Origin of the sequence: Paenibacillus profundus (genome assembly GCF_021369635.1) — a bacterium.
Lineage (GTDB): Bacteria > Bacillota > Bacilli > Paenibacillales > Paenibacillaceae > Paenibacillus_B > Paenibacillus_B profundus.
Genome location: NZ_JAJNBZ010000011.1, coordinates 59,096 through 162,010 on the forward strand (window position 1 = coordinate 59,096; position 102,915 = coordinate 162,010).

Consider the following 102,915-nt stretch of genomic DNA (forward strand, 5'->3'; position numbering starts at 1 on the left):
ACATAATTCAGCATAACTCAACAGAGTCTTAACATAATTCTACACACAAGGTAATCGGTACAGACGAACTCATCATTATCAGGATGCCCGGTGCGGCATAATAGAGACTGTACCTATGCTTAGTAGGTGCAGTCCCTATTTTATTCATTTGTTGGGTCAGTCTGTCAATCCATTGCTCCGTTGCCCCTATCATTAATTACTCTGCAGTATTCATTACTCTCACATCCAGATGCGTTGTTCACGACTATACACTCCAACAAAAGCGCTTACAAAACTATAATTTTTAGGAGATTGTAATATGCCAATCAGTATCTACAATTATCAAAACAGCAAGATACCTTTGATGTTAGAACTAGCGGAATCCTATTTGGAGAGACATTATGCTGGAGAGTATTATTTGGATAACGACTGGGAGAACGGCCCTAATACAATCATTATATTCAAAGACCCGAATTTGGAGGCTTCGATCCTTGAGAGCATAAAAGCAATCGTGGCCGCTTATAAGGAAAAGCATCCAGTATCCAAAGAAGAAGTACATAAAAAAGCTGAAAAGTATGCAAGAAATCAGCACACTCTCAAACAGCTGGAATTGAGAGATATGGAAGGGCATGCACAAACTATGCGTGCCGACGGAACGGTAGAACTTAGAAGCAGAAAAAATAATGCGTTCAATTCCCAATACCATCAAGACATGTTTGATCATTACAGAACACGTCTGAATAGTCTATATTTGGATATGATGCGAATTTATATCGGACTGGATACATTTCATCAAACTCATATGTTCCTTTATATGTATCATTATTTAACCTCTCTTTATGAAGATGGGTCCAAGAGAGGATATTTATCTTTTTTGTCGCATGTCGAGGGTTTTTTCTCGCGGCTCCGCTTGGAAGGCCACAACATCGACATGAAGAGTGAATTCGAAAGACGAAGAACCGGTATTTTAAAGGACAACAAGATTATACTGCATGACGAACTGGCAGATGCCATGGACCAATGGCAACAAACGTGGGGACTCATAGCTGCCGAAATGAACAGTCAATTTCGAATCGAAAATTACCAAGATGAGAGCATGCTTGGTTTAAATGAGCAATATGAGTTATTGCTTGAAAATATTTCGCCTTTGGATAATTCCTTTCACAGTGAACTGGTGCGCAACAAGGAGCTGAAATCCTTCATTTTATCAAAAAAAATGCTTGTGTTCAGGGATATTATCAATTTGTTTTACTTGTCGCTCCCTATCTTCGAACAAAGTATGGTCAAAAAACAATTCTATGCATACTGCACCGTTAAGTTCATCGAAGAGAATCACAAAGAAGATTTGCTCTTTGTGCTCGATTAATTGCGAATAGATGCTTTTTATGGGGGGAGGGGCAATATTGAATATAAACCCGCTTATTCTCGTACGGGAGAATAGCTTAGAAAAGAAATCGATTGATTTATCGATGGATAATCCTATTTACATGCAAATAATAAGCAGCAGATTAGAGCTGGCCGAATTAAAAGATGGAGTCGTAAAAGAATTGGATCTTTTTTATAAAGCAGAAAAAGACATACGAATTTTAGACATCAAACGACATATATGCAAGGATAAAATACATAAGATTAACTTGGATACCGATCAGTTTCACGGCAACGAGACCGATCCGCTTTATTTATTGCTCAGCGAATATGCAAGCAAGTACAAGGAATTAGAACAGCTGGAACACGAAGCGGAAAATAGATATAACGCGCAATTGAAAACGTTCAGGCAGTCCATGATTGAACTGCTTGTGGACAAGGAAGACATACTAAGCGGATTATTAATGATTAATCCCGACATTTATTATAAACTGAACGCCTACATCAATACTCCTCTAGACCTGCACAAGAACAAAACCCGCAAAGTGGAGTCGACACTCTATAAATTTATAAGCAGAGCGATGCTGAAAACGAGCCCTTTTCTTTCGATAACCAATGTAGGAAGGGCAAAGATGCAAGCCAACCCCGCGGACAGAACAGCGCATCATGAGAACTATACCAAACATGTATCATTAAACTACACTTTATTATATCGATTGGCTTTTTATTTTTTCATACAATCCAATCGGTTTATAAAAACGATAGACTTTTATCTTCCCCCCTATTCAATACGGCAAGATGAGGGGGCGTGTTATATCAGTTTTTTGTCGAGAAAAGACTTGCCAGAAAATAACAAGTTGTATTTGCCTTCAGAAAACTTGGGCGAATTGAAAATACCCGCCAATTTGGCGAACTTATTTGAGAGCAAGGATATGGATAATAACTTGGGCTTCGAAGATTTTATGGCCGCATTTGACCATAGAATAAGCGAAGAGAATATGTATCAAATTATAAGGAAATATATCAGTATCGGATTGCTGATTCCGGCAGTTGGTTTTAATGAAGGAAGCAGCGAGTTACTGCTGCTTGATATCCAACAGACAGCGCAAAAATACTTGAATGGCGATGATTTCGAAAAATTAAACCGATTTTTGGCGGACTTAACCGAAATATCAAAAAAAATATCCTTACATAATAAATACGAAGCCAAACATATCATTCATCAAGAGTTGGCAGCTCTTCTCTTCGAACTGGAACAAGAAACAGGCATTAAGTTTCCGGCGAATTCCGTATTTTATGAAGACGGAATCATGGACAAGGTGCAATTCATCCATACAGAGAATGTAGAACAGTCATATATGGATTTTAAAAAGCTGCAGGCCTTTTCTCTCATTTTTGATGCCAGTATTCGATTGCAGTACGAAATGGGCACAAAGCTGTATGAACACGCGAACGGACAAGAAATGGAAATTGACAGCGATTTCTTTTCGATACTTTTTGCGGTATCGAAGGAAATGATACCTTACTGGGAAGATATTACTTACACCCGGCCAGACATAGAGACGGAAGAAATCCGAATATTGGATCATTTGAAAACGAGCTTTATCCAAGAGTTCCGATCGTTATGTCTAAGCTGTGAACAGGCAATCAATATCAAAGCTCTCATCGATAAATACATCCGGCAAATCCCGGAAAGAATTATTAAGCATGCCGACATTACAAGCAGTTATTTTGTTCAGTTCAACGAAGACAACATTATCGTCAACGCTGTTTATGATGGGCATGAAAAGTTCAAAGCGCGCTTCATGAACTACTTCACTCCGTATTTGTTGCATGATGATGCGTATACGGCATTCAGCGCAAATTATTATGACAGCCAAAATTATTATGAGTTCACGGAAAGCTTCGGGTTTAACGGGAACGTAAAAAATATCAAGCTAAAAAAAGAGTGCTGCACCGTCGGAATCGGCACAAAAAGGTTTTTGCAGGATGCAGAGAAGCCGCTTACGCATGTTGAAGATTTTAAAATCAAAATAAAAAAAGAAAATAAGAGGTTTCGGCTTATTGACAAGGATAAACAAACGGTAAAAGTATGCTTTAGAGGCTCTCTGGTCCCCACCTCTATGCCTGGATATATTTCCGTCCTGCTTCAATTATTTTCTTCAGGAAGCATGTTATTTAAGTTCTCCGATTTATTGGAACGGGATGTGATGCCTAGAATAACATACGGAAATATTGTGTTGAACCGGCATCGAATCAAGCTCAGCAGTATAAGCGAAGAGCTTAAGCGGAGAGAAGGGGAAAATAATTATCATTATTACCGCCGAGTCAACATGTACTTCCTTGAAAATAATCTTAAACAGAAGTTTTTTATTATCGCAAAGAGAGACTTTCTATTGAATGATCCCTACCTCCGGGATTTCAAGCCGCTTTATATCGACATCTCCAATCCTATTGCCCTAAGAATATTGGAGAAGGAGATGATAAGCAAAAGCGAAACGGAAATATTTCATAACTTCTATATCGAAGAATACTTAAGTAATGAAGGGGATTATGCCAAAGAGTATGATATTGAAATATATAAGAAAGAAGGAGAGGGAATTGGAGAACAGCTTGCAAATCTTTAATAGGCAAAATACGATGCTGTATCGGGAACAAGAGAAGACATTTATGAAAAGCCACTTTAAAGAGTTGGAAGTTAAAATGACGGATGCAACGCATCAAGTCTTGATTGAATTATTAAGCGCCTCTAAAGAAGGGATCCCTTTAAAAACGTTAGAACACATCATTCAACACAGCGATTTCATGAAAATGGTGAAATTATTGTATGAGGCAGGCTCTATCTTTTTATATCCCGGCTCAATCCCTATAGACAAAGTCGCTTCTTCGGGTTGGTTTCATATACTGACGCAATATTTGCCCCCTGACAAGAAGCTGTCCGATTATATAGATCGAGTCAACCGAATCACAGTATGGATAGATGACGCCGTGAACAAGCTATTTCCCAGATTGCGTTCATTATTGCAGGAAAGCGGTATCAGTGTCTCACTCTCTCATGAACTTCCTTATACCCCAATGGTTAATGACTGGGTCATTACGATGAACAGGGAGGAAGTTGCAGGCAGGAACAATACGATTGTTGTCTCGGTTCATGACCATGCAGTGTCCGGATTCAAATATAGCAAAGAAGTCTTGATTCCCGAAAGTACAGGCAAGCCAGACTTGATAAACAAAAACAGTCTTTTATATAAAACGGCTCCCCTATACTTATTCATATATATTGCGAAGACGGTATTCGGGTTGTCGAAACATACGTTTACCCTGAACAAAGAGGGGCGCTTTTTTGAACAAGATCTTGCGCCAAACCATCTCTATGATACAGTCCCTCATCTGAATGTCCAAACGATAAATGAAGCCAAGGACAAGCTGGATGATATCAATGGGTTTGAAACGTTCATTGCCAAAAATATATTGCCTTTAAAAATATCAGGACATCTGGATGCATATTCAGATTTGGTTCAGGTAGGGTTCACAACATATGGGATACAGCATAAGGAAAGCGAGTACGGTTATGTATATGCGGGAACGGATTATCCTCTGACGGCATTCACAGCTATTAAAAGAGGGCTTAGACATCACTTTCATACACAGGTATCAAAAGATTGGCTCGTGACGGATGCGGAAAATTATTATTATGACAAGGTTTTATATTTATTGAATCATTTTGATGAACCTTTCCATATTATCGAGTTAGATCGAAATAAATTGGATACTTCATCATTAACTGTTATTTATGGAAAGAGATTGAATATAGAATATAACGTATTTTTAAAAGTCCACCATCTATCTTCTGCAGCCATTGTTTATTTATATATGCCAAGCGAGAACCGTTATTACACGGATGGCAACAAAACAAGTGAAATCAAAGAAAAAATAGACGAAATTTTTATAAATTATGTCGTTAAGCAATGTAATCCGGAAGCTGATTTTTCCGGCATGCTGCATGTCCTTGAATCCATTGAACTCGAAGCAGAGCCGCCGCGATATGATCGGCCTGGCTTCATACATCATGATAGGCAGCGATTTATAGAAAAATCATTGGGCTTATTTAAAAAGTATAATATTAGATATGAGGAAAGAGCTTGGAGATACGAGGAGGAGTTAAAGGACGCTAACTTGCTTGTCAGAAAAATTATGGTTGGTGAATATTCATGATCAAGGAAAGGAAACGAATTACAATTGAACGGATCCAGCATTATATCGTTATCGCAAGCGAAAGTCATGCTCATGGATGTATCCATTGCATCAAAAGCCGCATGATTGATAATCAATTCTTAAGCCCGAAGCGGATAGAAACCTCCTTCATCGCTGTTAATAAGCTGGATTACAGTATGGTGGCGGAACTGAAAAATCAATTTTCCGAACTACATCCAGATGTTTATTTTACATATAATTTATTTACGAAGGAAATAAGGAAAAGCCTAATGTTGAAATATCCGCAGTGTGAGCAGTGCGGAGAGACGGAAACGGTTCAAAAGCTAGAAGAATGCAAAATTGAATCTGCAAGCATTCCTATCGGTTCTGATTACCGGGAAAAGCATTTCAACGAAATCGTAACAGGGCTGAAGCAAAATGCGGCCTCTCTCATCCACCCGGAAACGGGTTGGTTCAAAAATCATTATCGTTCCGTAACGGACAGCATGCCTTTAATTGCGCTGGACGGATATTTGAGCAAAGTCAATTATGATTCATATGGAAGAAATTACACATACAAACAAGCGTATTACACGGCAGTGCTGGAAGGATTGGAACGGCATCAAGGAGTTGCCCCCTCTACCTATGCCCCTTGCCGTGCGAGCGAGAACACCCTGCTGGAAGAAAACAAATCATTCATATCGCTTGACAGATACATCCATTTCGAAAGCAATCAGTATAACAATCCGGAATTTCGCTTTGACAAGTACGAACAGGACGATTCCATTCTGTGGAGATATGTTTATTCCTTTACACAGGACAGATATATGCTGGCTCCTGAACAAATCATCTATTTCTCAAACCATCATTTTTATAAAGAAAATATGGAGAAGCGTTATCTTCCGGACAGTTCTAACGGTATCGCATTAGGCTCCAATATTGATGAAGCCTCTATATATGGTCTGTTTGAACTTATTGAGCGAGATGCCTTTATGGTTTATTGGTTTTCACGTTCGACCCCGACGAAGCTGGAGAATATAGAACGTGTCAATCATACGGCCATTCAACTGATTTTAGCTTATCTGGACTTTATCGGATATGATGTGCATCTATATGATATTACGTTGGAAAGCAAGGTTCCTACATACTGGGTTCTGCTCGAACTAAGAGATAAAACAAATACGGACAAAATGGCATTTTACACTGCTGCAGGCGCAAATATTGATCCATTGAAAGCGATAGAATCTGCTTTAATAGAAGCTTCCACCTCAATAAAGGCTTTTTTGGTATTTAGGGAAAGAAGATATAAAAATAAAGATGTGGACGCGATGATTACGAATTTTAACAACGTCAAATTTTTAGAGGATCATTTATTTTTATATTCTTCTTCCAAGATGGAATACGCCCTGTCCTTTGCTTTGCATAGCTCTATAAAGATCGATGCCGCCGCATCGATATCCAAACATGATTTCTACAGCCAAGCAACGACCCAAAGGGAATTGTTACATCAGATTATCGCCTGTATGAAGCCTTATCATGATGAAATTTTACAAGCTAACTTGACAAGCGAACCGTTAAAGCGGCTAGGTTTTAATTGCGTCAAAATATCAGTTCCAACCATGCAAAATATTAGTTTTGGTTACGAACAACAAAATGTGAATAAAAGCAGAATAAAACAAGGCGTCAAAATCAATCAATTGGATGGCGATCCGGACCAAATTAATCCACATCCGCATCCTTTTCCATGAAAGTTGGGACCTAATGAGATGATTAAGATGGAAATCGAATATTATAAAAAGTACTCGAGCGACCGCTATAAAAACACGGAAACAAATTATTTGACCATTTTGACGCCTTTTCAAAAGGAATATGTAAAGAAGGCGAATCATCATGCAGCCGCTCTTTTGCGAAGCAACCCGCTTATCGATTCTATCATCAATAATACAGTAAGAATTCGCAGATATGATATATTGAGCAGATATCAAGATCACAATAATTCTCCCTCCGTAAGGAGTATGCATTCGTGCAATATTGTATTCATATATAACGGGAATGCGTATTTATATAGCATATATGAAGATGAGCTGCTATGGATTGGCGGGGATATTGCATGTCGGCAGCAGGCTCGGAATAAAGTTTTTATTGTTGGCTTGAACGATGTTTTGAACCTGTCCCGATTTTATAGTGAATTTTGTTTGTATATTTCCAACTTGGATGCCGGCCATGTGCTATATAATATCAAACATGTTCTGGGTCATTTGTCCGTCGATTATTATCAATATTCGCATATCAATGGCAAACCGATTATGGATAAACTCTCGCTTGATCGCAGCAGTTATTATATCTCTTTTATGCTGGAGTTAGATGCGCCTGTTGTTCTTGACGATGAGCAGATGCCGGCCGATGCGGGCATAAGTTTTGATGTGCGATTGCAAAAAAAATTTGATGAGCTGGCGCCGACCACATATGTAAAACCTTTGTTAAAAGAGTATGCGAATGAAAGCATCTCCGAGAAAAAATATATGGATCACAAGGAGATTGAATTTTTACCGCTCAGCGAGAAAGTCAGACGGAACTCAGCCCATACAATGGTTGGAAATTTCAACTTGGACGAAAGCTTCATCCATTTCCAAATCGAAGATGCCATGAAATTACTGAAGCAATCAGAAAAAATATTGAGTTCCCCTTTTGTTGAGTACTGTTTTTTGGCAAGAGAGAATGAGAATGTTTTGAGATTATACAGCATCACTGGAGAAACCTCCATTATTGAAGGTGACTTTTCAACCCTTATGTTTGATGATCATAGATTTTTTGATTTGAAAACATATAAGGTGGTGTTCATCTGCTATTCCAAGACAGCTTCCATTTATGAAACTGGGCTGCGCAATCTGCTTATAACATGTGGAGAAATCATGCAAATAACGGCCCTCTATGCTTCCAGTGCGGGCTATTCCTTCAGACCCATGAAAAATCATAATGACCACTATATAAAACGCATATTGTCACTACATGATGAATATGAAGTGAACTACATCGGGGTGTTATGTAACTCTCCTGTTACTCAGATTAGTTTTGATATCTAAATGTTAAAGGTTGTGAACGTATGTGGCACTCACTGCATGGATTTATCCACGACTTTAACTCGTTGGATAAGTACATGTCCAGTACCTTCAATGATTTTTTACAAAAAAACAATGCTTACATGAAACATTTTTTTTATATAAGATACTGGCTGGGCGGGCCTCATATTCGATTGCGCTTTACTTGTTATCGTGAGGAGGATTATGCGGCCGTCAAAGACCATTTTCAACAGTCCATCACCGAATTCATCGCCGGAAATGACATTTCGCTTATTGACTACGATTCTTTTTATAAGGATTCCATGCTGCAAAATGAAAATATTGAGCATACCTATTGGTGCGAACATGGGTCAGTGCAAGAAATAGCCTATATACCTGAATATGATAGATATGGCGGGGAAGCGCATATCGCTCGGTCTGAGCGCATCTTTATGGAGAGCAGCAAACTTGCTTGTTCCATTAATACATTGGATTATCGAAAAAGAATTGTTGTCGGGCTTGACTTGATATATTTGACTTTCAAGTTATTCGACTATTCAGCAGAGGCATACAAGCATTACTCCGAAATATGGGCGGGCTATACTGCGGAATCAAACATCATTCATCTCTATCATCCCGTTTTCACTAAAAGATTGGCCCATTTATCGACTTATGATTTTTCGCATAAGACGATATATGATGACTATTTCCTCACATTGAAAGAGAATATATACGACCAGGGGGATTTTGCATTAATCGCTTCACATATACATATGACCAATAACCGATTGGGCATCCATCCTGAATTCGAATACATGATGTCGGATTTCATCTATCACGATAGTGCTGGATCCATTCCGGTATAATGGAGGGGATTACCATTGCAAAGGAATATTTATGGGACTTAGAAAATGACAGAAGTTTATTGAGGAGATTTTATCACAAAAATTCGAATAGTACGAAAGAATTCAGTTCGGTCAATTTGAAAAACTTGAGAAGCACGAAATCATGGGAAATTAAACCTGGAATTACCCTCCCCTCTTTTACGGCAGAAAGCGAATTTGAACAATTATTGAGAAAAAGGAGGACACGAAGGTTTCAGAGTAAAAATACCATTGATATCGTATTTATAGCGAAGTTATTGCAATTTTGTGCCGGAATAACGGATCATAACCATAACCTGTTTAGTTACCCTTCACCAGGAGCTTTATATCCCTGCACATTATTTATCTCCATGAATACCTCACAGCACGATTACGTCTATCGATATAATCCTTACATGCACACCTTAGAAGAATATGCATTGGACCAAGCAAAAAGTATAAACAACGTTATTTTAGACGAAGAATTAAAAAAGTTTCCGTTAAAACTGTATTTCTCCAGCGATTATCAGCTGTTGGAAGAAAAGTACGGTGAATTGTCTTATCGCTTGTTATGTCAAGAAATCGGCCACATCGCGCAAAATATATCGCTCTATTGCGAACATAAAAACTTCAACTCGGTTTGTATTGGCGGCTTCGTAGAAAGTGTGTTCCAATCCGTCGTGGATGATAAATACGATTTGCATTATGTGATGGTAGTGGGGTAATCGCATGTATTTCATACTCAAAACGGTTTATGATATCGAGTTCACTGACAGGCTGACTTTTACACATCTGATCAGTGACAACCACATTTTTATTGATATCCATCAAAACTTGAATGTGGCTGAGCTCATGAAGCTGTTGAAAAATGGCATTCCTATTGCTCAGCGCATGGATACCATCGAAGAAAAGATTGCTGTGAATATTTTCAAAAATACGAAACATGCATTTGAAGTCGTGCACGACAGGAGCGGCCTGCACAAAGTCATCAATATACGCTCGGTACTGCATACAGCCCTGCACTCTGGAGTAACGAAAGAATCGCTAACATCATATATCGATCATTTTGATTCGCCGGACATCGTATGGATCGATAATTCAGACCATGCCATGCTGGATTTCTTCCATGCGGAGGGAATTACAAACATTCAGAGAATAACGGTGCAGGATTTGAATGCTGAACCAGTTTGTGATGCCGGGAAAATTATATTGCTGGATGATCAGTTCGCAAATGAAATCTCCTTTCAAAGGAACCATATCTATGTATTGTACTCCTTGGATAAACTGCAAGCAGGTCCTATCTTGATTCCCGAGGTATCGGCATGTGTGGATTGCTACCTGAAAATCCGCACTGAGCCCGATGCCGCTAGTGCTCATTATTGGCCTGCGTATTACCGGACATTTATTTACAATCTTTTGGTAAATACGATTTACTATTTGAAAAACGATTTGTTTAAAGGTCTCTATAATGATGTTGGCTTACCTATAAAGAAGTATTTCACATTGGCACACCCTCATTTACACATGGAAGTCACCAATGTCTATAAAGATATGACTTGTGGAACATGCATGAAGTAAACTGAGCACGGATAAGGAGGAGAACAACATTGATTACTGTTAAATCGGTAAGTAAAAAATACGGAGACAAATTGGCTTTGGATCATATCAATTTACATGTGAATGAGGGGGAAATATATGCGATACTAGGTCACAATGGCGCAGGTAAGACGACCCTAATTAAATGCATAATGGATTTAATCCAATATGAAGGTGACATTGCATATTCATTTGACCGGGCTAATTTGTATCACCATATCAGTTTGCAAATGCAAACGTCTGTGTTTGAAGAAGGCGTAAGAGTCATGGATATTTGCAAATTATACAAAGACATACTGAATAGCAAAGTAAACATTAAGGAATTGTTGCAGCACTTCGATCTTGAGGAGCATAGCAAGTCCGAAGTAAATAAGCTGTCCGGAGGTCAGAAACAGAAGCTGTCCATATTATTGACGTTGATCAATGAGCCCAAAGTTATTATCTTCGATGAGCTGACCACGGGTTTGGATGTGATGTCAAGAAGGAAAACATGGAATTTATTGAAAGACATAAACAAAGAAAAAGGAATAACACTCATTTTGACGAGTCACTTCTTGGATGAAGTCGAATATCTCGCCGATAAAGTCATTATTTTAGAAAGAGGAAAAGAGTCGGTATCCGGAAGTGTGGATGAGATTATTGAAAATTGCTTTGGAGACAGGAAGAAAATAAGTTTTAGTTATAAGAGTTCCGCCGAAGAAAAGGAAGACTTCACCTTCTCGTATCAGATAGATGAGAATGGGAAATACATCGTAGAGTACGATGCACAAGATGAATCAAAGATTTTTAATGAGATTTCGCAAAAAGGCGGGTACGATATCAATATGAACCGTTTCTCCTTTGAAGATGCTTTTCTGAAGATTCTTGGGTATAAGATGACAGAGAAAGGGGAAATAAAAGATGCGTAAATTATATATATTCTCCAAATTCCAAACCAACCTGCTTCTAAGAAATTTCAAAACAACGATTGTTGGCTTTTTATTGCCCGTTATCATGTTCTTCATATTTAGCAATATGCTGGCAGAATTGGAAGTCCCGAATACAGGAAGAACCATAGTGGATTACTTAATCCCCGCATTTATACCCATTATCATCATTAATGCAGTCATTGTCATCTATGGACAATATTATATTTTATATAAAGAACAAGGAAATTTGTTGAAGTACAAATTACTCGGCTTGAATACATTCAGCACTTCATTTGGTATCTTTTTAGCAACTCTCATTTTTCAAATCATCGCTACCTTGTTTTTAGTCATATTCGGTGTCGCGACAAAAGGAGTGACGGTTCCTTACGAAAACGTCCTTTCTGTTATTTTTATGGTGCTCTTAATTAACCTATATCAGTTTGCCATTGTTGTTTTTACTACTTCGGTTATTCAAAAAAGCACGACTTATCAATCGATATCCCTCATTATATTTTACATCCAAATATTTTTAGGGGGTTTAACGTTTCCTCCTGAAATGTTCCCCGGTTTCATAAGGGAGATCGTATATATTTTTAATCCAATCATATACGGCTTGGTCGCAATGAGGGGGATATGGACGGAAGGGTTAAGTATTTTGAATTACTCGCAGGAAGTTATGATTTTATCACTCGTAACAATAGGTTTGATTGCAATCGGAATATTTATTTCAAAGAAACGCGAAAAAACACAATATCAATGAAGTTGAGCAATGACAGATGGCAAGGGGAAAGATCCGGAATCCGGCTCTCCCCTTGTCTTTTTGATTAGATGTCTCCCAGCTCCCTCACGGCAACAACCGCTCAATTGCACGATCACTGCCGGACAGACCGGCTACTTGGCCGCTTTAATAGCGAACAGCTTGCTTCCGCCAATATAAATAGTGCCATCCTTGCCGATGACCGGAGGGGAAGACAACGATTGGTACAACGGAAGCTTCCAATTGACCTTTTTCGTCACGGAATTAGCCGATATGATGCCGCCACCCTTGCCCTTCAAGCTGTCATAACCGTAAAGCACATTGGATTTGTTATCAATCGCCACCGTATTCGTCGGATACTCGTTGCTGGACGGGATATCGAACGGAGTGAAGGACCACAGCATTTTTCCGGAGGGCTCCATCATTCGTTGCCCGTAATAGATGTTGCCGTTCTTGCCGATGGACGGCCCGATCCAATTATTAAGGGCGCCTTCTATTTCGATCTTTTGCTTGCGCTTGCCGTTCAGATCATATAGATACAGATGCTTGCCCGCCGGGACATACAACGTATTCTGGGTGTACACCGGCGAAGCGAGATGGTAACCATGATAAAATCTGGACCAGACGACGTTGCCCTGCTTATCCAGCCTGAGTAAGCGCCCATCATCATATTGGATTGTGGAAGCGCCCTTGCTAATCTGCTCCGATTTGCCTTTGGATACGGTTAGATAAATGCCGTCCTTAACGACGGTAGGCGATGAAGCCGTCGTGTGCGGAGACTTGAGCTGGTGCTTTTGGGTCCATAACGTCCCGCCTAATGTGTTCACAGCGATGATCGCGATGTCCTGATTCCCGTCCTCATTCGCTTCCAAGCCGGACATGACAAACATACCATCGTCGTCTACGCCGATGCTGCCCTGTCCGAAGTTATCCACTCCCGGAAATGTGCTGTGCCACATCAGCTGCCCTTCCGTCGAATATGCCGACAAGGTGGAGGAGACACCATCTTCATTACTGGAGCCGCTCACGATGAGCATGTTATCACGGAACAGAACTACGTCCCGGCCTTTTGACTCCAGTTCTGCTTTCCATTGAATCTTTCCTTGGGAAGATACCGCAGTCAATCGGCTTTTGGAGTGACTGGAAGATACCGTATATATCGTTCCTTTGGAGTCAATGACCATGTTCGTTATGTTATCATCAATGGGAACCGTCCATGAAATTTTCGGTTTGTTGACGGGTGATGAGTAATCCGAATGTCTAGACCATTGATTGTTATTCGGATGAACGGAGGACGGCTGCGCTGATGCAGGCATACAGAATGCTAGCAGCAGAATAGCTGCAAGAATAGTATGTACTTTCTTATTAAAGCGTAACAAAATAATCCCTCTTTCTACCAATAGTGTGGTGTAACATGATGTTATCCTACTATATCACAAGTGGGCTTATCTCTGCCGCTAGCCTACTTTTACCTTTTCAAGCTTGCATTGCTATTAGAGAGGAACACTTGCTACTATGGAATATACATAGAGGAGGTTGACTCATTGTACCAGTATTCGGATCAGCAATATGAGGAAATTGACTTCAACCAGGCCGACTTGAGAGACGGCGAATTGCGCAACTGCATCTTTACGCGCTGCCGTTTTCGCTCAGCCCGGCTGGAGGAAGCGTGGACGACGAGCTGTCAATTCGTTGATTGTGATTTCTCAGGGGCCGCCTTAAACGGATCGGTGCATACGCGCAGCGCCTTTACGAACTGCCGATTTACCTCTGTTAATTTGTTCTCCGCCAAGTTCGAAGAGTGCAAAATGGTCGGAACTGATTTCTCGAATGCGAATTGGGACGGAATGACGATTGTGGGCGGGGATTGGTCGTATACGAACATGCGCCATGCGAATCTGATGAAGCAAAATTTGCGCCATGTCCGGTTGGTCGAAGCAGATCTATCCAACTGCAATTTAGTGAAAGCCGATTTGAGAGATGCCGATTTGACCCATGCGATTCTATCCAAAGTATCGTGGAATGGAGCGGACTTGAGGGGAGCTAAGCTGGACGGTATTGATTGGAAAGCGTTGGAGCTCAAGGGCGTGCGCATCGATATGGGACAGGCCGTCGCTTTTGCGCGCGCTCATGGCGCCAAGGTGGATTAAAGAAATCTGTATGGTCAATGCCGGTCTTGGAATGAAGCGGCAACGGCAGTCGGGTCATCAATATCCGCCCGGCTGCCGTCAGGGTTCCGCCGCATTGCTTCCACTACTCTTTGTGACCGTTGCCGTTGTAGACATCATATGCTTTCTTCACCCAATCGAACAGGTAGGCGCTTCCTCCATGATCAGGATGCAGCAGCTTCAATAGCTTCTTAGACTGCTTCCGAACCTGCTTGGCATCCGCTTCATCAGGAACACCAATCAAAGCGTGAAAAGAAACGCCCCCTCGTTCTTCTTGATGTTCCCACGAATTAGAGGAGCTGTCGCCGTAGGATCCGTTGTAATTGTATGCCTTCTTCTCCCGCCGAGGCGCATGCTCTGCCAATGCGGTCAGCTTGTGATGCACGTCTTCCAAGACGCTCTCCAACCGGTCTTCCTCCCGTGGAAGATTGCCGTCCCAAAAATCGAATTCAAATTGTCGAATCACTTGCTCCAGCCGCTCCATTAGATCGTTAAACATAATAAGCGCGGCCTTCGTGCGCTCTGCCAGCCTGTAAATGCGCAGGATGTGCCGAATCGACCATTCCGGCATTTCCATCGCGTAGGCATGCAGCACTTTACCCATATCCTTCTCCGGCACTGGTGTCTCTTGAACGAACTCCATTAGCCGTTCCTGTCGGTCCGCATCCAGCTTAGAGCCAATCTGAACGGCAAACTGCAGCTTGATGCTGCCGCCCTTCACCTTGTCCTTCCAAGCCTCTGTCAGATTCATCAGGGATTGGACAATATCGATTAAATAGGGATCGGCAACGGTAATGTGGTTCGTATCGTCCAAATTAGCAAATAGGGCTCCTTCCACGCCGCCATGCTCCTTTCCGTTATACATGAATCGTCACCGCGGACCGGAAGCCGTAGTTAGCTGTCATCCGTCCTCTTCCCCGTCTGCCTGCTTCGCAAGAGACGTGCAAGCGTGCTTCTCTGTAATACGGTACATACACTTTCTGCTCCCCTGAGCCATGCACTCCGTACGCTCCACGTCGGCTTCGAGCAGATCCGCAAACAACGCTAACTCGCACTGGCAAGGAGGGGAATACTTGGCCGCGACATGTGATATCGGACAGTTGGCCTCTTCCAGCCAGAACGATCCGTTCACGTTTCTTCCCCATTTGACCATGTAGCCTTCCTTGTCTTGAATATCCGCTAGCGCCTGCACCCGTTGTTCGAGCTTCAAGCCCTTCAGCATGCGCTCATATTTCTCCTCTAGCTTCAGCTTGCGCCGTTCGAACAACTGCTCCACGAATGCATTGCCAGCCATTGCCTGCATTTCTTCAATCATGTCCATCGCGAGCGCGTCGTACTTGTTCACGAACAGCGAATTCGCTTTGTCCGACAAGCTGTATTCATAATTCGGCCTGCCCACGCTTTGACGGACCAATTGAATGTGGACATAGCCGCCCTTCTGCAGATCGTATAGATGCCTGCGGACAGCCATGCCCGTAATGTGCAGCTGCTCCGCCATCTGCTGAACACTGATCGGCCCTTGCTGCTTCAGTATCATCAGGATGTCTCTGCGCGTTGATTGTTTCAGAAGGCGGGCTTCATGAGCAATCATCATATAACACCCCTTCCTGCCGGATAATCCCGGCAATAGGATTAGACTTGAATCCATCGAAGATCCGCTCTAGTTAGGAGTCAAGCGCTTCCTGATAGCGGCGGTTGACTTCCTCCCAATTTACCACATTCCACCAAGCCGAGACAAAGTCAGGACGTTTGTTCTGATACTGCAAATAATAGGCATGCTCCCACACGTCGACAACCAGAATCGGAGTCTTGTTCTCCATAAATGGTGTATCCTGATTCGACGTGCTCATCACCTCCAGCTTGTCTCCGTTCACGACGAGCCAGCCCCAGCCCGAACCGAATCTGCTGACGGCAGCCTTGCTCAAATCGTCCTTGAATTGCTCGAAGCTTCCGAAATGCTTCTCGATTCCCTTGCTGATATCACCAAACGGGTTGCCGCCTCCATTGGGACTCATGACCGACCAGAACAGGCTGTGACCATAGTGTCCGCCCCCATGATTCCGCACCGTTGTGCGAATGTCATCCGACACATCGTTCAAGTTCGAGAGCAGTTCCTCGACGGAAGCATTCTTATATTGAGACTGTCCATCCAAAGCTTGATTCAAAGTGGCGATATAGGCGGCATGATGTTTTCCGTGATGTATTTCCAGCGTTCTCGCATCGAGGTAAGGTTCCAGTTCATCGTAAGCATATGGCAGTTCCGGGAGTGTGAATTGTCCCATTTCGTTCATCTCCTTTTCATTCAATCACTAAGCATCTTAATTTGTTATTCATGCCCATTGTATCTCAACGAAAAAGTTTTGTACATGGTAAACATTTTTTACTTAAGTAAAATTAATTAGTAAAAAAAGGTTTTATCATTGTTCAGTTTAACAGCATATTTACCAGTGTGCGCCGATATCCGCCGATATCTATGTCCCGCTAGATTAAAATAGTTGTACGTTCCAACGGCTTAGCATCACTCTTCAGCAACATTTACATCTTTATTTTCCCGCGGCTCCCCCTCAGGCAACAGAGTTATCCCAGAATCGTACCCGTGAAAACTTAGAATTGTATGCTGGAGAGAAAGTCACTGGTTACTTTTCCTGCCGAAATATGAGAAAAGGCCGGCCTGAGTAACCCAGACCGACCTCATGATATTCTCTTTTATTTTCCTCTATATACGAGCAGCGCGTTGCTGATCTCTCTGCCCGGCGACGTCAAGTATTTGCCGTTGTAGTACAGCCCGCTGGATGCGCCGCCATCCAAATTCATCGCTTGATAAGCCCCGGCTTGCTTCATGGCGTTGGCCAACTGGGGAATCGTAGCGCTGGACGTTGTCATTAGAATGAGCTTGTGGTCCTTCGTAATCCCGACCGCGCTGCGGGCTCCGCCGCTGGTCACAATCTTCGGATCCTTGAAGCCTTCCTTGACGGGATTGACCGTCACTTTTCCATTCGTCACCAAGCGCGGGCCTGCTTGCAGCCCCCCGTATACGCCGCCCTCTTCGAAGCGCTCCGGGAACTCCTCTCCAGAAATAATCTCCACTTGATTGTCCTTCGTGAAGATGATCGCGGCCCGCTTATCTCCGGAGCTCTGATGCACCATCTTGCCATTGTTCACGATATATCCGTATGGAACTTTCACACTTGACTTCGTATATGCATCGAAGAACGTGCCGTTTATCGCTACCTTCGCACCGTTGACAGTCGCCATATGCTTTAGGCTGTCGACCGCTCCGGTCTTGCCCTTGGCAATGCCGACGCCGAGCCGAATATTAGGGTGAAGCAGGTCTATTTCCACAATCGTGGCGGAAAGACGTTTGGAGCCAATATTAAAGGATTGATGCTTCTGCTTAATCGGAGTACTCGCGGAAATCTTCCGTGTTGTCGAAATGACCGGAAGCTTATGTGCATCCTGTCCGTTCTGGAACACAAGGGCTGATCCTGCCTTGTCCCATTCGAGCTGAAGCTTCATAGCTTCACTGACGAATCGGATTGGCACATAAGTCGTTCCGCCTTCCTTGAACGGCACTGCATCCATTTCCTTCACGGTGTCATTGACCTTGGCTTTCTTCTGCCCGAGCGTAAAAGATACCTTATCTTCGCCTTTGCTTATCTCAATCCCCTTCGTCTTCGGATCCCAATTCACATCATACTTCAATTGCTCGCTCAGGTAACGAATCGGCACGAATGTGCGATTCGACTTCATATCCATATACCCGTAGCTTCTTGCTCCCGCTTCAGCCTGCCCGCTCTGCAGCAATGCCCCCGCAATTAGTGTAATCCCCAACGCCGCAATGGTTATTCTCTTCATTTTCTCTCTTCTCCCAAGTATGTAGTGGTGTGGTTGTCGTTGCTCCATCTTCAGCGGCTCTATACGAGAGCACAGTCTCTCTATCAATGGTCGCTATATTTCAGTGCAAACATAGAACAGATTACCATAAGCTGGTCTTTTAGAACAATAGTTTTCTTAATATATATTTCACAAAACAACCAACCAGACGACCGTATGATAAGCCTTAACTAACGGAGAACGACACAGGCATCGAAGAAGCGGCTGCCCTCGGCGGACGTTCCGCAGATGAAATAGCTGGCTCCGTCCCCATCGGAACGCAGCACGGTCATTTCGTCACCCGGTGCGACCTCCTGGTGATAAGTAATATGAAAGCGCGCGATACCTCGCTCCAACTGCTTCTGCGTCAGGGCGTCCAAGCAAATATCGGCAAAGCGCGCATTGTTCAAGTGGCCGTTCATATCGATGCTGCTCAGCCGCACCTTCAAGTCATAAGCATGCTCCAGCACAGTGTCTGCTGGAATGTCCGCTTTGTGCGGCGCCTCGCCGACCGAATCCTCGGCATTGACCGGAATTTCGTAAGGGAAGGCCGATGCGCGGAGAATCCGGCGCTTATTCAAATCGACCAGCACCCATACCGTTCTTGCCTCTGCAAGCAGCTCACGATCGGGTCCGTAGATTTGGTAATCGCGCTGCCACTGTACGCCCTTGGCCCCTTTACTCCATGTTTCGATTTCAATCGTCTCTCCATAACGGGGCAACCGTTGCAGCTCGACATCCACCGTCACTAGCATCCATGCCATCCCTTGGCCAATCAGTTCATCGAGCGATACGCCGAACGACGCAATCTGGGCATCAGCTGCCCGCTGCATCCACTCGAGCAATGTCGACAGCCTGCAATCTCTTTTATAATCGGAGTTGTCCGACTGTATATCATGTGTTTCACGCCAACGTATTCCCATGTCCATCCCTCTCCTGTTCAGGATTTCTTTTTCCACACTTCATAATGTTCCTTTTTGGAGTTCCCCTCTTTGCCTAATGCCCATTCACTCCATGCAGTCTTTGCAGTCTTTGCAGTCTTTGCAGTCTTTGCAGTCGATGCAATCTCTACGTTGTGGTCGTTGCAGTTTTCCAATCGTTGTGGTCGTTGCAGTCTCTGCAAATGTTGTAGTCAGCAGTGGTCCACGATGCACTGCAGTTCTTGCAATCTACGCAGTTCGCGCTGTCATTACGGTCCACGCTAACATTGCATTGGAAAAGATCCAATAGAATCTCGTATACAAAGCGTTTTTTATCGTTCTGCTGGAAAACGTCCAATCAAATCAAGCCTTTCCATGCCTCGCAGCCGCTTTAAGAGTGATTCCGCTGTACAATTTCCAATGAAAGGTCTCATCTTCGTTCCCCAACCATGAATCCATTGTACGAATTCCAATGAAAAAGGAGCTAGCTAGTTGTATACCGGAGGGGCAAGATATGTCACTCAACTATACTCACCTATATCATAAACCATATTTAAAAAAAAGCAGAACACCTCGCGTTTTCCACCGTCCATTACGTCCATTACCTCCATTACCTCCATTACCTCCATTACCCGTTTAGCACATTCGAAACAATCGGCTAAAGGAACACTCCCTATCTGAAAACATTTCGTTTCTCGAGCGGAGCCGTAAATTACTCTCAGCGTTATTTCGGCACAACTAATCAGTTGGCTCCTGATTGCTCCCCCATACATGGACCCGGCCACGGTCAGTTATCTAGCAGAGCACAGAAATTCATTGTTTGACCTTCTTAATAATAGAAAGTCTACCATTTCATATGTTAGAATAAACATATATTTGCAATAAGCACATTGAGATTCCCACTTGATTGATTTAGCCTAACCACTCTGGGCTCTTTACACGGAGGCTAAGATCGGGATAATTTGGAGTAAGGAATAAAGAAAGTCAATAACGCTAACCTGCTAAAGGAGAATATAAGCATGAATCAAAATATACTGAAAGATTCGACTTCGACCATACGTGTGCTCATCATGACCTCGGTGCCTGCGGAGCGGGATGCCGTGCTGCGCGGACTGAACGGCGATGCCCGCTTCGACGTCGTGATCGGTGGCGTCGGCACGGCTGCGGCGGCGGCGAGTACGGCGCGAGCATTGGCGACGGCGGAGTACGGGCTCGCCGTATGCGCTGGCATCGCGGGCGGGTTCGCCGGTCAGGCCGATATTGGCTCGCTCGTCTTGGCGAGCGAAATCGTGGCCGCCGACCTGGGCGCTGAGACGCCGGAAGGCTTCTGCAGCGTGGACGAGCTCGGCTTCGGCTCCGCCCGCGTCCCCGTCGACGCCGGCTTGACGGCGCGCTTGGCGGAGGCGCTGCGAGCGGCCGGGCTGCCAGTTGCAGCCGGTCCCGTGCTCACGCTGGCGACCGTGACCGGAACCGCCGAGACGGCTGCGGAATTGGCCGCGCGGGTACCAGGTGCAGCCGCCGAAGCGATGGAGGGCTACGGCGTGGCCGTCGCTGCTCAAGCGTGCGGTGTACCCGTGCTTGAGCTCCGCTCCATCTCCAACGCGGTTGGACCGCGCAATCGGGACGCATGGCGTATCCCGGAAGCATTGAAAGCTTTGGAAGCGGCAAGCGCCGTATTAATGGAGGTGTTACGATGAATATTGCCTTTTCACCATGTCCAAATGATACATTCGTATTCCACGCCTGGGTGCATGGACTCATTCCGGATGCCCCGCAGCTTGACGTCACTTATGCGGATATTGATATTACGAACGGGCTGGCAGCCAGCGGCCAAGGCCCGGAAGTGCTCAAGGTCTCCTATGCGGCGCTGCCGTGGGTACTGTCGGAGTACGCGCTGCTGCCATGCGGCGGGGCACTGGGCAGAGGCTGCGGGCCGCTTGTGCTGACGAAGAGCGGGTCCAATGATCCGGCTGCGCTGTCTGGCAGACGGGTGGCGGTGCCTAGTGAACGCTCAACCGCCTACCTCCTGTTCCGCCTATGGGCGGCGCAGAACGTTCCGGGAGGCGTCGGCGACATCGTGGTCATGCCGTTTAACGAAATTATGCCGGCGGTGCGCAACGGCGACATCGATGCTGGACTCGTCATCCACGAGGCGCGCTTCACCTACCAGAACTATGGCTTGACCCTGTTGGCCGACATGGGCAACTGGTGGGAAGCCGACACCGGATTGCCAATTCCGCTTGGGGCAATTATTGCCCGCCGCAGCATGGACCTTGCGGCCATCACCAACTGGACCCGTGCCTCGGTCGAATACGCATGGGCTCATCCGGAAGCATCGCGGGATTACATTCTGCGCCATGCGCAAGAGATGAATCCGGTAGTTGCTCAGGCGCATATCAACCTGTACGTCAACGAATTCACGAGAAACCTGGGCGAGGACGGCTATGGCGCCATAGCGGCCCTGCTCGGTCGCGCAGCGGAAGAAGGACTCGTGCCACAGTTCGATCTCGACGCGTTACGCTTATAATCTTCCATCTCATAAATCCCAATGCCATAGGAAACCCCCGAGGTTGTTGCCTCGGGGGTTTGTGCGTTGACCAACGACTGTCGTCCTTGTTCCTTACTTGAGGATTAGAGGTTATGATGCTCACTGAGGAAAGTCTGGAGTATGAGCGCATGTTAGTTTATAGTCTTTATGTTCAATCTCCCTTTCAATCAGGAAAAATATAATCCAGAACGATCGCACTACTCTGTAGCCATAACATAACCATCGTCCCCTTTCCCTTCATATATAATCCATTAACGCTAGCTGTTTGCAGCAGGACAAATATTGATGACTTTGACTTATGCCGTATCGGAGAAGCTTGGATGTATTTGATAGTACTGAGCAATTGGGAGAGTGCAGATAAGGAGTATAAAAGAAATACATCCGTGTCTCGAGCCAGCGCCTACTTTTGAAGATGATACACAGTTCATTAGGTTGCAGACAACTGAAAACTCCATTCGGTATAGGAGCCGATCTCACATTTCTGAATCATTCTCTAGTTGCATTAAGGGATGCATCTCCTCCGCGCATGTCTGTGTCGACCCCATATGTATCATGTGTGTGTTCCCGGATATCTCACGTCCAGATTTCAGCGTATTCAGTGATAATGCTAGTATACGAATCTATACGTCGTTACAAGGCCGTTCCCCCTCCCTGATTTACAAAAATATAGCATGCTCGGTCTATGGAATGTCATTCTCTTTGACCTTATACCCCATTGTGGCTGGTTGCGGCGAATTGAAACGTGGCGCTGTAATTCAGAGTACCGATGCAGGAAAAAGGGCACCCCGAACGTCTTGTTCAGAAGTGCCCTTGCTGTCAGTCCTGGCTCCATACAAAGCAGCAGCACAAGGCGATAATAGGTGTCTTTCACTTACTGCTGACTGTTCACTACTTACTGTTCACAGTTCATACTAGCTGTTCAGAGTTCATACTAGCTGTTCAGAGTTCATACTAACTGTTCAGAGTTCATACTAATTGTTCAGAGTTCATACTAGCTGTTCAGAGTTCATTTTAGCTGTTCAGAGTTCTTTCTAGCTGTTTACAGCCCGCTGCTCCGCTTATATACGATGAAGCATCTCCAATACTCGGTGTAAAATGACAGCGACTTGCGCACGAGATGTCGGCGCATCGCCCGCGAATCGGTTGTTCCCGATACCCTTCACCAATCCGTTGCGGTAAGCATAGGCCACGGCAGCGCGGGCTTCCAGGGAAACAGTGTCTTGAACGTCCCATCCATCGTTCTCTTGTTCACGCGGCAGCTCTACATCCAGCGCCGTCACGAGCATGACGATCATCCCCTCGCGCCGCAGGATGTCGTGTGCTCCCGGCTCACTTGCCCGTTTCGCCCAATCCGCTTCCTTGCCTAGAATGCGGTCCAGCAAAGTCATGAACTCTGCCCGGGTGACCTGATCATTCGGAGCGAATTGGTATTCATTCCGGCCGACGGCAACATGCTGAGAAGCCAACACTTCAATTTCTTTTCTGCCCCAATGATTGGAAATATCCGCGAACGTCTTCCCGTACTCCAATGCAGAATAGGAGCCGAGCTGTTGAATCGTAATGAGAAGCTCTGAGTTGCTGCTCTGCTGCTCGCTTCGAGAAGCCAGCCCGGCAAACTCCCACTTATTGCGTTCCTTCGTATCATTGCGATAATATATACCGGCTTTGCGCTTATCACGGACGACTTTGTCATCCAACTGCATAGTAAAGCTAAGCGGCTTGTTCAATGTCTTGCGCTCAGTGCCAATCGTGACGATGTCCGACACAATAGACGCTTTTTCCCCTTTAACTATGCTGTCGCTCTGTCCGATCATGTCGGGATTCACAGCGATCGTCAGCTGCAGCCCGCTCTGACTCATAAAGTCTGGTAACGCATCTGCAGGAATGGTCAATCCAAACCGTGTACCGTTCATTTTAACAGCCTTGCCCGACGCGCTTAGCTGCTTGGCTAACGACAAAGCCAGTTCAATGCTGACGGCACCATAATCCTCAAATGCCACGGACGACAAGTCGAGTGTTAGCGTGTTGCTTGCTCCCGTCTTAGCCTTGGCAAGCTCATCGTCCAGCCATGCTTGAGCAATGATAGCGCGCGCGTTCTTAACTCCTTCTTTTCGCTCCACTTTCAAGCTTCCGATTGTTTTGCCATTGGCAACGATCGGGGTCCCATTATCTGGAACGGAAACAGTCCCGGCACCAGAAGATGATGCAGAAGGAGCAGACCCAGACGTATCAGGCCGAGGTGCAGGCGGTGTAGGCGTATCCGGCTTCTTCACCGTCACTTGCGCAGTCGCTTGCAGCGCCCCATACTCCACATGGATACGTGCTTCTCCCGCTTGATGAGCGCTGACCCGGCCCGTATCGTCGACCTTGGCCACCTCCGGATCCGATGAGGAGAACTTCAGTCCTTCCGTAACCGGAACTGTCTTCTTCTCCCCGTTGGCATATACCGATGCCGTAACGCTTAATGGTGCCGATTCCCCTATCGTCAACGCAAGCGCAGACGGACGAACCGTGATAGACCTTACTTCTTCCTGTGGCGGTTCTGCACTCTTTTCGACCGTAACATGCACGGCATCCTGCAGTTCCCCATACTGGGCGGTGATTGTTGTGTTCCCGGCTTGATGGCCAGTGACCCAACCCATATGATTCACCGCAGCAATATCGGAATCGGAAGACACGAATGTCAAGCCCTGCACAAGCGGAACCGTCTTCTTCTCCCCGTTAGCATACACCACCGCAGTAACGCTCAACTGTGCCGACTTCCCTTCGGTTAACGTCAAGCTCGACGGATGAACCGATATGGAGCGAACTTCTCCATCTGGAATGTCCGGTGCTTTTTCTACAGTCACGCGGACCGTGTCCTGCAGCCCGTTATAGGTAACAGTGACAACCGCTTCGCCTTCACCAAGCGCAGTTATCATCCCGTTGCTGTCTACAGCGGCTGCTTGATCGGCTTCAATGTGATAAGACGCCAGCTGTGTCACATCTCGTTCGTACCCTGCTGCATTGCGCGCCTTCACGGTCAATTGCGTCTGTTGTCCTTCGAACAGGGCAATATCCCGCGGCTCCACTCTGATCTCCGTAGCCGATGAATCGTCTCCGATCTTCGTAATTCGGGCCCGAATCATATAATTGCCTTGCGATTCAGCTGCCTGCTTCCATGATCCATTCTCCAGCTTCCAGGAACGCTTATGGTTGGCTCCTGTCTGATCGACAGCAAGGCCTGGAACATCGGGATAAGATCCCGGTTGAATGTAAGCAACATAGAAGTCACCATTAACGACTGGCGTATTTGGAAAATCCACCTTGGTCCACGTTCCGTCTAATTGGGCCGTTCCCGTATGCGGACCAGAGATCATTGCTCCCGGCAAGCCATCAGGTCCTTCCGCGTCGTACATCGCATATTGGAATTCCGTCCCGCCCGGTTCCGGCCAGCCTTCATCCCAGAAAAACATACGGGCTCCTGTCACTTGCGCCTGACCTTTCGTCGTCATTCGTACGGCATAACCATTTCCCGGGCTATAATATGCGATCGCATTATCTCCCTTGCCGCTGTCGTAGGCGAGCTCATCGGCTGTTCCCATGAAAGACTTCAAAGCGATATCCTTCGTGACGCTCTGCTCGCCTATAACGCTTACTTGCTGCTCGGAGGACAAGTAGCCCAATGAAGACACGAGAAGTCGATAATCTCCTTCATATGCTTCGATTGTATAATTCCCATTGACATCGGTCATGACAGAAGGCACATGAGCATCCTCCATCACCCGTACGCTGGCGCCGGCAACCGGTCTGCCTGTCGCCTCATCTGTAACGGTGCCCATAATCGTTCCCTTGAGCAGCGGCTGTAAATGAATGTCGACCTCCGTCGGCTGCTTGTCCGCAATGGTTACACCTTGATTGACGGTCCGATATCCGTAAGCCTCCACTCTCATCTGATAGTCCCCGGGCGGGTGCTGAAGCTTGTAACGCCCCGAACCCAAGTCTGTCTTCGCGGAGCGGTCGGTCTCTACAATTGTCACCGTCGCCGCTGCCGGCAGACGAGATTGGCCGGTTCCTTGCGTTTGCGCTTCCTGTCTCGCTGCTTTCCATGCAGAGATGAGCAGACTTGGCGTCGTTGCTCCTTCACGGTCAACCGGACCATGCTGCGCATCCGTCTTGGTTGGACGATTCGGCTCGGCTGGCGGTGCGCCCGTCATGTCCTTTGCCCTCAGCTCATTTGTCATATCCGGCTGAGGTTGATTGGATGGATCCGCCATATTCTTCTTCTCGGATGAAGCCTTCATATCCGTTTTTTCCGGCATATGCTGTTCATCCCCTGTCGATGCGTCCTCTGAAGCATTCATGGAAGAACTGACCGTCTTGACGGGCGGTGTATCCCTCACTTCAAAGTTATCAATAAACCAGCCTTTTCCGGTTGTACTATTGCCGCTCTTCAAGCGGAAGCGAATTTTCACCTTTTTTCCTGCGTAATCATCGATTCCAAGCTCATCCAAATACCAGAACATGCGAGGATGCTTGCTGTCATACGACGGCTTGGGATAAGAGGCCAGCCCTCTCCACGTGGCTCCGTCATCCGAGCTGATTTCAACAGTTCCCTTGTCAAGATCGCCGTCGATATCATACCACTGCTGAAAATAGATGGAAGCATGCTGCGCACCCGTCAAATCAATTTCCGGGGAAATAAGACTTTGATCCGTATTTTTCGCATAAGAACCAGACAAATTGGTTCCCCACACCTTGCTTCCAGATACCGCTTCTTTCGGTCCGTACTTCGGATTAGGCTCGCCGTGCTCCCACTGATTGTTCTCGCCTTCCAGTGTCCAGCCCTTATCTAGTCCCTCGAAATCATCGCTAAAAATCGGCGTGCCGCCCGTGAATGTCCATGACACTTCATTCGAGGCCTCGCTTAGCACCTGGCTATACGTTCTCGCCTTAACGATATAGTAGTATGTGCCTTGCTGCAGGGTCGGAAGGTCCCCGTAACTGCGGTTTTTGCTCGTTCCGATTTCTTCATATCCCCCGCCTGGTGTGGTGGAGCGGTAGACGACATAATCCATCACATCGCCCTGCGGCTCCTTGTCCCACTCAATAATGACACGGCCAGGCGTATTGCTCCGCACCTTCGCTATTGGTGTAGCAGGCTGTGCTTGATTCGGCCCGATGAGTTCAATGTCATCAACATACCAGCCCTCATCACTGCCGTTCTCACCGCGCAAATTGAAGAGGACATAGATTTGATCGCCTTTGTACGGTGATAAATCGATATACTCTGTTTGCCAACCTCTGCTATTCATTCTGAAATCTTTCACCAGTTCGTATTGAAAGCCATTCGATTTACGGCCGATGAACACCTCCGCTTTGTCGAACAAGGCGAAAAACCAATCGCCGAGCTTGTGCCAATGCTTAAACGACAAGATGGTATGCTCGCCATCTCTCAAGTCGATTAATGGCAGCACGAAGAACGTCTCCTTCACACCTTCCGGATAATTGCCATGCAGGCGCGTAGCCATCAGCTTGCTTCCGGAATAAGCCTTGCCGGGACCTGTCGTCGGCTCGCCCCATTCCCAAATTCCAAGCTCGCCACCGAAGTCGAACCCTTCGATATTTTGCTCGAAATCCTGCTTATATCCCAGCTTGACTCCTTCCGATACCTTCACTGGATAGATGTCTGTCTCTACCTCGTTGCCGCTGAAGTCAACAGCTCGGATCCGGTATTCAATTCCCTCCTTCACAAGCAAAGTCACCGGGATGTTCCCTTCATACTTCCCATCCTGATGATTGCCCGAGATGCGGGTCATCGGCAGTGTCGTCCACTCTTTCCCACCAACTGCGCGCACCATGAGCTCAACGGTCACGACGCTGTTATCATCCATGGCACGAGCATAGATATCCAGCTCCATCGCATTGAAGGTCAGTGTAATCGGTGTATGCTCGATGACAGGCTTGCCGTCATCCGATCCATCGATCGTGATCGTTCCTTCCACAGAGCCGAGTCCGCTCTTGAGCGAGGATACCGCATTCAAAGCGTTGACGATGCCCCATCCAAACCCGTTGTTCGGCGTCTGAGGGAATTCATCGTCGGTTAGCGGTACCGCCGTATTCTTCAAAATGCTCTCCAATTTTTCCACCGTCAGCGAATGATTAGCCTGCAGCAGCAGAGCGGCAACCCCTGCCGTATGCGGACTGGCCATCGACGTCCCGTTCATGAGCCCATACTTCCCATTTGGCATGGACGAACGGATATTAACGCCCGGGGCAGACACTTCCGGCTTCATCTGTCCATATGGAGTCGGTCCTTGCAGCGAGAAGCTGGCCAGGCGGTTATCGATATCGACGGCTCCGGTCGCAAATGATTCCGGGTAGTTCCCCGGAGGCGTTATCGAGCCTGGACCCCCGTTGTTCTCCGGAGGCTTCGTGTTTCCCGCAGAGAAGGCAGGGAAAATGCCGGCTGACCGCCATGCCTTAACGATGTCCTGAAAGAACTCATTCTTCCCGGCTTGCACGTTGCCCCACGAATTGTTCACGATATCCGGCGCCAGCTCAGGATAAGAGCGTCCATTTTTGTCGGTAGGCGCCATAAGCCATTCACCAGCTGCCAAAATGCCAGCGTCCGTCGCTGATCCTGCCGAGTCAAAAATTCGCACCGCAATCCACTTCGCCTGCGAGGCAACGCCGATTGGGTTCTTCCCATCCACCTCGGAGCCAACCATCGTGCCCATAACATGGGTACCATGTCCGTTACCGTCGTGCGGAAGTTTTTTCTGTTCTAGCGTAGCATCGTACCAGTGCAGCTCTGGCTTGTCCAATTCGCCTTGGGCATTATACCCTCTCCACTTGTGCTGCAGCGTTGGATGGGTCCAGTCAACGCCTGAGTCCATATTCGCAACGACGATGCCTGTGCCATCAATGCCCATCTCCCACACTTGAGGCGCGTTAATGTTTCGCAAGTTCCAAGGAACGTTCGGTTTGCCCTCGGTGCCATTCATAGCATTCATGTCGTTCATGGTATGCAAGGAGCGTGGCTGAACCTCCTCCTCCGGGCTCTCAAGCGTATCCAACGTATATGTATGGTTAGGGGTGACGGCCTCCACATCAGAGCGGGTGGACAGTCGCTCCATCACGTCCTGCGTGCTCGTAACGGCCACCGCATTAACGATGTAATAGGCCCGGAAGTCCTGTACCGTTCCGGAACGCTTCCCTGCTTCCAATTCATCTAATAACGGAGATTGCGCGCGGTCCGCCGTCTCCATTAAGGAGTTGAGGACGAAGCTGCGCACCGTCTGCTTCCGCTTCGCAGAGGTCTCTCCAGAGAAAGCAGAATACTTCGCTGCGAGGGTCGATGCCGCTTCAACATTGACCTGCTCTTTCAGCTTCACAATATACGTGAGGTATTTCTGACTAGCAAATTGCTCGAATAGCGCGGCATCCACCTTGCCGACTTGTGCATCCGCCTGCTGAGATTCCGACATCATCAGCATTGCGGAATCGTTCGTCTCTCCGCTCATGGCTAATGCCCCTGGAGCGGATGTCACGAACAAAATGATAGTTAACGCAAGCGCCAACCATCGATGAAGCACTGATTTGTAAAACACTATGAATTCCTCCTTATTCAGCGAATTTAGCATTTTTTAGTAGATGAATTTACGTTCACCCTCCTATTTTCCAGATCCCTCTCATCTTGGAAACTGATAGAATTGTACTAAATTAAATTTGTTGTGTAAATACAATACTTTTGACCTAATGCAAAAATAAAGTCATAATTTGGTTTTAGGTGTCAAAAAAAAACGACCTCCTCCCGATATAGATCCGGGAAAAAATCGCTAGATTCGAAGCTTTTCTACAATATTCTATTGTATTTTCTTACTGATATCATTCATCCGCTTCCGTAATGTTGCCGACAAATCTATATATTTCGTTCACACTGTAATTTCATTGAGATTAATGCCGAAATAAGACCGCAACGCTTCCTCATACTCCGCTTCAGTCTGTGGGATAAAGGTGCTCACCTGCTCAGAGGCAAATATGCGGAATTCCCGACCGGCAACTGTGTTGCGGCCCTCGCGGGTACGGAGCGCTACCATTGCATCCTGAATGAAAATCGAGTCCGGCGCGTTCTCGCACCAATACGTGGCCATAATGAAGTCTTTAGCAAGCTGCGACTCCTCGGTGAAGGAATAGAGCTGAAACCATTCGCCACGTTTGAGCTCGCACAGCATCCAGCCAAATTCAGGATCGCGCACCAAGCGGTAGCATTCATCGCCCTGCTGGTGCTCAAGTCCTTCGATCATCTGAATCGGCCGGCGCGGCACAATCCCACCCACGCCCACATCACATAGGTACAAAGCCCCTCCCACTTCCACCTTCAGTACATGATGCCGCCGTTTCGGTGGTGGATTCAGCTCGTCGCGCCAGAATCGAGACATAAGGTCGGTCACCGGATAGCCAAGCTCGCGCAGCAGCCAGCCGAATAGAGCGTTGAGCTCGAAGCAGTAGCCTCCGCGACGTCGGACGACAATTTTATTGAATAGCTCCGGAATGTCAAGCGACAATGGAATGCGGCGCACAATGTCGATGTTCTCGTATGGCACCGCGTGCAGATGGCACTCCTGCAATTCGGCCAGCGCTGCGGCGCTGATTTCCACCGGCCCCTCGTACCCGATGCGCTCCAGATAGGCGTACACTTCAGGTTTCATTTCATTGCAATCGTTCATAATATCGACTCCTTCCCTCTTCATTAGGGCGGTTGCCTCGAATGACGAATAGATTGGCTAACAATTTGGCTAACAATACCACCATCATAGCAACATCCTCACGTTCCTACAAGACAGCTCGCATATGCCTAAATACCCTTGTGTAATTTGATCGTTGATCCTCAAAAATCTTCCTCTTTCCCCTCCCATTCTTACTTTTATCCCACTACCATTGGCGCAATGCAGATGCTCTTTTGCTTGCAGCACTACTATTTTTGTCCCACTTCAAAATAATTAAAATTTCTTATAGCATAAGCGGTTAAACTTTAGTATAATGTGTTGAAATAACTGGATCCCCGCCCATCTATTATGAATCACTTTTCTTTTGCAGCAATAATCCACCCAGCTTATCTTGCCAATTAACCGCATGTTGACTTGCGTTTTCCAGAACTGGTTTATTCATTTCCACACTTCCTGCAAGCGTTTACCTAATCTTATTGTGAAGTTCCTCATCGTCATCGGCCCGCACCTTAGAAAGGCTTCACATCAGTCTCTTTTAGACCTTCTGCTCTCCTGATACCATACATCACAGCCAGTTTCGCATCATGTGTCTCATATGAATCTGCCAACGCATCCCGTTGATTTATTGGATCGTCTTTTTATACAAGTGTTGTCCGTTATTTCCAATAGTATGCTCCATATCTAGTCCAACTGCAGGTCGCCGTAACGTATTATACGCTCTCAGTCTTAGCCCTAGATCGGCTAGCTTTCTCAACCACCAATAACATAAACGCTTTAATTCTATGAAGGAGGTGATGCAACAGCTCATTAATAGAGTACAGTCACAATGTTGCTTGTATTCCATAATCCACCCAAACCAAGGAGGTAATGAAATGACAGATTCACGCATTTGGAACCACATGTTATCCAAAGTATCGCCATTGTTCGTCGCTTTTGCTGCCCTGCTGCTCGGTGTGACTTGTATGGTCGTGTTCGCAGAAACCGCTTCGGCACACGGATATATCGAGGCGCCTGCAAGCCGCGCACTTCAATGCAGCCAAGATTTGAACACGAACTGCGGTCAAGTAAAGTATGAGCCGCAAAGCGTAGAAGCGCCGGGATCGTTCCCATCTGGCGGCCCTGCTGACGGTCACATCGCCGGCGGCGGCGTGTTCCCGGAGCTTGACGCGCAAAGTGCGACTCGTTGGAACAAAGTTACTATCAATGGCGGCACCAACACATTCAAATGGCATTTGACTGCTCCTCACGCTACGAAAGAATGGAAATATTACATTACAAAAAAAGGCTGGGACCCGAACCAGCCGCTAGCCCGCGCCAATTTGGAACTGTTCTGTTCCTTCAATGATGGCGGCGCAACACCATCGAATAAGGTCACGCATCAATGCAGCGTGCCTACCGACCGCAGCGGCTACCATGTTATTCTCGGCGTCTGGGAGATCGCCAACACTCCCAATGCCTTCTACCAAGTCATTGACGTGAACTTAGTTAACGGCGGCTCCGGCGAAGATTTGCCGACAGTCCCGGCCAATGTCGTATCCCCATCTCAAACAAAGACAAGCGTCACACTTAATTGGTCCGCTTCTTCTTCGGCGATCGGCATCAAGGAATATGAAGTATACCGGAACGGCCAACTTGTCGGCAAGACGACTGGGACCTCCTATACCGACTCTGGGTTGACGGCGAATACGTCCTATACGTATACCGTCCTCGCCGTGGATACAGCCGGGAACAAGTCATCATCCTCATCCGCATTAACGGTTAAGACGTCGAACGACAGCAGCGTCTATCCGGCGTGGGAAGCGAGCAAAGTGTATGTCACTGGCAACCGGGTGACGCACAACGGCGTCGTCTATGAAGCGCGCTGGTGGACTCAAGGCGAAGAGCCAGGCAACGCTGACGTGTGGGTAGCTGTGAATTAACGTATATTTAATTCATAGCAAGAGCAAACAGGCTAACGACGTGAACCCCGTTGTTAGCCTGTTTTTTGTTTAAATCTGAGTTTGTTGGGATGAGGAGTGTAGCGGATGCGCCAAAGTCTGGTCGGAACGTCAGGAGGAGTTTATTTCATTGGAAAATGTCCAGTGGATTAGGGGACAGCTCTGCTGAAGAGGCATTCCATTGGAAATTGTCCAATGAATTCGCCTAATGATGTGCTGCCGACCGGAAATAAAGCGATTTGATTGGAAGTTTTCCAATGAAAAGAGCATTTCGCCCTGACAACGCGGCATTCCATTGGACATTTTCCACTGCTCGACAGAATCGCCAACTTAGCCTCCAAATAGCATACCAAGTCGCGGCTCCCTATACCGTATGCATGAAACCCGTTTTGACTCCCTGTTATCCCTGTTATCCCTGGTTATCCCTGTTGTGTCCCTGTTGTGCTCCTTCACAAGTATATTGCTTCATTCTCCCCTTCCATCAGGGAATGATAAATAACTCTTTTGTTTCTCATATTTTGAATAGTTGTGATCATAATGGCCAGCTGCTACCGGAAAACGATGTGCATTCGGCGGCTGTCACTGTTCTGATTGATTGGGAGATTGGGCATATGCATTCAAGCAACACACGGTCAACGTCGAGCCGAGGACAGTTTCCGGATCTGAGTGGATGGGAGAATGAACATAAGGCCTTTATGAATAAGGGGAGGGGGCGCGGGAGGAGCCACGAGCAGCCATGACACTTCTGTGCAGCAGTAAAAAAGCCTTTGTTCCTCCCCACGGGGCTGGTCCAAAGGCTTGCATTAATCCTTGTAAGGGTCAAACTCGTCCGCGCCGGCCATGCAGACGCCGAACGGCTTCAGCACGTGCAGCACGTCGATCGTGTCTGCATGGGCGTCTAGCACATCCTGCAGCTTGCGGTACACGAACGGGCTCTCGTCGGTGCCCGCTCCGCGCAGCTCCACGCCGAAGCTCTGAACGGCCGCCTTCATTTGCTCTGGTGCAATTTGTCCGCCTGTCCGTGTACGAGTCTTCCAGTTCATTTTTCCAGCTGCTTGGGTGCGGCTCATGATGCGGCCCGCGCCATGCACGGTGCTGTAGTAGGCATCCCGATTCTCATCCGTATCCTTCCCGCGGACGATGACCGAGATGTCACCCATGCTGCCGCCGATGAAGCCGAGCTGTCCGGGCGCCGACGGAGTGGCCCCTTTGCGAACGACGATGTTGTCGCTGCCGCCATGCTGCTCTTTCCACGCGTAATTGTGGTGGTTATGCACCTCGAAGTCCGCCTCCGCGCCGAGAATAGATAGCACCTGGCGAATAACATAGTCCCGTCCGGCGTATGCGTACCGTCCTGCTAGCTTCATCGCACGGTAGTACATATCGCCGATCTCGCTCTCCAGCTCAAGCAGCACCGGCGGCTGATCCATGCTTTCACCGGGCGCCTTGCCCAGAAATTCACGCCCAGCGGCCAAATTCAAGAAGCCGCTAGCCGTCTTGTGTCCGAAGCCGCGGCTCCCGAAGTGATTCCCGATCCACAGCATGCCCGTTCCGGCTTCCTCGAACAGATCGACGTAGTGGTTACCGCTGCCGACCGTCCCCAACTGGCCGCGGGCCAGCGCCTTCAGCTTGTCGTGCTCTTGGCGCCCAATGGACATATAGACGTTCCAATCCGGGTCGTCGAACAGCTCATGATCTACTTTCTCGTCGTTGTCCCGACCGACGCCGAATGATATCTTCTTCGCAATCTCGTCCATGATGGCTCCGATTCTCGGCTTGATGTCAGCAGCGGACAAGTTCGTCCGCACCGCCTTGTTGCCGCACCCGATATCATAGCCAACGCCGGAAGGGGAGATCTGACCGTCATAGACGACGACACCCCCAATCGGTTGGCTGTATCCTTTATGGTGGTCCGCCATCAAGAGCGCCTGCACGACGCGGCCATTACGGGCACACGTCTTCGCTTGGGAGACAGCGCCCTCCTCCGGCTTGCCCCATACTCGCACGCCTTCAATTGTTTCATATGCCATTTGCTTCAACTCTCCTTGCCTATCTGCCGTTATTACGCGCTTTGTCTTCCAGCAATGCTATCGCTTCAGTCACTGCCAATCCCCACTATGCCCCCACACTTCCCGCAACGCCGAGCGGAACAGATCATCCAGACTCCGATCCTGATATTGCCGGCCTTCAGCTGATTTTAGATTCAAGGCCGTCCGTTCATAATGCTTGATGCGCTCTTCGAGATACTCATTAATGGATTGTATTCTCGGCTCGAAGTCCAGTTCCTCCCCAGACTTTTTCCGCACCAGTAAATGCTCCACCGCTTCCCTCAGATCACTGCCGTCCGGAAGCAGCTCGCGGACCAAGACGTCGAATTCCATCGGCGGCATCGCGTTATGCCGTTCAATCCAGCCGCACGCCAGTATCGGACGGAGCACGTAGAAATACTTCTTGATTTTGACCCGCTCCCCCTGCAAATACTCCCGATAGTTTCCCTTCGCCATGTTGAGGTAATGGCACATGCACGATCTCGGCGAAAAGGCGAGCGGAGACAGTCTGCGGATCTGCTCTGCGACCGAATACGTCTCCTCATATTGTATCGGTGACTGCAGCCATTCCAGCAAGGGCGGATTCGACTTGCGGAACAGCCGCAGCGCTTTGAGCACATCCCAGCCGTTGATATCAAGCTGGTTGCTGATGGGCCGCTCAATGACATCCCTGCGATCAAAGATGGACAAATACCAGTCCACCGGCCGGACATACAGGAAGCGGACATCGTAATCGCTATCCTGCGATGGGAATCCCCATGCCCGGCTTCCAGATTCGCAGGCGTACACGATACGCACGTTCTCCTGCCGCTCAATTTGCCGAAGCTCCTGCCATATCGTTTGCTTAACATCGGACATGGTCGTCCCTCCTATTTATGTTATCGAGTTGCGTTTCTGTGCTGCTATAATTCTTCAGCTTCCACACGCTCAACAAGCGTCGAGTAGCCCTGCACCGTCTGGGCGATGTACGTGAGCACGTTGTCGCTCCATCCATAGATGTAGTGTGTATTCGGATCCTGCGGAGGCACCATCGCATTGCGATAAGGCGCGATGTCCACGATGAAAGCCTTTACCTCTGAATTCACCTTCGCGCGGTAAGCAGATAGCGCCTCATAGAACGGGCTGCCGCTGTTCTGCTGCTCATCCGTAATAATGACGATCTGGTCGACCTTCTTCTGCTGCCGGAGAAGTTCCCGCACCGGCGCTCCGGTATCGGTTCCACCGCGGGTTCGGATACGCTCCGCCTGGGTCAAGATGCTGTCATGCCGCGACGGCTTGGCGTCCAACACTTTCGTGTCGAATAGCCAGAACAGCGAGTTGCCTTGCGTTTTCTTATATAATGCCAGCGCGAACACCGACCCGATGCGCAAGTATTCCCCACTCATCGAGCCCGAGATGTCCAGGAAGATCGCGGTCTGCTCGCCCAGCTCCGGCAAGTTGCCGAAGGTCAGCTCCACCGCCTCACGCAGCGCGTCGCGCAGTACAGGATGGTCGACCTGCTCATATGCCAGGGCGAAGCGGAACGGCAATATTTTAGCCTTAGCCAGCGCTTCGCGATCGGTCAGCCGCTGCACGACATACTTTAAGTTCGCTTCGCTCTCGAACACGCCCGCCCGGAGCAGCGCATTCAGGTGGCGCAGCAGCGCAAACGCAGGCATTTGACGCAGCAAAGCTTCCCATATCGCCTTTGTAGGCTTGATTGCACCTGTCACGGTCGAATATGGGAGCTTTCCCTGCGCGATCCAGCGGAGCTGCTTCTTCTCCGTGTTCGCGCGCTTCAAGTTCTCCAGCGCCTCCACCTGCGGCAGCAAGGCCAGATTCGCCTCATGCCCGCGCAAATACCGGAACAGCGCCTGCTGCTTCAGGTCGGCCGGCTTCGGATGAGCCGTGGCTATCGCATCGCCCAGGTTGTACCCGCGGCCGCGACCATTATACTTGAGCGCCCAATATTCCGATACGCCGGCGAGGAATAGGTTCACCTGCCGCTTCACGGCGCGTCCGCCCTCCCCGCGACCCAAGCCTTGCAGGATGGTGAGGAAGTCAGATAGATCGGAAGGGATGAGCACCACCTTGAGAAACACCTTCGCAAATAAATCCGGACGGTAATACGACAGCACGGCCAGCCCATACAGTGGCTGCAGGCGCATGTAGCCTTCATTGCGCGCATAGACAAGCGCCTTGGCCATGAACTGCGGATTGCGATCAGCCATCTCCAGATGCATCTGCCCTGCGTCCTCCAGCAGCTCGTTCCGATCCGCATAAAATGTATTGCCCATTGTATTCGTCAAAAGCGTCTGCAGATATTGCTCCTCCGCAGAACGCGTATATGCAGGATAACCGTCTTTGTTTCTTGTCGTCGGCTTCACGGCCGAAAACAATTTTCGTGCAAAGCTCATGATTGTTCAGCCTCCTAGTTCATAGAAATAAGCGGCGAGGAAAGTGGGGGAAGATTGTATGCAGGATTCGAACCTGCCATAATGCCCAATCAAACTTAGATGGCCGCTCTATGCGAAGGAACCCTCCCCGGCGCCTCGCCGGATTCAATCATTTACATGTAAGTTAATAACAGAAGCGAGGAAAAGAGTGAAAAGGCCACATGATGCTCCGGACGAACCGATGGACACCGTCATTACTTTTCCCATAAAAGTCGAAGGATCCCTTTCGAGCGCCTCGCTTCACGATATTGTTTTTTGGAGACGATCCATGAGGAAGTTGGGCGGACAGGCACGTAACTGCTCTACCACCTGAGCTATCCCGCCATATGTGGCGGGAGTTGGACTCGAACCAACGACCTGTCGCTTAAAAGGCGAAGGAACCCGTCCATGCGCCTCATGGACCGCCGTGCCGCCTTCACCTGAGGTGTCGGCTTCACGTCCTTATCTTCGCTCATTTTCGAAGGCGCGAACATGGCGGAAGTATTACGACATGAGAAAAAGTTTTTCATTTCCCCCATATGTCTCCCCTGCTAAAATGGAAGATAGTCTTGAAAGAACCGGAAAGGAGGCTCCTCCCATGGCAAAAGAGAGCTTCGATAAAGAAATCCAGTTTCTGCGCATGCTCGTGCTGACCAGCGGCGCTTACAGCCGGCAGCAATTTGCGCAGCGCTTGGGCATATCGGTGCATACGTTCGACAAGACGATTCGGCGCCTGAAGGAAATCGCACATACGGTATATCAGCAGCTCCCCCATGATCAGGGCCAGGAGTTCGCAGAGACACTGCGCTTCAATTATTATGAATCGGCGGACCCAATGCTTCTGTTCTTGTTCCGGGCCAAATCGTTGAAGGAATCGGAAAGCTATCGTTTGTCGGTTATCTTGGCAGCCTTGCAGGAGCAAGCGAAGACCGCGATGGAGCTGATTGACGCTTGCAGCAGCCAGCTTCCTGAAGAATATCCGCTTCCGGACGAAAAGACGATTCGTTCCGATCTGAAATATTTGGAGGACATCGGCGTCATTCGTAAGATGAAGGGCGGCCGGCCTTACCGGTATTCGATGCGCCATGATATTGTCAACGAACTGACGGATGACGAATTGATCGACCTGTACGACTTCGTCGATGTCATGGCGAATACGCAGGTGCCTTCCGTGCAGGGCTATATCCTCAGGGATAATTTGAAGCAAGCGTTAAAGCTGAAGGAAATGGACGCCAGCATGGCGGAACCATTTCTGTACAAGTATCATTATTACTCGCGCATTTTGGATGAGGCGCATCTGTATACACTGCTGCAAGCGATACGAGAGCGCCGCAAGCTGTCGTTCCTCTACTTCTCGCCCAAGGCGCGGAAGAAGTACGCCTCCCAGAACACGAATCCGCTCTTCCAACGCGAGACGCAAGGGAAGCAAGAAAGCGTGCTGCCGCTGAAGGTGGTCTATGACCATCAATACGGCAGATGGTATTTGCTCGGCCACACCTCTCGGCTAGGGCTCATGAAATACCGGATGGAAGGACTGACTCAAGTTCAAGCAGGCGAAGCCGTGCCTGAAGAACTGTTCACCCGCAAGCTGCAGGAGCTCGAAGAGCGAACGCGTCACAGCTGGCTCGTCGACACCGGTCATCCGGTAAGGGTGCGAGCGCGGTTCTATAACCCGGAAGGCGCTCGCACGAACTTCATCAAAGAGCGGGTGCTGCTGCAAGGCCAATGGGGACGCATCGTCGAGGAAAATAACGATTCGTTCCTATATGAAATCACGGTGAACGGGATGATGGAGATTAAACCATGGCTGCGCAGCTTCGGTTCCAGCTGTGAAGTGTTGAAGCCGCTGAAGCTCCGGCAGGAGCTGATCGACGAGTGGAAGGAGATTCAATCGTACTATGACGATGAACCTGTTCGAGAAGATTTTTAATTATCAGATTATGTCGCGGCTGGAAGAGTCCGGCGCGTTCGCCGTCACTTCACACGAACGGTCATGGTTAAGAGCGATGCTGGACCACCCTGCGGCAGCCGATGCGTTCACGCCGGAGACGATGGCGAAGCTTGCGGCCGTGCTGCAAGCTGAGGCGGACATCGATATCGCGGAGCATGTCATGGAAAAGGCATCCAGCGTCGAGCGCCAAGTATACCACCCGCTCCTGCGCCCTTTGCGCCGTATTATCGCAGAGCGTCAAGGCAGTCGCATCTCGTATCGGCTCAAGCACGGAGGCATGCAGCACGAGCAATCCGGATTCCCTTATAAGCTGGAATATTCCATGGTCAAGCGGGAGTGGTACTTGCTCTGGTACCATCCGCGCCGTCATATGTTCATGTCGACGAGGCTGCGGAATATCGCAGATGTGCAGCAAGAGGAGATTTCTCCTGCACGAGCGGAGGAATTGCTGAGCAAGATCGCCGCCATCATAGATTCCCGCAAAGAGCATGCAGTCATCGAAGTGATACGGATCTACAACCGGGAACTGTCCCGCATTATGTACGCGTTCTCGTGCTTCGAGAAGGAAGTGGAATACTTCGATGACACAGATACATATCGGATCCGGCTTACATTTATGGGGGATGAATGCGAGTATATTTTGTCCAAAATCCGCTTCCTCGGCAAACGGGTGCGCATCATCGAAGGCGAAAAATTGCAGCGCCGCATGCGTGAAAGTGCGGCCAAGACGCTCGCGCGATACGGAATCGGCGAAGAACACGACCAACTGAACGGAGAGGAGCAGCGTGTAATTTTTGATAGCTCAAGCTAACAACGAGGCTTTCTTCTGAATTATAGGAAGGAGCCTTTTTTTCTATCCATTTTTCCCGTAACAACAGGCTTTTTTTGTAGGATTATATCATTCCATTACAGCGTCAGAGGAGAAAAAGAATGAAGATTGCTGTATAATAGTTTAGGTCTAAAGTGTTCGGTCTAAATATGGGGAGTGAAGATCTAATGGAAACATGGAAGAAAAATTTATGGATTCTATGGGTCGGCTCATTCATCGTATCCTCCAGCTTCTCGATGGTCATTCCGTTCCTGCCGCTGTTCCTGATCCAGATCGGCGTCAATGACCATATCGAGCTGTGGTCCGGGATTTTGTTCAGCAGCGCCTTTCTGGCCGGGGCCATCGCATCGCCTTTCTGGGGCGCCGTCGGCGATAAATACGGCCGCAAGCCGATGATTATCCGGGCAGGGCTGGCACTGTGTGTCATTTATCTCCTGACCGCGTTCGTCACCAGTCCGTATCAGCTGCTCGTGCTGCGGCTGCTGCAGGGCTTGCTGTCCGGCTTCATTCCGGGCTCCATCGCGCTCGTCGGCACGAATACTCCAGAGAAAAAGGTCGGCTATGCGCTGTCGATGATATCTACAGCTACCGCAACCGGCAGCATTATGGGGCCGATGCTGGGCGGTGTGTTGTCGAAAATTTTCGATAACCGGATCGCTTTCGGCAGCGCGGGGGTGCTCTGCTTCATTGCGACGATGCTCATTATTTTCTGGGTCAAAGAGGAATCCTTCGTGCCAAGCAAGGACAGCGGCTCAATCGTGCACACGATTAGTCTGGCGGCTCATAACAGGCCGTTTATGATCGTGCTCGTCCTGACGCTCTGTACCCAATTCTCCGTCATGACGATTGAACCGGTGCTGCCACTGTACATTGTAGAGCTCGGCATTTCGGCCAAGGATGCTTCACTGGCTGCGGGCTTCGTCTTCTCGTTGGTCGGGGTCGCCGGCATCCTGTTCGCCCCCCGCTGGGGGAAACTGGCCGACCGGGTCGGATTTCACAAAATATTGTTAATCGGCCTGCTGGCCGGAGGTATTGGGACACTGCTCCAAATTCCGTTCCACAACATATGGTGGTTCTCCATCATCCGGTTCATGTACGGCATCTTCTTCTGCGCCGTGTTCCCGGCGTTGAACGGTCTCGTCGTCCGCACGACGGAAAGCGAGTTCCGCGGCCGCGCCTTCAGCTTGAACCAGACCGCAAGCCAGCTCGGCGGCATGCTGGGACCGCTCGTGGGAGGCGCCATAAGCGGCGTGTTTTCGATTCACGCCGTCTTTTGGGTGACCGGTATCCTCTTGCTAGGCACGATGAGCCTTGGATACTGGTCGCAGCGGCATGCGAAGCAGCAGCCTGCTACGGTCAGCCGCGGCATGTGATGGCGGTGCAGTGGATTAGGTGAGAACAGCGCCGCCGACCGTATGGCTGCGATAGCAAAAAACCGAGGCAATCCGAGAATACTGAATAAGGCCTTGATTCTCTACAAACATAGAGAATCAAGGCCTGTTCTCGTAGTAAGCAGGCAGTCCGAAAACAACAGCCCCCCTCTCTTTCGCAGGCGTGCAGTGGCTCGATCAGACTGAATGGGAGTCGCTCCTTCCGCTCTTTGCTTCACTCTCCCCTTTCATCAGGAGGCGGCATGCCCAATGACTGACGATTCTGGTTAACTGCCATCAGAAGGCGGCATGCACATTGACGATTCTGGTTAACTGCCATCAGGAGGCAGCATGCACATTTGACGATTCTGGCTAACTGCCATCAGAAGCGGCCGCTTCATGCCATAGTTCACGAAACGGCATTTGCCTTATCCTCGTTCCCCTTCCTGACTGCAGGGGAGAATGGACATAAGGACCATTGCACAGAAGTCAGTCAATATGTTTTCCCTCTTAAAAGGCAAGGACAGTTGCCATACTGAATGAAGGGGAGAGTGAGGCAAGAGATGGAATAGACATACCTTCTCCGAACCGTTAGATTCGATAGTCTCCATTTTCTGCGGTTCGAATTGCAGTGTCCCGTCAAAACAATGCTGGCTTTATTCTCCCCTCCAGTCAGAAATTTCACGAGATCAGTTGATTATGGAACCAGATGTCAAAAGATTCGGGAGATGGCAGTTTAGTCGATTGTGCCCGCTGTTCTTCCATTGATACTCCAGCTTCTGGAGCCCGCTGCACATCCGAATGATGGCCTTGGCATCTGCTCGCCCGCTATGGACGGCCATCAGGAAGACATTTTTCAGCGCGTCCGCCTTGCGTGCGATGTCCCGCAGCAGATGCGCCCGTTCGCCTATGCCCTCCACCGCTTCCACGAAGCAGGAGAATACATAGCGCGAGCCCGCGATGAACTTGAAGGCATGAGCATGACAATCGTACAGCTCCGTCAGGTCAGCGAATGGCCCGGCATCGCCGCTCGCCGCGAATGTGCATACCGTGTCATAGAAGGACAGATCATCCTCTAAGACTCTCATTCGGTCGGTATAACGCTCCATTATCCGTTCCACGTCTACGGTTTCCGGCTGCTCCCGATTCCTAAGGATGAACGCCTTCCTGTCCTCCTCCCTGATGCGCGGGTCTTCGCACATTCGCCGGATATCTTCCTCAGATACCGTCCCTTCGTATTCGGGATACATATCACGCACGTAATAACCCAAAGACACACCCGGTCGTTCCTCCGCAGCCCACCCGCGTATCCAAATGGAGTGCTCCGCTTCTGGACTGCCGAACTTTTCTGGCCTCGCATAGGGCACTTCACCGCAAATAACCCAGAGAAAGATAGCGCGTGTGGCGGAATCCGCCTCCTTCAAGAGCGGTGCAATATCGTCATAGCACGTATATGGCACGCGCTCGAATGGAACTTCAATGAGCTCCAGATCCGCCGGTTCAAGACACGGGGAAGCGTAGAACCACGGCTTCGACTTTTTCACATATAAATGCTCGTAAATGTCACTCGTGCTCTCCCACGCATTGTAATACAGCAGCTCGACAGGAATCCCCCAGTCCTGCAAAGCAAGGGACAATTGAATGTTCCGGCAATTGAAAAAGCTGTGCTCATAGCGCAGTCTCTCTTTTGTTGTATCCACCATGACGATCTCCTTCCTCCGTATCCAATTCGGCACCATCTAGCTGCCGGCGCTGCTGTAGCTGCGGACGGCTCGCTTCCAGCACCATCTCACAAGCACGAACAGCAAGACGGGCGCTGCGACCGCCCAGATGATATCCCCCATGGCGAGCTCGTTCAAGACGAACTTCGGCGCATAGTTGCTGATGAGAAACACAGGGATGATGTACACGCCGATGCGCTGCAGCCATTGCGGGAAGATATCGAGCGGCATATTGTTCGCATCCCAGATGGAATGCGCGATTTCTGTCACCGCGCCGGTCTGCACGAAGCGGAAGGCCAGCAAGGCCGGCAGCAGCATAATCCCGTATGTGACGGCCAGGGCCGCCAGCAGCAAAGCAGCAAAGCCTGCGATATTTCCGTTAAGCGGCAGTCCAGATCGATGCCAGCCGACGGCGATCATCATCGCCCCGGCTACGACATTGGGCACGGGCAAACCAATGTCGACGTAGCGAAGCGAGACGAGAAATTGCAGCGAGACTGGCTTCGTCATGAGCAGATCGAGCGTGCCGTCCCTGATGTATTGCTGCAGGCGGATAAAATTAACATAAAACAGTCCCATGTACAGGCCGGTCATCATCGTGTAGGTGCCGATGAACAGCAGGATGTGGTCTGGAGTCAGCTTGCCGATATGCAAATCGGTCTGATACACGATAAGAATGTACAGCGCCTTGGCGCATAGAAAGGCGATTTCGACCGCAATGCCCATCCAGAAGTTAAAGCGGTATTCCATGCCGGCAGAAAGACAGTTCTTGACGAACACGCCATATAGCCGCACATAATCGGTTCCTCTGTCTAATGCTGCGCGACATTTTGCAAGCAATCCGGTGCTCATCGAACATCACCCTCCCAACCCGACGTACCGTTTCAAGCCAAGCCGCCACGCCGCATGCGCGGCTCCGGCCAGCAGCACGATCCAACCGCATTGGATGAAGATGCCAGTCAGTGCTTCGCCCTCAGCCAGCCGGCCATTGAGCACGTTGACCGGGAAATAAATCGTATATTTAAACGGCAGCAGATTAAACCATCCATTCAGCGTCTCGCCAAACACTTCGAGCGGCACCATCCCTCCGCTTAAGATTTGCACGACGAGTCCAGTAATGACGAAGAAGTACGAAATCTCCGCCAGCCGAAACGCCAGCGCGCATATCGCATACGACAGCAGGAACTGCACCGCTGCCGCAAGCACGAGGGCCGCGGTGAACAGTCCGATTCGAACCGGTGACAACGGCGTGTGCCCATAACGGATCGCGATCAGCAGCACCGTTGTCACCAAGACGATCAGCACGCTGTCGGACACGACCCGGCTCCCCGCATAGGCGCTGAGCCGATAGCCAAAATAGCTGACTGGGCGCACGAGGTAAGTGTTCAGTCCGCCGCTCTTAATATCTTCCGCGATCGTGTGCTCCAGCTGGGTCATGACGAACTTCGCCACGATGCCCGACAGAATGGTATACAGTATCATTTGGCCGTAATCGTATCCGTACAATACGTCTTGGGCAGACGAGCGGTACACCGCAGTCCAGATCAAAGACTGTATGCCGACAGGGAACACGAGGCTGACGAGTCCGATGACGAACTGAAGCCTGTATTCAAGCGATGCCTGCAGTCCAATTTTGAACGCGGCGGCGTATTTGCCGCTGCGCGATCGCTTGCTGTACACGGCGCCAGCTTCAGGCTGCATGCTGCCCGGCTCACCGCTATCCCTCTTGCGCATGCCGCTGCCGCGTTCCGGGTGCTTCTCCATCGTCCCCTTCTCCTTCATTCCCAAACTTCGCTTTATACAGCCGCTCGATCACTTCCTCAACGGGGACCTCCTCGACCGTCCAATCCTCGACGAGGTCGTGATCAATCAGCAACCGGGCCAACGGCTTCACCTCATCCGCCGACACCTCCAGCTCGGCCGTCAAGCCGTCGTGGGTGCGGACAACCGCCAGCAGCCGCACGAGCTCATGCAGTTCTTCCGGCGGAATGAATGCGGCGAACCGCACCTTCATCCGCTTGCGGCGCCCGAACGACTCGCTCATCCGGGAGAGCTTCCCATCATAAGCAATCTGCCCGCCATGGATCACGAGCGCCCGTCCGCAGACGTGCTCTATATCGCGCATGTAGTGGCTCGTTAACAGGATGGTCGCTTGCTTCTCCTCCTTGTACGCTTTGAGGAATTGGCGCACGTTCTGCTGAGCGGCGAAGTCCAGCCCCAGCGTTGGTTCATCCAGAAACAGCAGCTTCGGCCGATGAATGAGCGCAGCGATGATCTCCATCTTCATGCGCTCGCCGAGCGACAAGCGGCGCACCTGCACGCCGAGCAGATGCTTCACATCAAGCATTTCAGCCAGTTCGTCCAGCGTCATCCGGTACTCGCGCTCGTCGATTCCATAAATGCATTTGTTCAAGTAAATCGATTCGTTCGCCGGCAGATCCCACCAGAGCTGGCTCTTCTGGCCCATCACGATCGCGAAGCGGCGCTTGAACTCGCGGCGGCGCTCCCATGGCACATAGCCGAGCACCCGCGCCTCCCCTGCGGACGGGTGCAGGATGCCTGACAGCATCTTGAGCGTCGTCGTCTTGCCCGCTCCATTCGGTCCGATGAATCCGACCGCTTCGCCCTGACCGATGTCGAACGAAATATTGGCGACGGCATGGCGGTACAGCTGCTCGCGGTGGAACAAGTTCCGCAGCGAATGTCTGAGGCCGCTCTGCTTGCGATAATAGGCGAACGTCTTGCTCAAATCACGTACCGTTATGGCGCTCATCGCAGCTTCCCCCTTCCCGATGCAGCGGCTAGGCTCCGTTATTGTACAGCAGCACGCACTTGGAGCAGACCGGCGTCAAGCCGCAGGCCAGCGTTTCGCGCTGCTTGTTGTAGCTCTCGCCGTGAAACACGTCCTTCAAGCTGGCTTCGCGCAGGTCGGCGATCGTGAACTCGGGGAAAAACTTGCACGGGTTCACCTTGCCGTTCGGCAGCACATCCATGCGCGTCGACAGCGCCAGACATTCCGTCCGCCTCATGCCGGGGCGATCCGTGCCGAGCACGAAATCACGCACCTCGTCCGGCTCCAGTGCAGGCTGGAAGCGGATGCGGTTCTTCCAGACGCGCGAACGCAGCTTCTCCATCTCGGCGACCAGCGGCTCGATGTTCTCCGGCGACAGGTGGTATGTGAACGAGTGCCAGCTCTTCTTGCCGGGATCCTGCGCCGCTTCGAGCCAGCCGAAGCGCTCGGCAAAATATGTGTCCATCCGCTCGGCAACTTCATTCGGGATATACCATGGAAAAACGAAGTAGACGGAATTGACCCCGACCGATTCGAAATATTCCATAAAATCGTACAGCCGGGTCACCATCGCGTCGTTAATGGTCAGGCTGATCGACACGTCCCCTTTGAATTCGCCCGCACGCTTCCGTTCCAGCAGGAGTTCGATGGCAGACATGACCTTGCGGAAGATGCCGCGGCCGCGAATGGCATCGTTCTCCGCTTCGAAGCCTTCCAGGCTAGCGAGCAGGGTCACGCCCTCAGGCAGCTTCAGGAGCGACTCCAGCTTCTGTTCGACGAGCACCGCATTCGAGCATATGGTGGAGATGCGCGGATCGGACGCAAGCAGCTCGCACAGCTCGTCGAGCTTGGAGTACATGAGCGGTTCTCCGCCCCACAAAAACATGCGGGAGCGATACGGCCTCGTCTCCGCGAAGATTTGCTCGATCAGGAAAAAATCAATCTCCCTCCGCGCCTCTTGGCGCTCGAATTCATGATGGTACCCGTCCGGATTCCATTCGAAGCAGTGCTTACAGCGTAAATTGCAGCCGTTGTTGAGCTTAATTCCGATATCGCGCGGCAAATCGAAAGCAAAGGACGGCTCTTGCTTCAAGCCCCGGCTCGCTGCGCTCATGTTGTGCAGCGTCTGCTTCAAGGAACGGAACTCTGCCGGTGTCAGCGTGGCGCTTGTCTTCGGTTGCGTCATGGAAACATCCCTCCGTAATCAGATAATGAAAGCGCACGTCTTTTCAGGTTATTGTGCAGTTGGTCCAATATGCCGATAGCGAAGCCCGACCGAGCCCAACGATCATAGGCGATACCGAAGCCGAGCCGCTCCCATAGCAAAGCGTTGGCGCGCTCATGCTCGCCGAACGGCTCGAGGTACACGAGCGGCGTCGCCGCCGACAGCGAATCGACGAGCGTGCCGCCGCCCGGCTTGCTCACGATGGCGAGGCTGCGGCGGATGGCGCCGTACAAGCGCGGGCCATCCGTGCCCCGTTCATAGACGGGCGGCTCATTCGGCTTCCATTCCGCCGTCGGCGGGTAGGCGGCCTGATCGCGCTGCTCCGGTTCATCCGACCACGGATGCCAATCCGGATCGGTCATGTAAATGCGGTCGCAGGGGCGTGCCCCGCCCGCTTCCTCCGGCTGATAGGCAACCAGGTCGAGCGCAAACCGATCCTGCAGAGCGGTGATTGCGCTGCGATAGGTGCCGATGCCCCAGCCGCCGCCATGAACGACGATCCGCTCCTCCCGTTCGGCATATGGCACGAGCGGCTCATCCGACATGGCCAGCCGATAGTGGAGGACCGGGTCCTCCCCCTCCAGCCGGAACAGCCAATGATGGCGGAAGCGCTGATACGTATCGCGATATACGCGATACGACGGCGTATCGATCGCATCGAGCCGGAGGAATTCCACGCGCACGGGATCCGGGTGCACGCGTCGGCCATATTGCTCCAGAACGGGCAGCCAGAAGCCCGTCATGGCCAGAAACGTGCGCCGGCCTTGCTCCTGCCACCGCTCGAGCAGCGCTTCGACCGCCTCCGTGTCGAGCACTGGCCCGATGTCGCGCGCGAGGCGGGTTCCCATCAAGGCAGCGCCGAAGCTGTTGTGGAATGCCTGCTTCGTGCGGACAAGCTTCCGCCGCACCTCTTCTGGGAACAGGCGCTCCAGAACTTCGGCTTCCGCCGGAATGCCGCGCCGCCGGAGCCGCTCCTGCAGCCGAATGCCGGGCACATAAGCGCCGAGCGAATTGCCCGACGTCAGAATCGTAACGGGTGAAGCGGATTGCATGAATGACACCTTCTTTTTCTCATTCAAGATGAGTTCTTGTTGAATACTCAATACTGCCTGAACCCCAGCTCTGACAGCATGCGATTGAGCTGCTTGCTTAAAGCTTCGCTGTCATGGCGGCTATCTGCCACAAGCGAGACGTACCAGCGCCCAGACGTATTGCCGCCCGCAGGCGGGAACAGCGTATTGGCGGACAGCGGAATAATTCCCGCACGGCATTCCGGCTTGAACAAAAGACCAGCCTGCTCCATGTGCGCCAGCAGTCGCTCGAACGGCTCCGCTGTGGTTATACCTGCAAAGCCTGCCGGTTCGGCTGCTGCAGCCGTTTTAGCTTCTGATGTGTCGTTGCTGTGTTCGGCTCGTTCCGCTCCTTCGGCCTGTTCTGCTCGTTGCAACGCCCATTCCGGCAGTCCCAGCTGGAGGCATGCCAAGAAGCTCCGCTGGCCGTACCGCTCAAGATGGACGTCAAGACTATGATTAAGCAGCCCCATCGAATGCCGGGCATTGATTTCCACTACGGGATACACGTCGCCATTCTCCAGGAGCATCGAGTCGACGCATACAGGGCCGAAGTAGCCTTCCTGATAGAGGCTGACAGCCAGCCGCTCCATTGCCTCGAAGTATCCGGCTCCCGCCAGCCGATCCATCAGGTCGGCGTCAGCCGTACACGAACCCGCGTAATTAAGCTGACGGTTCACCATGCGCTGCACGCCGAGCAGCGTAATGCGCCTGTCCGAAGCAATATGCAACTGGCACGAGAAATCGGTCTGCTTCGCAAGCCAGGGCTCTAGCAGCAGCATGACTCGCTTGCCAGTCTTCTGCTGCACGCGGAGATAGTCGGTTAGCCGCCCGAGAAGCGCCGGGGAATCAACGACCAGATTGCCTCTCCCGGACACGCCGTACGGGTCCTTCATCACTAGCCTGCCACATTGCCGCAGCAGCTCCGCACCGATGCGCTCCACCTCGGCGGCATCCTCTGCAAGGCGTCCCTGCGGCTTCAATTCCAATTCGGCCGCGAGCCGAAGGGAATAGGCCTTGGAGTTAACTCTCGCGACGATGTCCGCTGCCGGAATCATCCCCGTCAAGTTATAGCGTCGTGCCAATTCGGCCGCGGACGGGATGACCGCATAAGGCGCGCACGGCAGCTCCCGCATCAAGCTGCGCCATTCCGCCTGTGCCGGATGGCCGGCAATCGCCTGAAAGACGTCATCCCCGCTATCGGTTCCGCGTGAAGCGGTCTCGCCTATGGATAGCGAGCGGAAGTGGAACCCAATCTCCCGCAAATAGGCCGTATGAGCCTCATTCATTGCCTGCCGCGTCACCAGCACGCCGTCCTCGCCGCTTAGCGGAAACAACAGCTCGTCCATGAATCCGGTGACAGAGCGCCCTTGCGCGGCCCGGATGGCAGGCAGCGTCGCCAGCTCAGCCGGGCGCCAGTACGCCTCTGCGTCGAACGTCCCGAGCGCAATGCGCGGCCCGTCATAGATCGGCTTAGGCGCTTGCAATGATGCCTCCGGCATCGGGTTACGCATGCTGCTCAACCTCGACGCCCAATGCTTGCAAGAAGCCGAGGAACGCCCGCACCGTCTGCAGATGCTCATAATCGAACCGTTCGAAATCCATCTGCACTTTAAATTGCTCCTCCACCTTCAGCATGAAATGAATGAGCTGGAGTGAATCCATGCCGACCTCCTCGATAAGGTTCGTCTCCGGAGTAAGCCTCAGCTCCCAAGATGGGTCCTCCTTCACTTCGCTTACCAAGCGGGCCAACGTATCGATTGCGTGCATACCACCACTCCTATTCTCTATGAATCGAATATCGAACATTCTTAATCAACATATGACTAAATGATGAAAATATGTCATTCAACTTTCAAGAAATCGATATCGTTTTCATGATTTTTCATAAGATAGCATCATCAAGGCAGATCCATTTCGCCCCCCTCAGGAATCTATTGGTTATATGCTATAATGGGGAACTATGTACAAGGAAAAGGAGGGTGATAACGAGATGGATCAACTATTTCGCTCGATCTTCGAGCTAGTTGACGGGACGAGGCTGCTCATTGCCATCGGCATCCTGCTTCTGTTTCTGCTATTCCGCAAGTGGGTCGTCGGCTATCTATTCCGCTTCATCGTTCGCATGGCAGACAAGACGCAAAGCACCCATGTCGCCAGCTTCATACATTCCTTCGAACAGCCTGTCCGAATGCTGCTTATTTTGGGAGGTGTGAACGCGGCCTTTCATTTCTACTTTCCCGATCAGTGGCCTTATTGGGCGCTGTTCAATCAAATAAGCCGGAGTTCCTTTATTGCAATCGTCGGGTGGGGCTTATACAATTTTTCCGGGCGCTCCTCCAACCTGTTTACCGGATTCACCACGCGCTTGGGAGTCGAGCAATCAAGCATGCTGATTCCCTTCCTGTCGCGTATCCTTCGCATCGTTATCGTGGCCGTAGCCATTACGATGATTTCCTCCGAATGGGGGTACAGCATCAACGGTCTGGTGGCGGGGCTCGGACTAGGCAGTCTCGCGGTCGCTATGGCGGCCAAGGATACGTTCAGCAATTTCATTGCCGGGGTTATCATCATTACGGAAAAGCCGTTCGCGCAGGGCGACTGGATTCAGACGTCTACCGTAGAAGGAGTGGTCGAGGACATCTCGTTCCGCAGCTCAAGAATCCGCACGTTCGCAGATACGCTCGTCACCGTTCCTAACGCTACGTTGGCTGATCAGGCGATTACGAACTTTAGCCGAATGGGCAAACGACGCATCACATTCACACTCGGCGTCGCGGTGGATACAGGGCGGGCAAGCCTGCTTCGTGCGGTAGAACAGATTCGAGAGCATATTACTACCCATCCCGAGATTGCTCCAGGAACGATTATGATTCGGTTCACCGAGTTTCATGCGGACCAGCTCGGCATTATGTGTTACTTTTTTACGCAGTCGACGGTGTGGGCGGAGCATTTGCGTGTGCGTGAGGAAATTAATTTTGCGATTATGGGCATTTTGGAGCAGGAAGACGTTCGTCTCGCCATGCCGGCACAGCGGGTGTTTCTCGAAGCGAATGAGCAAGAATATTCGAAGACAGCCACCAGCTATGACTCGTGATCGAAGGAAACAGGTGTGACTCTAGGGTTTCACAAAGTCCTTTTGCCCACTATTCCCTTGATTCAGAAAAACACGAGCCCTATCGAATTACTCGGTAAAGCTCAATCGCTATTCACTTCTGGAGGCAGAACAAATCTTCCTATTCGTATACAAGAAACCTTAAGCATTGCCTTCAGTTGCTGAGTTTTCATTGCGTAATCTGAACCATGGGGAGAGTGAGCAAAAGAGCTATTCGACGACTCTTGCCTTTGCTCAGTCTGAGTCATAGGAAGAGTGGACATAAGGCTTCAACGAAATAGCATTCAGATACACTATACTTCCCTACAAAAAGAAACGGCCATGCCATACTTAGTACGACATGCCGTTTCTCTCGGCGGCTATCTATTTCACGGCATCCCTATAGTTCAGAGACACGCACGCTCATAGTTAGGCCAGCTATAAAATTATTGTTGATTAATATGTTTTATTGCTCATAAATTTGGTACATGGTTGTTTCTTCGTCCGTGGCTCGGGCTGTATGATAAGCTTCCTGAATGGTCTTTTTGTTCTGGATGAGCTCGTAGCCAAAGCGCAGGGCGAACATGAGCGCCGCGTTGCCATCTGGATAATCGTCCGGTCCGATATAGGTCTTGCAGCCGCATTCTAAAAAGGCCTGAGCCAGCTCACCATTTCCCAGATCGCATCCGTTAGCCAATACAGTCCTGCCATCCAGCTTCGCAAAGCGCCGAATCTCAGCAGGGCCAAAGTCACCCCGCGGTTCCCCCTCTTCATAGACCGATTCCCCCAGCTCCGGCATGACGAACTGCCCCTCGTCGCCATGGAAATTGAGGATGATCAGATCCGTGCCGGGATAGATGTCTTCGCCAGACAACACCGACATAAAATCACTCGGTCTCCCGACCCAATACATAAACACTCGCGCGCCAAAATACTCCAACGCAGCGCGTATCGCTTGCGTATCCATATCACAATCTGGACCGCATACCAAAGCAACATTCATTTCAGGCTTACTCATTTTTTTCATCCTCCATATGCATATAGGCGTTATTTTGATTCAATCATGGTCTAATTGCCTGTCATATGGAGGCGGTCGGGCCCGCCACGGAATAAAGCCGCGTTATAATATAGTTATTTTCATAGCTGTATACTCCTCTCCATATCTATCAAAACTCATTGTTAATACTTTACCATCCGGCAAAAAAATTTCCAAATATTAAAATGTTATTAAAATTTCCTTACCAAACGTATCGATTTTCAACCGATAAGCAGACCTATATTTCCAAATTGCTCCCCCTGCTTCATGCGATGGAAGGCTTGCACCGTGTCTTGCAAAGGATACATCCGATCAATAATTGGCTTAAGTGAATGCTGTTCCATAAAATCGAGCATTTGGTGAAATTCTTCAAGGCTGCCCATCGATGTGCCGATGATACTGATTTGGGGAAAAAAGAGCGCGCGCAAAGGGAGTTCAATTTGATCGCCTGAGCTTGCTCCAAAACTTACGATCCGGCCATTTGGCTTCAACGCATCGAAATAGTTGGGAAAGGTGGCGGGCCCGATACTGTCAAGAATAAGGTCGGCTTTTTCACCGTGCAGACCTTCGTTCCAATCACCATGACTATCGAAGGCACGATCGGCCCCATATGTTCGCGCCGCTTCTCTCTTCTGTTCGCTGCGTGATGTCACCGTTACTGTGGCCCCTGCTGCTTTGGCCATCATCATCGCATAAGTGGCCACGCCGCTTCCAATGCCGGGTATTACGATATGTTCGCCTTTTTGTAATCGGCCTTTCGTGAACAAGGCCCGATAAGCAGTCAACGCGGCTAAAGGCAGCACTCCCGCTTCTTCCCATGATAGGTAAGCTGGTTTTTTCACTGCATTTTTAGCAGGAATAATGACATATTCGGCAAACGTGCCATCCGCAGGACTGCCCAAAATTTGCAGATTCTGCGGCACATCATCAATCGACTCCCAATTTAGACTTGGGTGGATGATAACCTCACTGTTTACAGTCAGGTGCGACACTCCTTCTCCAACCGCCTCGATAATACCTGCACCGTCAGAACCTAGAATCAAGGGCGGATCGTTTTCCGTTCTTGCCTTCATAATAAACAGGTCGCGATGGTTCAACCCTGCTGTTTTCAATCTCACCTTCACTTCGCCAAAACCAGGGTTTTTAGAAGATACGTCCTCATATTTCAATCCCTCTATGCCACTCTTGCCAACATGTACGATAGCTTTCATCATGTTCCCTCCAAGTGCTTCATTTCGCAACCTTTTTAATTTGTTGTTTGAATTCGATTTTACACATCGATGATCATCAAGTAAAATGAACAAAACCGAATGCAGGTATCAATAATAACAATACCAAGAAGGGGACATCGATGTGGAAAGCGGAGATTTGAGAGTATTTCAAGCCGTTGCTCGTGAAGGCAGCATTACGAAAGCCGCTCAAGCCTTGAACTATGTGCAGTCCAATGTGACCAACCGAATTCAGCAGCTTGAATCTCAATTAGAAACACAGCTTTTTTATCGCACCAATCGGGGCATGAAGCTAACCGCCTCAGGTAAAAACTTATTGGATTATGCGGATAAAATATTATATTTGTTAGACGAGGCTGAAAAATCCACACGCTTTGCAGAGTATCCCAAAGGGCCGCTTCGGTTAGGCGCGCTAGAAACGACGGCAGCCATTCACCTTCCCCAGCTTATGGCGGGGTACCATAAAAAATTTCCCGAGGTCAATCTGTCGCTCATTACAGGAGACACGCACGCTTTGTTGCAGAAGGTTCTCCATTATGAACTGGACGGCGCTTTCGTATACGGGCCGCTTGCCCATCCTGATATTGAACAGTTTGCTGCGTTCGAGGAGGAATTGGTGTTGGTGTCCGAACCGTGTGAATCCAGCCTGAAAGAATTGTTAACCAGACCTTTGCTGTTTTTTAGCACAGGCTGCTCTCATCGGGCAAGAGCGGAACGCTTACTTCTGGAAGAAGGCATCAATAAAAATAATATTATGGAATTCGGCGCGTTAGAGGCGATTTTAGGGGGAGTCTCTGCCGGATTGGGAGTATCCTTACTGCCCAAATCGTCGATTGCCAGCCTGGAAAGCAGAGGGGGCATTTGCTCTCGCCGCTTACCTGAAGCGTATCGGGAAATAAACATTTTATTTGTTTATCGGCGGGATTTTTTCATGACGAATGCTTTTCAGACATTTATAGACTTTATGAAAGTGAAATGAATATGTTCTCTAATAAACCTGCCCAACATATAGGTTTGAGCAACGAAAGGACAGCGATTATGCTGTCCTTTTGTTCAATTGCACTGCCATTTTCGTCCCAAAAAGGAACCCGCTGCGGCAAAGGTATGCGGTCTTATTTCTTGTGCTGCCTATTCTCCACTAGCCTGCCGCGCTTTTTTAATCTTTACTACCTGGCTCTGCGGGACGGAGGCATCGTGGTATACGACGAACGCCTTGTCGAAATGCTGCAAGTAATCAGCATTCTGCGACTTCGGCGAGAGAATAATCATCTTGCGGACAAGCTCTTGCTCGTACAGTTCGAACACTCTGGCCTTGCGGCTCTCATCGAGAGCGCTGTCGAATTCGTCGAGGACAATGTAGCCGGGGTTCGTCTCTATCGTCTTCAATAGCGCGAGGGCAAACAGCAGGGAGCTTAGCGATTCTTCGCCCCCAGAGACACCTTTGCCCACCTTGTTGCCGCGTCCTTTCAAGCTTACTTCTTCCATTGGACCGCGATGTCCTTGCTTGCGCGCTCGGACATTCAAGAAGTATTTGATGTCCCCGTGCTTCGATTCTTGATGATGCCAATCGACCTCGCCATCGAAGCCGAACATGTCCATGTAGGCAATGAATTTGGCATTGACACGATGCACCTCGTATTGAATGGAATTGAACAGCTTGTCTTCCAGTTCTTGAAGCTGCTCTTCCAACTGGTTCATGAGTGTCTTTGAATTTTGCACATCCTGGGCGCCACGTTCGTACGCTTCCCGCGTCCGTTCATAGTTTTCCATCGCATACTCGTTCACCTGCTCACTGCAAGCAACCTGTAATTGGATCACCGCCTGTTCACGTTCAGACCGCCAGGCCGTTCCGGTCTTATGTTCGCTATCGCCTTCCACAGCTTGTTCCATTTCCAGCTCCAACGTCACCTCATCCCACAAAAATGGAAGCCGTTCGTGCCATTGCTGCAGCTCTACCTGCATTTCTGCCCATTTCTGTTGGCTGACATCTCGCTCTTCGGAGCGGTTGCGATGCTGTCGCTCTGCCTGTTCCATCGATCCTTCCGTATCTTGAAGCAGGCTTCGCTTCTCCCGCGACCTGCGTTTTGAGCTTTCGATCGAGGTGTCCAGACGCTCCAACCGGTTCCCGATGTCTCTTCCTTCGCGGGTTAACTCTGCTTCCTCCCGCTGGAGCTCTGTCAGTTCCCGTCCTAACTGCTGAAGCCGCTCGATCTGCTCCCGCTCATGCTCGTATTGATCATAGATTTCCGCATATTGTTGCAGCTGCTTAGCTTGATGATCCAACGCAGCATGCCTTGCGTTCAACTCCGCAATCTCCGCATCCGCTGCACTGCGACGCTCTTTGCATGCATCGCGTTCGGCTGTATATTGCGCTAGCTGCTTGGCTCTCAATTCCCGTTCGGCAGAATCGGCCAGGAGCGTCTCCGCCTGCTGCACCTGCAGCAGCACGGAACGAAATAACGCTAGCTGCTCCTTGACCCGCTCCCACTCACTCTCTTTATTTTCATACGCAAGCTGTTGCTTCACAATATTCTCTTGCAGCCTCTGTACGCGGATCCGCACTCCTTTCGTATTGAGCAGCCATTGTTGCATTTCCTGAGGGCCGCGACGCGCATACCGTTCAACGAGCACCCCATCCTGCAGCTTCGTATCGCTCCCCCCTTGCGCTAACTCATGCAGCCACCACAGCGCCTTCATCGCGGCTGTATACATCTCATCACTCAATCCATTCTTTACTCGAATGCCGAACCCTTCGAGGCCTTCCAACGAGCGTTCCGGTACTACGGAAGGCAGCTCGACATGAATCAGGTCGTTAGGAGGTGCGAATGATTTGCTCTCGACAAATACACTGTATTTGACCGCTTCCAGCATGAATTCCTGGTCCAACGGAGCATGCTCGTCCATTTCCAACAGCTGCTGCAGCGTGTACACCTGTATTCCCTTCTGCCTGAACACGCGTACGGACTGCTCTTGGCGCTTCGACAGCGCCTGTTCCGCTTGTAGCGAAGCTGCTTCCTGCCTAAGCTGCTCCATATGCTGATACATCTGCCGCGTTTCGTCTTGAAGGACGAGATAGCGGGCGTCCAAGCTTTCAATTTGCAGTTGGACGAAATGGCTGTCGCCGAACTCCTGCAGGACATTGCGCGATTTCTTCTCCCCTTCCCGATCCTGTTCGATACGGGCGGACAAGCCGCCGATCTCCTCTTGCAGCTTATCCAATCGCTGCTGCAGCGAATCCCGCTCTTCCGTCAACTGCCGAATGGCAGACTGAACCCGATCCAAGCGGTTTCGGGTATCTGTCAACAACAACTTCACCTCATCTGCCGCATGCGGTATCAGCTTGACTTGGTCGGCCAGCGCCTTCAAGCGGTCATTGAGCTCCGTCCGCTCTTGCTCACGCTCTTCAACGGCTGCCTTAACTTGTATGAGCCGCAGCTCGATCGTCTGCAGCTTAAGATCCCATTCCTGCCTCTCCGTCTGTCGAACCGCCTGCTCTTCTGCCAGCCGTTCCATGTCCATGAGCAGCAGCGCCTTGCGATCGCGAAGCTCCTCGATATCGATCTCCAGTTGTTCCATCTGGCCCTCGAACAGACGCTGTTCTTGTTGATAACGGCTCATGAGCACCGTGGAGGCTTGCACGAATACCTGCAGGCTCTCCAACCTTCTCTGATTACGGTCCAGCAGCCGATCGCGTTCCTTCTGCCATTTGTCTAGCTCGAACTTATGATGGAACTGGTTCTGCTCAGCCTCTTGCAGCGACTTGGCCCCCTCCTGCAGCTGCTCCTTGGCAGCTTCCCAGTTGCGCTGCATGCGGTCGATCTGCGTCATCTCGCTGAAGATGCGGAATCGCTCCTCCGGTCTCATCGTCGCGAACTGATTCACATCCTGCTGGTACCAGATGAGATAGAATGAATCGGGATCCACCACATACTTGTGCTGCAGCTGATAGCGATACTCGCGCAAGCTGTTCGCACTGTCACCCGACGTAAAGCGGGTTTCCCGCTCCCACTCCCCAGGCCGTTCCCCTTCGCGAATCCAATATTCTTTTTTAAGCGGATCGCCAGGCTTCTGCTCCAGATGCAAGGAGAACTGGATATATTGCGCTGCATCAATCGGCTTAGGACCAACATTGGCAAATACGAGTTGGATCTTGGCGTGCCACACTTGGTCCTGTTGGATGTTTTTTGAACGCAACCCTTCCAATTCTACTTTTGCCGATCCGAGCACTGCTCCCATGCAGAACGTCAACGTTGATTTGCCGGAGCCGTTGGGACCTGTAATGAGAATATGTTCCATCATTCCGGATAAATCCAAGCGTGTCGCCGGGTAATCTCGTACTCCGGAAATGCTGAGCTCCCAAGGAATCATAACGTGTCGGCTCCTCCCAGATTGTATCGTTTGAAAAATTTAAGCACTTCGTCCATATGCAGCTGCTGCGATTGGCTGAATTCCGCAAAGCGCTTCAAGTATGAATTGCCGAACATCCGGCTTCCAATGGCCGTTAGCTCGTAAGCCTCTTCTTCGGACACGCTCTCGAACTTCGTAATCGCGCCGATACGCATGAGCGCGCTAAGATTCGCTTGCATTTTCCGCCGAATGTCCAATGTCTCATGACCGAACGCTTCGAGCAGTTGGGTGAACAGCGTGAATTCATTCTGCAATACGTCTTGATGATAGAAAATAAACATTAACAACGCCAAGCTCTCCGCAGACAACATATCCTTCGCCTGCCGCGCTGGCACGCGCATCAGCAAGATCGTCTGATCCCGGCGCTCGTCGTACACCAGTTGAAAATATCGCGCCACCGATTGGTTGACGCGGTCGATAAACTGATGAAAGGCGTCGATTTCTTCCGGCTTCAACTGCAGCAGGCGCATCACTTCGCGGCGCGGCAGCCCAAAGTTGTCGTTCCGCACAGTCGCCGAAGAAGAGAACATAATCTGCATGAACGCATGTTCTTCGTCCGGACTCAGCACCGCCGTCAGTTGGGCCATTGCAGCCAATGGCCGGTGGTTGTCCACATAGCTGTCATTCGGTTCGAGTTGTTCGGATAACATATTGTCGGTCTGATTCATCGGCCCATTCCCACTCCTTCTTCTGCGTCATTTGTTCTGCGTCACGTCCATCTTCTTCAGCGGTGTCACGCGACATCACGGCGTGCCGGTTCGATACGACCGCCGATACGGCCAGCAAGGCATTGATCGCATCCGCCCATTGCTCCGATCCCGCTTCCAGCACAAGAGGCTCAATCCCGACCTGCCGCTTCTCCGCCAATACTCGCTCCACGTCTTCCGTGCGAATCATCGCCTTCGTCATTTGCCACTCGATATCGTCAAGATGTGTATTCAACTCAATCTCTGTCCACTCCTGCGCATCCTGAAACGTCTCTTCATCGTACTCCTCGATCGGTTCTGTGGACGGCGTGTAATTTTCCAAATATCGGATCGTGGACATCACTTGCGACTCCGGTATCGGAGAAGCGAACTTGACTGGCACCCACAATCCGTCCAACCGCTCGCCTTCATCCCGATTTTGTTCCATAAAGCTTAAAATTTCCGTACCATTCGGCAAGGTTGACTCCGGCTTCTTATGGAAGGAATCGATCACATATTGCTTGAAGGCTTTCGGATCAATTTGCACGCCGACTTCCGTCTGCTGGATATGAGCGAATTTTAAAATTTTTTGCAGAGTAGACAGGCTGATTTGCGTCCCTTCGAGCATGACGTCGGTTCCCTTTTTGAACAACCGATTCCATTTCAAGCCCTCTTCGAACGTTTTAAGCTTATCCATCCGTTCATTGACGCGCTTGTCCAATTGCTTCATCAGCTCGACAATAATCTGAACTTGAGGAAGAGCATGCCGATCTGCCAAAAATTCCAGCTGCCGCTCCTTCAGCTTGTCAACCGCTTCCTCCACATTCCGAATCATGCTGGCCAGACGGTTGCCGCCCGAAATGCCTTTGTCATCGTACGCTTCACTCAAATCGGCATCCCGTGATGCCTGAAATAACGATCTCGCAATTTCATCCCGCATGTAATACGCCAAAGAATCGTTCGCAAGGCGAATCAATGTGTCCATCAGCCGCTTGCCGACGTCCATCATCAAGATGCGCCGCTTCGTGCGCACAATCCAGTTGTATTTTTCCAATATATTCAACAGACGATCGACCGACAGCGGCGGTTCTTCCCCATAACGGTTCCGGTAGCGGTAATAAAGGGCATTGGCATCTTCAAGCGGCTGTTCAAGACCAAGCGCTTCTTCATGAATCAAATTGAGTAATTGCAGCATATGCAGCACTTTCAACGGTTCTTCAAAATATTCGCGCAGTTCATTCAACACGCCGGACAGCTTAATAATGTCACGGAGCGATTCTTTCAGCAGGGGCGTATCATTATCGATATCAAATATCGAGATTAGCCGCTGATCCATGTCTTCCACAGCTCCACCCCTCCAAGCAGTTCTTCTTGTTCCATTGGCTTCTCTTTATCCAGCACTTCCTGCAATTCCCGCTCATAAGCTTCCCATGCTGTAAAAGCTTCCACCCGCTGTGTCAACGGATGGGACAAAATCCACTTGACAGCGATACGAGAATGATGCGGAAGAAGCTCTCGCACATGTTCCGATATAATCCCGCCCGCGCGATCCGTGTCGCACCAGACGAGCACTTGAGCAATGGAGATCGAACTGGCCAGGACGTCCTTAATAAGCTTGCGATGTCCGCTGCGCAGCTGACCATCCAGTCCGATGACCAGGCTGCCCGTATCAGATAGAAAATCCGGTTCCGCGCACATTCGGGTCAATATAGCGCGATTTTCCACGAGCCATACATTCCGGCAGGTTGTGGAAAATGTCATGTCAAACACCGTCAGATCAGTTGTCGCATGCATATATCCTTGCGGATACTGAACGCCCAGGTTACTCCGCATGTCACCCGCGAACAGGATCGGCGTCACGGCACCGAGACTGACTAAGCCGATAAAATGAAGCGGCAGCTCCAGATTGACCTCCAGCTTGTTCAGAAAGTCATCCTTGTCCCCATCGAATGCTTTCGAGCCCCCTATGTGGCCGTAGTAAGCCGCTCCGATCTGCTTCCAATCAAAGGCAGCCTGCTCCGTTCGCACCATGGCGAGCGCAAGCACGAATTCCACGTACCTGCTAAGCTTGCCGTCTCTCCAACGGACGCTGAATATCTCCGCAACCGGGGTCATGGCATGCTGCTTCCGTGCATCGGCAAGCGCATTATGCAATCTTTGGATGTACGCATGCAGACTTGCTAGAACTTCATCATGCCGCTCCTGCTGCTTCCGGGTTACCCCCTGCATTCCTGCCAGCTTGCCTAAGAGAAGTTCACATTGGCCGTTCCAGACTTCAATCTGGTCAAGCATCGTCTCTTGCGCTAGCTGCTCTAGTTGTTGTTGAATATGGCAGAGGGTAAGTCCCATCACATAGAACGTCCGTCTCGTCGTCTTACCGTCGGCAGCATATTCCGTCTTACGGTAGATCCACCCCTCCTGCAGCCAGTCATTCAGCCGTTCCTCGGCTATGCTCGAAGCAGATGTGAGCAACTCCCGCTCTGTTTTCTTCACATGGGTGCTATGAAATATCGTCAGTAGAGGCTGAATGTGCTCGTGTACCACGGACACGGATTCTGGCGAGTCCTTCGGAATGAATCCAGTGAACATGCCCATCCGTCTATACGCCCTTGCCGAATGCTTCATCACATCGACGTCGAACGATCTGTCAGTTTGCTGTAGAAGTTGGAGCTCTTCGCTTTTCTTGACATAGTTCTGACTAATAAATGCGATCACTTGAGTTAGCTGATTCGACGCTTCGTTCATCATAACCGCCCGTCCATTGGTAAGTGTTATTACGGACATTGTATCATATGCGTCGAAACAGGGCGGAATAGTACTTTCTGGGCGTTTGTACGCCAATAAGGCAATTTCATGAAATTACTACAGAACTAAGAGGTATTTTTCCTTTTTTACCGTATATATACATATAGTCATGTTCATATCCAGACAATTACAAAGGGAAAAGGAATGAGATGGGTGACACGCGCGCTTTACATGAAATTGATGGTGGTAAGTTGTACGTTGGCGCTCTTGAGCGCATGTGCTCCGGCACGCAAGCCAAGTGATGCGGAAGAGCCTTCAACTGAGTCACACTCCCCTGACAAGGAAAAACAGCCCGTAATCGGGAGTGTTCCTCAAAGCTAGGGAGTATATTTCTCGAAAAAAAATAAATCGCCTTGTCCTTTTTCAAAGGGGCAAGGCGATTATTTTAGTCCTGGGGCTGGGATAGACTGATCACATTTCTCCAAGCTGATATCAGTTGGAGTTTAAAAAATGTTGACAGAAGCAGCTGTATTCATTATATTAAATGCATGAGCATGCATATATAATTTCGTTTGAACATTTTGTACACCCTATATGAGCATGCCAAATCCAGATAGCATATAAAGAGGAGATAAGTCATGAAGGATTTATTTACCCCCTATGAAATGATGGAATTGAAACTGAAAAACCGTGTAGTTATGCCTCCGATGTGTCAATATTCAGTCAGCGACAAAGATGGGATCGCTACTGATTGGCATTATATGCATTATGTGAGCCGGGCTATCGGTGGAGCCGGGTTAATTATTATTGAAATGACCGATGTTGAGCCTGATGGCCGCATTTCTGATTTTGATCTTGGGATCTGGTCCGATGACCAAATTCCTGCGTTAGCTAGAATCGTTGAGGGTTGTCATGCTTATGGCGCTAAGGTGGGCATTCAAATTGCTCACGCAGGACGCAAGGCCGAAGATGCGGCGGTTCCTGTAGCGCCATCGGCAATTCCGTTTGACGCTGAGTCTAAAACGCCAAGAGAACTAACGACTGCAGAAGTGAAAGCAATGATCGAGAAATTCCGTCTAGGCGTAGCACGAGCTGTCAAAGCGGGAGTTGATGTCATTGAGCTTCATGGTGCGCACGGTTATCTCATTCATCAGTTCCATTCACCGTTAACCAACCACAGAACGGATGAGTATGGACAAGATTTAACTCTGTTCGGTCAAGAAGTCATTCGCGCTGCCAAAAGCGAAATGCCGGCAGGGATGCCTCTAATCATACGTATTTCTGCTAAAGAATATGTGGAGGGCGGATACGGAATTAACGAGAGTCTGGAGTTCAGCAAGGCCTATAAAGAAGCGGGAGCAGATATTTTCCATATTAGTACAGGCGGTGAAGGACCTATTGGGGTTGGACCCATAGCCACTAGCGAAAAACCGGGTTCCCATGCAGCTTATCAAGTGCCGTTAGCCAGAGCAATCAAGCAGAGCCTGGATGTTCCAGTAATAGCGGTTGGAAGGTTGGATGAACCGGCGCTTGCCGATGCGGTAATAGGCAATGAAGAGGCTGACCTTGTTGCGGTAGGACGGGGGATGTTGAGAAATCCTTACTGGGCGTTGGAGGCTGCCGTTCAACTTAATAAAGAGGCAGATATTCCTAAGCAGTATAGATTTGGATTTCCTAGAACGAAAAAATAAAGACTAAATATGATGATTCCTTTTAGGAGACCAGCAGGGTTAGCTTGAGCTGGTCTCTTTTTTTACACCACATCGGTGTTGAGTTGGCAAAAGCTTGAATTCGGACAGCTGCGCCTCATTAATGTTATAATGCTGAAAGGATAATTAAGATTCATTACATTCATCAGTAGCTTACGCTCAGGAGAGGAATTGTGAGATGGAGAATGCTCTTAACAATGACCTTATTACTAATTGGTTGACTTTGACTCATATACAAATGAACGTAGCCAATGAATTGGAAGCGAATTTGCAACAGAAGTATCAGTTGTCTTTAAAAGAATTTTATTTGCTTTTGTTTTTGTCAGAGGCTCCAGAGAAAAAATTGAAATTGCAACAGTTGGAGTCCATGGTTGGTTTAAGCCAGAGCGCCGTATCCAGACTTGTTAGCCGATTTGAAGCAAAGGGCTGCGGAGCTTTAAAAAGACTTGCCTGCGATGATGATCGCAGAAGTATTTATACTTCGTTGACACCAATAGGCCAAGACAAGCTCGACAGGGCACAAGAGACTTTTGAAGAAGTATTATTAGCGGTCTTTCCTGAGAAACAAATAAAGCTGCTGCTGCAACAAATGCTTCATGTCAAACAGGCCGAATCCGAGTAAAACCCTAGCGGCCGTAAACATCCCGATGTTCTTCATAGCCGCAGGCAACTTGCAGTTTCTTACTGCCAAAAATTCACTTGAACACGAAATCATTGCTCAGCTGGGAGAGCGCTTCGCTGGCAGCGAAGAGGTCAGGGGCTCGAGCCCCCTTGGCTCCACCAATTACAAATACGGACACGCCTAATGGCGTGTTTTTTGTTTGGTGGAATCCCGAGGGGGTGAGAACCAGATTCACCACACTCGAATCTCCGGTTCGAAAAACCAGTCAAATCAAGACTTTGCACGATTTTGACGGAAAGTTGGGCTTATAACTTATTTTATTTCACGAATCCATTCGTTAAAATGAAGGTGTCCGGACATTAATTCATGGCGCTGTGAAGATAAATATAAATCATATTAAGCTGGTGATTTTTTAAATACTTTTTGTGAATGGTGTTTTATATGCAAACACCAGAAGGAGCACAATGAAGAAAATTGGCATATGTGCAGCGATTACCGGTTCTATGACCAGAAAAGAAACAATGCCCGGTCTTCCTGTTACCGTTGATGAAATTATCAATTGCGCTTATGAATGTTCCTGTGCAGGGGCTGCGATCGTTCATATCCATGTTCGCGACAAGGATGAAAGACCATCGCTGGAAGCTTCATTATACAAGGAAGTGTTGACCGGAATTCGTGAAAAAAGCGACATCTTGGTGTGCATTTCCACCTCAAATCACCTTGTTCGAGTATCGGATAAGGAACGGATCAGATTAATGGAATTACAACCGGATTTAGCCTCGCTAGAAGTGACTTCTCTCAAACGACCTGACGGTGGTATTAAAAACAACAAAAAATTTGTCATCGATATGCTTCAAGCAATGAAACAGTATGAAGTTAAGCCGGAATTTGAGATATTTAATCCTCCAATGTTTAAAGAATTCATGCGCTTGGTTGAGCTCGGTTATATTGAAGACAATGCTTATATCCAATTTATCATTGGTTCAATCGGCGGGATGAAGCCTACCTATAAAAATATTCAATGGATTCTCGACTCAGATAAAAAGGGTTTCACTTGGTCTGCAGCCGGAATTGCAGGAATGCAGTTACCGGTTAATTTCATTTCCATCTTAAATGGCTGTGATGTGATTCGGACAGGGATGGAGGACAATCGTTATTTATTGAAAGGTATTCCGGTAAAAAACAATGTGGAATTTGTAGATCGATCTGCAACGATGATTCGCATGTTAGGGTGTGAAGTGGCTGATTCCTTTGCAATGGCAAAAATATTGGGAGTAAAGGATCGAAAGTATGATTAAAATTGCGCAACCACAGATTGGTCAAGAGGAGATAAATGCAGTAAGTGCTGTATTGAAAAGTGGGCAATTGGCAAGCGGAGAGAATGTCTTGCAGTTTCAACGAGCATTTTCAGAGTATCTGCGCCATGGATTTTGCATTGCTGTCTCTTCTGGTACAACAGCTTTGGAAATAGCACTCCGAGCACTTGGAATCAAAGAAGGAGATAAAATCATTACCACCGCGTACTCATTTATTGCGACAGCCAATGTGATTGTACATGTTGGAGGAATTCCACTTTTTGCGGATATTGATGAAACCACCTTGAACATCTCTGCCGATAGTATCGAACAGATTCTTCAAGAGCATGTAGGCGTAAAAGCTATCGTAATTGTTCATTTGTTCGGTCAAAGTTGTGATATGGATAAAATCACGGAAATTGCAAATCGGCACCGATTGCTGCTCATAGAAGATTGTGCGCAGGCACATGGGGCAGAATGGAAAGGACGTAAATTGGGAACATTCGGGGATGCTGGCGCATTCAGTTTTTACCCGACAAAGAATATGACAACCGCAGAAGGCGGTATGGTTGTTATGAAGGATGAAAAGGCAGCCGGCTTCGCAAGGCAACTCATTCAGCATGGTATTAAAGGAAGGAATCAATTTGAATTCATTGGATACAATTATCGTCTGTCTGAGATTGCAGCGGCGATTGGTTTATGTCAACTAAAAAAGCTGGATCATTTCAATTCTGTTAGAAGAAAAAACGCAACGTATTATGATGAAAATATTGCGCATTGCAACATAATCAAGCCGCAAGAGGTTCGTGGGGTAAGGCATGTATATAATCAATACGCATTGCGTATTTTGAATGGGAAAAGGGATTCATTTATTGCATATATGGAAAAGGAAGGGATAGGTACTTCCATTTATTATCCCTATTCGATTCCGGAGCAAGCCTGTTATAGATCGACTGATTTTTTAGAAAAAGAATATGATAAAAGACTAGAAGTTACAAACAGAATGAAACATGAAGTGGTCTCAATTCCTGTTCATCCAGGAGTAATACAAGATGAAATAGAGCGAATTGTTACCGCGATCAATCATTTCGAAGTATAAGTAACCAACGTCAAATAATTGAACAGGCTGAAAAGCTCCTACGAATGGAGATGGCTAAAAAGTGATTCATGAAAGTGCGTACGTTGGCCAGAATTCAATTATAGGAAAAAAAGTCAGCATCGGTGAATTTTCCATCATCGGTGATCAAGTGAGTATTGGTGATGGAGTAACCATTTGCAGCCATACAAAGATTCATGCAAACACTTCCATAGGCAGCGGTACATGCATTGGAAGTGTTTGTTCTATTGGTGCCTTGCCAAATCTTAAAGGTTTTGATAAATCAATCGCATCCGGACTTATTATTGGTTCAAATAATATGATCAATGATCATACAGTCATTGCGAGGTCGAAAGATCCGGACAGCAATACAATCATTGGAAATAGCAATCATATTGGACACGGCGCATATCTAGGCCATGACGTGATAATAGGAAATTCAACCACATTGTCTGCCCATGTGCGGATTTCCGGGTACACCAAGGTCGATGATTATGCCCATGTTGGTATGTCTGCGTTCACACATCAGTTTTCTAGCGTGGGCAAATATGTAATGATCGGTGCAATGGCTAAGGTGGTCAGGGATATCCCGCCTTATTTTCTGGTAGATGGCAATCCTGCGCTGATCAAAAAAATAAACAAAGTCGGCTTGGAAAGACAAGGCTTTACTGCTGAACAGATCCATCAATTGGAGCGCATTCTAGATGCATTTGCTAAAAGCTCCTACCCTTCTTTAAATAATGAAGATCGAGCGAAGCTGATGAGGCAATTTCAAGCATGTGAGTTGTTCTTAAAGTTGATGCAATTTATTGATAATTCAAAAAGAGGGTGCTTGAGAATTGATGTATAGTGAGGCCGTTGAAAAGATTTTTCAACATTTGACCTATAAGGACTGCGTGATTTCATTTTGTCATGACGACTACCGAAAGATTACCGGCGGTGCACAAAAATACGAAGTAGAACATCAAAAAATGATGAATGATTGCAACATTTCTAATGTTGCATTATTCACTGTCAGTAATCAAGATGTGCATACCATCGGATCTAATAATTTGCTTGTAGAAGTTGTGATTGATGGTGAAACAACGTGCTTTTTGGCGGCATGGCAAGTGGGACATTGTTTTGGAAATCTTATTGCAGCAAACAAAATCAATCTCTTACGCATTTTTCTCAATAGTTTATTCGGTATGAATATAGCAATGATTGATGAGATCGTCAGCAGAATAAAAGAAAAAAAGGATATAGAGCTCCTTCATATCTTGCATGATTATTACTCCATTTGTAGAAATATTTATTTGTTTTATAATGATGAGGAATTTTGCGGTCCAGCACCCGTCGGTTCACCTCGTTGTGCAACCTGTCGTCATGGGGAGGGCCGCGAAGCGCAATATGACAGTATAAATGAGCTGTTTATCAAACATAAAGTAGTCATCGTGGCACCTTCGGAAAATGGGAAACGGATATTTTTACGTATATTTCAGCATTTAGAGCAAAATGTTCGCGTTGTTTCCCATCAAAATATCATACCGTCGAGAAATATATCTACTTCCTATTCATTTGAAGATCGCAGAATAAGAGTCGCATATCCTGGCCATCCCCTCAGCAATAAGGGCTGGGATGCTTGGGTAAAGTTGAATGGAATTTCCAATAAATCGGATTATGAATTTTATCATTTTTTTTACGCTAATATAACGTTGCCTGAGACGATTTTTGTGGACACCAGTTTTCACAATGGTTCTACGCAGGATACAACGTCAAGGCTGATAGAACATGAGATTGACGTTGTACTTCTATGGTCAAACTGGTTTGGCACATATAATTACACCTATTACGAAAGTCTTGCGGCGAACTGTTTTGTTATCACATACAAAGACAGCGGAAATATTGCAGATCAGACAAAGCACTTTAAAAATGGACTCGTTTTGGATTCTGAACAAGAACTGGTTGCATTGTTTAACAATACGAAAAAACTAAAAGAGTGCATTGCTAGGCACAAAAATTCTGATGTGATTTACCGAGTGGTTGTAAATAACCAGCTGGCAGACGAACTTATGGACCTGAGACTTTTTTTAGGCTCAACCTAAAAAACAACGGTTCATGTATCGAAATTCAAGGGTTTCCAGAGGTCTTTAAAAGACAGCAAGGCGCCTGCTATCCATCTTCCTGAGCGTATATTTTCCCTGAAAGTCTCATCTTTCTCCATATGACTCCCCTCCTGCTCCCTACTATAAACCCTCTACTATACGTCAGAGTCAAGCGGAGAAGTCATGTAAATGACTAAAGGACAACCTCGTCTATTCAACTCATTCACAAAAAGAAGCATACCTATTATCCGGCAGCCGTTAGCAGCACGAAAATGGTGTTCGTTAGCCCGTGCACGATTATGCCGGGAATGACTGATTTCGTGCTCTCGTAAGTCCAAGCAAAAATCAGGCCTGCGACAAAACTGATTGCGAGTGTGTTGTAGGTCGGAATATGAGCCGCCATGAAGATGGCCGAACTTATGAATGAAGCCCATCCCCTGCCGAAGCGCGTGCGCAACCAGCGGTACAGAAAGCCACGGTAGAAAATTTCCTCATAGACGGGCGATACGATGCCTGCCGACACAACGGCAATCAGGACAGTGAACAAGGATATCTGGCTCTGAATACTCTCTGTTTTGCTATTTTCATAGCTGCCTCCAAAAAGGGACATCAGGTACAATATCAGCACGCTCGCCGCGAGCAGAACAAAAGATCAAATGGCGATGGAAATCAGGTATTTACGGGGAAAGGAACGGAAGTCGCAGCCAAACTCGGCCTGTCCGTCCGCACCATCCGATATTACGATCAGATTAAGCTGGTCAGTCCGGGAAACAAGGAGGCCGGAGGCAGACGCCTATACTCAGAAGAGGATTTGCTTAGACTGGAGAAAATCATGCTGCTGAAGTCGTTATCACTGCCTCTTAGCGACATTCAGAGCCTGCTGGACGAGCTGTCGATCCGGCAAATTCTTGAAGCGCATCAAAAACTTTTGGAGAATCAGTTAGCCCAGCTTCAAGAGAGCCTGAATAATACGACATCGCTGCTTCATTTCCATGAGATTGAAGGAGAGTTCCGCTGGGATACGCTGCTCCCGCTCGTGCAAAGTTCCCAGCCGGGTTCGAAGCCATGGCAGGCTTATTTTAATGATGAGGAGCTGCAGGTGCTTAAAGCCCGCCTCCCCAAGCTGGAAAATAACGACGAGATAACTCGGCAGTGGATTGAGCTCATCGTCCGTATTGAACGATGCATTCAAGAGGACGTCAAGCCGCAATCGGCAGAGGGCGCAGCGATTGCAGCGGAGATCGATCGGCTCTCGGATCTGACCTTTGCGGGAGACACTGCGCTGATGAATAAATTTTGGGAGCTGCGGAAGGACCCCGCCTCGACGGATCAGGGCTTGGTTCCTATTCGTCAAGAGGTCATTCAATTTATCGAGGATTGTCTGACTCATTCATGAATTCCATCAGCAAATATCCGGCTCGTTGTGAATGAACCGATGCATGATAGCAATGCTGCCTAATTATAAAAAAACGCATGCAGCGCCCCAAGGCGAATGCATGCGTGAAAACATTCCTATTTACTCTTTAATATCAAATTGATAGAACTCTCCCTTTTCATTAATAAAACCTCTAACGCTTGGCTCGCCGCTCTTTGTAAACGTAAAAAGGTTAGCCGTTTCGCCGTTTCCCCGCGTTACGCTGTAACCCGTCAAATCAATGCCAAACACTTTCTTCACTTGTGGCTTGGCAGAGGCCAGCACTTTATCGTTTTTGAATTTTCTGTATTTGTTATCGTTAATTCCTAATAAAGATCCAACTGAAGCCGAGGATACAAAGTAACTTGTAATTGCGCCCGTTTCTCCATCAATCCCTATCTGAATGTTTTTATCATCCTTGCTTAAAGCTCTAAAACCCCAAGAAGATTTATTCTTGGCAAAGGTCAAATTACCTTCCGTTATTTTGAAGGATTTACTTGCATTCAACAACTGTAACAGCTTCTCAGCACCTTTTTTTACGGTTGGAGGCACTTTATCATACGAATAACTCAGCCGAATGACGTCTACCTTGTCATCCATCAGGATGACCGACACACTTTTATTTCTTAATGCTGTGAGTGTCTCCCCATCTTCATAATAGGAGCGTTGCGCTTCATCAAAAGAAGCCGTTTGTGATGGATCCAGCTCCTGAACGGCCTTTAAAGCTGCCTTCCTCAAAGTTTCATCCACTTCATCAGTTTTCAAAAAAAGCGTAACTCTGTCGATCTCGCCAGTCTTTTTATTTATCGTAGCCTGGTTATTATTCTCGCCCGACAAAAACAAGAGATCGTCTGGGCCTTCATTTAAGATGTTTCAGCTTGCGGTTTAGTTTTGGCGGCAGGAAAAAAAATCCTGTGACAAGCAGGTTCGGGGCAGGATGATTCCAAGACCGCATGTGGTTTGACCGCCAGCATGCCAAGCTCGCATAACACGCGCACTGGGAAAGGCATTTCCAGCCAAACACGATACGCTGCCAATCGCTTTTCTCCACTCTCCCACTCGTTCAGAATGGGTATCCCGCCGATAGGTGAGGTTACCTTTGAGTCACATGTGCCCGTTGCTTCCCAGATGATGCAGCAACATCACCGTAAGATAACATCGTCTAGCGACTGAGATATGCGGAAATCGGTAGATGCTGAGCGAAGGGGAGAGTGGGCAAAAGCGCGGAATAGATAAGGAGGACATCTCGACAGTGGTAAAATGTTCGATAACCTCTCCCGTATCAACGATTAACAGGCACAAAATCTGGGAGCTGCGGGGGCTATGCTTGCCGTACAACGTTTTTCTCACCGTACTGAACCTACTGAACCATTGGGAGAGTGGAGCTAAGGATGAAAGAGAACTTCCTGTTGGATGAATGCAGACAAACAGCATGATGTTGCTTTTCATTCCAATCACCATTCGATCCATTGGAAAATATACAGTCTACTGGCGTGTTTGGAGCGAAAGCTCGCCTTTCTATTGGAAATCGTCCAGCCAAAACCGGGATTTCCTCTGTACACAACCGTTCAAGCCGGATCCCACTGGATCTTTTCCAGTGGTTCTACATCTTGTCGCACTCAGATTGCCAAAACGTTGGACAGAATCCAATCTCCGCCCAGAGAAGACAAGGCAACATGACTAACAAAGCTAACACCCCTTCCCTCATGTTGCAGTCCAGCAGACGAAAGACACCAAAAAGGCATAAAAGCAAGACCTCAGTTCAGGGGAGCTGAACCAAGGTCTGGAAAGTAGAAAAGTAGATTCGAGCATGCTAACATGTTCGACTAGTCGAGATGTCAGCCAGCAGCAGGAGGATTATTTATCCTTCAGCTTGAACAGGCCTTTCCTCCGCCGTCTTGACCGGGGCCCGCTTGCGGATGGTGGCAGCGGCATCGCTATCGCGGATACGAAGCGCAACGCATAGACCTATAAGCAGGAAGCTTGCGGCGCCGATCAGAGCCGCGCGGTAAGCCAACAGATTGGGCTCCATGCCTCCTGTGGCATTCACCGTACTTGTACCTACTGCGGCTAGAATGCCGGACAGAATCGCCAAGCCTATTGCCGGCCCAAGCCTGTTCTGCACAGTGAACCAAGTGGAGGCGCGCCCCATCGAAGATGGGGGAATGTTGGCGAAGGCCGCGATCTGCACGGCGCCGACCGTATGCCCCAAGAAGATGCCGACACCGAACAGCAAGCTCCGAATAAGCCACGGGTTAGTGTCGGAGCCGATCATGCTCAGCAGCACAAATATAGCAGCCGTGCACAATAGCCCTATGATGATGACACGTTTCGGTCCAAGCCTCGGATAAGTCCAAGGCACAAGCTGGGAAGCAAGCATAAGGCCCAGCGCCTCCGGGAAGGTGGTCAGGCCAGTGTCAAGCGCCGAGGCGTGCAAAGCATTCTGGTACATCAGCGGGAACACGTAGAGCATGCCCAGCAAGCCCGCTGCAGCGAACATGGCGACGAGACCTGTCGTGCGGAACAGGCGGTCGCCTAACAGCCGCAGATCAAGCAGCGGCTGCTTCACGCGCAGCTCGACGGCGACAAGGGCGGATATGAGAATAAGGCCCATCACCCCTGTTGATAAGATCGCAGGGGAATTCCACCCTTGCATTGGACCTTGGCTCAGCGCATACATCATCATAGCCAAGCCAGGCGCCGATAGGAGGAGGCCTGGAAGATCCAAGCGTCCCGCCTCTGGCTCCTTATGCTCTTTCAAATACAGGATGCCGAACAGCAAAGCAGGAATCCCGATCGGCAGATTGACATAAAATATCCAGCGCCAAGAGAAGTGTTCGACTAGAAGCCCGCTCACAATCGGCCCAACTGCAGGGGCAACCGCAATTGGGAGAATGAGGGCCCTGGATACCTTGGCCCGCTCCTGCGGAGGAAAGGTTCGGAACAGCATCGCTATTCCTACGGGAGTAAGCAAGCCGCCGCCGATGCCTTGCACAACCCGAAATACGGTCAGGGCTGTCAAATTATTGGCTAAGCCGCACAATGCCGAGGCTCCTGTGAACAGGGCAAGCGCAAGCAAAAAAGTGCGCTTCGTCCCCCATTTGTCGCCAAGCCAGCCCGCCACCGGCAGAACGATGGCGAGGCTTACTAAGTAGCCGACATTGAGCGCTCCCGATGCGGCAGGCGGAACTTGAAGCTCCTGGCTGATCGTCTGCAGCGCAACGTTCAGGACGGTGGCGTCCATGGCAACCACGAACATGGCTGCCACGTATACGATGCACACTACCTTTTTCGGATTCAACCAAGCCTTCATTACCTCTCTCCTTGAACAAGATCCGAAGAGCCGTATAGGCTGCGGGGCCGCAGATCCGTCCATTGCGAGTTGATGTAGTCCAAGCACACCTGGCGCATCTCCGGCCCCAGAACAGGGCTCCAGCCCTCTGGCACCATGGCGAAGGCAGGCCAAAGCGAATATTGTCCCTCGTCATTCATCAGCACCAGATAAGAGCCGTTCGCTTGCTCAAATGGATTAGTCATAGATTAGCTCCCTCCCATCAAGTCTTGTTGCCGCGCCGTTTGCAGACTTCAGCTTGGCCAAGAGGCTAGCCCCGATCTCGGCAAGCGGTCCAGGCTGACACAGGTCCTTATGCCGGCATGCGATATCATGCCGCTCGATCTGTCCGCCTATATAAGGAACCCACATCTCCGGTTCAATCGGATCGAACCAGTCCGGTATGATGGTCGAACGGAAGAACAGCAGATCTCCCTCGAATCTTCGCGGAACATAAGCCCCTAAAAGACGAACCGAATTCTCATATGTTTCTTTCAAATTCATAATGGTAGCTTCATCAAGGCTTGCCAATGCGCTGCTGTCGCTGCGAAGAATCTCGATCGCGGTGGCGATATTGAGCGGAACGTCGCCAATGCTGTCCTTATCGTAGCCGCCCAAAGCAAGCAGCGCGGTCAGCGCCTCCTCCTCATCCGGTTCTCCGCGAATAGGCAGGTAATGGCTCGGGTAAGCGTCAAGCATGGCCAGAAAAGCGACCTCTTCTCCCTCTTCTTGCAGCTGTACGGCCATGGCATGCGCCACATTGCCCCCAAGAGACCAGCCTAGCAGCCGGTACGGACCGGCAGGTTGAATCGAGCGAATATGTTGAATATAATCTGCCGTCATCTCCTCCAGCGTCTTCGGAAGCTCCTCGGACTGGGCAATGCCGCGGGCCTGCAAGCCATAGATTGGATAATCCATGCCCAGATGCTTCATCAGCCCGGCATAGCACCAGCTTAGTCCGCCTGCAGGATGGACGCAGAACAGCGGCAGCTGAGCGCCGTGCGTTCTGAGCGGCAGCAGAACCTGCAGCGCGCTGTGCCCGCCGCCCATATCGAGCCTTTCGGCGAGCCCGGCTGCGGTAGGAGCCTCGAAGAGAACGGCAATGCTCAGTTCCCTGCCCATCGCTTCGCGGATGCGGCTGATGAGGCGGACCGCAAGCAGCGAATGGCCGCCCAGCTCGAAGAAGCTGTCATCAATCCCCACGCGCCGCACCCCGAGCACTTCGGCGAACAAATCACATAGAACTTCCTCCTGCGGCGTTCTCGGGTTACGGCCGTCAAGCGCCAAGGAGACATCAGGCGCCGGCAGCGCCTTGCGATCCAGCTTGCCATTCGGAGTGAGCGGCAAAGCATCCATGCCTATCATCGCAGACGGCACCATATAATCAGGCAAAATGGAGGCGGCATATCGGCGCAGCTCGGCCGGTTCAAGGCTTGCTTCCGCGGCGAACACCACATAAGCTGCCAGACGCTTGTCTCCCGGCTGATCCTCGCGCACCACTACCGCTGCCTGGGCCACCTCGGGATGCCGGGCAAGCACGGCTTCGATCTCGCCCGGTTCGATGCGGAAGCCTCGAATCTTCACCTGATGGTCAGCTCGGCCCAGATAATCTAGTGAGCCGTCGGCGATCCGCTTGGCCAAATCTCCGGTGCGGTACATTCTGGTGCCCGGCGGACCGAACGGATCGGCAACGAACCGCTCAGCCGTCAACCCCGGACGCCCCCAATAACCGCGGGCCAGCCCAGCGCCGGCGACATACATTTCCCCCGTCACTCCGGGCGGAGCAGGCTGCAGCGCATCATCCAGCACATACACTCGAAGATCTGGTATTGACCGGCCGATGAGGCTGTTGGCTCCCGGGGCAGCGCTGTGCTGGTGAAGCTCATTGTAGCTGACATGCACGGTTGTCTCGGTAATGCCGTACATGTTGATCAGTCTGGGAGCATGATCCGGATGGCGCTGATACCAGTCCTCCAGCCGGCCAAGCTCCAGCGCCTCGCCGCCGAAAATAACATACCGCAGGGAGAGCGTCTGCCCCAGCTCAGGTTGTTCCCGATCCGCTTGCATCAATTGATAGAAGGCGGACGGCGTCTGATTCAGGACGGTCACGCCCTCTTGCGAGAGCAAATGCAGGAACTCGCCCGGCGACCTGCTGATCGTATGCGGCACCACCACGAGACGGCCGCCATGCAGGAGCGGACCCCAGATTTCCCACACCGAAAAATCGAAGGCATAGGAATGAAACAATGTCCACACATCATCAGAGTCAAAGTGGAACCAATGCTCGGTAGCCGCAAACAGCCGCACCACGTTCTGATGAGGAATGAGCACTCCTTTAGGCCTGCCCGTAGATCCTGAAGTGTAGATGATATAGGCCGGACTAAGCGGAGACAGACGCCCCCTGCGTTCATGGTCGCTTGGGTTGACTGGCGAATATTGCCGCAGCCGTTCCTCGGCTCCAGACTCATCCAGCACAATTCGCGGCAGGCTTCCCGTATCCGGCAGCTTGGAAGATACGTGAGTGCTTGTCATCATACAGACCGGACCTGCGTCCTCCAGCATATAAGCGAGCCGTTCGACAGGATAGTCCGGATCGAGAGGCAGATAGGCAGCCCCTGCTTTCAGCACGGCCAGCACGCCGACAACCATTTCTATAGACCGCGGCAGCGCCAAAGCCACAATCTGCTCGGGACCTACTCCTTCTGCGATGAGCAGATGCGCGAGCCGATTCGCCCGGATGTTTAGCTCCTCATAGCTCAGGGAGTCTCCTTCATAGACGACAGATATAGCCTCAGGCGAACGGGCCGCCTGCGCCTCGAACAGCCCCGGAAGAGTACCTTGCTGCGTTGCGGTCGCAGGCGTGCTCCATTCCATCAGGATGTGGTGACGCTCTTCCGCCGTTAAAATATCAAGCTGTCCGATAGACTCACTCGGTTCAGTAGCAGCAGTCTCCAGCACGCGCAAATAACGAGCTGCCAGCGCATCGGCTGTACTGCGCTTGAACAAATCGGCACTGTATTCCACAATTCCATCCAAGCCGTCAGGCGCGCCATTCGCATCGCGGCGCTCATTCAGCTCCACCGTCAGGTCGAACTTCGCCGTGCCCACGCTTTGAAGATGAAGGTTGGCTGCGACACCCGGCAGCTCCAGCGCTGCACCCGGCGTATTTTGCAGCACCAGCATAATCTGGAAGAGCGGATGTCTGGCCCGGGATCTGACGGGGTTAAGCACTTCTACGAGACGCTCAAACGGCAAGTCCTGATGCTCGTACGCAGCCAGGCTAACCTCGCGGACTCTGGCAAGCAGTTCGCGGAAGCTTGGGTCGCCTGACGTGTCGGTGCGAAGCACCAACGTGTTGATGAAGAAGCCGACAAGACCGTCAAGCGCATCGTCGCTCCGTCCGGTTATCGGGCTGCCGATCGGAATATCGGTGCCAGCGCCAAGCCGTGTGAGAAGAACGGCCAGTGCGGCTTGCAGCACCATGAATAGGCTCGCCTTGCTGTCACGGGCAAGCTCTAATAACTGGCCGTGCAGCTGCCTGCTAATCTGGAAATGGACGGTGCCGCCTTGGTAGCTAGCTGCCGGTGGTCTCGGATAATCAGTCGGCAGATCCAGCTGCTCCGGCAGGCCCTTAAGCGTCCGCGTCCAGAAATCGAGCTGGCGGGCAATAAGACTATCAGGATCGCCAGCGCTTCCCAGAAGGCGCTCCTGCCAGATCGCATAGTCCGCATATTGCACCGGCAGCAGCGGCCATACAGGAAGCTCGCCCCGGCAGCGTGCCGCATAGGCAGCGGACAGATCACGGGATAACGGGGTCAATGACCACCCGTCCCCGGCAATATGGTGCAGCAGCAGCAGCAGCACATGCTCGTTCGGAGCGAGCATGAACAGTTGGGCCCGCAGCGAAGGCTCAGCCGATAGCTGAAAGCTATAACGCACGGCTTCCGCAAGCCGTTCCGGCAGTTCCGCCTCGCTGGTCTCCGTCAGGATCAGCTCAGGCTGTGCTTCTCCAGCATCCAGAATAAGCTGGCGCGATGTACCTTGCGTATCGGGAAACACCGTACGCAGTGTCTCATGCCGGTTCACCACATCGCCGAGAGCCGCCTCCAGCGCCTGCAAATCCAGTTCTCCGGACAAACGGGCTACAAGCGGAATATTATAGGTCGGGTTGGGCCCTTCCAGACGATACAGGAACCATAAGCGCCGTTGGGCAAAGGACAGCGGAACGCTCTCAGGCCGCGCGGCCGGTCGTATGGCCGGTCTGGCCTCCTGCGCATAATCGATCCGTTTGACAAGTTCCGCAACCGCAGGCGCCTCGAAAAGACTGCCGATGTTTAGTTCGACGCCAAATGCCTCACGGATGCGAACCATTACCCGCCCGGCAAGCAAGGAATGACCGCCCAGCGCGAAGAAGTCGTCATCGATGCCGACACGGGACAGGCCAAGCACTTCGGCGAATAGAGCGCATAGAATCTCCTCCTGCGGTGTCCGAGGGCCGCGTCCCGCAGCCGTCATGCCGAGATCAGGCGCTGGCAATGCCTTGCGATCAATCTTTTTGTTCGGCGTCAAAGGCATGGCATCAAGCGTGACGATAGCCGCTGGGACCATATAATCGGGCAGCTTGCCGGCGACATAACGGCGAAGCCCAGCCGGATCGATTCCGGACGAAGAGGCCGGAACCACATAAGCGACCAAACGCCGATCCCCCGGCTGGTCCTCCCGGACCATCACCGTTACTTGAGCAACGTCAGTGTGCAGGGCAATCAGAGCCTCGATTTCGCCCACTTCGATCCGAAAACCGCGCAGCTTAATCTGATGATCGGCACGACCCAAGTAATCGATGGAGCCGTCCGCCAGCCATCTCACGAGATCGCCTGTGCGGTACATCCGGGTGCCCGGCGGACCGAACGGATCCGCCACGAACCGCTCCGCCGTCAGATCTGGCCGCCCCAAGTAGCCGCGGGCCAATCCAGCGCCCGCAATATACAGCTCCCCCGCCACTCCCGGCGGAACAGGCTCCAGCGCTGCATCCAGCACATATAGCCTCGTATTCCAGATCGGACCTCCAATGGACGGCTTACCCGTGCGCTCATTACCCAGCAGTGCAGCTGTCGAATAAATGGTCGTTTCCGTCGGGCCATATTGGTTGTTGACTTGGCAATTCAGATCTTGCAGGGCAAGCTTAAGTCCGATCGGGAGCGCCTCGCCCCCGGTTATAATCGTAAGCCCGTCGAACTTGTCAGGATTGCTGGCAGCAAGCGATTGCCACAGTGTCGGGGTCGCCTGCATAATCGTAGCTCCCGTGTCCCTGATCCTTTGCGCCAGTGCAGACGGATCCAGAATCGTATCCTTCCGAGCGATATCTATGCTGGCTCCGGTCGTGAGAGGCAGCAGCACCTCCATGACAGAAATATCAAATGAGATCGTCGTAACAGACAGCAGCCGATCCTGCCCATCAAGCGCAAACCGATCACGCATTGCCAACAGCAGGTTGGCCAGACCTTCAAATGTGAGCAATACCCCCTTAGGTCTGCCAGTCGAGCCGGAAGTGTATATCACATAAGAAGGGTGAAGCGGCGACAAGCGGCCTATACGGTCAGCATCATTAGGATTATGCTTAGCATGCTGCCCAAGTCTGTCAATGGTTGCAGGCTCATCAAGCACGAGCTTAGGAGCCGCACCGGAATCCGGCAGTCTGGAGACAACCTCCGTGACCGTTATGAGGCACATCGGTCCGGCGTCTTCCAGCATATAAGCAATCCGATCGGACGGATAATCCGGGTCGATCGGCAAATATGCCGCTCCCGTCTTGTGCACCGCCAGTATGGCGACGACCATCTCTACCGACCGCGGCAGCGCCAGAGCCACAATCCCCTCTGGACCGGCACCGTGCGCAATCAGCAGATGCGCAAGCTGGTTAGCACGCGCGTTCAACTCGGCATAACGCAGTGTTGCATCATCAAAGACAACCGCAACCGCATCAGGGGTGCGGGCAACCTGCTCCTCGAACAATCTTGGCACGCTCGTCTGCGGCAGATTATGCGCGGTGTTATTCCACTCGCTCAACACCTGACGGCGTTCTTCGGGCAGAAGCAGTTCCAGCCGCCCGATCGGCTGGCCGGGGGCAGCAGCGGCAATCTTGTCCAGTAAATGCAGAAAGCGCCGCTGATGCAGCATCAACTCGCTTGCGCTGTAAATCGCAGGGTTCGCATCAAAGTCGATACGAAGTCCGTTGCCGTCGGAGTTGCAGTACACATTAATCGTCAGATCATCCACAGGCCCTGCCGACAGGTTGCGTGTCCTTCCCCGATGGCCGGCAAAGCTCAGATCCTCGACAAACGGCATCACATTAATGAGAGGGCCGAACAATCTCCGGTTGTCCCCCAGCAATTTCAGGTCGCGACGCAGATCCTGATGACGATAGTTCTGGTGCCGTCTTATATCGCGGATTTCCCGGGACACCTGCTGCAGCAGCTCGCCCAGACTCATATCCGGCCGGACCGCCACACGCAGAGGCAGCAAATTCATGACCATGCCGGGAACGCGCAGCGCTGCGGAGCCCAGCCGGCACATCACGGGCAAGCCGAGTATGACGTCGTCTGCGCCGGTCAGCCGATGTACGTAGACGGCGGCAGCCGTAATCAAGACATCCGGCCAGCTTGTCCCCGACCCGCTTGCAGCCGCCTGCCAACCGTTCATGACGGGTGACGGCAGCTGCGTGGATCGGCGCAAAAAGCTGCGCGATGTCCGCTGCGCGCGCTCGCCCAGACTGACCGCTTCGGGTTCATCGGCGAAGCGCGCCAACCAGAATTGACGATCCTGCTCCAGCCGCTCTGATGCGCGATAAGCTGCATCTTCCTGCAGGATGGAGCGCAAAGAACCAAATGCCTCCTCACCGATCGGCAGATCGTAGGAAAGCGCGGTATAAATCTGAGCGACCCTTCGTGCCAGAAGCGAGAAGCCATAGCCATCGATTGCAATATGATGAATGCGCTGGTACCAGTAGAAACGATCGGGAGCGAGCTTGAACAGCGCTTCCGTAAACAGCGGGCCGCTGAGCAGGTCGACAGGCTGGGCCAAATCATGCTTCATCCATGCTTCTGCCGCTTCGTGCGGGTCCTCTCGCCCGCTGACATCTATGATATGCAGCGGCCAGCCGGAAGACGGGACGATAGTCTGCCAAGGCCCGTCCCGATCCTCTCCGAAGCAGACATGCAGCGCTTCCGCCTCCGTCACGGCCCGGCGTAAAGCAGTCTCGAAGCGTTCCGGATCAACAGGTCCATGGATTTCTACACATTCACCGGTATTGAATATCGGGTTGTCTGGATCAAGCTGCTGCGCGAACCAAATACCGGACTGCGCTCCCGACAGAGACCATCGGACCCTCTCCTGATCAGGCATGATAGTGACCTCCTTCTATACAGTAAAATAATCATAGTTGGGCAAGGTTTTGCTCAGCCTTGAAGATAACAGCTTCCACCAGTCAGCCAATGTGGGCTGCTCGGCCAGCTCCACGAAGCTCACCGCGGCTCCGCTGCGGCGCCACCGCTCCACCAGGCTCATAATCCGGATGGAATCAAGTCCCCACAACATAATCAGGTTGTCATTATCCGCAATCTTGGACGGCTGTTCCTGCAGAAGTCCTGCCACTTCCTCACGCACGGATTGCTGCGTCAACGGCCAGCGATCAGCCTCAGGCGCAGCTTCAGGTGTAGATTCAAATTCAGATGCAATTTTAGGCGCTGATTCAGGCGTTGCAGCCTGCGAATCCACCAGTTCATTTACGAGACGCTGCGTCGTTATCGTGACCGCGCACCGTTCGGCCGCATAAGTGAGAGCCATCCGATGCTTCTCCGCAGAAAAATCAGCTACCGCATCGGCGATGAAGAAGGGCTGCACGTCCTGCATGAATGCTTCGCATGAGGTTAGCAGGCATCCAATATGGGCGTAAATGCCGCATACCATCAGCTGATCCCGGCCGCGCTGCCGCATCATGTCCAGCAGATCGGTCTTCTGAAATGCGCTGTAACGCCACTTGGTCATCACAATATCGTGCTCGCCGGGAGCAACCTCTTCCACAAACTTTTTCTGATAAGGCCCATCGTCAATGCCCGGGCCCCAGAAATCCTGCAGCAATCCGCGCTGCTCAGGGTTCTGACCGCCAGGCTGCGCCGAGTACACAACAGGTATTCCGAGATCGGCGCAATGAACACGAAGCTTCCGGATGTTCGCCAGCAGCTCTACGACAGGCGATTCGTCAACATTGAAGGCGTCGAGGAAGTATTGCTGCATATCATGAATAAGAAGAACGGCACGTCTTGGATCAGGTGTCCAAGCCACCTTGTTCGCCGGTAGATTGGACTCCACAGGCATCGGATAAGGAAGAATGGATGGAAGAGCCATAATATCTCCTCTTTTCAGCATTATTTTGGTACGCTAGCTAGAGACGTCTGCTTCTTGGCAATGAGTTCGCGCAGTGTCTTTTTACTCACCTTGCCTACCCCTGTCTGGGGGAACGAATCCACGAACTCCACCCGATCAGGGATTTTGTAAGCCGCTAGCCCGCGTCCTCTAAGAAAGGCTTTGAGTTCAGCATCTGTCAGCGACGAGGAATGATAAGGAACAACGAATGCGCACGTACGCTCGCCGAGGAACTCGTCCGGCATCGCTACCACCGCTGCATCGTGCACCCCGGGATGAGCGAGGAGGTGATTCTCTACCTCCTCAGCCGCCACCTTGTCTCCGCCGCGGTTAATTTGGTCTTTATCGCGGCCCTCAATGACCAGATAACCAGCTGAGGTCAATCTGGCGAGGTCGCCTGTACGGTAAAATCCATCTGTCGTGAACGCCTTGGCATTATGCTTCTCGGCCTTGTAATAGCCGCGAATGGTATAAGGCCCGCGCGTCAGCAGATGCCCCACTTCGCCTGAGGCGACTTCACAATCATCATCGTCCACCAACCGGACTTCATCATATGGCGACATCGGTCTGCCTTGCGTGTTCACAATAATCTCTTCCGGATCATCCAGTCTGGTGTAATTGACCAGCCCTTCCGCCATCCCGTAAACCTGCTGCAGGGTGCAGCCCATCGCCGTGCTTACCCGCTTGGCCGCCTCCGCGCTGAACTTGGCTCCGCCGACCTGCAGCACCTGAAGATGGGACAGGTCGTAACGGCGAGATGCCGCCGCGTCGAGCCAGATCAATGCCAGCGGCGGCACTACGGCCGTAATCGTGACGCGCTCCTCCGCAATGAGAGGGAACGCTTCGTCCGGGCTGGCTCCACGCGCAAGAACGACTCTGCCGCCGGCATATAGCGTCCCGAGCACTCCGGGCGAGCTAAGTGGGTAGTTATGGGCGACAGGGAGCACCGCCAGATATGCGCTATTCTCATTCAAGGAGCAGATCTCCGCGCTTACCCGCAAGCTGTAAATGTAGTCATCGTGCGTCCGGGGAATCAGCTTCGGGAGCCCGGTCGTCCCGCCGGACAGCTGGAGAAAAGCGACATCGCCAGGGCTTGGCCCCTCCATTCCGCTTACGGGGTCGGCATACAAGTTGCCCAGCGCCGTAAACTTCCCCGGGTCTCCCGCCACAATGACGTGACGCAAGGCTGGAGCAGCCTCCTTCACCTGTTCAGCAAGGTCCCGGTAATCAAATCCCGAGTCTGTATCAGGGATAATGTAAGCCACCGCTTCGGTGAACTCGCATAAATAGGTGATCTCGCTTTTGCGGTGCACCGGCAGGGAGAAGACAGGCAGCGCTCCTAAGCGGAACAGCGCAAAGATAGCTTCAAAGAATTGCGGGATATTGGGCAGCTGAACGATAACCCGATCCTGCGGCTGAATCCCCAATTTGCGGAATCCGGCAGTGAGACGGTCTGCTCTGGCGTCAAGCTCCGCATAGCTCATCCGCTGATCGCCGCTGACGATGGCAATGCGATCCCCATGGGCTGCGGCGCGCTGCCGCAGCATGTCACCGAATGTCTCTCCCCGCCAACATCCTTCCTTGCGATAGCGATCGGCCAACTCCTTAGGCCATGTTGGGCATCCTGGCAGCATCAATCATCCCTCCCGCGTCATCGATAGTTGTTGTTGATTCAGCCCCATGGCAAGCAGCAGCGTGCGGAACTTGGCTGAAGTCTCCGCAAGCTCGGCAGCCGCGTTCGAACCGGCAACGATTCCCGCTCCGGCGAATAGACGCAGCGATCGTCCTTCCGCCTCTGCACAGCGGATCGTGACGGCCCACTCTCCGTCGCCATTCGCATCGCACCAGCCAACCGTTCCCGTGAAATAGCCTCGTTCGAACGGCTCAATCTCATGAATTACAGCACGGGCCAGATCCGTAGGCGTTCCGCAGATGGCAGGCGTCGGATGCAGCGCCATTGCGAGCTCAAGCGATGAGACCGAGGCATCGGCAAGCTCCCCGTTTATTTCGGTGGAGAGATGCCACATCGTCTTCGTCTGCACAAGCGATGGTCCAGTGGGAACATCTAATTTTTTGCAATATGGACGAAGCGCGGCCACGACAGCATCGATGACCACTTCATGCTCATGTCTGTCCTTAGCGGAGGCCAGCAGTGCGGCCGCCCGCCGCTTATCCTCGATGGGATCATCGCTGCGGGCCGCGGAGCCTGCCAACGGATTGGCTTTAATCTGCAATCCTGTCTTCGTGACGAGCAGCTCCGGGCTGGCTCCAATGAGCGTTCGGGGACCTTCGTGCGCATCCGCTGCGCATTCCTCTCTCTCTGCCGCCAGATTGACGGCAAAGGTATAACCATGGGTATTGTGATAGGCCAAATTGCGCAGCAGCTGATGGACATCGACAGCTTGCGGCGACGTAATGTGCAGCGTTCTTGACAGCACCACCTTCTGAAGCGCGCCTGCGCTAAGACGAGCCAACACTTGGTTCACGCCATCCTCATATTTTTCCGGCTCCGGAATCGCACGCATCTCACATACTGACGCCACTGGCTGTTCCATCTGAATGCCCGGCTCGAAGCTCAGAGGCCCTGCCCAATGGATAGCGTTCGGCACGATAAGCTGTGCAGGCTTCGTAACATCAAAAGGAATCGCTCCTGCAACAACCGGCACCTCATGCCCGGCTTGTCTAGCCGCGGCCAGAAGAACGGCAACGCGGCGCGTCAGGCTAATCCCTTCATCCTGCTCTTGAGCGTGCCACCGCGCCCATTGTCCCTGTGCCAGCAGGGTCCGTCTTGGTGAAGAGAAAAAGAAGGACGATCCCGTCCGGTATTGTTCCAGCAGCTGTGTGGCAGACGCTGCAGGAGCAGCAACACACTTCAACATTTCTACCATCTCCCTTCTATGTATCAACATCCCAAAGTTGCACCGCCGTCGACGCACAAGTCATGCATCGTAATATGCCGCGCCCGGTCGGATACGAGAAAGACCACTGCATCGGCAATATCGGAGGGCATGGCCAGCTTCCCAAGCGGTATTCCCAAGCGGAACGCCTCCGGCGAGCCGGCGATGACAGCCCGAGCTCCATCCTCACTGCTCCATAGCGCCCGCTGCATAGCCGTGTCCGTGGAGCCAGGCGACACGATGTTGCAGCGGATATTGTGCCGGGCGTACTCCAGCCCCAGACATTTGGTGAACATAGTAGCCGCAGCCTTCGAGGCGGCATAAGCCGACATCTGCGCGCGCGGCACCCCGGAAGCATTCGATCCCACTGTCACGATCGAACCTGAATTGCGGAGCGCCATGCGCCTTACTATAGAACGGGACACATAGAACACGCCGTTGACGTTAACGGCGAAGGTCGCCTTCCAATCCTCATCGCTGAGCGATTCGATGGGCCCTGTTCGCAGCAGACCAGCCACATTGACAACCATTTCAATGGGACCCAGCTCACGTTCGATCCGTTCCACCACTTCATCAACGGCAGAGCTGTCACCCACGTCTGCGGGGTATGCCACAGCATGGAGATCGCTGGCACTTAGATCAGCCACGAGGCCGCTAATTCCATCGGCATTCCGATCCACTGCCGCAACGATGGCCCCAAGCCCGGCAAGGGCCCGTGCCACCGCTTCCCCAATGCCCTGAGCAGCGCCAGTGACTATAGCAACTTTTCCCCTTATCCCTGCACTCTCCACTTCTTCAACCCCTCTTTATTTCTCTGGATTTAATGCAAATCGCAAGGCCCGGCTGATCAGAATCGGCAGCACCGATACATGGCCTTCATCTTCAAATTCTTTGTATACTGCTCCCACTCCACGACTAGAGAGAGCGGTTAGGCGTTCCGAGAGCTCCCTTGCGCTGTCGCAATTGCGGGAGACGTGACTTTTCTCCAGCTCTCCTACACCAAGCAGCAGTTGAACGTTGACAGGCTCCTCCTTCACGCGGGCTGTAAATTTCTGTTCCTGTTCAAGCAAATATTGCTTGTTCCAATGGATGGATGGACTGCCTGCGATATAGTACTGAAATGCGCCCGGCTTAGTAAACAACGCATACAACGTGAACAGACCGCCGAGAGAATGCCCAAAAATCGTCTGCCGATTGCGGTCGATCTGGAACTCGCTTTCTATCTGCGGCTTCAGCTCCTCCTCGATGAATTGAAGGAACGCCGCTGCTCCGCCTTGCTCAGGCAGAGCTGTGCCGTCGGACTTGTGGCGGTATTCGGTAGTTGGAACTGGCGTGTAATCGTAAAAGCGATCCGGCGCATACGGACCATCCGTCTCATAGCCGATGCCTACAATTATCGCAGGCACTACTCCCGTCTTATCAGGCCGGCGGCATTGCAGGCGCACCGCCTCCGCCATCGTTCCGAATACGGAATTTCCATCCAGCAAATAGATAACTGGAAATCCTGAGGGAGGAGGCGCTCCCTCAGGCTGCGCCACTATAAGCCGGTACGTGCGGTTCTCTGTACGCGAGCGCATCATCCATTGCTCCGCACGGGGAATGTCGACCCTGCGGCGCGAGATATGATTGAGTGTAGTTATGTTCGGTTTCATCTAATCCCCCCCGTTTATTGGGCCAGCAGCCGGACTGCATCATCAACAATTTTCTCGTAAGCGATCAGGCCGCTGCCAAGCCAATATTTATTGCTGACCTCGAACACATGGCCTTGCTTGGCGGCAGTCATGCTTTTCCAGATAGGGCTTTCCATCATCTCTTTCATGCGCTCAGTACCTTGGTCATAAGCATTGATAACAAAAATATAGTCTGCGTCCAGCTCCGGGAGTATCTCCATGGATACATTGGCGCTGTTCTCATTTTCCACGAGCTTGGACATGCCGAGCCCCAGATCCTGATGCACAACATAACCGCACAAGTATTTGCCGCCCATCAGGCTGACGCCTCTGGGTGCGAAGCGAATAATCGCCACCTTTTTTTCTCCAACCGCTTTGTTCAGCTTTTCCTTGGCATCATTCACTTTTTGCTGATAAGCCTGCAGCGCATTGTCGGCTTCAGCAGATTTGCCGAGCAGCTCCCCGATTGTGGCGAGCGACTTCTCAATATTTCCGGAAGCGCTTTTGAACACATAGGTTGGCGCAATCTTGGAGTAGTTCTCATAGTTGCCATTTTGGGCATAGGTCTCAGTGTGCAGAATAATCAGATCGGGATTATAGGTCATTAACACCTCCGGCGAGGGCAGTCCTCCCGAGAGGTCAAGCTTCGGCACATCCTTCAATTCCTCTTGCAGATAGTCGTGTCCCATATTGCCGTTGGACCATTGAGCTACTGGCTTTACGCCCAGCTTGAGCAGAGAGTCCTCCAGATTGGGAGCGAAAATGTTCTTTGGTTCAGCAGGAATTTTGATTTCATGGCCAAGCTCGTCTGTTACCGTCCGCTCACCGGATGGTTCCGCGCTTTTTTCCCCCGCTGCGGACACTTCAGAGGTTGCTGCAGTTGAGCCTTGCTGTCCAGACGATGTGGCGCTGCTCTCCACCTTGGAGCCGCAGGCCGTCAGCAAGCTTCCTAAAAGCACACAGCACAGCAATGCTGAAATTCGGGCTGTAAAGCCAGACTTTACATGAACAAGACGTTCTAACACGGTATATCTCCTCCTGTGATAATAATTCTCAATTGGCTTGAGTATAAATCATGTGGCGAACGATTCACCATAGCCATTATCCAGAAATCCATTTGGACAATTTCCTGTAAACAGGAGCAGTGCTTCATCCAGCATCCTCATGATCGCAACCGCCGAATACTCGAACCACGGATCGGATGTGATGGGGTATACATGTCTGCTTTTTACCGCTTTCAGTTGACGCCACTCGGCTGAATGCTGCAGCGCCAGCCAGTATGCCCGGGATGATGCCTCAGGGCACACCAAGACAAGAATCCTGTCGGGGCTAAGCTCTGCAACTTGTTCCAATGTCAGCTGCAGGCTGCAGGACGTGTCTCTCCGGCAAGCTGCTTCAAGCTTCAGGTCCTGGTAGAGCACGTCCTCTAACCCGCGGTTCCCATAGATATGGATGCTATGTCCATAGACGCGCAAGGCTAACATTTTGTCTTGTCCCAGCACTTCGTCAATCTGGGTCCGAGCAGACTGAACCCTCTGTTCATATCGTTGTATCCATTGCTCCGCCTTATCTTCCCTATCCAAAAATCGGGCAATTATCCGCAGCTGGTCTCGCCAACCGTCGTCCGTCGGAACAATGAGAGAAGGCGCAATGTCCATCAATTTTGTCTTATCGAGGGGGCACAGCTGCTCGGTTCCGATAATGGCATCGGGACGAGCCTGAATCAACCTGTTCAGATTCACCTCGAATGTCCAATTGGTATAGGGATCGGTAAGCTTCAGATGGGACTTAATCTCCGTACGATAGGCGTTATAGTAATAGGGCGTCCACTTCGGATCAAGCGGCGCTGCCGTCGGCATGACATCCAGAGCAAGCAGCTGTCCTGTAATCGAAGAGGAGCACGCGGCTATGCGCCGCCTGGAGTTTTTCACAAAGTCAGACGGGGACACGCCAACCTCCTTCTTGAATTTGCGGCTAAAGTAAAACTCGTCCTTATATCCCACCTTCAAGGCGATATCCCGCAGTCGCTCTCCGGATTCTGCCAAATAACGCTTGGCACGGTTGATGCGCAGATCCGTCAAGTAATCCATAGCGCTTTGCCCATATGTTTTCTTGAAGAGATCGACAAAATATTTGGGACTGATATTCGCCATCTGGGCCAGCTGTCCAATACAAAGCGGTTCGTTATAATGCTGATCCATGAATTCTCTGATCTCCATCAAGTTCGTTTTTCGATTCCGGCCCGGCGTGAACAAGCTATTGTCTGTCTGCAGCTCTTCTTTTGAAAGCACGAGGAACCTCCTTTTGGTTATAAACCATGAGCAGCTTATGAGCTTATGAAATCCATGATTTATTGTATGAAAATGATAATCATTATCAATTAATAAACTAACATATGACTCCCCTCTAGTCAATCAAATTTTGGAAAATCTGTGGCATAAAAAGTATGCTCAGCAATGTTTTAAAGACATAAAAATAAGCCCCCAGGCCATTTCCTAAGAACCTCAGTTACCTATCCAAAATTATGAACACTACACCTCTTATTTGGTGTTTTGGGCGCAACATATCCGCTTAATTAGCGTATGCAGCTGCGCTGATACCGACCAAGGTATCCTTACACTCTTGAAATGTTCCAAGTAAACCAGTGCTTTTTCAATACATTCACATGATGCAGAAAGTCAAAGTAGTAAAATAAGACCTCAGTTCAACTTAACTGAACCAAGGTCTTGATACTATAAAATATCGCTTCCTCGCTATAGTTCATGGGTAATGTCTGCTAAATAGAAATGTTGACGACACTGCTCATTAAGACAATTAATAGGGCGGGATGGTATTTGATGTGGAATTCGATAAGTAGTAATGACCAACTGATTATGAATATGTTCAATATAGCTTTACAGTTGGAAAAACCCTGGAAACTTGCACATATTGAATTTGAAGGCCGAGATCAAGCTTGGCATCTGTACATCGACTTCGAGCGAGGAACCACATTCGCCTGTCCCTTGTGCGGATCTGCTTGTAAGGCATATGATACCGAGAAGAAGCAATGGAGACACCTCGACTTCTGGAATTGGAAAACCTTCATGCATGCCAGATTACCAAGAGTAAAATGCCGATCGTGCAACAAGGTGACGCAAGTGCCAGTAGCTACAGAGGGAAAAGGTAAGGATACGCTAGAACGCTTCAAGTTGCATATGACGGCAAAAGGCGCTACCGCGCAGCAAATTGAAGAAATCTGTTGCGACATGTCTCCCGCTTTTATCCGAGGCATTGAAGAATACTTCCCAGACGCCGAATTACCTTTACAAATTCCATGTGATGAAGCTCTTGGGTGAAGCCGTGGATGAGGTTCGAATTCAAGAGCAGAAGCAGCCCGGAATTGAAACATACAAAATACATTTGGTTGAAAAACGAAGTTAATCTCAAGGCTGAGCAAAAGGAAACTTTACTACGCTTAAAAGATAGCAATTTGCAAACAGGAAGGGCATACCGTTTGAAATTGTCGTTTCAGGATTTCTGGAGCACTCCACATATTTTAGCAGATGTATATCTGCGAGAATGGATTGGTTGGGCCAACCGATCGCAGCTTAACCGCCTTGAAACCCTACTTCAGAACTTGGTACAGCGGTCAAGTGTTTTTCTTGAGGGCTGTACCAAGTTCTGAAATTCTCTTAACGGGAAGGGTTATGAAACTAGCAACTGTGCTTTTACCCATCCAGTAGAGCGAAGAGCCAAAAAATCTTTATATTCCGATAAATAATAATCTGCTCCTGGGGTATTATCCTGAAACAAACATGTTTTAATCCCCATTGTCTTGCTAGGTAAAATATCTATCTCCCGATCGCCAATAATAAGGTCTATTCTGTTTCTACTATGTAAATATTCGTATTCATATGCGGATTCTAGAAAGGCTTCAAGCGATTCATTCTCCCACTCTTCTTTTTGGTTTATCCTGTCCAGTTCTAAGTTCATTAATAAAGTGTAAAAAGGATTTTTCATCTGTCACTTCATCTACCAATTCGAAAAGTATCTTCTTCATAGTCTGATTTCAATCCTTTGTAATTTTCATTCAGGAATTGCACATAACGTATTAGGAATGAAATTTCCGTTCGTGTTATGTTCATAACCTGGTCCAGAAGCTTTTGTAATCCTCAAACTCACCATCTTCATCTTTCATGCAATACTCCGCACGGAAGATTTCGTCTACGATTTTTTTATTGTGATCATAGAGTGTATAGGGATACAGAAACAATTTATCGCACTCTTCATGTTCCTTCTCAATGACGTTTTCTTCGCAGTATCCTTCTTCAAGAAGTAATTCAACCGCCCCAAAAAAGGATAATCCGTTAAGAATGTTTATGTTAACCAACTTAGTGCCCCCCGTTGAATGAACAATCTGTACAGTTGACTTCATTCTTAACATAGCTACAAAATGTTTGATACAGAAAAATTTTAATTTCTCCTTAAAAATCTTATCTATTAAGAAATTGCTTTCACTTGCAGCACGAATATGGTGTTAGGTGATGCCGTATTGAAAGGTCTCAAAACGGTTTCGCCTAACTCGTTACCCTCCATATACGTTAGTTACGCTAGCTTGTCCCCCTAAGTATATCCTTAGTCCATAATATTGGAAATAAAATGATGCATAAAAAACCTCCCCTCCCTATAAAATGCGCCTTACATCCATAAATAATCTTTTTTTGAAAATTGTTCATAATTTTTATGTAATTTAGGAATTCATATGCAATGTTATTGATGAAGGGTTATATCTCATCCTTCCAGTCAATCGCGAACCCAAAACGATGTAAAGGAGGTAGAGATATGTTCCGCATCCGATCACCTGGCCAGACAGTCATTCTCATCATATTCTCTCGCTGATACCTCGCAATCATAGAAAATGGAACCCATTATCATATAAAAGGAGTTGTTGTTCAAATGTTCAAAAAAGTTGCGAGCTTCTCGTTGGCAATCGCTTGTATGGCAGTTCTGGCCCAAGGTGCATATGCAGCGGAAAGTAATCCTCCTGCCAATGTGAATAATCAGCAGCATGCTGTAACCGCCGATGGCGGATTGGTCCTTCTAAGTGCCACGTATGAAATAAAGGAAAATGGAGTTAGATTACGAAGCAAGCCTTCATTATCCGGGACAGTGCTTGGCTTGCTTAATAAGGGCGATATGGTAAACGGAGGCCGTCAAGATCCTGTATACGCGGACGGCTATGCCTGGATAAATGTATATAGCTACAAACATAATGCTTCTGGTTGGGTTGCAATCGATTATTTGACGGAAGTCGGATGAATCTATTTTCAATCGCAATGGGGTTGCCCCATTGCGATTGAACTATTGTATCCCCCCCTGAATAGCGGCGGATTGATGATTTGCAGGGCTTTGTCAGATATCCAGACTCACCACAAGAGTCTGAACGATGCTTCTGATTTTCTTATTAATCCGGTAAATTCTTGTCGTTATCGCGTTAGCCGAAACATCATATTTCCGGGTCAGCTCCGCGATTGACATTTTCTTTAAATAATAATCCGTATACAGTTCGTATTCGCTCGAACTCAACTTCATTAACACTTCATGATACAATTCATCCACATCGACCGCATTTTCGACAAGCTGATCGATTTCATTATCCTGCAACTCCAATCGGTAATTGATATCATCCGTAATGATAACCTCGCGCCTCTTTTTGATATACATGGCCCGAAATGAAAGGTTAATAAAATTCCTTGCCGTAGTGAATAGCCATCCTTCCACATTAGGGTGCCTTTTTAACTTCGAGATTTGCTTTCTCGCTTCGAGAAAGGTATTTTGCGTACATTCATCGGCAAAGTCCATCAGTTCCGGTTGCGATTTGATTAATTTTTTACAATATTTATATACCGGCTTGAAATATGTATCGCATAATTCATTAATAAAAAGATCATCCCGTTCATACCCTTCTCTCATCACAGTGCCGCCTCCTAGCGTAGTTATTGTTATATTTTTATACAAATTCCAGTAATAACTAATTATTCCTATAATGAATAATATAGATTTCACGCCTGAATGTAAAGGCACTATTATGCATTCCAAGACAGATCAGAGAAAAATAAAAATAAAAAAAAAGCCTCAGTATACTGTTAGCGTGACCAGAAGAGACTTTAGAACCGTAGCCACCATATATTCCTCCTAAACATGCTGATGACATTAATCTTTGAGTTTTGCCTTACGTGGTTCTTTCGAGTCCAGTTCGATTCTAAGCTCACTATTATATTTTCGACTTCTCTTAATAATTTGCTTCATAAAATCTATCTTTCCTGGAGAAACAAGAGAAATTTGAAATACTCTTTCTGAATCTATACACAAATATTTCACTCTCCCATACAACTAAGATTCAGGAGGTGTTCATACTTATTAGACCGCTCTACGTCGATAATCGCCCGCACTTCCTCAAGCCACTCCAATGAGACATGTCCATTCAAAAGTGTGTAGGCTTCCCATAGTACCAGAACAAGCAATTGTTCCCTGACTGCCTTAGATGCCACACCGACTTGCTCGTATTCCCCATAAGATTTATTATCCAGCTTATGGACCAGAACAAATGAATCATACATTACATTACCACCTCCTTCATTGTTGCAAATCTATCAGGGTCAATACTGGAAGCTTCACAAAGCTTGTTGATGCCCGTCCGTATTAGCGTGAAATAGGATTTTTACTAGAGCGTGTCTTCAAACTATAAAAACGATCCAAAACATGGTGAACTTAGCGTATGAGAAGGCGATACGAAATACGCGATGATCAATGGGAGCGAATCAAAGATCTACTACCGCCGGAACGCCCCCCCCAAGGCGGACGAAAAGCCAAGGACAGTCGAATGATGCTAAACGCCATGTTATAGGTGGCCCGGCCCGGTCCGGTGCGCCTTGGCGGGATTTGCATGACCATTCGGGCTCATGGAAGACCATGTATACCCGTTTTCGCCGCTAGCAAATAGCTGGCGTTTGGGATCAAGTTCTGGAGCACGTCTCTATATCCCCCGACTTCGAAAATATCATGATCGATGCCACCATATTTCGTGTTCACCAGCACGGAGCGGGGCAAAAGGGGGCAGCAATTACAGGCGTTCGTACGCTCCAGAGGCAGAATAACGACCAAAATACATGCAGCTATAGACGCGCTGGGAAATCCGCTGCGCTTTGAACTGACCGCCGGCAATTGTCACAACTGTGTCAAAGGATATGAAATGCTTCAAGATATGGATTTCACCGGCAAGGCCGTGATTGCCGACCGAGGTTACGACATGAACAACGTTCTGGAACTCATTGAGAAGCAGCAAGCAGTCGCCGTTATTACCAGCCGAAAACGCTGCAAAATTCAACAAACGTGTGATTGGCGGCTATACAAAGAACGCCATTTGGTCGAATGCTTGTTCAACAAACTCAAACATTATCGCAGACTGGCTACTCGCTATGATAAGCTGGCCTGTTCCTTTGCGGCCTTTTATCGCTGGCCTCTATTCTTTTATGGCTAAATTAGGTTTGAAGACACGCTCTAGTTAAATCACAAAGAGATCAGACACACACCTAGTTATAAAAAAACCTCTATCAAAGGAGACTTCCCAAGATGAGTGACCGCGTTTAGAGGTAGGTTTTTTATCGCTTCATAGAGCTTAAACATTCCTTAAGCATAAACAAAGGCCTCCAACGTCAGCTGAAGGCCCTATCACATCCAATTATGCATTCGCTTTTCCCCTTTTAATGAGTTCGATTAATCCGGTTGTCATGGCCTGCAGCGCATCTTCCTTCGGCATTTTAATGTAGCGGCTAAGATCGATCATCTCCTGTTCGTAGAGCTCGATAATCTGCAACATGGCCTCCTTGTCATCGTCCTGTGCCCTCTGAATCAACTCCAGGAATTCAGTTTCTGTGATAACGTTTTGAGGGAACTCCTTTTCCATTTATTCACCCCCTGTTGGGTTAATTTCATGTCTAGCGCCACTTCCTTTTCGCTTTTGTCGTGAATATATATTTCGCTCATAATATGTCTGGCCTTGTTGGATGTAAGGGAGCTTAGCAGCTCATGAATAAATAGATTTGAATCCGATTGTTCTGAGAAGCTTGAGCCAATTACAATTTCAATTTTCAAAGCCATTTCCCGATTTTGCTTTACTCTGGCACGATACTGAAGTCTCCATGCGATCCTCTTTAACTCCTGTTGATAATGTCGATAAGTAGGCACAGAAGACATCCTAATCACCTCCACGATTATCATTTACTCATAAATTAAGGAAATATATTGAATGTTTTTACAACCATTTATATGATCATACTTCAAACCTCGCGGAAGGTTGTAGATCGCTCTGTCTTATCTCCTATATGTGTACATCCTACTAAAAAGGGAGGTTTGCAGCATGGAGAGCTTATTGAAGTGTATGGCAGCAGTTGCAGAAGGCGGCATCAGCATGTTATATGGCCAATGGAATTCTCTATTGCAGGTACTCACTGTCATTGTTGTCATCGATTCTATTGCGGGGATAGTCATATCGAAAGTAAGAGGCGAACTACATAACAGGGCAGGCATGATCGGCATTGCAAGAACAATCTTTATGTTTCTATTGATTGCCATCGCGCATCATATGGATATCGTTTTGGGCCAGACGCATTACTTTCAAGACGCAGTCACTTATTTTTATATTGCTAACGGTCTTATCAGTATATTAGAGAACGGAATTAAGCTGGGAGTGCCTGTCCCTGGCGCATTCCGCAGAGCTATTTTGAAATTCAAGGAGTTAAGTGAGGAGGACGAAAGGAGCGCCAAGGAATGACGGCTGCTCAAGCCGTGATGCTTTTCAATGATGGGGTTGAAGTCTTGTACAAAAATAATTTACTTATATTCCATAATAACACTTTTCGTTCCATTTTGCTTCATTATTTTGTGTATGCAGGAAAAACAACATGCCCTGCTTTCAAGGCTAGGGCATGTTGGGTATCAGTTCATGATATCAAAAATAATAAGCATTGAAATGATTAATATTAAAGCACCCACTATAAATGAAGTGACTGCCTGTACTCTATTTTTCTCCCTTACCTGCAAATCGAATGCCTGAGAGAAAACATGCAGAGACATGCATAGTGTCAAGAAGCCCAAGTATATGACTTTATCTCCTTGTATAAAGACAGCCCATGCTCCAAAGATGATTACACCTAAAGCGGTTAGATATTTACATATTTTAATAAGTCTATTCATTAGAACTAATTAGATGGTTGGTATCCATCTGCCCTTTCTAAGAGATTGCAATCAATTTTTATTGCTTTGTTACCGCTGTTACCTGCGTCTTCAAAGGATAAGTACAGAAGGAACATCTGAGTCAGTTTTTTTGCAGCTCCAGCCTTATCAATTCATTCCCTTGGTCCTCTATTCGTTTTAAAGCTTCTTCTGTACGGTTATTCCCTTCTAACACTTGAGATATTTCTAACGCCGCCATGTCTCTAAACTTTGGCCAAAACTCAGATGGAATCTTACTGTATCCAGTGGAAACCGGGTTCCATTTTAATTTATAAAAAGCTTCCATATGACGCCCTTCATCATTTTGAATGTACTTCGTTCTAACATGCATCAAATTTTTTGATGCTCTCGAAATTGCTTTTGCATGTTCATCACTATGAATATACTGTATAAATTTCCATGCTGCCTTGGTGTTAGTGACTTTACTAGGAATGGAAAATATCATGCCTTGATTTGCAGAACTAGGTCATCCCGGGTTTCCCCTGAGTTCCCCAGGTTTCCCTGAGTTTCCCCAAGTTCCCTAGGTTCCCCCTGAGTTTCCCGGGTTTCCCCCGGGTTCCCCTGCCTGTCCCCATCTGTTCCCTTATTCTCCACGGCCGCTTCCACTTGCGGAACGACCGCTTCATGCAGAAAGCGGTCCAGCTCTGCGGCACCGCTCGCCTGTTGCTCCGGCGTCCAGCCGAGGTGAGCGGCCATCCACTCGATGGCCGGCTGCTTCCATTGCCGGACCCATTCGATGTCGAAGAACAGGGCGCCGGTTCTTCGAATGAAGAAGTCTGCCGGCATGAGCGCCATCTCTTCCTCCACCGCGTATACGAGCGGAACGAGGACTTCGAGCGGAAGGCCGCCGGATGCGGCTTCATCGCGATACCGCTCCGCCAGCGCGAAGAGACGGTCCGCATTCGAGCCGTACATGCGAGCCCACCGCTGGGCCAGCGCGGCATCCAGACCGCGGCGGACCCCCTCCTCCATCTTCGCCTCGACGAAGCCCGGGAAGAAGAAAGAGCCGCCGACATCGCCGCCCGAGATCGGCATCCGCTTCGTCTTGACCGGCACGAACGGGCGGCTGTCTTCCTTCACCAGCCGCTGCATGACAAGATCGACGACCGTCTCCGCCATCTTGCGGTATCCGGTCAGCTTGCTGCCGGCGATCGTGATCAGACCGGAAGGAGACTGCCAGATTTCATCCCGGCGCGAGATCTCGGAGGCACTCTTTCCTTCTTCAAAGATGAGCGGTCTGACCCCGGCCCAACTCGATTCGATATCGTCGGCGGTCAGCCGCACTGACGGGAACATGAACGCGATAGCGCCCATAATATAATCGCGGTCTTCCTTGGTCATGACGGGATGGGCGGGATCGCCCTTGTAGAACTGTCGGTCCTTTATCTGGGCATTCTTTCTTCCTTAGTTACGTCCTTCATGTCGAACTATGCCTTGTCCGTCCTCGAGGCGGCCAAAATGAGCGTGTTCAGTCATGTCGCCACTCTAATTACGATTGTCGCTGGTGTCTTGTTCCTGCATGAGAGCTTAGGCTACTATCATGTGATCGGCGGCATCGCCATCCTCGGCGGCGGCATCGTCACGAACCTGCCGTCGACCCGCAAGGCGAAGAAGCGTCCTTTCCGCTCGGCATCATGACAAATCGATGGCATTCCGTGGCTAAAAGAGCCATCCTGAAAATGGCTTCGAAGATCGGATCCAGTCACTGTAAATTGAGCAGGGCCTATGCATTTGCGCATAGGCCTGCCTTCACGATATCAACGATTCCTTCCTCGCCTTCTCCACCGCCTCATCACGGTTGCTTACATTCAGCTTCGCATAAATAGAAGGCATGTAATTCCGCACCGTGCGTTCCGACAGATGCAGCCGGGACGCAATGGCTTTATAACGAAGCCCTTGCATTAATCCCTTCATAATATCCATCTCCCGGCTTGTCAACGAGAACGGATTCTCGCCCGATACGCGAACGGATGGGGCGAGTGCGCCTCCGCTGTGCCGGCCTGCCGGTTCATGCCCTCCCTCCGTGATCATCCTGCCGCCGCAATGCACGAATCGAATGGTAGCGGCTAATTCCTTCGCGCCAGCCTCTTGCGATGCATATCCGTCAACCGCGCCGCGCAGCGCCTGAGCCGCCTTTATACGTTCCTCCCCTTCGTTAACGATAACGATAACGCGGGTGTCTGTTCCCTTCCCTTTTTCCCGGATGCGTGCTATCCAATCTCTCCTGTCTGTTCCATCCCAATGTACGGACAGCAGTATAATATCCGGTTGTGCATGCTTCACGACCTCTTCGGCCTGATCCTTATGATCTGCCGCGATCGCTCGGAAATCCCGTTCTTCGTTCAAAAGGTTCACGACATGCTCGCGCCATGCAGGAGAATCCCCCATGACTACAATCTCAATCCGTTCGACGGGAGCTGCCGCTTCGCTCGGTACCGTTACGGTCATCATCGTTCCTCCGTCCACACCGGCATAAAGATGGATATCGCCTCCCAGCACGGTCAGACGCTCTTTCACAGGAGACAGATCCGAGCCGAACGGCAGCCAATCAAGCCGCTTTCCATTATCCTCTATCTGCAGCGTGATGTGCGTCGGGGCATATTGCAGTGTTATGTGAATAGAACCCGCTAGGCCGTGCCAACAGGCATTGGCCAACGCCTCCCATGCACAGCGGTACAATAACTGCTGCGTGTCCTGATCGACCGGAAATGCGCTGCCCAGCTTCCGGAAGGATACGGGAACGCCCTCTTGTCTGCTCCAATCGTCTGCGACCGCTTCAATAAAGGCCTCTAGCGGCAGGTCATATCCCGGCTGCTCCAGACTCCGCAACTGATCATGAAGCTGATCCCGCTCCGACACGATGGATGCTCTCAGCGATTCTAAGCGCTTCATGCCATCTTCTGAAGTGACATGCTGGCGAAGCGCATCCAACTCAGACCCTGCCAGCGTAAGAAGGTGATAGACCGTCTTCGTGGTCTCGCGCGCCGCTTGGCAGCGTTCCTCCAAGCGCAGCGTCCGTTCCGTCTGAAACGGGTGCTTTTCGATAATGTCGTATTGCTCCTCAATGACGGCAAGTCTGCGCTTGGCCGTGCGTATAACATCTCCGAGCTTGCGCAGACCGAATCCCATGAAGTAGAAACATGCCGCTAAAAACAAAGTGCCAAACACCGATACAAGACGCATCCGGCGAGAAGCATGCTGCCACAGGAGGAGTCGCAATGGCAAGCATAGGCACAACCCAGTTCTTCGTATTTCTATGAAAATACCCCATCGTGAACGCCGCCGGAAAGAACATGAAGTAAAAACCGAGATCTATAGCGGCGTAGATGGAAAATCCGCCGGTAATCAATACATCGGCAATGATATACGCCCGATAACGAAATGCTAACAAGAGAATAGGAACTTGAAGATATAACACAATGAATAGGACGGCATCGATGGTAAGAAAAGATCCCAAATGTTCATTTTTTAAAAGAAAAAGAGTCCAAGCAAAAAATAAGATGCGTGCCAGGATCACCAACCCATCCAGCTTGTAAAAGCGTTTGTTGCTCAAATTCATTAAAAACAACCCCAATAGAATAGATAGAATGTTGTGTTGGAATAGATTTCTAAATTCATATGTACCATGAAAAGACGGAAAAAGAAAGCTCTGGGAGGCACGACTCTTTTCCAACTTTCAACTTCGGGACATTTTGACCCTACCGGGCAGGACAATCCGTATGCTACCTTAACCTGGTCGTGCTTTTTTATACAAGAAGAAGGAGGAGTTGGAATTGAAAACAAAGCTGATGACATGGACGCTAATTTGCAGCGTTCTTATGCTCATGCTCCCTGTCCATACGGAAGCGGCCAGCGAGAAAGTGACCTTGAAGGTGTTGGACTTATCCCAAGATTCTTTTGACAAGAGGTTCGGAAATGCATTTACGGCCAAATACCCGAATATCCAAATTAAGGTCATCCCGATACAGAAACAGAACGGGACATCGCTGCTTTCGGGTGATGAAATACGTAAGCTGGAGGATAAGGAAAAGCCGGATCTGCTGTCGGAAAGCTTATATACACACAGCTTGGACGAATATGTGGCCGAAGGCAAGCTCGTCGATTTAGGTCCGTATATTGCCCAATCCAAATCCATTAAGCTGGCCAATTTGAATAAAAATGTTGTGAATTCCATGAAAGTAAATGGAAAACTCTACGCGCTTTCGCCGACATTTATAGCGAAGGGCCTATTTTATAACAAAACCCTATTCGATAAATACAAGATCAAGTACCCGAAAAACGAAATGAGTTGGGCGGAAGTGATGAAGTTAGCCGCGGAATTCAAGCAGAAAGCCGGCTCTCCAGGATTTCATTATAACAATGACTTATTCTCTTTGGCAGCCTCTGATATCGCAGGCTCGTATAACCTGACATTTCAGGATAAGAACAAGGGCGGCAAGAACATAACGATCAATACCAAGGAATGGAAATCGATCTTCGACATGGTGGTCAAAGCTGCCAAGAAAGAGGCAATTACCACGAAAAATAAGGCTTTTCTAGCAGGCGAAGCTGCCATGACGGTAGAGAACCCATTTCTTTTTATCGGGATTAAGATGGAAAACATCAAATTCGAATGGGGAGTTGTGTCGGAGCCGGTGAATCCCGCTCATCCGATAAGTTCGGCATACGGAGCTAATCATATGTTCGGCATTAGCACCGAGTCGAAACATGCGGATGCGGCTTGGAAGTTCATTGAATTCATCCACAGTGAGGATTTTGCCAAAGGGTACGTAAAGGATGGCGAATTTGGGCAAGGTTTGCCGACCAACGAATGCTGCAAGAAGTGGGGCAATAAAGTCGATCTTAGCGGCCTCTACAAGTTGGCTCCGGTCAAAGAGAAATATGATTCGAACATTCCCAATATTAACGAACTTGTCTATAAAGAAGGGAGTGCAGCATTCACATCCGTCTTGAAGGGCACACAGAGCCTTGATTCCAAGTTAGCCAGTCTTCAAAAGAAAGCACAATCAGAACTAGATAAAGCATGGGCCAAGAAAGGAAAATAAGCCATGAAAGATCTGCTTCGCGGTGGACCGAACATCGCATGGCTGCTCCTCAGCTTGATCCTGCTGCTGCAAGGCTGTGCCGACAAGGAAACCGAGCCCTTCGATCCGAACCAGCCGGTTACCTTAAAAGTCATGTACGCTTGGGGAGAGGAGGACTTCTATAATCGGTTCGGCAAGGAGTTTCAACTCAAATATCCGAATGTGGACTTTCACTTCGTCGAGAATCCGGAGTATAATCCCGATTTAACAGCCGAAGAGAATGAACAGGCATTGCTTGCCCATATCGCGAAGGAACGGCCTGATGTTCTCAGAATTGGTGGCGGCAACGATTTAGAAGCGGTGACGGCTGCGGGTAAGCTCATTGATTTGGGACCATGGATGAAACGGGACAATTTTTCGCTGGACGGGATTTATCCCCCAGTTCTCCATGCGATTCAAATGCAGGGCCACGGAACGCTGTACGGACTGTCCCCAACATTCGTAAGCTCGGCCGTATACTACAACAAGGACTTATTTGAGCAGTACGGGGTTACGCCTCCCCAGGATAAGATGACCTGGGAACAACTGCTTGATTTAGCTGCACGCTTCCCGGTTGAAGGTTCCCCGGAAGAACGCATATACGGGTTTGCTGAGGAATCCGCTGCCGAAGGTTCTATCTTTGGCCTCATGAATCGCATCGCCCAGACCGAGCAGATCGCATTAATTGATGCTTCAGGGACACGATTGCTGTTTGACTCGGACGGCTGGCGACGGATAACGAAGCTAACGGTGCGGAGCATGACCTCCAATGCTGTTTATTTTCCTGAAAAGCTGACGATTGGTCAAAGTATGACGCCGGACAATGATCTGTTCGTATCGGGCAGAGCCGCCATGATCGTCTCGGGGGATTATAGAATGGGTTTGTTGGAAGACAAGAACCACACCATGCAAACTTCACCTTCCCCGAAGGAGCCACTGCGTTGGGGAATGGTGCCGGTTCCGATCGATCCCGTAAATCCGCAATCCGCGAACGAGATCACTGTGTATGAAATGTATGGCATTGGGGCTGACTCAACCGCCAAGGCAGCTGCCTGGGAGCTTGTGAAGTTCATCAACAGCGACGAATGGGCAAAAGCTCAATCTCGTACCAAAGGCGGGGGGAATCTGCTGGCGCGTACCGCATATAATAAAGACCGCTTCAATCATGAAGATATTGAGGTATTCTATTCAATCAAACCGCAGAGCGGAGAAGAACTGCGTCAAATCCGCCAAGTCCCGCCTGAATTCCAGACATCGTTCGCAGATATCGTAAGGGAAGAACTCGAATCGATCGCAGCGGGCAAGCAGAGTGTTGAGCAGGCCGTACAGAAGATTCAGAAACGAGGCCAGGCGGAGCTTGATTCTTACAATGCCCAGATGGAAGAGAATAACGGGGTTCATTAATCTCTATTGGAACAAGCCCGGTGCGGATTAGCATCGGGCTTGTTCGCGTGTACGTCTCTTCTTTTCCCTGACCTCAACCTTCCAACTTCAGGACATTTTGACTCTACCGGGTAGGACAAAGCGTATGCTACCTTAATGTGGTTGCTTGCTTTTATATAATGAGAAGGAGGAGTTGGACTTATCCCAAGATTTTTTGACAAGAGGTTCGGAAATGCATTTACGGCCAAATACCCGAATATCCAAATTAAGGTCATCCCGATACAGAAACAGAACGGGACATCGCTGCTTTCGGGTGATGAAATACGTAAGCTGGAGGATAAGGAAAAGCCGGCTCTCCAGGATTCCATTATAAACATGACTTATTCTCTTTGGCAGCCTTTGATATCGCAGGTTCGTATAACCTGACATATCAGGATAAGAGCAAGGGCGGCAAGAACATAACGTTGAACACCAAGGAATGGAAATCGCTCTTCGACATGGTGCTCCAAGCTGCCAAGAAAGAGGCAATTACCACGAAAAATAATGCTTTTCGAGCAGGCGACGCTGCCATGACGGTAGAGGACTCACTTTTTTTTATCGGGATTAAGAGGAACATCAAATTCGAATGGGGAGTTGTGTCGGAGCCGGTGAATCCCGCTCGTCCGATAAGTTCGGCATACGGAGCAAATCATATGTTCGGCATTAGCACCGAGTCGAAACATGCGGATGCGGCTTGGAAGTTCATTGAATCCATCCACAGTGAGGATTTTGCCAAAGGGTACGTAAAGGATGGCGAATTGGGGGATGGATTGCCGACCAACGAATGCTGCAAGAAGTGGGGCAATAAAGTCGATCTTAGCGGCCTCTACCGATTGGCTCCGGTCAAAGAGAAATATGATTCGAACATTCCGTATATCTGGGAATTCCTTGTTAAAGAAGGGAACTCGGCATTCATATCCGTCTTGAAGGGCACACAGAGCCTTGATTCCATGTTATCTGGACTTCAAAAGAAAGCACAATCAGAACTATATAAGTTGAATCAAAGTTCTTAGCAACCCTTGGCAAGGAAAAATGAACCATTTGCCGAATAAGAAACAGATAAAGAAACGGACAAAGTGGGGGAACGCCATGGATAAGCATAATGAACTGGAAAAAGTAACAGA

The 102,915-nt window shown here is 49.7% G+C and carries 81 protein-coding genes, 1 tRNA gene and 3 pseudogenes (1 of these 85 running past the window's edge); 39 read left to right on the plus strand and 46 right to left on the minus strand.

Annotation, left to right across the window (positions count from 1 at the left end; all coding sequences use genetic code 11):
- The 11 genes from LQV63_RS14845 to LQV63_RS14895 all read left to right on the plus strand — a co-directional run.
- Window positions 1–6, plus strand: the 3' end of a protein-coding gene (locus LQV63_RS14845; RefSeq protein WP_083858884.1) for a thiazolylpeptide-type bacteriocin. Its footprint begins 189 nt before the window's first position; the window shows 6 of its 195 coding nt (coding positions 190–195); its start codon lies off the left edge, out of view; its stop codon occupies window positions 4–6.
- 292 nt (window positions 7–298) lie between these two features.
- Window positions 299–1,345, plus strand: coding sequence for a hypothetical protein (locus tag LQV63_RS14850; RefSeq protein WP_019422296.1), 1,047 nt, complete (start codon window positions 299–301; stop codon window positions 1,343–1,345).
- Window positions 1,346–1,382: 37 nt separating this feature from the next.
- Window positions 1,383–3,971: a hypothetical protein gene (locus tag LQV63_RS14855; RefSeq protein WP_019422295.1), complete on the plus strand. Its 2,589-nt coding sequence runs from the start codon at window positions 1,383–1,385 to the stop codon at window positions 3,969–3,971.
- Window positions 3,946–5,559 carry a hypothetical protein gene (locus LQV63_RS14860; RefSeq protein WP_233697301.1) on the plus strand — a complete coding sequence of 538 codons (1,614 nt, stop codon included), beginning with the start codon at window positions 3,946–3,948 and terminating at the stop codon, window positions 5,557–5,559. Before LQV63_RS14855 ends, LQV63_RS14860 begins: the two co-directional genes overlap by 26 nt.
- Complete coding sequence (locus tag LQV63_RS14865; protein ID WP_233697302.1) at window positions 5,556–7,286, plus strand: YcaO-like family protein; 1,731 nt, start codon at window positions 5,556–5,558, stop codon at window positions 7,284–7,286. The genes LQV63_RS14860 and LQV63_RS14865 overlap by 4 nt, the downstream gene beginning before the upstream one ends.
- Before the next feature lie 27 nt (window positions 7,287–7,313).
- Window positions 7,314–8,621: a hypothetical protein gene (locus tag LQV63_RS14870; RefSeq protein ID WP_233697303.1), complete on the plus strand. Its 1,308-nt coding sequence runs from the start codon at window positions 7,314–7,316 to the stop codon at window positions 8,619–8,621.
- A 20-nt stretch (window positions 8,622–8,641) separates the two neighbouring features.
- Window positions 8,642–9,463 carry a lantibiotic dehydratase C-terminal domain-containing protein gene (locus tag LQV63_RS14875; protein ID WP_019422291.1) on the plus strand — a complete coding sequence of 274 codons (822 nt, stop codon included), beginning with the start codon at window positions 8,642–8,644 and terminating at the stop codon, window positions 9,461–9,463.
- Window positions 9,463–10,185 carry a SagB/ThcOx family dehydrogenase gene (locus LQV63_RS14880; protein WP_083858883.1) on the plus strand — a complete coding sequence of 241 codons (723 nt, stop codon included), beginning with the start codon at window positions 9,463–9,465 and terminating at the stop codon, window positions 10,183–10,185. Before LQV63_RS14875 ends, LQV63_RS14880 begins: the two co-directional genes overlap by 1 nt.
- Window positions 10,186–10,312: 127 nt before the next feature.
- Window positions 10,313–11,038 carry a hypothetical protein gene (locus LQV63_RS14885; RefSeq protein WP_157259608.1) on the plus strand — a complete coding sequence of 242 codons (726 nt, stop codon included), beginning with the start codon at window positions 10,313–10,315 and terminating at the stop codon, window positions 11,036–11,038.
- A 29-nt stretch (window positions 11,039–11,067) separates the two neighbouring features.
- Window positions 11,068–11,964, plus strand: coding sequence for an ABC transporter ATP-binding protein (locus tag LQV63_RS14890; protein ID WP_019422288.1), 897 nt, complete (start codon window positions 11,068–11,070; stop codon window positions 11,962–11,964).
- Window positions 11,957–12,724, plus strand: a complete 768-nt coding sequence (locus tag LQV63_RS14895; protein ID WP_233697305.1) for an ABC transporter permease — start codon at window positions 11,957–11,959, stop codon at window positions 12,722–12,724. The genes LQV63_RS14890 and LQV63_RS14895 overlap by 8 nt, the downstream gene beginning before the upstream one ends.
- 131 nt (window positions 12,725–12,855) lie before the next feature.
- Here LQV63_RS14895 and LQV63_RS14900 read toward each other — a convergent pair whose 3' ends face one another.
- On the minus strand, window positions 12,856–14,100 hold the full coding sequence (locus LQV63_RS14900) for an outer membrane protein assembly factor BamB family protein (protein ID WP_233697306.1): 1,245 nt from the start codon (window positions 14,098–14,100) through the stop codon (window positions 12,856–12,858).
- Between the two features lie 165 nt (window positions 14,101–14,265).
- Here LQV63_RS14900 and LQV63_RS14905 point away from each other — a divergent pair, with 165 nt between their 5' ends.
- On the plus strand, window positions 14,266–14,871 hold the full coding sequence (locus tag LQV63_RS14905; RefSeq protein WP_233697307.1) for a pentapeptide repeat-containing protein: 606 nt from the start codon (window positions 14,266–14,268) through the stop codon (window positions 14,869–14,871).
- Between the two features lie 103 nt (window positions 14,872–14,974).
- Here the strand turns inward: LQV63_RS14905 and LQV63_RS14910 are convergent, their stop codons facing one another.
- From LQV63_RS14910 to LQV63_RS14930, 5 genes are all read right to left on the minus strand, one after another.
- Window positions 14,975–15,754 carry a molecular chaperone DnaJ gene (locus LQV63_RS14910; protein ID WP_233697308.1) on the minus strand — a complete coding sequence of 260 codons (780 nt, stop codon included), beginning with the start codon at window positions 15,752–15,754 and terminating at the stop codon, window positions 14,975–14,977.
- 36 nt (window positions 15,755–15,790) lie between these two features.
- A complete protein-coding gene (locus tag LQV63_RS14915; protein WP_019422283.1) occupies window positions 15,791–16,483 on the minus strand; it encodes a helix-turn-helix transcriptional regulator in 693 nt (230 codons plus the stop codon).
- 70 nt (window positions 16,484–16,553) lie between these two features.
- Window positions 16,554–17,171 carry a superoxide dismutase gene (locus LQV63_RS14920; protein ID WP_233697309.1) on the minus strand — a complete coding sequence of 206 codons (618 nt, stop codon included), beginning with the start codon at window positions 17,169–17,171 and terminating at the stop codon, window positions 16,554–16,556.
- Window positions 17,172–17,595: 424 nt separating this feature from the next.
- Window positions 17,596–18,744 (minus strand): phosphodiester glycosidase family protein, encoded by a 1,149-nt coding sequence (locus LQV63_RS14925; RefSeq protein ID WP_233697310.1) that lies wholly within the window; start codon window positions 18,742–18,744, stop codon window positions 17,596–17,598.
- 209 nt (window positions 18,745–18,953) lie between these two features.
- A complete protein-coding gene (locus tag LQV63_RS14930; RefSeq protein ID WP_233697311.1) occupies window positions 18,954–19,685 on the minus strand; it encodes an acyl-[acyl-carrier-protein] thioesterase in 732 nt (243 codons plus the stop codon).
- Between the two features lie 1,016 nt (window positions 19,686–20,701).
- Here LQV63_RS14930 and LQV63_RS14935 point away from each other — a divergent pair.
- Window positions 20,702–21,379, plus strand: a complete 678-nt coding sequence (locus tag LQV63_RS14935) for a futalosine hydrolase (RefSeq protein WP_233697312.1) — start codon at window positions 20,702–20,704, stop codon at window positions 21,377–21,379.
- Complete coding sequence (locus tag LQV63_RS14940; RefSeq protein ID WP_233697369.1) at window positions 21,376–22,209, plus strand: 1,4-dihydroxy-6-naphthoate synthase; 834 nt, start codon at window positions 21,376–21,378, stop codon at window positions 22,207–22,209. Before LQV63_RS14935 ends, LQV63_RS14940 begins: the two co-directional genes overlap by 4 nt.
- A gap of 1,079 nt (window positions 22,210–23,288) precedes the next feature.
- Here the strand turns inward: LQV63_RS14940 and LQV63_RS14945 are convergent.
- A complete protein-coding gene (locus LQV63_RS14945) occupies window positions 23,289–29,822 on the minus strand; it encodes a S8 family serine peptidase (RefSeq protein ID WP_233697313.1) in 6,534 nt (2,177 codons plus the stop codon).
- A gap of 324 nt (window positions 29,823–30,146) precedes the next feature.
- Window positions 30,147–30,941, minus strand: coding sequence for an arylamine N-acetyltransferase family protein (locus LQV63_RS14950; protein ID WP_233697314.1), 795 nt, complete (start codon window positions 30,939–30,941; stop codon window positions 30,147–30,149).
- Window positions 30,942–31,813: 872 nt separating this feature from the next.
- Here LQV63_RS14950 and LQV63_RS14955 point away from each other — a divergent pair.
- Window positions 31,814–32,860, plus strand: coding sequence for a lytic polysaccharide monooxygenase (locus LQV63_RS14955; RefSeq protein WP_233697315.1), 1,047 nt, complete (start codon window positions 31,814–31,816; stop codon window positions 32,858–32,860).
- 821 nt (window positions 32,861–33,681) lie between these two features.
- On the opposite strand, the gene LQV63_RS14960 is transcribed toward LQV63_RS14955, so the two are convergent.
- From LQV63_RS14960 to LQV63_RS14970, 3 genes are all read right to left on the minus strand, one after another.
- Window positions 33,682–34,908: an RtcB family protein gene (locus tag LQV63_RS14960; RefSeq protein ID WP_233697316.1), complete on the minus strand. Its 1,227-nt coding sequence runs from the start codon at window positions 34,906–34,908 to the stop codon at window positions 33,682–33,684.
- Between the two features lie 69 nt (window positions 34,909–34,977).
- Window positions 34,978–35,784 (minus strand): nucleotidyltransferase domain-containing protein, encoded by an 807-nt coding sequence (locus LQV63_RS14965; RefSeq protein ID WP_233697317.1) that lies wholly within the window; start codon window positions 35,782–35,784, stop codon window positions 34,978–34,980.
- Window positions 35,785–35,828: 44 nt separating this feature from the next.
- Entirely contained in the window at window positions 35,829–37,322 is a 1,494-nt protein-coding gene (locus LQV63_RS14970; protein WP_233697318.1) for a TROVE domain-containing protein, read from the minus strand.
- A 616-nt stretch (window positions 37,323–37,938) separates the two neighbouring features.
- On the opposite strand from LQV63_RS14970, the gene LQV63_RS14975 reads away from it, so the two are divergent.
- The 3 genes from LQV63_RS14975 to LQV63_RS14985 all read left to right on the plus strand — a co-directional run bounded on the left by LQV63_RS14975 (window position 37,939) and on the right by LQV63_RS14985 (window position 41,493).
- Window positions 37,939–39,270: a helix-turn-helix transcriptional regulator gene (locus LQV63_RS14975; RefSeq protein ID WP_233697319.1), complete on the plus strand. Its 1,332-nt coding sequence runs from the start codon at window positions 37,939–37,941 to the stop codon at window positions 39,268–39,270.
- Complete coding sequence (locus LQV63_RS14980; protein ID WP_233697320.1) at window positions 39,239–40,102, plus strand: WYL domain-containing protein; 864 nt, start codon at window positions 39,239–39,241, stop codon at window positions 40,100–40,102. The genes LQV63_RS14975 and LQV63_RS14980 overlap by 32 nt, the downstream gene beginning before the upstream one ends.
- Window positions 40,103–40,287: 185 nt before the next feature.
- A complete protein-coding gene (locus tag LQV63_RS14985; protein WP_019422266.1) occupies window positions 40,288–41,493 on the plus strand; it encodes an MFS transporter in 1,206 nt (401 codons plus the stop codon).
- A gap of 686 nt (window positions 41,494–42,179) precedes the next feature.
- Here the strand turns inward: LQV63_RS14985 and LQV63_RS14990 are convergent.
- The 8 genes from LQV63_RS14990 to LQV63_RS15025 are packed head-to-tail and all read right to left on the minus strand — an operon-like array spanning window position 42,180 to window position 50,067.
- Window positions 42,180–43,193, minus strand: a complete 1,014-nt coding sequence (locus LQV63_RS14990) for a hypothetical protein (RefSeq protein WP_233697321.1) — start codon at window positions 43,191–43,193, stop codon at window positions 42,180–42,182.
- Between the two features lie 36 nt (window positions 43,194–43,229).
- Window positions 43,230–44,063 carry an ABC transporter permease gene (locus LQV63_RS14995; protein WP_233697322.1) on the minus strand — a complete coding sequence of 278 codons (834 nt, stop codon included), beginning with the start codon at window positions 44,061–44,063 and terminating at the stop codon, window positions 43,230–43,232.
- 6 nt (window positions 44,064–44,069) lie between these two features.
- On the minus strand, window positions 44,070–44,975 hold the full coding sequence (locus tag LQV63_RS15000) for an ABC transporter permease (RefSeq protein ID WP_233697323.1): 906 nt from the start codon (window positions 44,973–44,975) through the stop codon (window positions 44,070–44,072).
- Window positions 44,929–45,984 carry an ABC transporter ATP-binding protein gene (locus LQV63_RS15005; protein WP_019422261.1) on the minus strand — a complete coding sequence of 352 codons (1,056 nt, stop codon included), beginning with the start codon at window positions 45,982–45,984 and terminating at the stop codon, window positions 44,929–44,931. Before LQV63_RS15005 ends, LQV63_RS15000 begins: the two co-directional genes overlap by 47 nt.
- A gap of 28 nt (window positions 45,985–46,012) precedes the next feature.
- Window positions 46,013–47,188: a radical SAM protein gene (locus LQV63_RS15010; protein WP_233697324.1), complete on the minus strand. Its 1,176-nt coding sequence runs from the start codon at window positions 47,186–47,188 to the stop codon at window positions 46,013–46,015.
- Window positions 47,185–48,330, minus strand: coding sequence for a hypothetical protein (locus LQV63_RS15015; protein ID WP_233697325.1), 1,146 nt, complete (start codon window positions 48,328–48,330; stop codon window positions 47,185–47,187). Before LQV63_RS15015 ends, LQV63_RS15010 begins: the two co-directional genes overlap by 4 nt.
- Window positions 48,327–49,811 carry a hypothetical protein gene (locus LQV63_RS15020; RefSeq protein ID WP_233697326.1) on the minus strand — a complete coding sequence of 495 codons (1,485 nt, stop codon included), beginning with the start codon at window positions 49,809–49,811 and terminating at the stop codon, window positions 48,327–48,329. Before LQV63_RS15020 ends, LQV63_RS15015 begins: the two co-directional genes overlap by 4 nt.
- Window positions 49,804–50,067, minus strand: coding sequence for an acyl carrier protein (locus LQV63_RS15025; RefSeq protein ID WP_233697327.1), 264 nt, complete (start codon window positions 50,065–50,067; stop codon window positions 49,804–49,806). Before LQV63_RS15025 ends, LQV63_RS15020 begins: the two co-directional genes overlap by 8 nt.
- Window positions 50,068–50,290: 223 nt before the next feature.
- Between LQV63_RS15025 and LQV63_RS15030 the strand changes: the two genes are divergently transcribed.
- Entirely contained in the window at window positions 50,291–51,394 is a 1,104-nt protein-coding gene (locus LQV63_RS15030) for a mechanosensitive ion channel family protein (protein ID WP_233697328.1), read from the plus strand.
- 463 nt (window positions 51,395–51,857) lie between these two features.
- On the opposite strand, the gene LQV63_RS15035 is transcribed toward LQV63_RS15030, so the two are convergent.
- Together LQV63_RS15035 and LQV63_RS15040 are read right to left on the minus strand one after the other, a co-directional pair.
- A complete protein-coding gene (locus tag LQV63_RS15035; protein WP_233697329.1) occupies window positions 51,858–52,409 on the minus strand; it encodes a delta-aminolevulinic acid dehydratase in 552 nt (183 codons plus the stop codon).
- Between the two features lie 239 nt (window positions 52,410–52,648).
- Window positions 52,649–53,638 (minus strand): zinc-binding dehydrogenase, encoded by a 990-nt coding sequence (locus LQV63_RS15040; protein WP_233697370.1) that lies wholly within the window; start codon window positions 53,636–53,638, stop codon window positions 52,649–52,651.
- A gap of 142 nt (window positions 53,639–53,780) precedes the next feature.
- Between LQV63_RS15040 and LQV63_RS15045 the strand changes: the two genes are divergently transcribed.
- Entirely contained in the window at window positions 53,781–54,635 is an 855-nt protein-coding gene (locus tag LQV63_RS15045; protein WP_233697330.1) for a LysR family transcriptional regulator, read from the plus strand.
- Between the two features lie 149 nt (window positions 54,636–54,784).
- Here the strand turns inward: LQV63_RS15045 and LQV63_RS15050 are convergent, their stop codons facing one another.
- From LQV63_RS15050 to LQV63_RS15065, 4 genes are read right to left on the minus strand one after another with little or no spacing between them, the layout of a single operon-like run.
- The gene (locus tag LQV63_RS15050) at window positions 54,785–58,024 is read right to left on the minus strand and encodes an AAA family ATPase (protein WP_233697331.1); all 3,240 of its coding nucleotides are present in this window, start codon (window positions 58,022–58,024) and stop codon (window positions 54,785–54,787) included.
- The gene (locus LQV63_RS15055) at window positions 58,021–58,731 is read right to left on the minus strand and encodes a hypothetical protein (protein WP_233697332.1); all 711 of its coding nucleotides are present in this window, start codon (window positions 58,729–58,731) and stop codon (window positions 58,021–58,023) included. The genes LQV63_RS15050 and LQV63_RS15055 overlap by 4 nt, the downstream gene beginning before the upstream one ends.
- Entirely contained in the window at window positions 58,685–60,085 is a 1,401-nt protein-coding gene (locus LQV63_RS15060; RefSeq protein WP_233697371.1) for a hypothetical protein, read from the minus strand. The genes LQV63_RS15055 and LQV63_RS15060 overlap by 47 nt, the downstream gene beginning before the upstream one ends.
- Window positions 60,070–61,497, minus strand: a complete 1,428-nt coding sequence (locus tag LQV63_RS15065; protein WP_233697333.1) for a Toprim sub domain-containing protein — start codon at window positions 61,495–61,497, stop codon at window positions 60,070–60,072. Before LQV63_RS15065 ends, LQV63_RS15060 begins: the two co-directional genes overlap by 16 nt.
- Window positions 61,498–62,132: 635 nt before the next feature.
- On the opposite strand from LQV63_RS15065, the gene LQV63_RS15070 reads away from it, so the two are divergent.
- The 7 genes from LQV63_RS15070 (at window position 62,133) to LQV63_RS15100 (ending at window position 68,300) form a co-directional block, all read left to right on the plus strand.
- Window positions 62,133–63,185, plus strand: coding sequence for an NADH:flavin oxidoreductase/NADH oxidase (locus LQV63_RS15070; protein ID WP_233697334.1), 1,053 nt, complete (start codon window positions 62,133–62,135; stop codon window positions 63,183–63,185).
- Between the two features lie 196 nt (window positions 63,186–63,381).
- Entirely contained in the window at window positions 63,382–63,825 is a 444-nt protein-coding gene (locus LQV63_RS15075) for a MarR family winged helix-turn-helix transcriptional regulator (RefSeq protein WP_019422247.1), read from the plus strand.
- Between the two features lie 85 nt (window positions 63,826–63,910).
- Window positions 63,911–63,986 (plus strand) — tRNA-Ala (locus LQV63_RS15080).
- A gap of 303 nt (window positions 63,987–64,289) precedes the next feature.
- Complete coding sequence (locus LQV63_RS15085) at window positions 64,290–65,123, plus strand: BKACE family enzyme (protein WP_233697335.1); 834 nt, start codon at window positions 64,290–64,292, stop codon at window positions 65,121–65,123.
- Entirely contained in the window at window positions 65,116–66,219 is a 1,104-nt protein-coding gene (locus tag LQV63_RS15090) for a DegT/DnrJ/EryC1/StrS family aminotransferase (protein ID WP_233697336.1), read from the plus strand. The genes LQV63_RS15085 and LQV63_RS15090 overlap by 8 nt, the downstream gene beginning before the upstream one ends.
- Before the next feature lie 61 nt (window positions 66,220–66,280).
- On the plus strand, window positions 66,281–67,066 hold the full coding sequence (locus LQV63_RS31800; protein ID WP_233697337.1) for a hypothetical protein: 786 nt from the start codon (window positions 66,281–66,283) through the stop codon (window positions 67,064–67,066).
- On the plus strand, window positions 67,056–68,300 hold the full coding sequence (locus LQV63_RS15100; protein ID WP_233697338.1) for a glycosyltransferase family protein: 1,245 nt from the start codon (window positions 67,056–67,058) through the stop codon (window positions 68,298–68,300). Before LQV63_RS31800 ends, LQV63_RS15100 begins: the two co-directional genes overlap by 11 nt.
- Window positions 68,301–68,544: 244 nt before the next feature.
- Here LQV63_RS15100 and LQV63_RS15105 read toward each other — a convergent pair whose 3' ends face one another.
- Entirely contained in the window at window positions 68,545–68,847 is a 303-nt protein-coding gene (locus LQV63_RS15105; protein ID WP_233697339.1) for a CPBP family intramembrane glutamic endopeptidase, read from the minus strand.
- Between the two features lie 183 nt (window positions 68,848–69,030).
- On the opposite strand from LQV63_RS15105, the pseudogene LQV63_RS32065 reads away from it, so the two are divergent.
- A pseudogene (locus LQV63_RS32065) lies at window positions 69,031–69,129 on the plus strand (MerR family transcriptional regulator); the annotation flags it as partial.
- Between the two features lie 3 nt (window positions 69,130–69,132).
- A complete protein-coding gene (locus LQV63_RS15115) occupies window positions 69,133–69,696 on the plus strand; it encodes a MerR family transcriptional regulator (RefSeq protein WP_233697340.1) in 564 nt (187 codons plus the stop codon).
- A 120-nt stretch (window positions 69,697–69,816) separates the two neighbouring features.
- Here the strand turns inward: LQV63_RS15115 and LQV63_RS15120 are convergent, their stop codons facing one another.
- The 11 genes from LQV63_RS15120 to LQV63_RS15170 all read right to left on the minus strand — a co-directional run bounded on the left by LQV63_RS15120 (window position 69,817) and on the right by LQV63_RS15170 (window position 88,324).
- On the minus strand, window positions 69,817–70,479 hold the full coding sequence (locus LQV63_RS15120) for a hypothetical protein (RefSeq protein WP_233697341.1): 663 nt from the start codon (window positions 70,477–70,479) through the stop codon (window positions 69,817–69,819).
- A 1,096-nt stretch (window positions 70,480–71,575) separates the two neighbouring features.
- Window positions 71,576–73,027: a DHA2 family efflux MFS transporter permease subunit gene (locus tag LQV63_RS15125; RefSeq protein WP_233697342.1), complete on the minus strand. Its 1,452-nt coding sequence runs from the start codon at window positions 73,025–73,027 to the stop codon at window positions 71,576–71,578.
- Window positions 73,027–73,251 (minus strand): MbtH family protein, encoded by a 225-nt coding sequence (locus LQV63_RS15130; protein WP_233697343.1) that lies wholly within the window; start codon window positions 73,249–73,251, stop codon window positions 73,027–73,029. Before LQV63_RS15130 ends, LQV63_RS15125 begins: the two co-directional genes overlap by 1 nt.
- Entirely contained in the window at window positions 73,244–80,446 is a 7,203-nt protein-coding gene (locus LQV63_RS15135) for an amino acid adenylation domain-containing protein (RefSeq protein WP_233697344.1), read from the minus strand. Before LQV63_RS15135 ends, LQV63_RS15130 begins: the two co-directional genes overlap by 8 nt.
- A gap of 15 nt (window positions 80,447–80,461) precedes the next feature.
- The gene (locus LQV63_RS15140) at window positions 80,462–81,448 is read right to left on the minus strand and encodes an isochorismatase (protein WP_233697345.1); all 987 of its coding nucleotides are present in this window, start codon (window positions 81,446–81,448) and stop codon (window positions 80,462–80,464) included.
- A 20-nt stretch (window positions 81,449–81,468) separates the two neighbouring features.
- On the minus strand, window positions 81,469–83,100 hold the full coding sequence (locus LQV63_RS15145; protein ID WP_233697346.1) for a (2,3-dihydroxybenzoyl)adenylate synthase: 1,632 nt from the start codon (window positions 83,098–83,100) through the stop codon (window positions 81,469–81,471).
- A 3-nt stretch (window positions 83,101–83,103) separates the two neighbouring features.
- Window positions 83,104–84,345, minus strand: coding sequence for an isochorismate synthase DhbC (dhbC, locus tag LQV63_RS15150; protein ID WP_233697347.1), 1,242 nt, complete (start codon window positions 84,343–84,345; stop codon window positions 83,104–83,106).
- 23 nt (window positions 84,346–84,368) lie between these two features.
- Complete coding sequence (locus LQV63_RS15155) at window positions 84,369–85,154, minus strand: 2,3-dihydro-2,3-dihydroxybenzoate dehydrogenase (protein WP_233697348.1); 786 nt, start codon at window positions 85,152–85,154, stop codon at window positions 84,369–84,371.
- 15 nt (window positions 85,155–85,169) lie between these two features.
- On the minus strand, window positions 85,170–86,015 hold the full coding sequence (locus tag LQV63_RS15160; RefSeq protein ID WP_233697349.1) for an alpha/beta hydrolase: 846 nt from the start codon (window positions 86,013–86,015) through the stop codon (window positions 85,170–85,172).
- Between the two features lie 14 nt (window positions 86,016–86,029).
- Window positions 86,030–87,058 carry an ABC transporter substrate-binding protein gene (locus LQV63_RS15165; RefSeq protein ID WP_233697350.1) on the minus strand — a complete coding sequence of 343 codons (1,029 nt, stop codon included), beginning with the start codon at window positions 87,056–87,058 and terminating at the stop codon, window positions 86,030–86,032.
- 48 nt (window positions 87,059–87,106) lie between these two features.
- Window positions 87,107–88,324, minus strand: coding sequence for an ABC transporter substrate-binding protein (locus LQV63_RS15170; RefSeq protein ID WP_233697351.1), 1,218 nt, complete (start codon window positions 88,322–88,324; stop codon window positions 87,107–87,109).
- Window positions 88,325–88,870: 546 nt separating this feature from the next.
- Here LQV63_RS15170 and LQV63_RS15175 point away from each other — a divergent pair.
- Together LQV63_RS15175 and LQV63_RS32070 are read left to right on the plus strand one after the other, a co-directional pair.
- The gene (locus tag LQV63_RS15175; protein WP_233697352.1) at window positions 88,871–89,368 is read left to right on the plus strand and encodes a transposase family protein; all 498 of its coding nucleotides are present in this window, start codon (window positions 88,871–88,873) and stop codon (window positions 89,366–89,368) included.
- An 8-nt stretch (window positions 89,369–89,376) separates the two neighbouring features.
- On the plus strand, window positions 89,377–89,697 hold the full coding sequence (locus LQV63_RS32070; RefSeq protein ID WP_407672927.1) for a transposase: 321 nt from the start codon (window positions 89,377–89,379) through the stop codon (window positions 89,695–89,697).
- 20 nt (window positions 89,698–89,717) lie between these two features.
- Here the strand turns inward: LQV63_RS32070 and LQV63_RS15180 are convergent, their stop codons facing one another.
- Together LQV63_RS15180 and LQV63_RS15185 are read right to left on the minus strand one after the other, a co-directional pair.
- The gene (locus tag LQV63_RS15180) at window positions 89,718–90,032 is read right to left on the minus strand and encodes a hypothetical protein (protein WP_233697353.1); all 315 of its coding nucleotides are present in this window, start codon (window positions 90,030–90,032) and stop codon (window positions 89,718–89,720) included.
- A 121-nt stretch (window positions 90,033–90,153) separates the two neighbouring features.
- Entirely contained in the window at window positions 90,154–90,402 is a 249-nt protein-coding gene (locus LQV63_RS15185) for a hypothetical protein (RefSeq protein WP_019419412.1), read from the minus strand.
- Between the two features lie 566 nt (window positions 90,403–90,968).
- On the opposite strand from LQV63_RS15185, the gene LQV63_RS15190 reads away from it, so the two are divergent.
- Window positions 90,969–91,331, plus strand: coding sequence for an SH3 domain-containing protein (locus LQV63_RS15190; protein ID WP_019419413.1), 363 nt, complete (start codon window positions 90,969–90,971; stop codon window positions 91,329–91,331).
- Between the two features lie 93 nt (window positions 91,332–91,424).
- Here LQV63_RS15190 and LQV63_RS15195 read toward each other — a convergent pair whose 3' ends face one another.
- Both LQV63_RS15195 and LQV63_RS15200 read right to left on the minus strand, forming a co-directional pair.
- Entirely contained in the window at window positions 91,425–91,985 is a 561-nt protein-coding gene (locus tag LQV63_RS15195) for an RNA polymerase sigma factor (RefSeq protein WP_019419414.1), read from the minus strand.
- Window positions 91,986–92,389: 404 nt separating this feature from the next.
- The gene (locus LQV63_RS15200; protein ID WP_233697354.1) at window positions 92,390–92,632 is read right to left on the minus strand and encodes a hypothetical protein; all 243 of its coding nucleotides are present in this window, start codon (window positions 92,630–92,632) and stop codon (window positions 92,390–92,392) included.
- A gap of 449 nt (window positions 92,633–93,081) precedes the next feature.
- On the opposite strand from LQV63_RS15200, the gene LQV63_RS15205 reads away from it, so the two are divergent.
- Window positions 93,082–93,552, plus strand: a complete 471-nt coding sequence (locus tag LQV63_RS15205; RefSeq protein ID WP_233697355.1) for an IS5 family transposase — start codon at window positions 93,082–93,084, stop codon at window positions 93,550–93,552.
- A 201-nt stretch (window positions 93,553–93,753) separates the two neighbouring features.
- Here LQV63_RS15205 and LQV63_RS15210 read toward each other — a convergent pair whose 3' ends face one another.
- Window positions 93,754–93,978 carry a helix-turn-helix domain-containing protein gene (locus LQV63_RS15210; protein WP_233697356.1) on the minus strand — a complete coding sequence of 75 codons (225 nt, stop codon included), beginning with the start codon at window positions 93,976–93,978 and terminating at the stop codon, window positions 93,754–93,756.
- A 453-nt stretch (window positions 93,979–94,431) separates the two neighbouring features.
- On the opposite strand from LQV63_RS15210, the gene LQV63_RS15215 reads away from it, so the two are divergent.
- Together LQV63_RS15215 and LQV63_RS15220 are read left to right on the plus strand one after the other, a co-directional pair.
- Window positions 94,432–94,845 (plus strand): phage holin family protein, encoded by a 414-nt coding sequence (locus LQV63_RS15215; RefSeq protein WP_233697357.1) that lies wholly within the window; start codon window positions 94,432–94,434, stop codon window positions 94,843–94,845.
- Window positions 94,842–95,042 (plus strand): hypothetical protein, encoded by a 201-nt coding sequence (locus LQV63_RS15220; RefSeq protein ID WP_233697358.1) that lies wholly within the window; start codon window positions 94,842–94,844, stop codon window positions 95,040–95,042. The genes LQV63_RS15215 and LQV63_RS15220 overlap by 4 nt, the downstream gene beginning before the upstream one ends.
- A gap of 346 nt (window positions 95,043–95,388) precedes the next feature.
- Here the strand turns inward: LQV63_RS15220 and LQV63_RS15225 are convergent, their stop codons facing one another.
- Both LQV63_RS15225 and LQV63_RS15230 read right to left on the minus strand, forming a co-directional pair.
- The gene (locus tag LQV63_RS15225) at window positions 95,389–95,751 is read right to left on the minus strand and encodes a type 2 periplasmic-binding domain-containing protein (protein WP_233697359.1); all 363 of its coding nucleotides are present in this window, start codon (window positions 95,749–95,751) and stop codon (window positions 95,389–95,391) included.
- Between the two features lie 155 nt (window positions 95,752–95,906).
- Window positions 95,907–96,677, minus strand: a pseudogene (locus LQV63_RS15230) (glycerol-3-phosphate dehydrogenase C-terminal domain-containing protein); the annotation flags it as partial.
- Between LQV63_RS15230 and LQV63_RS15235 the strand changes: the two are divergent.
- Window positions 96,678–96,944: pseudogene (locus tag LQV63_RS15235) on the plus strand (EamA family transporter); the annotation flags it as partial.
- A gap of 111 nt (window positions 96,945–97,055) precedes the next feature.
- Here LQV63_RS15235 and LQV63_RS15240 read toward each other — a convergent pair.
- Both LQV63_RS15240 and LQV63_RS15245 read right to left on the minus strand, forming a co-directional pair.
- Window positions 97,056–98,435 carry a helix-turn-helix transcriptional regulator gene (locus tag LQV63_RS15240; protein WP_233697360.1) on the minus strand — a complete coding sequence of 460 codons (1,380 nt, stop codon included), beginning with the start codon at window positions 98,433–98,435 and terminating at the stop codon, window positions 97,056–97,058.
- On the minus strand, window positions 98,368–98,865 hold the full coding sequence (locus tag LQV63_RS15245; protein ID WP_233697361.1) for a hypothetical protein: 498 nt from the start codon (window positions 98,863–98,865) through the stop codon (window positions 98,368–98,370). Before LQV63_RS15245 ends, LQV63_RS15240 begins: the two co-directional genes overlap by 68 nt.
- A gap of 214 nt (window positions 98,866–99,079) precedes the next feature.
- On the opposite strand from LQV63_RS15245, the gene LQV63_RS15250 reads away from it, so the two are divergent.
- From LQV63_RS15250 to LQV63_RS15260, 3 genes are all read left to right on the plus strand, one after another.
- Window positions 99,080–100,351 (plus strand): ABC transporter substrate-binding protein, encoded by a 1,272-nt coding sequence (locus LQV63_RS15250; RefSeq protein ID WP_233697362.1) that lies wholly within the window; start codon window positions 99,080–99,082, stop codon window positions 100,349–100,351.
- Between the two features lie 3 nt (window positions 100,352–100,354).
- Window positions 100,355–101,773: an ABC transporter substrate-binding protein gene (locus LQV63_RS15255; RefSeq protein WP_233697363.1), complete on the plus strand. Its 1,419-nt coding sequence runs from the start codon at window positions 100,355–100,357 to the stop codon at window positions 101,771–101,773.
- 368 nt (window positions 101,774–102,141) lie between these two features.
- Complete coding sequence (locus LQV63_RS15260; protein WP_233697364.1) at window positions 102,142–102,804, plus strand: type 2 periplasmic-binding domain-containing protein; 663 nt, start codon at window positions 102,142–102,144, stop codon at window positions 102,802–102,804.
- Window positions 102,805–102,915: the final 111 nt, after the last annotated feature.

What these genes read in the sequence shown, in the direction of transcription:
- LQV63_RS14850 (WP_019422296.1), top strand. Translation starts at nt 299, where the DNA reads ATGCCAATCAGTATCTACAATTATCAAAACAGCAAGATACCTTTGATG.
- LQV63_RS14865 (WP_233697302.1), top strand. Translation starts at nt 5,556, where the DNA reads ATGATCAAGGAAAGGAAACGAATTACAATTGAACGGATCCAGCATTAT.
- LQV63_RS14870 (WP_233697303.1), top strand. Translation starts at nt 7,314, where the DNA reads ATGGAAATCGAATATTATAAAAAGTACTCGAGCGACCGCTATAAAAAC.
- LQV63_RS14875 (WP_019422291.1), top strand. Translation starts at nt 8,642, where the DNA reads ATGTGGCACTCACTGCATGGATTTATCCACGACTTTAACTCGTTGGAT.
- LQV63_RS14880 (WP_083858883.1), top strand. Translation starts at nt 9,463, where the DNA reads ATGGAGGGGATTACCATTGCAAAGGAATATTTATGGGACTTAGAAAAT.
- LQV63_RS14885 (WP_157259608.1), top strand. Translation starts at nt 10,313, where the DNA reads ATGAAGCTGTTGAAAAATGGCATTCCTATTGCTCAGCGCATGGATACC.
- LQV63_RS14895 (WP_233697305.1), top strand. Translation starts at nt 11,957, where the DNA reads ATGCGTAAATTATATATATTCTCCAAATTCCAAACCAACCTGCTTCTA.
- LQV63_RS14910 (WP_233697308.1), bottom strand. Translation starts at nt 15,754, where the DNA reads ATGTATAACGGAAAGGAGCATGGCGGCGTGGAAGGAGCCCTATTTGCT.
- LQV63_RS14915 (WP_019422283.1), bottom strand. Translation starts at nt 16,483, where the DNA reads ATGATGATTGCTCATGAAGCCCGCCTTCTGAAACAATCAACGCGCAGA.
- LQV63_RS14920 (WP_233697309.1), bottom strand. Translation starts at nt 17,171, where the DNA reads ATGGGACAATTCACACTCCCGGAACTGCCATATGCTTACGATGAACTG.
- LQV63_RS14925 (WP_233697310.1), bottom strand. Translation starts at nt 18,744, where the DNA reads ATGAAGAGAATAACCATTGCGGCGTTGGGGATTACACTAATTGCGGGG.
- LQV63_RS14930 (WP_233697311.1), bottom strand. Translation starts at nt 19,685, where the DNA reads ATGGGAATACGTTGGCGTGAAACACATGATATACAGTCGGACAACTCC.
- LQV63_RS14935 (WP_233697312.1), top strand. Translation starts at nt 20,702, where the DNA reads ATGAATCAAAATATACTGAAAGATTCGACTTCGACCATACGTGTGCTC.
- LQV63_RS14940 (WP_233697369.1), top strand. Translation starts at nt 21,376, where the DNA reads ATGAATATTGCCTTTTCACCATGTCCAAATGATACATTCGTATTCCAC.
- LQV63_RS14950 (WP_233697314.1), bottom strand. Translation starts at nt 30,941, where the DNA reads ATGAACGATTGCAATGAAATGAAACCTGAAGTGTACGCCTATCTGGAG.
- LQV63_RS14955 (WP_233697315.1), top strand. Translation starts at nt 31,814, where the DNA reads ATGACAGATTCACGCATTTGGAACCACATGTTATCCAAAGTATCGCCA.
- LQV63_RS14960 (WP_233697316.1), bottom strand. Translation starts at nt 34,908, where the DNA reads ATGGCATATGAAACAATTGAAGGCGTGCGAGTATGGGGCAAGCCGGAG.
- LQV63_RS14965 (WP_233697317.1), bottom strand. Translation starts at nt 35,784, where the DNA reads ATGTCCGATGTTAAGCAAACGATATGGCAGGAGCTTCGGCAAATTGAG.
- LQV63_RS14970 (WP_233697318.1), bottom strand. Translation starts at nt 37,322, where the DNA reads ATGAGCTTTGCACGAAAATTGTTTTCGGCCGTGAAGCCGACGACAAGA.
- LQV63_RS14975 (WP_233697319.1), top strand. Translation starts at nt 37,939, where the DNA reads ATGGCAAAAGAGAGCTTCGATAAAGAAATCCAGTTTCTGCGCATGCTC.
- LQV63_RS14980 (WP_233697320.1), top strand. Translation starts at nt 39,239, where the DNA reads ATGACGATGAACCTGTTCGAGAAGATTTTTAATTATCAGATTATGTCG.
- LQV63_RS14985 (WP_019422266.1), top strand. Translation starts at nt 40,288, where the DNA reads ATGGAAACATGGAAGAAAAATTTATGGATTCTATGGGTCGGCTCATTC.
- LQV63_RS14990 (WP_233697321.1), bottom strand. Translation starts at nt 43,193, where the DNA reads ATGGTGGATACAACAAAAGAGAGACTGCGCTATGAGCACAGCTTTTTC.
- LQV63_RS14995 (WP_233697322.1), bottom strand. Translation starts at nt 44,063, where the DNA reads ATGAGCACCGGATTGCTTGCAAAATGTCGCGCAGCATTAGACAGAGGA.
- LQV63_RS15000 (WP_233697323.1), bottom strand. Translation starts at nt 44,975, where the DNA reads ATGGAGAAGCACCCGGAACGCGGCAGCGGCATGCGCAAGAGGGATAGC.
- LQV63_RS15005 (WP_019422261.1), bottom strand. Translation starts at nt 45,984, where the DNA reads ATGAGCGCCATAACGGTACGTGATTTGAGCAAGACGTTCGCCTATTAT.
- LQV63_RS15010 (WP_233697324.1), bottom strand. Translation starts at nt 47,188, where the DNA reads ATGACGCAACCGAAGACAAGCGCCACGCTGACACCGGCAGAGTTCCGT.
- LQV63_RS15020 (WP_233697326.1), bottom strand. Translation starts at nt 49,811, where the DNA reads ATGCGTAACCCGATGCCGGAGGCATCATTGCAAGCGCCTAAGCCGATC.
- LQV63_RS15025 (WP_233697327.1), bottom strand. Translation starts at nt 50,067, where the DNA reads ATGCACGCAATCGATACGTTGGCCCGCTTGGTAAGCGAAGTGAAGGAG.
- LQV63_RS15030 (WP_233697328.1), top strand. Translation starts at nt 50,291, where the DNA reads ATGGATCAACTATTTCGCTCGATCTTCGAGCTAGTTGACGGGACGAGG.
- LQV63_RS15035 (WP_233697329.1), bottom strand. Translation starts at nt 52,409, where the DNA reads ATGAGTAAGCCTGAAATGAATGTTGCTTTGGTATGCGGTCCAGATTGT.
- LQV63_RS15040 (WP_233697370.1), bottom strand. Translation starts at nt 53,638, where the DNA reads ATGAAAGCTATCGTACATGTTGGCAAGAGTGGCATAGAGGGATTGAAA.
- LQV63_RS15050 (WP_233697331.1), bottom strand. Translation starts at nt 58,024, where the DNA reads ATGATTCCTTGGGAGCTCAGCATTTCCGGAGTACGAGATTACCCGGCG.
- LQV63_RS15055 (WP_233697332.1), bottom strand. Translation starts at nt 58,731, where the DNA reads ATGAATCAGACCGACAATATGTTATCCGAACAACTCGAACCGAATGAC.
- LQV63_RS15060 (WP_233697371.1), bottom strand. Translation starts at nt 60,085, where the DNA reads ATGGATCAGCGGCTAATCTCGATATTTGATATCGATAATGATACGCCC.
- LQV63_RS15065 (WP_233697333.1), bottom strand. Translation starts at nt 61,497, where the DNA reads ATGATGAACGAAGCGTCGAATCAGCTAACTCAAGTGATCGCATTTATT.
- LQV63_RS15070 (WP_233697334.1), top strand. Translation starts at nt 62,133, where the DNA reads ATGAAGGATTTATTTACCCCCTATGAAATGATGGAATTGAAACTGAAA.
- LQV63_RS15075 (WP_019422247.1), top strand. Translation starts at nt 63,382, where the DNA reads ATGGAGAATGCTCTTAACAATGACCTTATTACTAATTGGTTGACTTTG.
- LQV63_RS15085 (WP_233697335.1), top strand. Translation starts at nt 64,290, where the DNA reads ATGAAGAAAATTGGCATATGTGCAGCGATTACCGGTTCTATGACCAGA.
- LQV63_RS15090 (WP_233697336.1), top strand. Translation starts at nt 65,116, where the DNA reads ATGATTAAAATTGCGCAACCACAGATTGGTCAAGAGGAGATAAATGCA.
- LQV63_RS15115 (WP_233697340.1), top strand. Translation starts at nt 69,133, where the DNA reads ATGCTGCTGAAGTCGTTATCACTGCCTCTTAGCGACATTCAGAGCCTG.
- LQV63_RS15125 (WP_233697342.1), bottom strand. Translation starts at nt 73,027, where the DNA reads ATGAAGGCTTGGTTGAATCCGAAAAAGGTAGTGTGCATCGTATACGTG.
- LQV63_RS15130 (WP_233697343.1), bottom strand. Translation starts at nt 73,251, where the DNA reads ATGACTAATCCATTTGAGCAAGCGAACGGCTCTTATCTGGTGCTGATG.
- LQV63_RS15135 (WP_233697344.1), bottom strand. Translation starts at nt 80,446, where the DNA reads ATGCCTGATCAGGAGAGGGTCCGATGGTCTCTGTCGGGAGCGCAGTCC.
- LQV63_RS15140 (WP_233697345.1), bottom strand. Translation starts at nt 81,448, where the DNA reads ATGGCTCTTCCATCCATTCTTCCTTATCCGATGCCTGTGGAGTCCAAT.
- LQV63_RS15145 (WP_233697346.1), bottom strand. Translation starts at nt 83,100, where the DNA reads ATGCTGCCAGGATGCCCAACATGGCCTAAGGAGTTGGCCGATCGCTAT.
- dhbC (WP_233697347.1), bottom strand. Translation starts at nt 84,345, where the DNA reads ATGTTGAAGTGTGTTGCTGCTCCTGCAGCGTCTGCCACACAGCTGCTG.
- LQV63_RS15160 (WP_233697349.1), bottom strand. Translation starts at nt 86,015, where the DNA reads ATGAAACCGAACATAACTACACTCAATCATATCTCGCGCCGCAGGGTC.
- LQV63_RS15175 (WP_233697352.1), top strand. Translation starts at nt 88,871, where the DNA reads ATGTGGAATTCGATAAGTAGTAATGACCAACTGATTATGAATATGTTC.
- LQV63_RS32070 (WP_407672927.1), top strand. Translation starts at nt 89,377, where the DNA reads ATGAGGTTCGAATTCAAGAGCAGAAGCAGCCCGGAATTGAAACATACA.
- LQV63_RS15180 (WP_233697353.1), bottom strand. Translation starts at nt 90,032, where the DNA reads ATGAAAAATCCTTTTTACACTTTATTAATGAACTTAGAACTGGACAGG.
- LQV63_RS15190 (WP_019419413.1), top strand. Translation starts at nt 90,969, where the DNA reads ATGTTCAAAAAAGTTGCGAGCTTCTCGTTGGCAATCGCTTGTATGGCA.
- LQV63_RS15195 (WP_019419414.1), bottom strand. Translation starts at nt 91,985, where the DNA reads ATGAGAGAAGGGTATGAACGGGATGATCTTTTTATTAATGAATTATGC.
- LQV63_RS15200 (WP_233697354.1), bottom strand. Translation starts at nt 92,632, where the DNA reads ATGTATGATTCATTTGTTCTGGTCCATAAGCTGGATAATAAATCTTAT.
- LQV63_RS15205 (WP_233697355.1), top strand. Translation starts at nt 93,082, where the DNA reads ATGCCACCATATTTCGTGTTCACCAGCACGGAGCGGGGCAAAAGGGGG.
- LQV63_RS15210 (WP_233697356.1), bottom strand. Translation starts at nt 93,978, where the DNA reads ATGGAAAAGGAGTTCCCTCAAAACGTTATCACAGAAACTGAATTCCTG.
- LQV63_RS15215 (WP_233697357.1), top strand. Translation starts at nt 94,432, where the DNA reads ATGGAGAGCTTATTGAAGTGTATGGCAGCAGTTGCAGAAGGCGGCATC.
- LQV63_RS15220 (WP_233697358.1), top strand. Translation starts at nt 94,842, where the DNA reads ATGACGGCTGCTCAAGCCGTGATGCTTTTCAATGATGGGGTTGAAGTC.
- LQV63_RS15225 (WP_233697359.1), bottom strand. Translation starts at nt 95,751, where the DNA reads ATGATATTTTCCATTCCTAGTAAAGTCACTAACACCAAGGCAGCATGG.
- LQV63_RS15240 (WP_233697360.1), bottom strand. Translation starts at nt 98,435, where the DNA reads ATGGGATTCGGTCTGCGCAAGCTCGGAGATGTTATACGCACGGCCAAG.
- LQV63_RS15245 (WP_233697361.1), bottom strand. Translation starts at nt 98,865, where the DNA reads ATGAATTTGAGCAACAAACGCTTTTACAAGCTGGATGGGTTGGTGATC.
- LQV63_RS15255 (WP_233697363.1), top strand. Translation starts at nt 100,355, where the DNA reads ATGAAAGATCTGCTTCGCGGTGGACCGAACATCGCATGGCTGCTCCTC.